Source organism: Rathayibacter sp. AY1C5, assembly GCF_002931705.1.
Classification (GTDB): domain Bacteria; phylum Actinomycetota; class Actinomycetes; order Actinomycetales; family Microbacteriaceae; genus Rathayibacter.
On the sequence record NZ_PSWD01000003.1, the window covers coordinates 55,752 to 168,288 of the forward strand.

Genomic DNA, 112,537 nt, shown 5'->3' on the forward strand with positions numbered 1-112,537 from the left:
GGAGAAGCTCAGCGAGGGCGACCTCGTCATCGACGGCGGCAACTCCCGCTTCACCGAGGACTTCAAGCACGACGCGCTGCTGAAGCCCAAGGGCATCCACTACATCGACGCGGGCGTCTCCGGCGGCGTCTGGGGACTCCAGAACGGCTACGGCCTGATGGTCGGCGGCCCGAAGGAGCTCGTCGAGTACGCCATGCCCGTCTTCGACGCGCTGCGCCCCGAGGGCCCCCGCGAGGAGGGCTTCGTCCACGTCGGCGAGGTCGGCGCCGGCCACTACGCGAAGATGGTCCACAACGGCATCGAGTACGCCCTGATGCAGGCGTTCGCCGAGGGCTACGAGCTGCTCGAGACCCGCAGCGACATCATCAAGGACGTCACCGGCACCTTCAAGGCCTGGCAGCGCGGCACGGTCGTGCGCTCCTGGCTGCTCGAGCTCCTCGTCCGCGCCCTCGAGCAGGACCCGGACTTCAAGAACATCGAGGGCTACGTGCAGGACTCGGGCGAGGGCCGCTGGACCATCGAGGAGGCCATCAACAACGCCGTCCCGGTGCCCACGATCAGCGCCTCGATCTTCGCCCGCTTCGTCTCCCGCCAGGAGGACTCCCCCGCGATGAAGGCCGTCGCAGCGCTCCGCAACCAGTTCGGCGGGCACTCCGTCAAGGCCGTCGACTGAGTCGGCTGGTGAGGACTGCCTCCGGCAGTCCTCACGGCGGTCGGCTTCCGGAGGGGGGCGCGTTCCGCAGGGCCGGTGACGGACGGCGGACTGCGGCCCGCCGCCCCCGTGAGGCAGGGATGCTCTCACGGGGGCGGCGGGCCTCCGGCCGCCTCCACCTTGCTACCGACGTCGGGCGGCGAGCCTGCGGCCGCCTTCACGGGCGGGGACGGGGCTCGGCCGATCATGGTGAGCGAGTAGTGGCCCCGGAGGGGCGTATCGGGATCCGCGTCCCGGACGGTTCCGCCGCCGTGCCGGTCGAGTAGCCCGAAGGGGTGTGTCGAGACCGGGGGCGCAGGCCAGGCCGGCAGGGGGAGAGCGGACTGCAGGCGCCGGAGCGGGTGGATCGGCCGATCGGGACGGGCGAGGAGCCCGCAGGGGTGCAGGGAAGGCCCGCGACGACGGGTGGAGGAGAGGAGCGCGACGTGCAGGTGACGCAGCTGGCGCTCAGCGACTTCCGGAACTACGAGTCGGTCGACGTCGAGCTCGTGCCCGGACCGAACCTCTTCGTCGGCCGCAACGGCCAGGGCAAGACGAACCTCGTCGAATCGCTCGGCTACCTCTCCACCCTGGGCTCGCACCGCGTGTCGAGCGACCAGGCGCTCATCCGCGCCGGCCGGGACAGCGCCGTGGTGCGCGCCCGCCTCCGCAACGGCGAGCGCGACCTGCTGGCCGAGGTGCAGATCAACCGCTCCTCCCCCAACCGCGCGCAGATCAACCGCGGCGGGATCAAGCCGCGCGAGCTCCCCCGCTTCTTCTCCAGCGTCCTCTTCGCCCCGGAGGACCTCCTCCTCATCCGCGGCGACCCGTCGGCCCGCCGCCGCTTCCTCGACCAGCTGGTGATCCTCCGCTCCCCGCGGATGAGCGCCGTCCAGGCCGACTACGAGCGGGTGCTGCGCCAGCGCAACTCGCTGCTCAAGTCGGCGCGCGCGAGCGGCGTCCGCGACCCGTCGAAGCTCGGCACCCTCGACATCTGGGACGAGCGCCTGATCGCGCTCGGGACCGAGATCATGCAGTCGCGCCTCACCCTGGTGGAGGAGCTGAGCGGACCCGTGCGCGCCGCGTACGAGGCGGTCGCCGGTGCCGACCAGCGTCCGGTGCTCCGCTCCCGCCTGAGCATCGAGGGCGCGGTCGACGACGACGGCGAGCCCGTGGAGCAGCCGGGCGCCGCGTCACCGGCGGCGGGCGAGGGACTGGCGGAGGCGTTCGCGTCCGCCCTGGCCGGGGTGCGCCGCCGCGAGCTCGACCGGGGCGTCTCCCTCGTCGGCCCGCACCGCGACGACGTGCAGTTCGAGCTGAACGCGCTGCCGGCCAAGGGCTACGCCAGCCACGGCGAGAGCTGGTCGTTCGCGCTGGCGCTGAAGCTGGGCGCCGCGGAGCTGCTCCGGCGCGACTCCCCCATGGGCGATCCGGTGCTGATGCTCGACGACGTCTTCGCCGAGCTGGACGCGCGCCGGCGCGAGCGGCTCGCCTCGGTGGTCGCCGACTACGAGCAGGTCCTGATCACCGCGGCCGTCTTCGACGACGTCCCGGAGGCGCTGGCCGCGCACACCGTGCGGATCGAGGCCGGCCGGATCGTCGGCACGGGCGCCGCCGCCGCGCCGATCGCCGTGCCGGAGCCGACCGCACCCGACTCCGCCTCGTCCGATCCGGTGTCCTCCGACTCCCCTCCTCCCGGTCCCGAGTCCTCCCGCTCCTCTTCTCCCGATCCGGTCTCGTCCGACTCCCCTTCTCCTCGTGTCGTCTCCTCCGCCGCGGCCTCCTCCTCGGAGCCCGCGTCCCCAGCGCCGGCGTCCACAGATCCCGCGTCCCCGGAGCCGCCCGCGTCTACCGCCACCTCAAGGAGGTGTTCGGCGCCGACGGCCCGCGCCGCATCCGGAAGACCGTCGAGCGCGCCGAGCCCAAGGGCGACGCGATCCCGTTCGGCAAGGGCCGCGACCCGCACGACCTCGGCGACGTCCTCGACTCCCTCACCGTGAAGCTCGGCTGGACGGCGCCGCTGGCGCAGGGCGACCTGATGTCGTCGTGGACGGCGATCGCCGGCGAGGAGACCGCGAAGCACTCGACTCCGGTGGGCGTCGTCGACGGCGTGCTGACGGTCGCGTGCGAGTCCACGGCGTGGTCGACGCAGCTCCGGCTGATGCGGATCGAGATCATGAACCACATCGCCGTGAACTTCCCCGACGCGGGCATCGCGTCGATCCGTTTCCAGGGCCCGGACGTCCCGAACTGGAAAAAGGGTCCCAGGTCGATTCCAGGGCGTGGTCCGCGCGACACCTACGGCTGAGGACGCATTTTCGGTCGACCGCCGATCTTTCGCGCCTCAGATCGCCGTCCAGCGCTTCGGATCGACCTGGCACGCGGTAGAATGGAGGGCCGCCGAACCGCAGTGACGCCGCCGCGCGGGCGATCTCCAGATCACCGTGCGCGTCGCGACGGACCGTCAGAGGAGAACTCCACAGCTATGACTCACGAGCCGAACGACTCCACGTCACCCGCAGCGAACGACCTGGACGCGAACGGCTCAGCAGCCCCCTCCGCTCCGCACGAGAGCATGTCGACCAAGTCGTCCGGTGACTACGGCGCGAACCAGATCCAGGTCCTCGAGGGCCTCGAGGCGGTCCGCAAGCGCCCCGGCATGTACATCGGATCCACGGGTCCGCGCGGTCTGCACCACCTGGTCTACGAGATCGTCGACAACGCCGTCGACGAGGCGCTCGCGGGCTACTGCGACAACATCGAGATCCTGATGCGCGCCGACGGAGGCGTCACCGTCTCCGACAACGGCCGCGGCATCCCGGTCGACATGCACCCGACCGAGGGCATCTCCACGGTCGAGCTGGTCCTCACCGTGCTGCACGCCGGCGGCAAGTTCGGCGGCGGCGGCTACGCGGTCTCCGGCGGCCTGCACGGCGTCGGCTCCTCCGTGGTCAACGCGCTCTCGACGCGCCTCGACGTCGAGGTCAAGCGCCAGGGCGCCGTGTACCGGATGAGCTTCACCGACGGAGTGCCGGACGCCCCGCTCGAGAAGGGCGAGGCCAGCGACGAGACCGGCACGACGATCACCTTCTGGCCCAACGCCGGCATCTTCGAGACGGTCGAGTTCGACTACGAGACCCTGCGCGCGCGCTTCCAGCAGATGGCGTTCCTCAACAAGGGCCTGCGCATCGCGCTGACCGACCAGAACGAGGTCGAGTTCGAGGGGGAGGGCGAGAACGAGACCGAGGGCGACCGGACCGACGTCTTCCACTACGAGAAGGGCCTCGTCGACTACGTCGAGTACATCAACTCGCTGAAGAAGTCGGACCTCGTGCACTCCGAGATCATCGACTTCGAGTCCGAGGACACCGAGCGCCGCATCTCGCTCGAGGTCGCGATGCAGTGGACCACGGCCTACACCGAGAGCGTCCACACCTACGCGAACACCATCAACACCCACGAGGGCGGCACCCACGAGGAGGGCTTCCGCGCCGCGCTGACCACTCTGGTCAACCGCTACGCGCGCGCGAACAACCTGCTCAAGGAGAAGGACGAGAACCTCTCGGGCGACGACATCCGCGAGGGCCTCACCGCCGTCGTGTCGATCAAGCTCGGCGAGCCGCAGTTCGAGGGCCAGACCAAGACGAAGCTCGGCAACACCGAGGCGAAGGCGTTCGTGCAGCGCGTGGCCGGCGAGCAGCTGGCCGACTGGTTCGACCGCAACCCGAGCCAGGCGAAGGACATCATCCGCAAGGCGATCCAGGCGGCCTCCGCCCGTATGGCGGCGCGGAAGGCGCGCGAGACCGCCCGCCGCAAGGGCCTGCTCGAGGGCGGCGGCATGCCGGGCAAGCTCAAGGACTGCCAGTCCAAGGACCCGTCGATCTCCGAGATCTTCATCGTCGAGGGCGACTCGGCGGGAGGATCCGCGGTGCAGGGCCGCAATCCCGAGACGCAGGCGATCCTCCCCCTCCGCGGCAAGATCCTCAACGTCGAGAAGGCCCGGCTCGACCGCGCTCTCGGCAACAACGAGGTCCAGGCGATGATCACGGCGTTCGGCGCCGGCATCGGCGAGGACTTCAACCCCGACAAGGCGCGGTACCACAAGATCATCCTGATGGCCGACGCCGACGTCGACGGCCAGCACATCACGACGCTGCTGCTGACGCTCCTCTTCCGCTACATGCGCCCGCTGATCGACCTCGGCTACGTCTACCTCGCGCAGCCGCCGCTGTACCGCCTCAAGTGGTCGAACTCCCCGCACGAGTACGTCTACAGCGACCGCGAGCGCGACGCCCTGATCGCGCACGGCTCGGCGACCAACAAGCGCATGCCCAAGGAGAACGGCATCCAGCGCTACAAGGGCCTCGGCGAGATGGACTACAAGGAGCTGTGGGAGACCACGATGGACCCCGCCACGCGGACCCTCCTCCAGGTCACGCTCGACGACGCGGCCGCGGCCGACGAGATCTTCTCCACCCTCATGGGCGAGGACGTCGAGTCCCGCCGCTCCTTCATCCAGAAGAATGCGAAGGACGTGCGCTTCCTCGACATCTAGCTGTCGAGAAAGCGGACGTCCTCGAAAGGTGGCGGCCGGGCGGTCCAGTGGACCTCCCTCGCGACCACCTCGAACACGTCACGGCGGCCCTCGATGGGCCGCACCCTCGACCAGAACGCGACAGAGGCCCTCACCGGCCCGCCCACCGACGACACACCTGACACCCAGCGCGACCGCCGCCCCCGCTCCTCCGGGGCACGGACCCACCTGAGAGACCAGAGACCATGGCAGAAGAACCCACCACCCCCACCGGCCCGGACGAGAGCGACGACATCGTCACCGAGACCGGTGTGGTGATCCACGGTCACGACAAGATCGAGCCGGTCGACCTGCAGCTCGAGATGCAGCGCTCCTACCTCGACTACGCGATGAGCGTCATCGTCGGGCGAGCCCTGCCGGAGGTGCGCGACGGCCTGAAGCCCGTGCACCGCCGCGTGATCTACGCCATGTACGACGGCGGCTACCGTCCCGACAAGGCGTTCTCGAAGTGCTCGCGCGTCGTCGGCGACGTGATGGGCCAGTTCCACCCGCACGGCGACTCCGCGATCTACGACGCGCTGGTCCGCCTGGTGCAGCCGTGGAGCCTCCGCTACCCGCTCGCGCTCGGGCAGGGCAACTTCGGCTCCCCCGGCAACGACGGCGCCGCCGCCCCCCGGTACACCGAGACCAAGATGGCGCCGCTCGCGCTCGAGATGGTCCGCGACATCGACAAGAACACCGTCGACTTCCAGGACAACTACGACGGCCGCACGCGCGAGCCGGCGATCCTGCCGGCCCGGTTCCCGAACCTGCTCGTCAACGGCTCCGTCGGCATCGCGGTCGGCATGGCGACCAACATCCCGCCGCACAACCTGCGCGAGGTCGCCGCCGGCGCGAAGTGGGCGCTCGAGAACCCGGACGCGACGCGCGAGGAGCTCCTCGAGGCGCTGCTGCAGCGGATCAAGGGACCCGACTTCCCCACCGGTGCGCAGATCCTCGGCGTCCGCGGCATCCAGGACGCGTACCGCACCGGCCGCGGCTCGATCACGATGCGCGCCGTCGTCTCCATCGAGGAGATCCAGGGCCGCACCTGCCTCGTCGTCACCGAGCTGCCGTACCAGGTGAACCCGGACAACCTGGCGATCAAGATCGCCGAGCTGGTCAAGGACGGGCGCGTCTCGGGCATCGCCGACATCCGCGACGAGACCTCCGGTCGCACCGGCCAGCGCCTCGTCGTCGTCCTCAAGCGCGACGCCGTGGCGAAAGTGGTGCTGAACAACCTCTACAAACACACGCCGCTGCAGGAGAACTTCGGCGCGAACATGCTCGCGATCGTCGACGGCATCCCGCGCACGCTCTCGCTCGACGGCTTCATCCGCGCGTGGGTCGACCACCAGGTCGAGGTCATCGTGCGCCGCACCCAGTACCTCCTCGACGAGGCGGAGGCGCGGATCCACATCCTGCGCGGCTACCTCAAGGCGCTCGACGCGCTCGACGAGGTCATCGCCCTCATCCGCCGCTCCCCCACCGTGGAGGAGGCGCGCGACGGCCTGATGGAGCTGCTCGACATCGACGAGGTGCAGTCCCGCGCCATCCTCGACATGCAGCTGCGCCGCCTCGCGGCCCTCGAGCGCCAGAAGATCATCGACGAGCACGACCGGATCCAGGCCGAGATCGAGGACTACAAGTCGATCCTCGCGAGCCCGGAGCGCCAGCGCACGATCATCTCGGACGAGCTCGACGAGATCGTCGACCGCTTCGGCGACGACCGCCGCACCGAGATCCTCTTCGGGTTCGACGGCGACATGAGCGTCGAGGACCTGATCCCCGAGGAGGAGATGGTCGTCACCGTCACCCGAGGCGGTTACCTCAAGCGCACCCGGAGCGACTCCTACCGGGCCCAGCACCGCGGCGGCCGCGGCGTGCGCGGCGCGCAGCTGAAGGCCGACGACATCGTCGAGCACTTCTTCGTCACCACCACGCACCACTGGCTGCTGTTCTTCACGAACACCGGTCGCGTGTACCGCGCCAAGACCTACGAGCTGCAGGAGGCCGGCCGCGACGCCAAGGGCCAGCACATCGCGAACCTGCTCGCGCTCGAGCCGGGGGAGCAGATCGCGCAGATCCTCGACATCCGCGACTACGAGGCGGCCCGCTACCTGGTGCTCGCCACGCGCGACGGCCTCGTGAAGAAGACGGCCCTCTCGGAGTACGACACGAACCGCTCCGGCGGCATCATCGCGATCAAGCTGCGCGACGGCGACGAGCTCGTCTCGGCGCTCCTGGTCGAGGAGGACAGCGACGTGCTGCTGGTCTCCCGCAAGGGCATGTCGATCCGCTTCACCGCGTCCGACGAGGCGCTGCGTCCGATGGGCCGCTCCACCTCCGGAGTCCGCGGCATGTCGTTCCGCGGGGAGGACCGCCTCCTCGACGCGAACGTCGTCAGCGACGAGGGCTTCGTGTTCGTGGTCACCGAGGGCGGCTACGCCAAGCGCACCGCGGTCGACCAGTACCGCCTCCAGGGACGCGGCGGGCTGGGCATCAAGGTGGCCAAGCTGGAGGAGAAGCGCGGCGACCTCGTGGGTGCCATCATCACCGGAGAGGACGACGAGGTGCTCGTCGTGCTCGCCAGCGGCAAGGTGGTACGCTCTGCGGTGGCCGAGGTACCGGCCAAGGGTCGCGACACCATGGGAGTCGTCTTCGCACGATTCGCTGAGGACGACCGCATCATCGCACTCGCCAAGAACACCGAACGCAATCTCGACGCCCAGGACGAGGATCCCGACGCCGCGGCGCCGGCCGAGTCCGCTCCGGTGTCGGAGGAGGATGGGTCCGTAGATGAGTAGCACCGTCGCCGAGAAGCTCGCCAGGAAGTCCGCGAAGAGCCCGGCGGCGAAGCAGGTCCGCCTGAAGCTCGTCTACGTCGACTTCTGGTCGGCCGTGAAGCTCTCGTTCCTGCTGGGCCTGACGCTCGCGATCATCACGATCGTCGTCGTCTACCTGGTCTACACGGTCCTGGCCCAGACGGGCGTGTTCGACGAGGTCAACGGCCTCGTGCAGGACATCGCCGGCGCCGAGGCGTTCGACCTCAACACGATCATCTCGCTGCCGCAGGTCATGGGCTTCGCGATCGTCGTCGCGGTGCTGAACACCATCGTCACCACCGCGCTCGGCGCGATCGTGGCGCTGCTGTACAACCTCAGCGTCAAGATCACCGGCGGCCTCCTGGTGGGCTTCACCAACCAGTAGGGCGCACGGTCCGGCCGATTGGGATTCCTGCTCGATGTCGGGTAGAGTCTCCTCTGGCCATTCCGGGGGTATAGCTCAGGCGGTTAGAGCGCTTCACTGATAATGAAGAGGTCCCAGGTTCAAGTCCTGGTACCCCCACCCGGTCCGAACGGCCCGTCACCTCGCGGTGGCGGGCCGTTCGACTCTCGGAGACGGATCGCCCCGTCTCCGGCCCGGGGCCTTAGCTCAGTTGGTAGAGCGCCTGCTTTGCAAGCAGGATGTCAGGAGTTCGAATCTCCTAGGCTCCACACTTCCTCCCCGCTCGCGGGTGCTCCCCTCACAGGCCCTTCTGGTCTCCCGGCCCACGGCACTCCGGGTCCTCCGCCGTCGCGGGGTCACCGTGTCGAGGTCTTCGGCGGCCTCTCCTGTCGCCGACCGTGCGGTCGTGCGATCGAGGCCGCCGCTCGGACGGCCGCCCGCTCAGCGGTCCACGCAGGCGAGGCCGAGGAACTGCTGGACCGAGAGGGTCTCGGACGTGCCGTCGCGGATGTCGCCGACGATGATCTCGCCGACGGAGAGCGTGTCGAACTGCTCGGCCGTGAAGACGACCGGGCGGGCGAGCACGGAGCGGTCGGTCGCGTAGGCGCCCAGCGCGAGGTCGACGCCGAGCGGGAACCGCTCGATCACCGTGTCGGCCGGCCAGACCGTGGATCCGGAGAGGTCGGTCGCGCCCAGCTGCGTGACCGGTGACGGGGAGACCCAGCGGGTGACCCTCCGCAGCCCGTCGCCGATGGTCAGGGGGGCGGAGTCGGAGGCGGCGAGGTCGAGGCCGTCGACGGATCCCGAGCACACGACGACGACGCCGAGGACCTCGCCGCGCTCGCCGCCCCGTCCGAGCCCGACCGCGGCCGTGGTCACCGGCTCCTCGGAGGCGCATCCCGAGAGCGCGAGGGCGCCGAGCAGAACGACGGTGCTCGCGAGCGCAGCGCGACGGTGCATGGGTCCTCCCGCGGCCACCCTACGTGGGCAGGGCGAGGGCCAGAGCGGCGAGAGCCTGCGGAAGGGAGGGAGCGCCCTCCGCCCGGAAGACCACCTCTCCGGCCGTATCGCGCACGACGACGGTGGGGGTCGAGCGGACACCGGCGGCCTCGGCCTCGACGGGGTGGAAGGCCACGTCGCGCTCGCGGATCTCGGCGGCGGGGACGAGCTCCGCGGCCCGCTCCAGCACCGAGCGCGCGGCATGGCAGGCGCCGCAGAAGGCGGAAGTGTAGAGCTCGACGATCACGACGAAGGGAACGCCGGGGCGCGGCCGGGGATTCCCGGGCACCGTCAGCGGAGGAGCCAGGCCTCGTTCATGGTCAGGGCCGCGTCGACGAGCTCGACGCGCTCCAGCTCCTCGACGTCGCTCAGGGGGAACCAGGCGGCGGCGTCCGTGGAGCCGTCCACCTCGTGCGTGAGCTCGCCGCCCACGATGCGGGCGCGGTAGACGACGCGGATGGCGTGCAGGGGGCCGGCCTCGGGATCGCTGCGCCGGTGCGCGGGGATCACGTGCGAGTCCACGCCGATGAGGGCCTCGAGCTCGGCACGGTAGCCCGTCTCCTCGAAGATCTCGCGGACCGCGGCGTCGGCGGGCGACTCGCCCTCGTCGATCCCGCCGCCCGGAAGCGTCCAGGCCGACCACGGCCCCTGGCTCCAGTGCGCGAGCAGCATCCGCTCGCCGTCGATGATCACGCCGTACGCGGCGACCCGGATGTCCACCGCAGAAGCCTAACCCGGGCATGCGAAGGAGCCGGACCCCCTGAGGGGCCCGGCTCCGGCGACGAGAACGTCAGGAAGCGGTCGAGGCCGCGTTCTGCGCGGCGCTCTGCGGCTCGTCCTCGGCGACCCACAGCTCGTCGTCGGCGCGGAACGTCTGCCAGACGGCGTAGCCGATGCCGCCGACGGCGACCAGCGCGGCGCCGATCGCGAAGACCGTGCCGACCTTGCTCTTCTTCTTCGGGGGAGTGGTGAGCTCCTCCCAGCGCGCCTTCGAGATCTCGGCGAGCTTCGCGCGGTTCTTCGAGTCCTTGGCGGCCTCGAAGGCGGCGGCAGCCGTGCCGCCCACAGCGGCGAAGGTCGGGACGACCTTGTGCTTGTAGGCGTGGCGGGCCGAGGAGTACGTGCCCTCGACGGCCGAGACGCCGTTGTCGTAGACCGGCTTGACGCGCGAGTCGTACGTGTCCTTGACGAAGGGGACGAGCTCCTTCTTGGCGTACTTCGACGCGTGGCGGCGGCTCTTCTCGAGCACGGAGGCCGCGTGCGCCAGCACCTCCTGCTGCTCGCCCCAGACCGCCTCGGCGTTCTTGCGAAGACGCTTGAGGTCCTTCTTGTGCTTACGTGACAGACCCATGTTGGTCCTCCATCGGCTACGAGCAGCGAACGCCTCAATACTGCCACTCATCGATCGGCGTCCGCATCGCGCACCCAGCGCATTGACACCGGGCGTTGCAGGGGCCTACAGACGCGCTGTGCGAGAATCCGAGCATGCCTTTGCACACCGCAGTCGCGACGTTCCACACCAACAAGGGCGACATCGTCGTCAACCTCTACGGGAACCACGCTCCCAAGACGGTCCGCAACTTCGTCGGTCTCGCGACCGGCGACATCGAGTGGACCCACCCCGCCACGGGTGCGAAGACGAAGGAGCCGCTCTACAACGGCACCGTCTTCCACCGCATCATCCCCGACTTCATGCTCCAGGGCGGCGACCCGCTCGGTCAGGGCATCGGCGGCCCGGGGTACCAGTTCGACGACGAGATCAACTCGGAGCTCGACTTCACCCAGCCCTACATCCTCGCGATGGCGAACGCCGGCAAGCAGGCGGGCCGCGGCACCAACGGCTCGCAGTTCTTCATCACCGTGGCGCCGACGACCTGGCTCCAGGGCAAGCACACCATCTTCGGCGCCGTCGCCGACGAGGAGTCGAAGAAGCTCGTGCAGTCGCTCTCTGCGGTCCCCACCGACGGCCGTGACAAGCCGCTCGAGGACGTCGTGATCGAGAGCGTCGAGATCACCGAGGTCTGATCGCCTCATCCACCACTCATTCGAGGGCCGGGTCCGTCAGGGCCCGGCCCTCGTTCTCCCCGGAGGCACGTCCGTGACCCAGGTCCCGCCGAGCAGCACCTACTCCTGCTACCGACACCCCGACCGGCAGAGCTTCGTGCGCTGCCAGCGGTGCGGCCGCACCATCTGCGGCGAGTGCCAGACGCCCGCTCCGGTCGGCGTGATCTGCCCGGACGACATGGCGCAGCAGCGCGCCACCGCGCCGCGCACCCGCGGTCCCCTCCTCTCCCGCGTGCGGGCCATGACCCGCGCCGACCAGCCGACGGTGACCTACGCGATCATCGCGCTCTGCATCGTGCTGTGGATCGTCGAGATCCTCCCCTTCGTCGGCGGGCCGGCGGTCAACGCTCTTCTGTACGCCCCCGCCTACACGCTCCCCGGCTTCGGCGCCGGCTTCGAGCCGTGGCGGATGCTCACCTCGGTGTTCCTCCACAGCACGTCGCTCTTCATCGTCATCCCGTTCCACCTGGTGCTGAACATGTACACGCTGTGGGTGTTCGGCATGGTGCTCGAGCGGATGCTGGGCCGCGGGCGGTACCTCACCCTCTTCCTCCTGAGCGGTTTCGCCGGGTCGGTGGGCGTCCTGCTCCTCGCGAACCCGCTGACCCCGGTGATCGGCGCCTCCGGTGCGATCTTCGGGCTGATGGGCGCGTACCTGGTGATCCTCCGGCATCTGGGCGGTCAGGCGTCGCAGCTGCTGGTGCTGGTCGGACTGAACCTCGTCATCGGCTTCCTGCCCGGGATGAACGTGGCGTGGCAGGCGCACGTCGGCGGTCTGGTGGCCGGCGCGCTCATCGGGCTGGTCTTCACGAAGACCCGGCAGCGCGCCCAGCGGCGCACGCAGAACCTCCTCGTCGGGCTCATCGGAGTCGGACTGGTCGCGATCACCGCCGGCGCCTACGTCCTCGGCTGATCCCTCCCCCTCCCGCAGCGGCGGGTCCGGCAGTGCCTCGCGCACTCCCGGGCCCGCCGCTTCGTCGTTCCCGCGGTGACCGTCTCCACCGCTGTCCACAGGTGCTCTCAACAGGTGGGGAGGAAGTTATCCACAGAGTTGTTAACACTGGGGAGAACGTCCCGGGTGTCCTCCTCGGGAGGACGATCCGGGGACGGCGGCGCGTCCGAGAACCGGCGGGCTGGTGCCGATCGGGGCCCTCCGCGCCTCGAGCAGGCCAGCGCGGCGGAGACCGCGGAGTTCTCCACAGGAGATTCCACAGCTGGGGATAATTACAGCGGTGTAGTTCTCCGGCGGACGGCCACCAGGGCCGTCGCCTCACGGTCGTCGTCGCGGTGCAGCGAGGTGGCGAACCCGGCCGCCTGGAACGCCGAGGCACTCGCCGCGGCCTGATCCGCGCCGACCTCGATCACGACGACGCCGTGGGGTGCGAGCCACGCTCCCGCCTCCTGAGCGATGCGGCGGTGCAGGGCGAGCCCGTCCGACCCGCCGTCGAGCGTGAGCATCGGCTCGTGCACCCGGGCCTCCGGCGGCATGAGCGCGATCGCGGCGGTGGGGACGTAGGGGGCGTTGACGACGACGACGTCGATCCGCCCGCGCTCGCTCCCGGGGAGCGCGTCGAAGAGGTCGCCCTCGTGGACGTCGCCGCGGCCTGCGAGCGTGCGGCGCGCGCAGGCGACGGCGGCGGGGGAGAGGTCGGCCGCGAGCAGGCGGACGTCCGGCCGCTCCTCGGAGATCGACCGGGCGAGGGCGCCGGATCCGCAGCAGAGGTCGAGCACCACGGCGCCGTCCGGGAGGATCTCCAGGGCGCAGTCGACCAGCCATTCGGTGCGCATGCGGGGCACGAAGACGCCGGGTGCGACGGGGACGCGCAGGCCGCGGAAGGCGACCCAGCCGAGGATCTGCTCGAGGGGCTCGCCCGTCTCGCGGCGCCGGAGCAGCAGCTCGAGGTCGGAGGAGGAGTCGGCGGCCTCCTCGAGCAGGCCCGCCTCCTCCTCGGCGAAGACGCAGCCGGCGGTGCGCAGACGCTCCACCGACGACGAACGCCCCGTCGGCGGACCGGACGGGGCGTCGTTCACGACTGGGGGAGGCTCAGCGCCAGCGCGTCGTCATCAGGAAGCCGATGAACGCGATGCCGAAGCCGATCAGGATGTTGAGGTTGCCGAGATCGGGGATCGGCAGGGTGCCCTGGCTCACGTAGAAGACGATGATCCAGGCGAGTCCGAGCAGCATGAAGCCGAACATCACCGGCTTGAACCAGACCGGATTCGGTGCGTTCTCGCCGGTCCGGGCCTCGTCGCGCTCGGGCTTCGGGCTCTTCGTCGCTCGTGCCATGCCGACCACTGTACCTCGCGGAGGCTCCGGGCCGGGAGCACTGGGGCTGCGCGGGTGCTGTGCGGACTCGCGGAGCGGCCGGTGCAGGCGCTCGAGTGGTCCCATCGGCCCTCCTCAGGCGGCGACTCGGGAGGGCTCTCCACAGGTCCGGATCATGCGCCACAGCCGGTCACGGCTCGCGCCTAGACTCGTCGCATGACCGCCCAGAACCCCGACGGGGCGGCTCTGCGGCCGCGAGCGAAGCGACGGAGGGCCCGCCCGGTCCGACGACTCTCGTTCTTCGGAGTCGTCGGCGAGCTCCTGATGACCGCCGGCGTCCTGGTCCTGCTCTTCCTGGCCTGGCAGCTCTGGTGGAACGACGCGGTGATCGCGGGCCGGCAGACGACGCAGGCGGCGGAGCTCCGCGAGACCTGGGGCGACTCCTCTCCGGCCCCGCAGCCGACCGAGGCCGCCCCGGCGGAGCCGGTCGTCGCGTCGGTCGCCGCCCTCGACACCTCCTTCGGCAACCTCTACATCCCCCGCTACGGCGAGGGGTGGGTGCGCACGATCGCCGAGGGCATCGACGCCGAGAACGTGCTCGACGAGGGGAGCATCGGCCACTACCCCGGGACGCAGATGCCCGGCCAGGCCGGCAACTTCGCGCTCGCCGCGCACCGCAGCGCGTACGGCGGAGGCATGCACTTGATCGACGAGCTCCAGCTCGGCGACCCGATCTACATCGAGACGGCGGACGGCTGGTACACCTACCGCTTCCGCAACCTCGAGTACGTCCAGCCCTCCGACGTCCAGGTGATCGACCCGGTCCCGTGGACTCCGGACGCGGCTCCGACCGACCGCCTGATCACGCTGACGAGCTGCAACCCGCTCTACTCGACGGCCGAGCGGATCATCGCGTACGGCGTCTTCGACTCGTTCCAGCCGCGGTCCGCGGGCGCCCCCGCCGAGATCGCCGCCTCGCTGGCTCAGGAGGGCTGACCGTGTACGCAGCGCTGTGGCGTCTTCTGCCCGGGCCGTGGTGGGTCCGGCTCCTGATCGTCCTCGTCCTCGTCGCGGCGGTCCTGGTCGCGCTCGACGAGTGGGTGTTCCCCTGGGTGCAGTCGCTCGTGCTCGACCGGAACGTGACCGTCGGCTCGTGACCGCCGGCGCGGCCCCGCGGATCCTGGTCGTCGACCACCACGACAGCTTCGTCTTCACGCTCGTCTCGTATCTCCGCGAGCTCGGTGCCGAGGTCGACGTGGTCGAGGGCGACGACCTCGGCACGACGGCGCTCCTGGCTCGCGCGGAGGAGGCGGACGGAGTCCTGGTCTCACCCGGGCCGGGCCGTCCCGGGGACGTCCCCGCGTCGACGGCGCTCGTGCAGCGGGCGGAGGCGACCGGGCGGCCGCTGCTCGGAGTCTGCCTCGGCCACCAGGTGCTCGCCCACGCTCTCGGCGCCCGCGTCACGGAGGCGCCGGAGCTGCTGCACGGCCGGACGTCCGCGGTCCTCCACGACGGAGATCCGCTCTTCGACGGCCTGCCCTCCGGATTCGCCGCGATGCGGTACCACTCGCTCGCGGTCGACGGTGAGAGCCTTCCCGAGGAGCTGCGGGTGACGGCGCGGACACCGGAGGGAGTGGTCATGGCCGTCCGGCACCGGAGTGCTCCGCTCGTGGGCGTGCAGTTCCATCCGGAGTCGGTCCTCACCGAGGGCGGGCGGCGCCTTCTCGAGAACTGGCTGCGCGAGGTGAGGCCGGGCGGCGCCTTCTCGAGAACTGGCTGCGCGAGGTGAGGCCGGGCGGCGCGTCCGTATCGGCCGACGACACGCCCGGACTCTCGCTCCCGGCTCGATGAATTGGAATTCGCCGGGCTTATCGGGCTCGTTATCGAGTCGAGAGCATTGAGAATGATCAGCGACCACCGTCCCCCGAACGGGGATGCCGCCCTGAGTGCGTTCTCACGTAGAAATCCGCCATCTGACGGCTAAATGACGGCGGGCGGAGGAGAACGCCGCGACAGGGTATGAGCGTGACCTTGTCCACCCCCTTGCGCACCCCCCGATCAGGTGGCGGGATTTGACGGGCTCCCGGCGGAGGATGCGGCCCCTTTTCGCTGCATAATCAGAGGGCGTCGACAGGGGGTCGGCGCCACAAGAGAAGTCCGGGGGGACCAGATGGTCGCATCGATCTCCTGGGCTTTCTCGGGAATCCGAGAGCTCGAGAATCTCGGACCGCGCATCGTCGTCAAACCCGGCACCGTTCCGAGCATCACCGGTTCGGGATTCGGCACCGCCGATCTGAGCGTCGTGCTGATGACGGTCTCGCCTCTGCGCGTCCTCCGCGGGACGTGGCCGGCCGACGACACCTCCTTCCTCACTTTCAGCTTCCTCATCGACGGCTTCGTGCGCATGGTCGCCCCGGACCGAACGGTGCTGCTGCGTCCGGGCTCGATCTCGTACCAGCAGGGGACGACGACGTTCACGACCGAGTCGACGACTCCGGCCACGATCCTCCACCTCTCGCTGCGCGCCGACGAGATGCGCCGCTACGGCTTCGACACGTCGGCCCCGGTCTACGCGCTCGACCCCGACGCCCGGTCCACCCGCGCCGCGTACGCCTTCACGACCGCCTTCGCCCTCGCGGCGGAGTCGGGGACGGGGCTGCCCGGCGAGGGCGAGGTCACCGGCTTCGCCCACGTGGTCAAGCAGCTCCTCACCAGCGCGTTCCTCGCGGCGGCGAGCTCGCAGCCCGGCACCACGAGCGTGCGAGCCGCCACGCTCGGGCGCGCGCGCACGGTCATCGACCGGACGCACCGCACGCCGCGCTGCACTCCGGAGGCGGTGGCCGACGCGGTCAACGTGTCCACCCGCTCCCTCCAGCGGCTCTTCGAGGATGCGGGCACCACGGTCGCGAGCGAGATCGAGCGATCCCGGGTCGCCAGCGCCGTGGAGCTCCTGCGCCGCCGCCCGCGGGAGGTCCCGCTCGAGGCGATCGCCGCCGCGTCCGGATTCTCCTCGGCGGACCACCTCCGCCGTGCGCTCAAGCGCCGCGAGGGGCTCACCCCGAGCGACATCCGCGGCAGGATCGCGCGCCCCGCCGATGGATCGGCAGCCGGCGAGGTCGTGCGGCTCCAGCCCCCGCTCGCCGACGCGCGCAGGGCCTAGCCGTTCAGCTCGGGGCCGTCGGCCCCCGTGGAGCATCGAACCCGACGAGCAACGTCCGGACGAGCCCTTCTCGGCGCGCAGAGCAGCGACCCGGCCTCCACCGGGCACCGTCGGCCGACGCCGCAGCCGCAGCGGGCTGCAGGCCGGGTCAGCCCGCGCAGTAGCCGAGCTGGACGGTCGATCCCTGCGGGACGTCGCCCGGAGCCAGGGACTGAGTCGTGATGGGCGGGTTCGCCCGGGTCGCGTCGCAGGTCTCGTCCGGGACCTCGACCCCCACGAGCTGCAGCTTCTCGGAGGCGAGGGTGGCCAGCGCGCTGCTGAGGGACGTCCCGACGAGGTCGGGGAGCGTGACCTGGCCGGAGGAGACCGTGAGGTCGACCGGCGTGCCCGGGGCGACCTGCTGTCCCGCTCCGGGGGAGGCGGAGAGCACGACGTCGCCCGGGACGGTCGGCGAGTTCTCGCGGGTCTGGGAGCCCTCGACGAAGCCGACGGCGGTGAGCGCGTCGATGGCCTCGGCGAGGCTCTGCCCGACGGTGTCCGGCACGGCGACGGGCTGCGGGCCCTGGGACACGACGATGCGGATGACCGTCTCGGGTGCGACGATCGTGCCCGAGCCCGGATCCGTGCGGATCACCTCGCCCTCGGGGACGGTCGAGCTGTACTCCGCGACCTGGCTCGGCACGAGATCGAGCTCGGTCAGGGTCGACTGCGCGCTGTCGTAGGTGGTCTCGGTGAGGGTGGGGACCTCGCGCGACTGCGACGGCAGCGTCGACGCGGGCTGGAGCGTCAGCACCCAGATCACGAGTGCGGCGACGATCACGGCCAGCACGACGATCGAGGACCAGATCCAGAGGACCGGCGGGCGGCGCTGGGTGCGGACGATCGAGTTGTCCTCGGCCAGCTGGCGGAGGGCGAGCTCGGAGTCGTTGACTCCGCCCTGGCTGCGGGCCGCGAAGAGCGAGGTGGTCAGCTCGTCGATCGGGCGGTGGTCGGGGAGGCGTCCGGCGGCGGCGTCGCGCAGGTCGTCGCGGAACTCCGCAGCTCCCTGGAAGCGCTCGTAGCGGTCCTTCGACAGTGCTCGGGCGACGACCGCGTCTAGTGCGGGGGTGACGGCCGGGTTGATGGAGCTCGGCGCCGGCGGCGTCTCGCTGACGTGCTGGTAGGCGACGGCCACCGGGGTGTCGCCGCGGAAGGGCGCACGGCCGGTGAGGAGCTCGAAGAGCACGATGCCGGCGGAGTAGAGGTCGCTGCGGGCGTCGACCTGCTCGCCCTTCGCCTGCTCGGGGGAGAAGTAGGCCGCGGTGCCGAGGATCGCCGTGGTCTGAGCGACCGTGGCGGCGGAGTCGGAGACGGCGCGGGCGATCCCGAAGTCCATCACCTTCACCTGGCCCGACGGGGTCAGCATGATGTTGCCGGGCTTGATGTCGCGGTGGACGACGCCTGCGCGGTGCGAGTACTCGAGGGCGGTGAGGATGCCCTCCGTGATGCGGACGGCCTCGTCCACGTCGAGGGGGCCCTCGGCGATCAGGTCCTTGAGGAGGCGGCCCTCGATGTGCTCCATGACGATGAAGGGCCGGCGCGACTCGGCGCCGTTGTCGTCGAGCGAGACCTCCTCGCCCGCATCGAAGACCCGGACGATCGTGGGGTGCGACATGCGCGATGCGGACTGCGCCTCCTGGCGGAACCGCAGGCGGAAGGCGGAGTCGGAGGAGAGGGAGAGCTTCAGCTCCTTGATGGCGACGGTGCGGCCGAGCCGGGTGTCGGTGCCGAGGTACACCTCGGACATCCCGCCGCGGCCGAGCCGGGGCCCGACCTGGTACCGTCCCGCGATCAGGCGACCCTCATCCGTCACGCGCACGCTCCCGCCCTGTACTTCCGTGTGGTGCGGCCCCGAGGAGCCACGGCAAGTGTACCTATGGGCCCCTGGTGTTCCGGGCGGGGGCGCGACGCGACGGCCGCGAGGCGCCGGGCCGGAGCGGTGCCCCGGCCCGGCGCGCCGCCGCTACTCGGAGGGGGTGGGCGTCGAGGTGGCCTTCGAGGTGGGCGTCGGCGCCGGGGTCGGAGCCGGTTCCTCGACGGTGACGGAGAGGGTGGGCGAGGCCGCCGACTCCGACTCGCCGCAGAGCACGGTGTACGTGACGTCGATCGTGCCGGCCGTGGTGCCGGCCTGGATCGTCGCGGTCGTCGAGTTCGACGGGTTGGTGCTCGTCACGTTCGCGCCCTCACCGGTCGCGGTCACCCGGTAACCGCTCACGGAGGTTCCACTCGGGCACTGGTTGTAGTTGCTCCAGGTGACGTTGAACGTCGCGCCCGCCTCGACGCTGGAGGCGGCGGGGGTGACGGTCGGCACGGCGGTCGGTGCGTCCGGAGTCGCGACGTCGGTGAAGACGGAGACCTCGATGGTCGTGCCCTTCACCACGTTCGCGGTGGGGTTCACGTCCTCGACGAGTCCGACCTGCTCGGCGGTGGGGGCGCTCGGGCCGTCCGCCCGGCGGACGCCCATGCCCAGGGCCTCGAGCTCGGTCTCGACGTCGTCGAAGGAGCGCCCGACGTAGTCGGCCTTGTCGATGACGACCGTGTTGGAGGTCGGCGTCGGCGTGGGGCTCGGAGTCTCGGACGGCGTCGGCGACGGGGCCGTGCTGGTCGGCGCGGTGGGGGAGGCGGCCGGGTCGCTGCTCCCGCCGGTCGTCAGGGCGAAGATCGTGCCCGCGATGACGACGGCGAGGATCACGATGAGGGCGATCAGCGGCCAGGTCCAGGGGCTGCGGCGACGCGGCTCCTCGGCCGGCTCGAGCGGCTCCTCGATCGGCACGAACGGAGCGGCGGCCGCGGCCGCGGGCGCGCCGGAGGGCAGCACCGTGGTCGCCTGCGTCGCGCCCTGGTTGGAGGGGAGGACCGTGGTCGCCTGCGTCGCGGGCAGGTCGCTGAGGACCGCGGGGACGGCCAGCGCCGCTCCGCGCACGTCGCCCGAGCGCAGCGCCTGGGCCGCCCGCGCGAGGTGCGCGGCGGTGGCGGGGCGGTCGGCCGGCTTCTTGGCGATGCAGGAGTAGACGAGGTTGCGCACCGGCTCCGCGACCGTGACCGGCAGCTCCGGCGGGGTGTCGTTGATCTGCGCCATCGCGATGGCGACCTGCGACTCGCCCGTGAAGGGGCGGCGCCCGGCCAGGCACTCGTACGCGACGATGCCCAGCGAGTAGATGTCGGTGGCGGGGGAGGCGGGCTGGCCGCTCGCCTGCTCCGGGGACAGGTACTGGACCGTGCCCATGACCTGCCCGGTCGCCGTCAGCGGGACCTGGTCGGCGATGCGCGCGATGCCGAAGTCGGTGATCTTGACGCGGCCGTCCGGCGTGATGAGCAGGTTGCCCGGCTTCACATCGCGGTGCACGAGGCCCGCGGCGTGCGCGGCGTGCAGGGCGAGCGCGGTCTGCGCGACGATGTCGAGGACCTTGTCGGTCGAGAGGACGCGCTCGCGCTCGAGGACGGTCGAGAGCGCCTCGCCGGGGACGAGCTCCATGACCAGGTAGGCCGAGCCGTCCTCCTCGCCGTAGTCGTAGACGTTGGCGATGCCCTCGTGGTTGACCAGCGCCGCGTGGCGGGCCTCGGCGCGGAAGCGCTCGAGGAATCCGGGGTCGCCGAGGTACTCGTCCTTCAGGATCTTGATCGCGATGGTGCGGCCGATGACGAGATCGGTCGCCTGCCACACCTCTCCCATGCCGCCGATGGCGATCCGGGACTGCAGCTCGTAGCGTCCCCCGAAGGTGAGGCCTGTCGTGGGTCTCATTTGTTCAGCACCGCCTCTAGTACCTGTTGTCCGATGGGTGCGGCGATCAGGTTGCCGTACCCGGTCTGGCCGAGCCCTCCACCGTTCTCCACGAGCACGGTGATGGCGTACTGCGGGTCGTCCGCAGGCGCGAAGCCGGTGAACCAGAGGGTGTACGGGTCGTCCCCGCCGTTCTCGGCGGTACCGGTCTTACCGGCCACAGTGACGCCCCCTATTGTTGCATTCGTCGCCGCGCCGCCCTGGACGCTGGCGACCATCATCGCCTTGACGGCGTCCGCGGTCTGCGTGCTCACCGCCCGGCCGAGCGACTTCTCCTGGAACTGCTGCAGCACGCTGAGGTCCTGCGAGCGGATCGAGTCGACCAGGTTCGGCTGCATCACCTCGCCGCCGTTCGCGATCGCCGCGGAGACCATGGCGATCTGCAGCGGCGTCGCGCGCACCTCGTACTGTCCGAAGGCGGTGAGGGCCGTCTGGGCGTCGTCCGTCTTCGTCGGGTAGGTGCTCGCCTCGACCGACATCGGGATCTCGAGCTCGGTGTCGAAGCCGAACTTCTCGGCCTGCGAGCGGATCGCGTCCGCTCCCAGCTGCACGCCCATCTCGGCCATCGGGACGTTGCAGGAGAGCGAGACGGCGGTGGCCAGCGTGACCGTCTCTCCGGAGCCGCAGAGACCGCCTCCGGAGTTGATCACCTGCGACGAGGAGCCGGGCAGCGTGTACGACTCGACGTTGGGGAAGCTCGAGTCGGCCGTGAAGCGGCCGGACTCGAGGGCGGCCGAGGCCACGACGAGCTTGAAGACGGAGCCGGGCGGGTTGAGCGAGCCGCCGATCGCCCGGTTCACGAGGGGCTCGGAGGAGTCGTCGTTCAGCGCCCGGTAGGCGGCGAGGACGTCGTCGGTGTCGTGGGAGGCCAGCGCGGTGGGATCGAAGGTGGGCTTCGAGACCATCGCGAGGATGCGGCCGGTGGCCGGCTCCGTCACGACGACGGCCCCCGTGTAGTCGCCGAGCGCGTCGAAGGCGGCCTGCTGGGCGACCGGGTCGATCGAGAGCTCGACCGACGCGCCCTTCGGGTCCTGGCCCGTGACGAGGTTGTTGATCTCGTCGAAGAACTGCGAGTTCGAGGTGCCCGAGAGGTAGTCGTTGAGCGTGCGCTCGATGCCGGTGGTGCCCTGGTTCAGAGTGAAGTAGCCGGTCACGGCGGAGTAGAGCGGGCCGTTCGCGTACTGCCGCTGGAACTTGTAGAGGTCGTCCGACGGCGTCGAGGAGGCGATCGGCTGACCGCCGGCGAGGATCGCACCGCGCTCGGTCGAGAAGCTCTCGTAGAGGGTCCGCGTGTTGCGGCCGTCCTCGTCGAGGGAGTCGGCCTGGATCACCTGAATGGTGGTGGTGGAGAGGAAGAGGGCCACGAACATCGTCAGCACGACGAGGCTCACCCGTTTGAGTTCTCGGTTCATCGACGGATCACACCACCAGACGAGGCTGACTGCGGACTGTGTCGGACAGGCGCAGCAGCACCGCCACGATCATCCAGTTCGCCACGAGGGAGGAGCCGCCGGCGGCGAGGAACGGCGTGGTCAGGCCGGTCAGCGGGATGACGCGGGTGACGCCTCCGATGACGATGAAGCACTGCAGGGCGATCACGAACGAGAGGCCGACTCCCAGGAGGCGCCCGAAGTCGTCCTGCCCGGCGAAGCCGATGCGGAACCCGCGCGAGACCAGCAGGAGGTAGAGGCCGAAGATCGCGAAGAGCCCGGCGAGGCCCAGCTCCTCGCCGAGGCTGGCGATGATGTAGTCGGACTGCGGGACCGGCGTGAGATCCGGCATCCCCTGGCCGAGGCCCGTGCCGAGCAGCCCGCCGTGCGCGAGGCCGAAGAGGCCCTGCACGAGCTGGTAGCTGCCGCCCGGATCCGCCCCGTAGCGCTCGGCGCTGAAGGGCTCGAGCCAGTTGGCGAAGCGGTTGCCCACGTAGTCGAGCGTCTGGCTCGCCAGCAGCGCGCCGCCGAGGAACAGGCCGACGCCGATGAGGACCCAGCTGGTGCGGCCGGTCGCGACGTAGAGCATGACCAGGAACAGGCCGAAGTAGAGCAGAGCCGTCCCCAGGTCGCGCTGGAAGACGATGACGCCCATCGTGACCGCCCAGACCACCAGGATCGGGCCGAGGTCGCGCAGGCGCGGGAAGCGCATCCCGAGGACGGTGCGGCCCACCATCGAGAGGGAGTCGCGGTTGCGCACGAGGTAGCCGGCGAAGAAGACCGCGAGGGCGATCTTGGCGATCTCGCCGGGCTGGAAGCTCGCCACGTCGCCGATCCCGATCCACACGCGCGCGCCGCTGACCTCGCGGCCGATGAAGGGCAGGAGCGGCAGCAGGAGCAGCACGATCGCCGCGAACCCGGCGACGTAGGTGTAGCGGAACAGCACGCGGTGGTTGCGGATGACCAGCAGCACCACGATCGCCGCCACGACGGCCAGGGCGCTCCAGAAGATCTGCCGCACCGCCACCGACTCCCAGCCGGTCGCGCCGTCGGCGATGTCGATCCGGTAGATCTCGGCGACGCCCAGGCCGTTCAGCACGGTGGCGATCGGGAGGAGGAAGGGGTCGGCCGCCGGGGCCGCGAAGCGCAGCACGACGTGCACGGCGAGCACGAGCGCCGAGAGGCCGGCGCCCAGCGAGACCAGCGTGGTGTCGATCGAGCCGAGGGCGCCGAGCTGCACGAGCACGATCGCGCCGGCGTCGATGAGGCATGCGCCGATCAGGAGCAGGAGCTCGAGATTGCGCAGCTTCTGGCGGAAGAAGCCCTGCCGCTCGGGGGCGGGGCGGGCGGTGGCCGTGGCGGCGTCCGTCATGGTGCTCCGTTCGCGTCCGTGAGGCGCTCGACGATGTCGACCGCGCCGGCGTAGGAGTCGGCGCTGATCGTCTGCTCCAGCTGCTCGACGTCGTAGGCGCGGAGGGAGTCGAGCGGGATGCCCGTGTCCTCCTTCACCTCCGAGAGCGAGAGCGGGCCGACCGACTGCTGGATGCCCTGGTAGATGATCACGGTGTCCCCGTCGGTGCCGACGTAGAAGCGCGACTGCGTCCAGTCGTAGGCGAAGAGGATCCCGAGGAATCCGATGATGAGCACGAGGGACAGGCCGACGAGCCAGGTGATGCGGCGGCGCAGGTGCCGGCGGCGGTCCTCCTCGATCAGCTCGTCGAGGTAGTCCTCGGACGCGGGCTCGAAGTGGGTGGGGCCCTGCGCGGCGGGAGCCCGGGTGTGCAGGCGGAGGCCGGGGATCCGGACGCGGTTCTGCGAGTCGTCGGTGCTGAAGGGCGTGGGCGCGGCGGCCGATCCGACGACCACCGGCTCCTCCACGGGGGCGAGGATGCGCGCGGTGTCGCCCGCCCCGGGGATGTCGAGGACGACGACGGTGACGTTGTCCGGGGCGCCGTGCGAGAGGCTGTCGCGGATCAGGCGGTCGGCCACCTGCTGGGCGGTCTCGTCGCGGCTGAGCTCCTTGAGGATCTCGTCGTGCGGGACGACGCCGGAGAGGCCGTCGGAGCAGATCAGCCAGCGGTCGTGCGGCTCGGTCTCGAGCGTGAGCGTGTCGATCTCGGGGTTGGTGTGCACGTCGCCGAGGACCCGCATCAGGACGGAGCGGCGCGGATGCGTCATCGCCTCCTCCTCCGTGATGCGGCCGGAGTCGACCAGGCGCTGCACGAAGGTGTGGTCGGTCGTGACCTGCTCGAGCCGGCCGTCGCGGAGGACGTAGATGCGGGAGTCGCCGATGTGCGCGATCGCCACCGACTCGCCGACGCGGGCGATGGCGCTGACGGTGGTGCCCATGCCGGTGAGCTCGGGGTGGTCGACGACGGCGTCGGCCAGCAGGGTGTTGGCCGCCAGCAGGGTGCGCTTGAGCTCGTCCTCGGCCTCGTAGGTGGAGGCGTAGACGCGGTCCGCCTCCGCGATGCGCTTGATCGCGATGGAGGAGGCGACGTCGCCGCCCGCGTGACCGCCCATGCCGTCGGCGACGACGAAGAGCTGCCGGCCCGCGTAGCCGGAGTCCTGGTTGTTCGAGCGGATCCTGCCGACGTGCGAGACGGCGGCGCTCTCGCGCACCGCGCCGTGGCCGGAGCCGCTCTCCGGAGTGGGGGCCACGCGCTACGACCGCCGCAGTTCGAAGGTGGTGGTGCCGACCTTCACGGGCGTGTCCAGCGGCACCTTGGTGGGCGCGCCGACGCGGCGGCCGTCGAGGAAGGTGCCGTTGGTGGAGTCGAGGTCCTGGATCATCCACTCGTCGTTCCAGAGGAGCAGGCGCGCGTGGTGGGTCGAGGTGTAGTCGTCGCGGATGACCAGCGTCGACTCCGCGGAGCGGCCGATCGTCAGCGGGTCGCCGGTCAGCTCGAGCTCGGTGCCCCGCTTGGGGCCCGAGGTGATCACGAGGCGCTGCGCCGTGTGGACCGTGGCGGCGCCTCCCTGCTCGGCGCGCTCGGCGGCGGCCTCTCGGCTCCTCCGGGCCGAGGGGGCCGACGGAGAGGCGGGCTGCGCGGGCGTGGGAGCCGCGGCGGCCGCGGCGACCACGGGCTGGGCCGCCGTCACGAACGGGGCCTCGGGGGACGCGGCCTGCGCGCCGGGCGGCAGCTTGCGCACGCGCTGCCCGAACAGGTCGGAGCGCAGCGCGTAGACGATGCCGAACACGAAGAACCACAGCAGCGCGAGGAACGCGATGCGCAGGAGGAAGAGAGTGAGCTCGCTCATAGCCGGTCGTCCCAGAATCCCTCGGAGCCGCGTCCGGCTGCCCTGCCGGACGACGGGCGGTCGGTGCGTGCGGGCGCGGAGCCCTGCACGACGCGGTAGACGATCGAGGTGCGCCCGATCGTGATGGTCTGCTCGGGGGCCAGGGGCGCCTGCGTGACGGGCCGGCCGTCGAGCTTGGAGCCGTTCGTGGACCCGAGGTCGTGCACCTGGGCGCGGGAGCCGTCCCAGAGGATCTCGACGTGCTTGCGGGACGTGCCCGAGTCGTCGACGGTGATGTCGGCGTCGCTGCCGCGGCCGATGACGGTGCGCGCCTTCGTGATCGGGTGGCGCCGGCCGTCGATGTCGAGGACGGGCGTGTAGGCGACGGTGCCCTTCACGCTGCGGGAGTCGACCTCGACCATGCCGTCGCTGAGCGCCGGATCGACGGCGAGGGAGATGTCGATCGGGCCGGGGAAGCGGAAGCCCTGCTTGGTGGCGTGCTCGGTGGCGACCGTGGTGAGCTCGTCGATCAGGGTGGCGCCGAGGCGCTGCATCCGGTCGAGATCGGTCGCGGACATCCGCAGGACGAGGCTGTTGGGGACGAGGATGCGGTCGCGGCTGACCACGGCGGCGGAGGTGTCGAGCTCCCGGCGGAGGGCGGAGGCGAGCTCGACCGGCTGCAGACCCGACTTGAAGGTCCGCGCGAACGCGCCGTTGACGACGCGCTCGAGTCCCTTCTCGAAGTTGTCCAGTATGCCCACAGTCTTCCGATCTTCCGGTTCTTCGCCTTCTCGGCGGTCGCGCACGGATCGAGATGTCTGCGCGCCCGTCGCCGCTTCCTCTTCTTGGTCTGCGCCGCGCACGGCTACGGGCATGTTACTGGGATGGTCTGGATGCGCGATCCTCCGCGGTGGTTTCGCGGCCGGAGTGCCGTGTGCGCGCTCTCACCGGCACGGCCCGGTGGCGGCTCCCGGGGGAGGCTCCGACCCGGGGCGGCGGGTGCCGGTTCGGCTCCGGGGCCGGGGGATGCTACGATTTCTCGTCGGCGCTTCGGTGCCGCTGGTGAGCGCGAGTGGCGGAATAGGCAGACGCGCACGGTTCAGGTCCGTGTGCCCGAAAGGGCGTGGGGGTTCAACTCCCCCCTCGCGCACCAGAGTTCATGAGAACCGGAGTTCGAGAGAACCGGGTTCGAGAGAACCGGGTTCGAGAGAACCGGGTTCGAGAGAACCAGAGGAGAAGCCCTCGATCGGATGTCCGGTCGGGGGCTTCTCCCGTTCCCGGGTGCGGTGCGCCGCGGGGCGGGCTCCTGTCGTGTCGTTCTCGCGGGCGGCGTCCCGCGGAGGGGCGGTGTTCACCGGGAGGTCGGCGCGAGGTCGTCCGGCGCGGGCACGCTCGCGGGGTGATCGCCCTCCGTGCCGACGTGTCCGCCCTCGATCCGCAGGCGCTGCCCGAGCTGCTCCGACGCCTCCGCCGGCACCGGAGCGTGCAGGTGGGGGAGTGCCAGTGGATCGCGGTGCTGCCCGGATCGGGCCCGGTGCTGCTGACGGCCGGCGACCGGCTCGTGCTCGACCTGCTGATCGAGCGGCGCGCGCTGCTCCCCGTGGTGATCGACGCGCTCGAGGCGGAGCTGCGCAGCGGCGGCTTCCGCGAGCGGATCGCGCTGAGCTGGAGCACGCCGGACACGGTGCCCGTGCTGCTGCGCTGACGGCTCGCGGTCAGCGGCGGGTGAGCTCCACGACCGGGATGATACGGGTGGTGCGCTTCTCGTAGTCGAGGAAGCCGGCGGAGGCGGTGGTGAAGCGGGCCCAGCCGGCGTCGCGCTCCTCCCCGGCGAGGACGCGCGCCCGGACGTCGACGGTGCCGTCGTCGGGGGTCTCGATCGCCAGGTCCGGGTGGGCGATCAGGTTGTGGAACCAGGCGGGGTGCTTGGGCGCACCGGCGGCGGACGCGGCGAGCAGCCAGACGTCCTCGGAGGGGTGCAGCGCCATCAGCGGAGTCACGCGCTCCTCACCGGAGCGGGCGCCGCGGTGGTGCACCAGCACGAGGCTCCTCCCGAAGCCGCCCGTGGTCACGGTCCCGCCGTTCGCGCGGAACTCCTCGATGATCGTGTCGTTCCAGTCGGCCATGCTCGTCCTCCTCGACGCGGTGCCGGCACTCGAGTGCCGGGGTCAGGCGCGGGCGCCCAGGGCGTCCTCGCGGCTGCTGCTCCCACCCGGCGGCTGCGCGCCCCCGGTGACGGCGGCGGGATCCGCCAGCGCCCGCCGCCAGGGTAGCTCCGCGGCGCCGACGAGTTCCAGCCTCGAGCGCAGGGCGGCCCGCTCGATCCGCACGCCGCGCGCGAGGTCGCTCAGAGCCCGGGCGGAGACGCGGGCGGCGAGGCGCTCGCGGTCGACGGTGAGCAGCGAGCCGAGGAAGCCGCCGAGCACGACCGCGGTGGGGTTGAAGAGGTTGATGTAGGTGGACAGGCCCTCCGAGAGCAGGTCGACCTGGCGGGCGACCTCGCCGAGGACGGCGGGGTCGCGGGAGGTGCCCAGGGCGATGTCGAGCTCGTCCTGGTCGAGGACGCGGGCGCCGAGGACGTCGAGGAGGGAGCGCATCCGGACCTCGGCCTCGAGGCAGCCGCGCCGGCCGCAGCCGCAGAGGCGGCCGTTCGTGGCGACGAGGGTGTGGCCCAGCTCGGCCGCGAATCCCGAGGAGCCCTGGAGCGGGACGCCGCCGATGATGACTCCTCCGCCGATGCCGCCCGCGCCGCCGGTGACGTAGACGACGTCGGCCACGCCGTGCGCGGCTCCGAAGAGGGACTCGCCGATGGCGCCGAGGGTCGCGTCGTTGCCGACGGCGACCGGGAGGTCGAGGGCGCGGCTGAGCTGGGTGGCGAGGTCGACGTCGCGCCAGCCCAGGTGCGGGGCGCGGTGGACGAAGCCGGAGTCGGCCTGGACGAGGCCGGGGACGGCGACGCCCGCGCCGACCAGCGTGCGCAGCGACTCCCGCTCGGAGCGGAAGCCCTCGACGATTCCGGCGACGACGCGGACCACCGTGGCGGGGCTCGCGGGCTTGGGGGTGTCGAAGCGGACGCGGCGGAGCAGCTCGCCGTGCAGCCCGACGAGGCCGACGATGATCGCGTCGGTGTCGAGGTGGACGCCCACGGCCGCGAACCGGTCGCCGGGGACGACGGTGGCGCTGGGGCGGCCGATGCGGCCGTCGGGCGCGGTGGTCTCCTCCGCCACCCAGCCGAGCTCGCTCAGCTCGCCGACGAGGTTCGCGACGGCGGAGCGGTTCAGCCCGGTGAGGCGGCCGAGCTCGGCGCGGCTGGTGGGACCGGAGCGGTGCACCAGGGTCGCGAGGCTCGCGAGGTTCGTGCGGCGCAGCAGCGCGTTGCTGGAGGCTCCGACTGCTCCTGCCATGATCGCCTGCCTGTCGCTGGACCCCGACGGGTCTCGGATGCACTCGGGCGCGGCTCCCCCGAGGAGAAGCCGCGCCCGAGAACTGTAGAAGAGAAGGACGAGGAGCGCCGCTGGGCGGCGCCCGGCGTTCGCCTAGCGGCCGCCGGCGCGGCGCTTGTTGAAGATGTCGAACGCCACCGCGAGCAGGAGCACGAAGCCCTTGATCGCCATCTGCCAGGCCGCGTCGACCGAGAGGATGGACAGGCCCATGTTGAGCACGCCCATCACGAGTCCGCCGATGACGGCTCCGACGACGGTGCCCACGCCTCCCTGGACGGCAGCGCCGCCGATGAAGACCGCGGCGATCGCGTCCAGCTCGTAGTTCTGTCCGGCCGAGGCGACCGCACCGCCGGCGCGGGCGGTGCTGACGATGCCCGCGACTCCGGCCAAGGCGCCCATGTTGACGAAGATGAAGAAGTTGACCCACTTCGTCTTGACGCCGGACATCATCGCGGCGAACAGGTTGCCGCCCATCGCGTAGATGTGGCGGCCGAAGACCGTCCGGCCGAGCACGAAGCTGTAGGCGAGGATCAGCACGGCGAGCACGATCAGGATGATCGGGGTTCCGCTGTAGCCGGCGAGCAGCCAGGAGAGGGCCATGATCGCGATGACGGCGATGGCCGACTTCGCGACCAGCGAGCCGATGGGCTCGCGGGGCAGCTCGAGGCGGCGGAGGGTCGCGCGGCTGCGGAGCTGCTGGGCCACGAGGACGACGCAGACGATCAGGCCGAGGACCAGGGTGAGCGCGTCGCGCCCGGCGATGCCGCCGAGGACGCCCGGCAGCCAGCCGGCGCCGATCGCGGTGAACTCGGTGGGGAGGCCGTTGATCGTTCCGCCGGTGAGGAGGACGAGGGTGAAGCCGCGGAAGATCAGCATGCCCGCGAGGGTCACGATGAACGCCGGTATGCCGACGAAGGCGACCCAGAAGCCCTGCCATGCTCCGACGGCGGCGCCGGTGACGAGGGCGACGACGACGGCCGCCCACCAGGGCAGGCCCCAGTTGTTCATCGCGATCGCCGAGATGGCGCCGACCATCGCCACGACCGAGCCGACCGAGAGGTCGATGTGGCCGGCGATGATGACCATCACCATGCCGATCGCGAGGATCAGCACGTAGGCGTTCTGCTGGATCAGGTTGTTGACGTTGCCGGGCAGGAGCAGGCGCCCGCCGGTCAGCACCTGGAAGAGCAGGATGATGATGGCCAGCGCGGCGAGGATGCCGTACTGCCGGAGGTTGATGTTCAGCCGGCGCGAGCGCTTGGGCGGGGTGGAGGGCGTGTTGGCGGGCGTGTCCGCCGGCGCTGTGGTGGTCGTGGCGCTCATCGGGCCTGTTCCTTTCCGGCGGTCATGTAGTGCATGAGGTGCTCCTGGGTGGCGTCGGCGCGATCGATCTCGCCCGTGATCCGTCCCTCGGAGATGGTGTAGATGCGGTCGGCGAGGCCGATCAGCTCGGGCAGCTCGGACGAGATGACGACGACCGCCTTGCCCTGGGCCGCGAGCTCGTTGATGATCCCGTAGATCTCGTACTTGGCTCCCACGTCGATGCCGCGGGTGGGCTCGTCGAGGATCAGCACGTCGGGACCGGAGAAGATCCACTTCGAGAGGACGACCTTCTGCTGGTTGCCGCCGGAGAGCTTCCCCGTGACGGCCGAGACGGTCGGCGCCTTGATGTTCATCTTCGATCGGTACGAGTCGGCGACCTTGTACTCGCGGTGCTTGTCGATCACGCCGAGCCGGGCCAGGCGCGAGAGCGCGGCGGCCGAGACGTTGACGGTGATGTCGCCGATGAGGTTGAGCCCGTAGCGCTTGCGGTCCTCGGTCGCGTAGGCGAGGCCGTTGCGGATGGCCTCGTCGACGGTGCGGGTCTGGATCTCCTCGCCGTCCTTGTAGACGCGGCCGGAGATCCCGGTGCCGTAGCTCCTCCCGAAGATGCTCATCGCGAGCTCGGTGCGTCCGGCGCCCATCAGGCCCGCGAAGCCGACGATCTCGCCGGCGCGGACGGTGAAGGAGGCGTCGTCGACGACCACGCGGTTGATATCGACCGGGTGGTGGACCGTCCAGTTCTCGACGCGCAGCTTCTCCTCGCCGATCTGCGGGTCGCGCGGCGGGAACATGCTGTTGAGGTCGCGGCCGACCATCGCGCGGATGATCCGGCTCTCGGACGCCTCCTCGCCGGCCATCGGGAAGCTCTCGATGGTGCGGCCGTCGCGGATGATCGTGACGGTGTCCGCGATGGCGCGGATCTCCTTCAGCTTGTGGCTGATGATGATGCAGGTGATGCCCTGCTTGCGGAGCTGGTCGATCAGGCCGAGCAGGTGGTCGCTGTCCTCGTCGTTGAGGGCGGCGGTGGGCTCGTCGAGGATGAGGAGCTTCACCTCCTTGGCGAGGGCCTTGGCGATCTCGACGAGCTGCTGCTTGCCGACGCCCAGCTCGAGGATCTTGGTCGCGGGGCTCTCGGCGAGGCCGACGCGGGCGAGCAGCTTGGCCGCCTCCGCGTTGGTCGCGTTCCAGTTGATGACGCCGCGGGTCGACTTCTCGTTGCCGAGGAAGATGTTCTCGGCGATGGAGAGGTAGGGGCTGAGGGCGAGCTCCTGGTGGATGATCACGATGCCGTCGGCCTCGCTGTCGTTGATCGACCGGTACTGCGCCTCCTCGCCCTCGAACTCGATGGTGCCCTCGAAGCTGCCGTACGGGTACACGCCGGAGAGGACTTTCATCAGGGTCGACTTGCCGGCGCCGTTCTCGCCGCAGATGGCGTGGACCTCGCCGGGCTGGACCGAGAGCGAGACGCCGTCGAGGGCGCGGACGCCGCCGCCGAACTCCTTGACGATGTCGCGCATGATGAGGATGGGACTGGCCAACAGGGCCTCACTTCGTTGGGGGGGAGTGGTGTGCGGACGGGGAGGCGGGGGCGGGGAGGATCGCTCCTCCCCGCCCCCGCCCGACGGATCAGAGTCCGACGTCGCCGGCCTTGAGGAAGCCGGAGTCGACGAGGACCGACTGCACGTCGTCCTTCGTGACGACCTGCGGCTCCAGCAGGTAGGACGGGACGACCTTCTCGCCGTTGTCGTAGGTCTCGGTGTCGTTGACCTCGGGCTCCTCGCCCGCGACGATCGACTGCACCATCTGGAAGACGCGGTCGCCGAGGGTGCGGGTGTCCTTCCAGACCGTCATGGACTGCTCGTCGGCGAGGATCGCCTTGACGTTGGCCTTGTCGGCGTCCTGGCCGGTGATGACCGGGTAGTCGGCGCCGGGGGTGTAGCCGGCCGACTTCAGCGAGGCCTCGATGCCGATGGCCAGGCTGTCGTTGGGGGAGAGCACGACGTCGACCTTCTGGCCGCCGGTGTAGAAGGACGAGAGGCGGTTGTCCATCTCGGACTGCGCCTTGTCGGAGGCCCAGCCCTGGATGCCGATCGAGGCCCAGTCGTCGTCCGACGCGGGCGACTTGCCCGAGGGGACGGTGAGCTTGCCGCTCTCGATGTAGGGCTGCAGGACGTCCCACGCGCCGGAGAAGAAGAACTTCGCGTTGTTGTCGTCGGGGCTGCCGGCGAAGGGCTCGAGGGTGAAGGGACCCGCGGCGTTCTTCAGGTCGAGGGTCGACTCGATGTACTGGCCCTGGAGCTGGCCGACCTTGTAGTTGTCGAAGGTCGCGTAGTAGTCGACGTCCGCGGTGCCGTTGATGAGACGGTCGTAGGCGATGACGGTGGCGTTCTGCTTCTTCGCCTCGGCGAGGACGGGCGCGAGCGCCTCGCCGTCGATCGCGGCGATGACCAGGATCTTGGAGCCGCCGGCGATCTGGTTCTGGATCTGCGAGATCTGCTGATCGGTCTTGTTGTCGGCGTACTGGAGGTCGACGGTGCAGCCGTCGCCCTCGAGCTGCGACTGGAGGCCTTCGCCGTCGTTGATCCAGCGCTCGAGGCTGCGCGTGGGCATCGAGATGCCGACGGTGCAGTCGCCTTCCGCGCCGGCGCCGGCAGCGGCGCCTCCGGAGTTGGCGGGGCTCGCGGAACAGGCCGCGAGGCCGAGGGAGATGATGCCGGCGGCGGCCAGCGTGGTGATGCCGCGGGAGAACTTCATGGAGTGCATTCCTCTCTGAAAGCAGTGTCCGAGGGAGAGGACGACAAGAGGCGTGCACGTGTGGCGCACGTCGTCGTGTCGTCGCCCGGGAGGGCGGGAGAGCCCCGAGGGGCTTTGTCCACGGAGAGAACATATTCCTTCGATCGGGGCGAGTAAAGCGCGGGCGGCGAATTTGTCCAGGCGATGCCGAAATGTGATCTTCGGGACGTCGACCCCCGCCGTTGCTGGGGGAGAACGCTCTCACCGCTCGGCTCCCGCCCGGCTCGCGCTCCTCCGCCGGGCGCCCGCCGCCGTCCGCGTGAGGGAAACGCGAGGACTCCGGGCCGGGCCGTAGGGGAACCGTGAGGACCGCTCCGAGGGGCCCCCGCGAGGTGTTGCATCGCTTCCTGTGCCGCTTCCCGGCAGGCGTCCGGTCCCGGGCGTCGTCCGCTCCCCGGATGGAGTCCTCCGTGCTCGACCTCGCCTACCTCCTCGGCGTGCTCGCCCTCTTCTCGCTCATCGCTCTCGCCGCGAAGGGGGTCGAGCGGCTGGGCGGACCGCCCCCCTCGGCGACCCGCGGGACCCGCGAGAAGGAGGCGGGCCGGTGATCGTCTTCGACGCCCTGGCGGCCGTGCTGGCGCTCGCCGCCGTCGTCTACCTCGTCGCGGCCCTGATCCGACCGGAGCGCTTCTGATGGATCCGCTCCTCGCCGTCCTCCAGGTCGCGACCGTCGGCCTGGCCGTCGCCCTCCTCCACCGCCCCCTCGGCGACCACATGTTCCGCGTCTACACCTCGACGCGCGACCTCGCCCTCGAGCGCGGCGTCTACCGCCTCATCGGCGTCGACTCCGCGGGCGAGCAGAGCTGGCGCGCCTACCTCCGGGCCGTGCTGGCCTTCTCTCTCGTCGGCGTGCTCCTGCTCTACGGGATGCAGCGCCTCCAGGCGGTCCTGCCCGGCTCCCTCGGCCTGCCCGCGGTGCCGGAGGGGCTGGCGTTCAACACCGCCGTCTCGTTCGTCACCAACACCAACTGGCAGTCCTACTCCCCGGAGGCGACCCTCGGCTTCGCGGTGCAGCTCGGCGGCCTCGCCGTGCAGAACTTCGTCTCGGCGGCCGTGGGCCTGGCCGTGGCGGTGGCGCTGATCCGCGGATTCGCGCGCCGCTCCTCCGGAACGCTCGGCAACTTCTGGGTCGACCTCGTGCGCGGCACGCTGCGCCTCCTGCTGCCCCTCGCGGTGGTGGCGGCGGTCGTGATGATCGCGGGCGGCGTGATCCAGAACCTGAACGGCCCGCTGACGGTGACCACGCTCACCGGCGGCGAGCAGAGCATCCCGGGCGGCGCGGTGGCCTCGCAGGAGGCGATCAAGCTGCTCGGCACCAACGGCGGCGGCTACTTCAACGCCAACTCCGCGCACCCGTTCGAGAACCCCTCGGCGTGGGTGTCGCTGCTGCAGATCGTGCTGATCCTCGCGATCCCGTTCTCGCTGCCGCGCACCTTCGGCCGGATGGTCGGCGACGTGCGGCAGGGCCGCGCGATCCTCGCGGCGATGGCGACGATCTTCGTCGTGTCGCTCGCGGCCCTCACCGCGCTGGAGGCGGCGGGCGGCGGATCCGCGGCGCAGGCCGCCGGAGCCGCGATGGAGGGCAAGGAGACGCGCTTCGGCATCGCCGGCTCCGCCCTCTACGCGACCGCCTCGACGCTCACCTCGACCGGCGCCGTCAACGCGATGCACGACTCCTTCACCGCGCTCGGCGGCATGCTGCCGATGCTCAACATGATGCTCGGCGAGGTCGCCCCCGGCGGCGTCGGCTCGGGCCTCTACGGGATGCTCGTGCTCGCGGTGCTGGCCGTGTTCGTCGGCGGGCTGCTGGTCGGCCGGACGCCCGAGTACCTGGGCAAGAAGCTCGGCCCGCGCGAGATCAAGCTCGCGAGCCTCTACATCCTCGTGACGCCGACGCTCGTGCTGGCCGGCACGGCCCTGAGCTTCGCGATCCCGGCGGTGCGGGAGGACGTGGAGAGCACGTCGATCCTGAACCCCGGGCTGCACGGGCTCTCGGAGGTGCTCTACGCCTTCACCTCCGCGTCCAACAACAACGGCTCGGCGTTCGCGGGGCTGACGGCGAACACGCCCTGGCTCAACACGGCGCTCGGCGTCGCGATGCTCCTCGGCCGCTTCCTCCCGATCCTGCTGGTGCTCGCCCTGGCCGGCTCGCTCGCGGCGCAGTCGCCGGTGCCCTCCAGCGCCGGCACGCTGCCCACCCACCGGCCGCAGTTCGTCGGCCTCCTCGTGGGCGTCACGGTCGTCGTGACCGCGCTCACCTACTTCCCCGTACTCGCGCTGGGCCCCCTGGCGGAAGGACTGCGACTCCGATGACCACTGCACTGACCGAGGCCCCCGCGGAACCCGCGCGCCCCACCCGCGCCGCCCTCGGGCCGCGCCAGCTCGCCGCCGCCCTCCCCGGAGCGCTGCGCAAGCTCGATCCGCGCCTGATGTGGCGCAACCCCGTGATGTTCATCGTCGAGGTCGGCGCCGTGCTGACCACGGTGCTGGCGATCGCCGAGCCGTTCCTCGGGGGGCCGGAGGAGTCGGGCGGATCGACGGTGCCCGTCACCTTCACGGCCGGCATCGCGATCTGGCTCTGGCTCACCGTGGTGTTCGCGAACCTCGCGGAGTCGGTGGCCGAGGGCCGCGGCAAGGCCCAGGCCGAGAGCCTGCGCGCCACCCGCACCAGCACTCCGGCCCGGCGCGTGGCCGACTACGACCCCGCGGACCCCTCCGCCCTGTCGGCCCGCCTGGTCGAGGTCTCCTCGGCCGAGCTGCAGCTGGGCGACGTGGTCGTGGCGGAGGCGGGCGACCTCGTCCCCGGCGACGGCGACATCGTCTGGGGCATCGCCTCCATCGACGAGTCGGCGATCACGGGCGAGTCGGCACCGGTCGTCCGCGAGAGCGGAGGCGACCGCAGCGCGGTGACGGGCGGCACGCGAGTGCTCTCGGACCGGATCGTGGTGCGCATCACCTCGCGGCCGGGCGAGACCTTCGTCGACCGGATGATCGGCCTGGTCGAGGGCGCGTCGCGGCAGAAGACGCCGAACGAGATCGCGCTCGACATCCTCCTGGCGAGCCTCTCGATCGTGTTCGTCGTGGTCGTGCTGACCCTGAACCCGATCGCCTCGTTCGCGGGAGCCTCCGTGAGCGTCCCGGTGCTGGTCGCCCTGCTCGTCTGCCTCATCCCGACCACCATCGGCGCCCTCCTCTCGGCCATCGGCATCGCCGGCATGGACCGGCTCGTGCAGCGCAACGTGCTCGCGATGTCCGGCCGGGCGGTGGAGGCGGCGGGCGACGTCACGACGCTCCTGCTCGACAAGACGGGGACCATCACCTACGGCAACCGCCGCGCGGTGGCGTTCCTCCCGCTCGACGGAGTGGCGCAGGCCGCCCTCGTCGACGCGGCCGCCTCCTCCTCGCTCAGCGACCCGACACCCGAGGGGAAGTCGATCGTCGACCTCGCGGGCGACTCGGGCCGTCCCGCCGTCGAGCCCGCTCAGGCCGCCGTGGTGCCGTTCACCGCGCAGACCCGGATGAGCGGGCTCGACCTCCCCGACGGCTCCTCCATCCGCAAGGGCGCCGGCTCGGCCGTGCGCGCCTGGGTGGAGGAGGAGGGGCCGCTGCCTTCCGCGGTCGCGGCGCGCCTCACGGTGCTCGTCGACGGCGTCTCGGAGAGCGGCGGCACGCCTCTCGTCGTCGCGGTGAAGGACGCCCACGGCGCCCGCCTGCTCGGCGTCGTGCACCTGAAGGACGTGGTGAAGGACGGGCTCGCCGAGCGCTTCTCGGAGCTGCGCGCGATGGGCATCCGCACCGTGATGATCACGGGCGACAACCCGCTGACCGCGAAGGCGATCGCGGCGGAGGCGGGAGTCGACGACTACCTCGCCGAGGCGACCCCCGAGGACAAGCTCGCCCTGATCCGGCGCGAGCAGGAGGGCGGCGCGCTGGTCGCGATGACCGGCGACGGCACCAACGACGCCCCGGCCCTCGCGCAGGCCGACGTGGGCGTGGCGATGAACACCGGCACCTCGGCGGCGAAGGAGGCGGGCAACATGGTCGACCTCGACTCCGACCCCACCAAGCTCATCGACATCGTGCGGATCGGCAAGCAGCTGCTGATCACCCGCGGCGCGCTCACCACGTTCTCGATCGCGAACGACGTGGCGAAGTACTTCGCGATCATCCCGGCGATGTTCGCGGGGGTCTTCCCTGGGCTCGCGGTGCTGAACGTGATGCAGCTGCACTCGCCGGCCTCGGCGATCCTCTCGGCGATCGTGTTCAACGCGCTGGTGATCGTCGTGCTGATCCCGCTCGCGCTGCGGGGAGTGGCGTACCGCCCGGTCGCCGCCTCGCGCATCCTCAGCCGCAACCTCCTGGTCTACGGGCTGGGCGGAGTGATCGCTCCGTTCCTCGGGATCAAGCTCGTCGACCTGATCGTCGCTGCGATCCCCGGCTTCTGACCCGCCCGTCCCGACCACCGAAGACAGAGAGAAGAGACCATGTTCCGTCCCTACGGTGTCGCGCTGCGCGCGATGATCGTGCTCACCGTGCTGCTGGGAGCGGCGTACCCGCTCGCGGTGCTCGGGATCGGGCAGCTCGCCCTGCCCGCCCAGGCGAACGGCTCGCTGCTGCGCCAGGACGGCGCGGTGATCGGCTCGCCGCTCATCGGGCAGTCGTTCACGGACGCCGACGGAGCGCCCCTGCCGGAGTGGTTCCAGTCGCGTCCCTCCGCCGCGGGCTACGACGCCGCGGCCTCGACCGGCAGCAACCTCGGCCCCGAGAACGCCGACCTGGTCGCGTCCGTCGAGGAGCGCCGGGCCGCGATCGCCGCCTTCGAGGGCGTCGACCCGGCCGCGGTGCCGGCCGATGCGCTGACCGCCTCCGCCTCGGGGCTCGACCCCGCGATCAGCCCCGCCTACGCGCAGCTGCAGGCGCCCCGCGTCGCCGCCGCCCGCGGGCTCGACGTGAGCGCCGTGCGCGCGCTGGTCGACGAGCACACCGCGGGCCGCGAGCTCGGGTACCTCGGCGAGCCGACGGTGGACGTGCTCGAGCTCAACGCCGCTCTCGCGCGGCTGTGACCGCTCCGGTGGCGCCTCCGGCTCGTAGAATCGCGATCGGCTCGTCGGGACCGTCCGATCGAGCGGATCGACGCCGGACCCGCGAGCCCGGGACACCCCGGAGCCGCGAGCACGAGGGGAGGCCGGGAGCATGACGAAGGGCCGCCTGCGCGTGCTCCTCGGAGCCGCGCCCGGAGTGGGCAAGACCTACACGATGCTCGAGGAGGGCCGCCGGCTCGCCGCCGAGGGTCGCGACGTCGTGGTGGCCGTGGTCGAGACGCACGGCCGCTCCGCCACCGCCGCGATGGTCGAGGGGCTGGAGGTCGTGCCGAGGAGGGCCGTCGAGCACCGCGGCGTGCTGCTCGACGAGATGGACCTCGACGCGGTGCTGGCCCGCCGGCCCGACGTCGCGCTGGTCGACGAGCTCGCGCACACCAACGCCCCCGGCTCCCGGCACGAGAAGCGCTGGGAGGACGTACGGACGCTCCTCGACGCCGGCATCACCGTCTTCTCGACCGTGAACATCCAGCACATCGAGTCGCTCAACGACGTGGTGCACGCGATCACCGGAGCGCCGCAGCGCGAGACGATCCCGGACGCGGTCCTCCGCGCCGCCGACCAGATCGAGGTCGTCGACCTGGCGCCCCAGGCGCTGCGCGACCGCCTCGCCGACGGCCGCGTCTACCCGCCCGAGCGCATCGACGCGGCGCTGTCCAACTACTTCCGGCTCGGCAACCTGACCGCCCTGCGCGAGCTCGCGCTGCTCTGGCTCGCCGACGAGGTCGACAGCGCGCTCCGCGACTACCGCGTCGAGCACGGCATCGACAGCACCTGGGAGGCGCGCGAGCGCGTGGTCGTGACCCTCACCGGCGGGCCGGAGGGGGAGACACTGCTGCGGCGCGGCGCGCGGATCGCGGCCCGCGCCTCCGGGGGCGATCTGCTCGCCGTGCACGTGGTGACCCCCGACGGCCTCCGCACTCCCCGGCCGCACGTGCTCGAGGCGCAGCGGGTGCTGGTCGAGAAGCTCGGCGGCAGCTACCACCAGGTGGTCGGCGAGGACGTGCCGCGCACGCTGGTCGAGTTCGCCCGCTCGGTGAACGCGACGCAGCTGGTGATCGGCGTGAGCAGGCGGAGCCGTCTCGCCTCGGCGCTGACGCCCGGCACCGCGTCGACGGTGATCCGCGAGTCCGGCAACATCGACGTGCACATCGTCAGCCACTCCGCCGCCGGGCGCACCGCGGTGCTGCCGAGGCTCGACGGCGCCCTGACGCTGCGGCGCCGCCTCTTGGGACTGGCCCTCGCCCTCGTGGGCGGCCCGCTGGTGACCTGGCTGCTCTCGAGCCTCCGCAGCGACGAGTCGATCACGAGCGACGTGCTCTCGTACCAGCTGCTGGTGGTGGTGGTCGCGCTGGTCGGCGGGCTCTGGCCGGCCCTCTTCGCGGCCGTGCTCTCGGGGCTGACCCTCGACTTCTTCTTCGTCGATCCGCTCTACACGATCACCGTCGACGAGCCTCTGCACGCGCTGGCGCTGGTGCTCTACGTGCTCAACGCGGCGCTCGTCAGCGCCGTGGTCGACCGCGCGGCCAGACGGGCGCGGGCCGCCAAGCGCTCGGGGGCGGAGTCGGAGCTGCTGGCGACGATCGCCGGTGGCGTGATCCGCGGGCAGGGGGCGCTGCAGGCGATCCTCGAGCGCTCGCGCGAGGCGTTCGGGCTGACCGGCGTGCGGCTGCTGCGCGGCGGCGAGCTCGTCGCGGCCGACGGCGAGCCGCAGCCGGAGGGCGATCCCGCGCGCATCGCGGTGGGCGAGGGCGCGGTGCTCGAGCTGCACGGCCGCGAGCTGGAGGGGAGCGAGCGGCGGCTGCTCCAGGTCGTCGCCGCCCAGCTGGACTCGGTGCTCGAGAACGCGGCCCTCAGCGAGACGGCCAGCTCCCTCGCTCCGCTGGCCGAGACCGACCGGGTGCGCAGCGCCCTGCTGTCGGCCGTCAGCCACGACCTGCGCCGGCCCCTCGCCGCGGCCACCGCGGCCGTCAGCGGACTGCGCTCGCCCGAGGTGGTCTGGAGCGAGCGCGACCGGGAGGAGCTGCTCGCCACCGCCGACGAGAGCCTCACCGTGCTCGCCGCGCTGGTCACCGACCTGCTCGACGTGACGCGGCTGGAGGCGGGGGCGCTCGCCGTGGCGCTCGCCCCGCTCGACGCCGCCGACGTGGTGCTCCCCGCGCTCGACGAGCTCGGGCTCGGTCCCGGCGAGGTCGACCTCGACCTCGATCCGGAGGGCCCGGCGCTGCTCGCCGACGCGGTTCTGCTGCAGCGCGTCGTGGTCAACCTGCTCGCGAACGCCGTCCGCTACGCGCCGTCCGGCACCCGGGTGCGCGTGGCCGCCAGCGCCTTCGGCGGGAGCGCGCAGCTGCGGATCGTCGACCACGGCCCCGGGGTGCCCGAGGAGCGGCGCGCCGAGATCTTCGTGCCGTTCCAGCGGCTCGGCGACGACGACAACCTCACGGGCCTGGGCCTCGGCCTCGCGCTCTCGAAGGGGTTCACGGAGGGGATGGGCGGCACGCTCGAGACGGAGGACACTCCGGGGGGCGGGCTGACGATGGTGGTGACGCTGCCGCTGGCGAAGGAGACTGCTGCCGCTGCTCCTGCGGCTCACGTCGCTCCTGCCGTCCCGCACGACGGCGGGTCGGGCGCCGCCCCGCACGAGGACTCCGGAGGAGCCGCATGAAGATCCTGATCGCCGACGACGACCCGCAGATCCTGCGCGCCCTGCGCATCACCCTCACCGCCCGCGGATACGACGTGGTGACGGCCGGCGACGGCACGGAGGCGATCAACCGCGCGGTGGACGAGCATCCGGACCTCTACATGATCGACCTCGGCATGCCCCGGCTCGACGGGGTGGAGGTCATCCACGGACTGCGCGGCTGGACGAGCGCGCCGATCCTGGTGGTGTCGGGGCGGACGGGCGCGGCCGACAAGGTGGGCGCGCTCGACGCCGGCGCGGACGACTACGTCACCAAGCCGTTCTCGATGGACGAGGTGCTCGCGCGCATCCGGGCCCTCTCGCGGCGGGTGCAGCCGGCCGACGGCGAGCCGCTGGTCGTGATCGGCGAGGTGACCGTGGACCTGGTGGCCAAGAGCGCGACGCGGGACGGCGTCTCCGTGCGGCTGACTCCGACGGAGTGGCAGGTGCTCGAGATCCTCATCCGCAACGCGGGCAAGCTGGTCACCCGTCGCTCGCTGCTGGCCGAGATCTGGGGCCCCGCGCACGTCACCGACACCGGCTACCTGCGCCTCTACCTCGCGCAGCTGCGCAAGAAGCTCGAGCCCGACCCCGCGCATCCGCGGCACCTGCTGACCGAGGCGGGCATGGGCTACCGCTTCGTGCCCTGACCGGCCTGTGCTCGGCGGGGGAACCCCGGACCGTCGAGGGGGCCCGCTGGCCGTGGCTCCCTCGACGGGCCGGGATCGCCGGGCAGGTCACCAGTCGTGGACGGTGCCGTCGGCGAGGCGGTTGAAGGGCAGGTACGCGCGCACGTAGGGGTACTTCCCGGCGGCGTCGACGTCGAGCTCGACGCCCAGACCGGGGGCGTCGCCCGGGTGCAGCCGTCCCTCGCTCCAGGTGAACGACTGCTGGAAGACGCTGTCGGTCCGCTCGCCGTGCTTCATGTACTCCTGGATCCCGAAGTTGTGGATCGCCAGGCCCAGGTGCATCGCGGCCGCCATTCCCACCGGGGAGACGTCGGTGGGTCCGTGCATCCCGGACTTGATCTGGTACTGCGCGGCGTGGTCGAGGATCCTCCGGAGGTGGGAGACGCCTCCGGTGTGCGTGACCGCGCTCCGGATGTAGTCGATCAGCTGCTCGCGGATGAGGAGCTGGTAGTCCCAGACGGTGTTGAAGACCTCGCCGATCGCCAGGGGCGTGGTGGTGTGCTGCCGGACGAGGCGGAGGGCCTCCTGGTTCTCGGCGGGCGTGCAGTCCTCGAGCCAGAAGAGGTCGTACGGCTCGAGGGACTTGCCGAGGGCCGCGGCCTGGATCGGCGTCATCCGGTGGTGGCCGTCGTGGAGGAGGGGGAGCCCCGGCCCGAACTCGTTGCGGACGGCCTCGAAGACGCGGGGGACGTGGCGCAGGTAGGCGCGGGTGTCCCAGTCCTCCTCGGTCGGCAGGCCGCCGCGCTGCGCCGGCTCGTGGTCGTAGCGCACGCCGGCGTTGCCCTCGAGGACGGCGTTGGAGGCGATGCCGTAGATCGAGGTCAGACCCGGCACCGCGGTCTGCACGCGGATCGCGCGGTACCCCTGCTCCTGGTGCTCGCGGATGCTGTCGAACAGCTCCGCGTCCGTCCGCCCGGACGCGTGGCCGTAGGCGAGCAGGCCGGTGCGGGACGCGCCTCCGAGCAGCTGGTAGAGCGGCATGCCCGCGGCCTTGCCCTTGATGTCCCAGAGGGCGGTGTCGACCGCCGCGATCGCCGCCATCGTGACCGGCCCGCGGCGCCAGTACGACGACCGGTAGAGGAACTGCCAGGTGTCCTCGATGCGCGAGGCGTCGCGGCCGAGGAGCAGCGGCACGACGTGGTCGGCGAGATAGGAGACCACGGCGAGCTCACGGCCGTTGAGGGTCGCGTCGCCGAGGCCGGTCAGCCCGTCGTCGGTCGTGAGCTTGAGGGTGACGAAGTTGCGGTCGGGACTGGTGACGACGACCTCGGCCTTGTCGATCTTCATGGGATGCCTTTCGTGGTGGGGGATCGGGTCAGGGGTTCCGGCCGGGAGCGCGGTCCATCGAGAACGCGGCGGTCGAGAGGCCGGGCGCCACGGGCGCGGCCTGACCCGTGCTCTCGCGGCGCTCGGCGATCTCGGCGACGATCTGCGCGTGCCGGCGGTCGGTCAGCGGGTAGAACGCCATGATCAGCACCGCGAGCAGGGCCGCGACGGCCGGGATGAGGCCGGCGGCGGCGCGGATGCCCCACTCGGCGTGCTCGCTCTGCTCTGCGGCCCCGGCCACGTAGCCGCCCCAGGCCAGCGCGTACGCGGCGAGGGCGCCTCCGACCGCCTGGCCGGTCTTGCGGGTGAAGGAGAACAGGGCGTAGATCGTGCCCTCGGAGCGGATGCCGGTCTTCCACTCCCCGTACTCGACGGTGTCCGCCTCGATCGCCCAGACGAGCATGTTGACGAGCTGGATGCCGACGTAGGCGAGGACCAGTCCGCCGAAGCCGACCGCCACCGCGTCGCCCGGGGCGAGGAAGACGACCGTTCCGCCGCTGATCAGGACCGCGACTCCGGCCATGTAGGCGTTGCGCTTGCCGAACCGCCGCACGATCGTCGGGACGAGGGCGGCCAGGCCGAAGGTCAGGGCGAGCTGGATGAGCGACATCGCGGCGTAGAGCTGGACCGATCCGAGTACGTCGCGCAGGTAGTAGAGCTGCACGGTCTGGAGCGCGAGCGTCCCGGTGAGGAACAGGAACGAGCTGAGGCAGAGGAAGAGCAGCGGCCGGTTGGAGCGGAGGGTCGTCATGCTCTGACGGAACGTGACGTGCGCGACGTCGCGCTGGACCCGCTCCTTCGCGGTCAGGATCGTGAAGAGGTAGAGCGCGGAGCCGACGACGACGAAGCTCAGCGTGACGATCGAGAAGAGCGACTGCAGATCGGCGCCGGGGACGACCAGCGGGGCCATGAAGGTGCCGAGCCCGGCCCCCACGATCGCGCCGCCGATGGCGCGGGCGCTGGCGAGCTTCGCGCGCTCGGTGCCGACCTGCGTCATCGCTCCGGCGAGCGAGCCGTAGGGGATGTTGACGAGGCTGTAGGCGAGGCCGAGCGCGGCATAGCTCAGGTAGGCGTAGAGCAGGGTTCCGCTCTCGCCGATCTGCGGGACGGAGAAGGTCGCGGCCGAGAGCAGCAGGAGCGGGACCGACCCGAACATCAGGAAGGGCCGGAACTTGCCGAAGCGCCTGCTGTAGGTGCGGTCCACGACCCGGCCGGCGAAGACGTCGGCGAACGCGTCGAAGATCCGCACGACGAGCAGCAGCGTGCCCGCCGCGGCCGCGGAGATCCCGGCGACGTCGGTGTAGTAGACGAGCAGGAACATCGTGGCGGTGGTGAAGGCGAGGTTGTTCGCCGTGTCGCCGGCGCCGTAGCCCACGATGCTCAGCTTGGAGAGCTTCTCAGCGGCGGGCGCTCCGGGCGCGGTGGTGCGGGGGGTCATGCGGGCTCCTTTACCCGGGCGCGGACCCGTCGGGGATCCGCGCCGCATCGAGACGGTGCGAGGGTGGCAATCGGTTGCCGACGGCGCCGGAAGGCGCCGCGCGGAGGGGCGGGGTGGAGGTCTAGGCCGCCTGAGCGGTGACCGCGGCGACGAGGGCCGGGTCGTCGGCGAGGCGCGGGTCGACGAGCCGCAGCAGTGCCTCGACGGGTCGGGCGGAGCCGAGGGCGCGGTCGAGGGCGGGGCGCTGCGCGTCGGGCAGGCGGTCGCCCTGGAGCAGCAGTGCGATCCAGTCGGCGACGGCACGGAGGGAGGCGGCTCCGTCGTGTCCGCCCGCGCGCTCGGCGAGGAGCACGGGCGCGATCCGGATGCGGAGCTTGGCGGTCGCGTCGGCGCCGATCTGCTCGAGGCGGTGCTCGATCCGGGGGTTGCCGAAGCGCTCGAGGAGGGCGGCGCAGTAGGCGTCCGCGTCGAGACCGGCGGGGAGGCCGGCCGCCGCCTCCGCCCAGAACGCCTCGACGGCGCTCCGGCAGGCGGGGTCGGCGATCGCCTCCGCGACGGTGGCGCGGCCCCGCCGGCGGCCGGTGGCGGCGAGGAGCGTGTGCGCGCCGTTGAGGAGTCGCAGCTTGCGCCGCTCGAAGGGCTCGATGTCGTCCACGAAGCGGGCTCCGGCGCGCTCCCAGGCGGGCCGGCCGGCGGGGAAGCCGCCGCAGAGGACCCAGTCGCGGAAAGGCTCGGTCACGACGGACGCGGCGTCGCTGATGCCGGTGAGCTCGGCCGCTGCCTCCCGGTCCGCCGCCGTGGTCGCCGGGGTGATCCGGTCGACGGAGGTCGACACGAACGAGACGGTGCGGTCGATCCAGTCGGCGAGCGACGGGTCGAGCCGCTCGGCGAGCAGGAGCAGTCCACGGCGCACGAGAGGGCCGTTGCCGGAGAGGTTGTCGCAGGGGACGACGGCGAGCGGGCCGGAGCCCGCGTCGCGCCGGGCCGCGAGGCCGAGGAGGAGGCGGCCGAGTGCGGTCGCCGGCGCTCCTCCCGATCGGAGGGCGTCGAGGTCGCTCCGGACGGCGGGGTCGTCCAGGTCGGGGCCGCCGTCCGCGGCGAGACGGTACCCGGCCTCCGTGATCGTCAGCGTGACGATCGCCGTCCCTGGAGCCGCGACGAGCTCGACGAGACGCGCGACGTCCGCGCCGTCGACCGCCTCGACGATGCTGCCCACGACCGTCGCCGAGTCGCCCTCCGGTCCGCGCTCGATCAGCGTGAACAGGCCGTCCTGCGCGGCGAGCTCCTCGGCCGCGCGGGGGCTCCGGCCGGTGAATGCGGCGATGCCCCACTCGTGGTCGTCGTCGACGGCGTGCGTGTACCAGGCCTGATGCGCTCGGTGGAAGGCGCCGAGGCCGAGGTGGACGATGCGGACGGGAGCCGCCGGCAGGCCCGTCGATGCGCGATCGAGACCGCCTCCTCCGCCGTGCCCGCTCACAGCTTGAAGACCTTCCGCGGCTGGGAGTCGACGAGGTCCAGGATGACGGCGCTCGCCGTCTCGGAGTCGATCCGCCCCTCGGCGACCAGGCGCGCGAGGAACGCGGCGTCCAGCCTCCGAGCCATGTCGTGACGGGCCGGGATGGAGAGGAACGCGCGGGTGTCGTCGATGAAGCCGGAGCTCCGCGAGAAGCCGGCGGTCTCCGTCACGGCGGCGCGGAAGCGCAGCACCGCGTCGGGCGCGTCGAGGAACCACCACGGCGCTCCGAGGAACACCGACGGGTAGTAGCCGGCGAGGGGAGCGAGCTCGCGCGAGTGGGTGCTCTCGTCGATCCCGAAGAGGACGAGGTGGAAGCCCGGTGCGTTGCCGAGCTCCTGCAGCAGCGGGCGGAGGGGCTCGGCGAACCGGGTCGCGACGGGGATGTCGTGGCCGGTGTCGGGACCGAAGCGCTCGAAGGTCGGCCGATCGTGGTTGCGCAGCACCCCGGCGTGGACGGTCATCACCAGGCCGTCGTCGACGCTCATGCGGGCGGACTGCAGCAGCAGGTGCGCGGCGAGGACGCGGCTGCCCTCGGCGTCGATCGTGCCGGCGCGGGCGCGGGCGAAGAGGGACTGCGCCTCGGCGGGATCGAGGTCGACGGTCAGCGGCTCCAGCACTCCGTGGTCGGCGGAGACGGCGCCGTGGTCGAGGAAGTACCGGCGACGGGCGCGGAGGGCCTCGAGGAATCCGGGGAAGCTGGACTCCTTCGTTCCGGTGGCGGCGGCCAGGGCGGCGACGCGCTCGGGCCAGCCGGGGGTGGAGGGATCGAGGTAGGCGTCGGGGCGGAAGGTCGGCAGCACGCGGCCCGGGAACGCCGGATCCTCCGCCAGAGCCCGGTGGACGGCCAGGTCGTCCAGCGGATCGTCGGTCGTCGCCAGCACCTCGATCCCGAACCGCTCGAAGAGCGCCCGCGGGCGGAAGGCGGCGGACGCCAGCCGGGCCGCGATCGCCGCGAAGAGGGCGTCGGCGGTGGAGGCGTCGGGCTGCTCGGTGATGCCGAACTGCTCGGCGAGGATCGACTGGAGCCAGTAGCCCGAGGCGGTTCCCGCGAAGATCCGCCAGTGCGCGCAGAACGTGCGCCACACCTCCTCCGGGCCGGCGAGGCGCTCGCCTCCCGGGATGCCGAGATCGCCCAGGTCGATCCCGGCGGAGTGGAGCAGCCGGGTGACGTAGTGGTCGTGCCGGAGGAAGAGCTCGGACGCGTCGGCGAAGGGGCGGTCCTCGAGCAGGAGGCGCGGATCCACGTGCCCGTGCGGGGAGAGGATCGGCAGGTCGGCGACGCTCGCGTGGAGATCGCGGGCGATCGCCCGGGTCGTCGGGTCGATCGGCAGGAGTCGGTCGGGATCGTTCAGCAGCTTCGTCGGCACGGGGCCATCCAAGTATGGGTGCGGAGGAGTGTCAACCGATTGCCAAGACTGTCGCACCGGTTGGCGCGCCGGGGCGCGGACCGGGGTCAGGAGTCGCGGCGGGGTCCCGTCGAGGCGCGCGGGACGAACTCCGTCGGCAGGTCGTCGGCCCGCTCCGGAGCCTCCTCGTCGCCGAGCACCCGGCGGACCGCCCGCTCGCCCATCCGGCCCAGCGGTGCGCTGATGGTCGACAGCGGCGGCGAGGTGAAGTCGCTGCCGAAGATGTCGTCGAAGCCGATGATGCTGAGCTGCTCCGGGATCGCGACGCCCGACTCCTGAGCCGCGCGCATCAGTCCGATGGCGACCAGGTCGTTGTAGGCGATCACCGCGCCGACGCCGGAGGCGGTCACCCTAGCGAGCGCGCTCCTCCCGCCCTCGAGGGTCGAGACGCCCGGCCCGATCTCGACGACCGTCATGCCCCGCTGCGGAGCGCGGTCGAGGAGGAGCTCCCATCGCGCGGCGCTCATCCACGAGTCGGGCGGACCGGCGATGAAGGCGAGGGAGCGGTGGCCGAGGGCCGCGAGGTGGTCGAGCGCGGCGTCGATCCCGGGGGCGAGATCGGGCACGATCCCCGCGACGCCGGGGACCACGCGGTTGAGGACGACGACCGGGATGCGCCCGGCCAGCGCGATGATCTCCTCGTCGCTGAGGCGGGTGCTGACGAGGACGAGCCCGTCGGTGGAGGCGGCGATGCGGTCGGCCGCCTCGGCCTCGCGCTCCCCGGACTCCTGCGACTCGGCGAGGATCATCGTGAAGCCGCGGAGCGACGCCGCCCGCTCCGCTCCGCGCACGGCGGGGAAGAAGGCCGGGTTGGTGATGTCGGCCACCAGCAGCCCGAGGGTCGAGGTGCGGCCCGTCGGCAGCGCGCGCGCCATCGGGTTGAGCCGATAGCCCAGCTCCTTCGCGGCGGCGCGGATCCGCTGCTCGGTCGCGGCGTTCAGCCGTCCGGGCGTGCTCAGCCCGCGGGAGACGGTGGAGGGGGCGACGCCGGCGAGTCGGGCGACGTCGTAGATCGTCGTCGCGGAGCGGCCGCGGCGTCTCGCGGCGGAGGGGCCGGTGGGCGCGTCTTCGCTGGGCACGATCGCGGTCTTCTCTCGAGGGGCACGGCGGCGGACGGGGCGCCGTCCGCCGCCCATGCTGCCACAGGGCCGAGAAGCCCGCCCGGCCCGTCGCTCGCGTCCGGGTCGGGCCGGATCGGGGAGCCCGCGCTCCGGGAGGCCGCCGTCGCCGGTCGGCCGCCCACCGCTCCGGCCCCGTCCAGCGCGGCTCCGCCCCGTCAGCTCCGCTCCGGGAAGGCCCCCTCCTCGCGGATGCGCTCGTTGAGCGCCGCCAGGAACACGCCCTCGTCGAGGTCGAGCGGTACCTCGCGTCCCGTCCAGCTCGAGTAGTGGATGGCGTTGGCGAGCCGGACCCCGAGGATCCCCTCCGCCCCGGGTGCGAGCAGCGGCGTGCCGTGCAGGATGCTGTCCGCGAAGTCCTGCAGGACGGCCGTGTGCTGCTCGCCCCAGACCGACGCCGACTCGATCCGCTCCGTCGTGGAGAGGCCCGCGGTGTCGTAGCGACCGCTGAGCAGGAGGCCCACGTCCTCGGCGCTGAGGGCGGCGCTGACCTCGCGCTCGGGGGCGTTCAGCCGGGTGATCGTCGCGACCCGGGAGTCGTCGACGACGATCCGGCCGCGGTCGCCGACGATCTCGAGGCGGTCGGTGCCGATCGGGTCGTGCGTCGTGGTGACCAGCACGCCGGTCGTGCCCCCGCCGAAGTCGGCGAGCACCGTCGCCTCGTCCTCCACCGCGATGTCGCGGCACCGCCCGTAGCCGGCCTTCGCGACCACCGACTCCGGCACTCCGCACAGCCACTGCCACAGGTCGAGCTGGTGGGGCGCCTGGTTGACCAGGACGCCTCCGCCCTCGCCTCCCCAGGTCGCGCGCCACGCGCTCTGGTCGAAGTAGGCCTGCGGCCGCCACCAGGTCGTGATGATCCAGTTCGAGCGCAGGATCCGGCCGATCCCGCCCTCGTCGACGACCTCCTTGAGCCGGCGGTAGAGCGGGTTCGCCCGCTGGTTGAACATGATCGCGAAGCGCTGACCGGGACGGGCGGCGGCGGCCTCGTTCAGCTCCGCGACCTGCGCGGCGTAGACGCCCGCCGGCTTGTCGACCAGCACGTGCAGCCCGTGCTCGAGAGCGTCGATGCCGATCCCGGGGTGGAGGTAGTGCGGAGTGCAGACGACGACGGCGTCGACCTCTCCGCTCGCGAGGAGGGAGCGGTGGTCGGCGTGGAAGGACGCTCCGGGTGCGAGCGCGGCGGCCGCCGCCTCCCGGGCGGGGTCGACGTCGGCGACGGCGGTGACGACGAGGTCGCGCACTCTGCCGTCGGCGAGGAAGCGGGCGTAGGAGGAGCCCTGGGCGCCGAATCCGATGATGCCGAGGCGGACGGTGGTCATGGGAGGAGTCCTTCGTTCGGGGTGGAGTGGGGGATCCGCGCGGGCGCGCTCGGGGCGTAGGCGGCCTGGACGATCGCGAGCGACCTCGCCGCCTCGCGGGGCGAGATCCAGAAGGGCTCGTCCTCGCCGAGGCGGGCGTAGAAGTCGTGGACGAGCAACTCGTGCGAGGCGCCCCAGTACGAGCGCCCGCCGGATCGGCGCTCCGTGTCCGGGACGACCTCGACGGATCCGTCGTCGCGCCGCACGGTGAGGGCACCGCGCAACGAGACGGTGGCGCGCTCGGTGCGCAGGCGGAGCTCGACCGGCTCGTCCCACGCGTTCGCCACGGTCGCGTAGAGGACGCTGCGCGCGCCGGAGGCGTGGGTGAGCACCAGGTCGGCGGTGTCCTCGACCTCGATCGGCAGCAGGCGCGTGGAGGCGGAGCCGCTCACCGCGACCACCTCGCCGAGGAGCCACTGCAGGAGGTCGACGGTGTGGATCGCCTGGTTCATCAGCATCCCGCCGCCGCCCTCGGCCCGCATCCCGCGCCAGGGGCGGTCGAGGTAGTAGCCGGGAGCGCGGTGCCAGAGCACGGTCGCGGCCGCACCCGTCACGGCACCCAGGGAGCCGGACGCCAGCAGCTCGCGGAGGCGCTGCACGGGCGGGTTGTAGCGGTTCTGGAAGCAGACGCCGATGCCCGCCCCGCCCCGCTCGGCCGCGGCGATCACCTGCTCGCCCTCGGCGACGGAGGAGGCGAGCGGCTTCTCGAGGAGCACCGCGACGCCGCGGTCCAGGGCCGCGACCGCCAGCGCGGCGTGCGTGCTGTGCGGAGTGCAGACGTGCACGACGTCGGGGCGGACGGAGTCGAGCATCCGGACCGCCTCGGGGAAGCCCGGCACCGCGTGCCTCTCGGCGGCCGCGGCGAGCCGGCCCGGGTCGGTGTCGCAGACCGCCACCAGCTCCGCGCCGGGCGCTGTGCCGATCGCCGCGAGGTGGACGGAGGAGATGTCGCCGCAGCCGATCACCGCCGCGCGGACGGTCATCGCAGGTCGATCCCGAGCGAGGAGGCGAGCCCCCGGAAGGCCCGAGCGGCCACTCCGAACGACTCGGGGCCGGAGAATCCGCCGAGGGCGTCCGTGATCGCGAGGTGCGGCTCCAGCGAGGCGACGCCCGTCCAGCCGTCGTCGCGCAGGGCGGTGAGCGTCTCGCGCAGCTGGCCGTCGCCCTCGCCGGCGGGCACCACGGTGCCGGTCGCGGCCACCGCGTCCTTCACCTGCAGGTAGTCGACGTAGGGCCGCAGCGCCGTCCAGCCGTCGTCGAAGGGCCGCACCCCGCACTGCACGAAGTTCGCGTTGTCCCAGGCGAGGCGCAGGGCGGGCGAGCCGACGGACTCGACCAGGTCGAGGATCCGCTCGGGGACGTCGCCGTAGATGTCCTTCTCGTTCTCGTGCAGCAGCACCACGCCCTCGCGCTCGGCGCGGTCGGCGAGCATGCGCATGCGCAGCAGGACGTCGTCGCGGATGCTCTCGACCGGCACTCCCTCGCCCCGGTAGAACGAGAAGACGCGGATGCTCGGTGTGCCGAGGGCGTGCGCGGCGCGGATGACGCGGTCGAGGCGCGCGACCTCGAGCTCGGGGTCGAGGGCGACGTCGACCTTGCCGATGGGCGAGGCGACGGCCGAGACGGACTGGCCGCCGCGCTCGAGCACGGCGGCCAGGCGGGCGAGGCGCTCGTCGTCGAGGTCGACGACGTTCCGGCCCCAGGCGCTGCGCACCTCGATGCTGTGCGCGCCGAGCGCTCGGAGGACGGCGACCTGGACGACCGGGTCGGGGTCGATCTCGTCGCCGAAGCCGGAGAGGGTCCAGGGCGCGGGGTTCTCGGATGCGGTCGTCGCGGGTGCGGTCGTCGCGGGTGCGGTGGTCACGGTGCGTGCCTCGTTCTCGTCGTCGGGAACCGGCGGGCAGGAGCGCCGCCGTGCCACGACCATACGCGTATTGGCAACCGATTGACAAGACCGGAGGCGCGCCTCTACCGTCGGGGGCGTTCCGGGCCGCGGAGACGCCGGCCCCCACCGCGACCGGGAGGACTGCCGTGACCAGGATCGGCGTGCAGGCGATGATGCTGAAGGACGCGTTCGCCTCGGCGGGCGCCTTCGCGACGCTCCGGGAGGTCCGAGCGATCGGCTACCGGTCGGTGGAGATCTCGCAGATCCCGCTGACGGCGGCCACCGTGGCCGAGCTGCAGCGGGCGCGGGACGAGCTCGGCGTCGAGATCGCGGCGATCTCGGCGGGCCTGGCACCGGGGGACTCCCCGGGCGCCGCGCTCGAGGGCGGGCTCGCCGGGATCGTCGCCGACGCCCGCGCGCTCGGCACGCGCACGGTCCGGATCGGCATGCTGCCCGCCTCCGCGGCGGCCTCGCCGGCCGCTCTGCTCGACTTCGCCGACCGCTGCCAGGCCGCCGCGGCGAGGCTCCGCGACGACGGGCTGCGGCTGCTGCTCCACAACCACCACCACGAGTTCGCGCGGCACGGCGGCCGCCTCCTGCTCGACGTCGTCGCCGACCGGGCTCCGCTGCTGGGGCTCGAGCTCGACGTGCACTGGGTGCAGCGGGGCGGGCTCGATCCCGTGACGACGCTGCGCCGGTACGGGGAGCGCGTCGCCCTGGTGCACCTGAAGGACTACCGGGTCGGGCCGCCCGCCGACATGTCCGGCGGGTGGTCCGTGCACGCCTTCACCTCGAACGTGCAGTTCGCCGAGGTGGGGCAGGGCAACCTCGACTTCCCGGGGATCATCGGGACGAGCCTCGCGCTCGGCGTCGACCACCTCCTCGTCGAGCAGGACGAGCGCTACGGGCGGAGCGCGCTCGACTGCCTGCGGACCTCGCACGCGAACCTCGTCGCGATGGGCTTCTCGGACCTGTTCTGAGGAGCGGCCGAGGCTCCTCCCCAGGGATCGGAGCGGCCCGTTCTCCACCGCTCAGGGGTCCGGGTCCCCGCCGCGTCGGGCGCGACGGCATGCTCGACCCGTCGACGGAGGAGGTGGTGGCGGTGGTCGTTCCGGACACTGTGCTCGGCGTGACGGCGCTCGTCGCGCTGGTGCTGTCCGGGGTGCTCCACGCCTCCGTGCGGGTCTGGGCGGCGGGGTCCCGCTGGACGACCGCACGGTCTCCGCGCGCCTGTTCAGGGCGGTCCTGGTGATCATCGCGCTCGACACGGCGTACCTCGTCGTGGCCGGCGAGGAGCTCTTCGCATCCGGGCGCAGCCCCGGAGAAGAAGCAGCCGGATCCGCCGGGGTCCGCCTCCGCTCCGCGGAGCGGAGGACAATGGAGGGACCCCCAGCGAAGGAGACCACCGTGGATCAGCCGCGCATGAACGTCGAGTCGTTCAACCTCGACCACCGCACCGTCGCCGCGCCGTACGTGCGCCTCGCCGACGCGAAGACGCTGCCCGGAGGCGACCACCTCGTCAAGTACGACGTGCGCTTCACCCAGCCCAACCGCGGGCACCTCGAGATGCCCACCGTGCACTCGCTCGAGCACCTGTTCGCCGAGAAGTCCCGCAACCACTCCGACCGCGTGATCGACTTCTCGCCGATGGGCTGCCAGACCGGCTTCTACCTGCTCCTCTCGGGCGAGCCCGAGCTCGCCGAGGTGCTCGGCCTGGTCGAGGCGACGCTCCAGGACATCACCGAGGCCGACGAGGTCCCCGCGGCCAACGAGACCCAGTGCGGCTGGGGCGCCAACCACTCCCTCGAGGGGGCGCAGGAGGCGGCGCGCACGTTCCTCGCGCACCGCTCGGAGTGGGAGACGGTCACCGCGTGAGCACGGCGATCGTCCTGGTCGCGATGGACGAGGAGGCCGCGCCGTTCCTCGCCGCCGCGTCCAGCGCCTCCGAGCCGCGCGCCGTCGGCAACGCGCTGCAGTGGGAGCTCGAGCTCGACTCCCGCGCGGTGCTGCTCGTCCGCACCGGCATCGGCCTCGTCAACGCGGCCGGCGGTCTCACCGCAGCGATCCTGCAGGAGGGCGGCTCCCGGCCGCTCGTGGTGAGCGCGGGGACCGCCGGCGGCCTGGGCGCCGACGTCCGCGTGGGCGAGGTCGTGATCGGCGCCGAGTACGTGCAGACCGACGCCGATGCGCGGGCGTTCGGCTACGCGCTCGGGCAGGTCCCGGGGATGCCCGCCCGCTACTCCGGGGACGACGCGGCGCTCGCCGCGGAGCTCGAGCTGCTGGAGGGGCCGCCGGTGCGCCGCGGCCTGATCGTCTCGAGCGACGTCTTCGTCTCGAGCGCCCACGTGGACCGCGTGCGGAACGACTTCCCCGGCGCGCTCGCCACCGACATGGAATCCGTCGCCCTCGCGCAGACGGCGCACGTGCACGGGCTGCCGTTCGTCTCGGTCCGCGGGATCTCGGACCTCTGCGCCCCCGGCGAGTTCGAGGCGCACGTCGACGACGCGGCCGATCGCTCCGTCGCCGTGGTGCGGGCGCTGCTGCGCGGGCTCGGCGACCGGGACTGATGGACGGGCGGCCCTCCGCGACAGCGCGGAAGGGCCGCCCGGCGGTCAGTCGTTGCCGACGTGCTGGTCGCCGGCCTCCTGGGCCTTGTCGACCTGGCCGGCGAACTTCCCGCCGGTCGCGGAGTCGGCGGCGTCGCCCGCCTTGTCGAGTCCCTTGTCGGTCAGCTCCTCGCCCTTGTCGCTGTTCACGGCGTTCTTCGCCTTGTCCGCGAGTCCTCCGAGATCCACCATGGGGTCGTTCCTTCCGTCGATGAGCGCCCGTCGAGCAACGGGCCGCCGCCAGTCTCCGCCGCTCGGCGAGGATCTGCGCGGGGTTGCGTCTCACGGCCGCGCCGAGGACGATGCGCCTCCGGCCCGGCCCGTCAGCCCGCTGCGCCGAGCCCCGTCACCGCACCGGCGATCGCCGTCGTCTCCTCGCCGTCCGGCCAGCGCAGCCGCACGCCCGGCTCCGTGACGACGCTCCCCACCGCGGCCGTCGCGGTCCAGGGTGTGCCCATCCTCGACTCCCCCCGCCGGTCGGCGGTGATCATCGCGAAGCCGGGGAAGCAGCCGAGCCAGTCGGCGGTGCCGGCCGCCTCGGGGACGGGGACCGCCGCGAGGTCGATCACCGCTCCTCCTCCGCTGGCCTCGGCGAGCATGCCGACCGTCCCCACCAGCCCGGCCATGCTCACGTCCTTCGCCGCCCTCGGCCGCGCGAGTCCGACGGAGGCGGCCATCGCCCGGAGCTCCTCCGCGCGCCGGGACGACGTCGAGTCCCACTGGGCGCCCGCGAAGCCGGGCCGCCAGCCGCCGCCGAGGTCGGCCGTCAGCGAGAGCTCGTCGCCCGGAGCGGCCGCGCCCGGCACCGGCGCCGCGGTACGGCCGAGACCGGTGACGCTCAGGGCCGCCGGCACTCCGAGCTGGGTGTGCCCGCCGAGCACGGGGACGCCCCAGGCGGCGGAGGCGGCCCGCAGACCGCTCACGATGCGCGCGGCGGCGGCCGCGTCGCGAGCGCCGATCGCGTCCATCAGCCCGATGCCGGTCGCGCCCATCGCGGTGAGGTCGTTGACGTTGACCAGCACCGAGCACCACCCCGCCCACTCCGGGTGGCGCTCCACCATGGACGGGACGATCGCGTCGCAGACGGCGATCAGGTCGCTGCCCGGGACCGGTGCTCCGTCGTCGCCGACGAAGCCGGCCCCACCGAGGCCCCCCTCGGCCGCCAGCGGAGCCAGAAGGGCGCCGAGGGCCGCCTTGGCCGCGGTGGCCGCCCGGTCGAGCCGGTCGACCGGCCAGCGCATCCGGGCGTGCTCGACTCGGGCGACGGTGCTCGTGCCGATCCTCCGCCAGCCGAGCCGCCGGAACAGCACCTCGTTGCGCAGCTGCACCGAGGCCTCGAAGCGGAGCACCCCGCGCGCCTCCGCCTCCGCGCAGGCCGCGCGCACGAGGGCGGCACCGATCCCGGAGCCGCCCCGCGCCTCGCGCGCCACCACCAGGCGGCTGCCGGTCCACCAGCCCAGATCGCGTCCGCCGCCGACAGGCGCGATCCGGACCCCGCCGAGCACCGCGCCGTCCGGAGCCACCGCGACGAGCACCACCGAGCGCGGATCGTCGTCGGCGTCGTCGTGGTCGTCGCCCGCGAACAGCCCCTGCTCGGCGACGAAGACCTCGCGCCGCAGGGCCCGGTGCGCGGCGAGCTCGCGCTCCTCCGCCCGCACCACCGTGAACGCAGGCGCGACCCGAACACCCTCGAGGATCGAGAGCTCCACCATCAGGCGCCGGCCGTCTTCAGGACGCCGCAGGCCCCGCACGCCGCGCAGCCCGCACTCTGCCCGCTGCTCAGCATCCCGGCCTCGATCAGGAGCGCGGCGACCTCGGCGCTGACCCGCTCCAGCAGTGACCCGGCCGGCGGGAGCACGTGGTCGACCTCGGTCGCCAGGGTCCCGCGCAGCGGACGGAAGGGCACCACGAAGGGGTAGACCCCCATCCCGATCAGCTCGCGGGCGCTCGTGACCAGCTCGTCCGGGTCCTCGCCGAGGCCCACCAGGAGGTAGGTCGAGACCTGGTTGCGGCCGAAGATCCGCACTGCCTCGCGCCACGCCCAGCGGTACTCGTCCAGGCTGACCCGCGCCTTGCCCGGGGTCCAGCGCTGCCGCACCGCGTCGTCCATCGACTCCACGTGGATGCCGATCGAGACGGCGCCCGCGTCCTTCAGCGCCTGCAGCGCCGAGACGTCGGAGGGCGGCTCGCACTGCACCTGGATCGGCAGCCCGGGGACCGCCGCGAGCACCGCGCGGACGCAGCGCGCGAGGTGGGCCGCTCCGCGGTCGCGGCCCTTGGAGGTGCCGGTGGTCATCACCATCTGGCGCACGCCGTCGAGGCGGACCGCCGCCTCCGCGACCTCGGCGAGCTGGGCCGGGGTCTTGACCGCGATGGTCGCACCGGCTTCGAGCGAGGCCTCGATCGCGCAGAAGCGGCAGCGCTCCGCCTCGTCATAGCGCATGCAGGTCTGGACGACGGTGGTCGCGAGGATGTCACGGCCGTGCAGCCGGGCGATCTTCTCGTAGGAGACGCCGTCGGCGGTGTCGAGATCGTAGAAGCGCGGGCGGCGGACGGGAGTCACGTCCAGGCCGATGTCGGCGCCCTCGAGCAGGAGGCGGTTCCCGCTCACCACGTAGGGGCTGTCGGGGTTCACCGGGATCGCGGCGCCCAGGCCGCCGAGCATCACGTGCCCGTCGTCGCTCGGGCCGGCGCCGGCCTCGCGGTGCACCGGTGCCTCGACGCGGATGCCCTGCAGGGCGATGTCGACGCGAGTGCGGAGGGCGGAGGGGCCGGTGCGGCGGATCCCGGTCGAGTGCGCCCCGCCCGGGGAGTGCGCCCCGCCGACCGGGTGCGGGCCGGCGGCCGGGTGCGCCGCACCGGTTGCCGGCGGCGAGGACGCGGGGGAGGGACTGCGGAGATCGGTCACGAGGACTCCTTCGTGGCACCGCGGAGCGGGCCGGACGGGCCGCGCACAGCGGCGGCCGGGATGTCGGTGCGGTCGTCTCACCCCCCAGTCAAGGCGCCTCGTGTTTCGCCCTCGTGACGGGAGGAACGCGGTCTCGTTACGGATCCGCCGTCACGGGAGCTTCTTCCGGTGGAAACCACTCCGAAACATCCCGGCCGTTGACTGGACGCGTTCCACTCCGCACCACTGCTCCACCCCGGCGGACGTCGTCCCGCGTCGTCTCAGCGCATCCCGCCGGAGCCATGCACTCGCACGCCGCTTCGGCGGACCGACACCAGGAGGAACCATGTCCGTCTCCCAGGAGATCGAAGACCAGGTCAGCGCCAACATCGAGATGTCGCGCTCCGAGATCGCCCACCCGGCGCTCCCGAAGGGCAGCAACCTCTACGGCTCCACCAAGGTCTTCCCCGACTACCAGGCCGAGCCCGGGGAGTCGTACCTGACCCTCGTGCACGGCATCGCCCACGAGTCCTCGGTCAGCTTCGTCGCAGTGCTCCAGGCCACCCGCGCGGCGCGGAAGGGCTACGAGTCCGCGCTCTACTTCTACGGGCCCGGCACCATCAACGCGATGGCCACCCGCGGCTTCCCGACGATCGGCGACTCCGGATTCCCCGGCGAGCAGAACCTCAACAACGCCATCGAGACCTTCATCCAGGAGGGGAACCGCGTCTTCGTCTGCCGGTTCGGCATGGCGCTCCACGGCCTCCGCGAGGAGGACCTGATCGAGGGCTGCATCCCCTGCCACCCGCTCGACGTGCAGGACGCGCTCATCCACTACGCCCGCAAGGGCGCGATCATCAACTCCACCTACAACCTGTAGGCGATCGCGATGACCCTCGTCGGATCGGTCGCGGCGAACTTCACCCGCGACCTGGATCAGAACTACGCGCTCATCGCCTCCCTGGCCGAGGAGGCCCGCGAGAGGGGAGTGCGCTTCCTGGTGCTCCCCGAGGCCGCGATCGGCGGCTACCTCTCCTCGCTCGGCAACCACGGCGACACGGTCGCCACCACCCGCCGCTCCCTCCCGCCGGCGGTGCGCCTGGACGGGCCGGAGCTGCGGCGGGTGCAGGAGATCGTCGGCGACCTGGTGGTGGCGATCGGCTTCTGCGAGCTCGACGACGACGGCGAGACCCGCTACAACGCGGCCGCGCTCCTGGACGGCGGGCAGGTCTACGGCAGCTACCGGAAGGTGCACCAGCCGCTGGGCGAGCACCTCTCGTACTCGCCGGGCCCGGGCTACGGCACCTTCGAGACGCCGGTCGGCCGGGTGGGCCTGCAGATCTGCTACGACAAGGCGTTCCCCGAGGCGGCGCGGTCGATGGCGCTGGACGGCGCCGAGATCATCGCCTCGCTCTCGGCGTGGCCGGCCGCTCGGACGGCGACGGCCGAGAACCTGCAGGAGGACCGCTGGACGTACCGGTTCAATCAGTTCGACATCGCCCGCGCCCTCGACAATCAGGTGTTCTGGCTCGCCTCGAACCAGTCGGGGACCTTCGGCTCGCTCCGCTACGTCGGGAACGCGAAGGTCGTCGATCCCGGCGGCAACGTGCTCGCGACGACGCTGCTCGGAGCAGGCATGGCCGTCGCCGACATCGACGTGCGCGGCGCCTTCGAGGCGATGCGCGGCGGGATGTTCCACCTGCGCGACCGGCGGCCCGACGCCTACGACATCGACCGGGTCTGGAACGGAGGACTCGTCCATGCCTGAGATGACCTTCCACGTCCGCTGGCCGGACGGCTCGGAGGAGCGCTGCTACTCGCCGAGCCTGGTCGTGCACGAGTTCCTCGGGACCGGGACCGCCTACTCGCTCGAGGACTTCGTCGCCCGTTCGAGTGAGGCGCTGCGCATCGCGTCGGACAGGGTGCGGGAGCGGTTCGGGTTCGCCTGCACCTCCGCGATGCAGCAGGAGTCCGACATCCTCCGCACGGCGCAGCGCTTCGAGGGCGGCACGGTCAGGGTGCTCGCGATGGAGCCGCCCGCTCCGGCCGGGCAGCGGGTGCGGCCGTGAGCGCCGCTATCGAGCCCGGGCGCCACGTCGAGGTCGCGGTGGTCGGAGGCGGGCAGGCCGGGCTCTCGATCAGCCGGCACCTGGTCGACGACGGCATCGAGCACGTCGTGCTCGAGCGCGCGACCATCGGCCACGACTGGATCGACCGCCGCTGGGACGCCTTCACCCTCGTCACGCCGAACTGGCAGTGCCGCCTCCCCGGGTACCCCTACGACGGGCCGGACCCGGACGGATTCATGACGCGCGACGAGGTGCACGCGTGGGTGCGCCGCTACGCGCAGAGCTTCGACGCCCCCGTGGTCGAGGGCGCGGAGGTGAGCCGGCTCCGCGAGCGCGCCGGGGGAGGGTTCGAGCTGATCACGAGCGCGGGCGCGATCACGGCCGACCAGGTCGTCGTGGCGACCGGCGGCTACCACCGCCCGGTCCTCCCCGCCGTCGCCGCGCGGCTGCCGTTGGACGTGCTGCAGCTCCACTCCGCCGACTACCGCTCGCCGGAGGCGCTCCCGCCCGGCGGCGTGCTCGTCGTCGGCTCCGGGCAGTCGGGCGCGCAGATCGCCGAGGACCTCTTCCTCGCCGGGCGCGAGGTCCACCTCGCCCTCGGCAGCGCGCCGCGGGTGGCGCGCTTCTACCGGGGCCGCGACTGCGTCGCCTGGCTCCAGGACATGGGCGTGTACGACGTGCCCGTCCACGCGCAGGTCGGCGGGCTCACCAAGCGGGAGTCGACCAACCACTACGTGACGGGGCGCGGGGGCGGGCGGGACATCGACCTGCGCGCCTTCGCCCGCGACGGGATGCACCTCTACGGCCGACTGGCCGGGGTGGAGGGGTCCCGGCTGCGCTTCGCCCCCACGGCGGAGGCGTCGCTCGACTACGCGGACTCGGTCGCGGAGTCGATCAAGGACGACATCGACCGCTACATCGCGGCGCACGGCATCGACGCTCCCGAGGAGGACCGCTGCCGTCCGGTCTGGCGGCCGGAGTCCGAGGCGACCGGGCTCGACCTCGCGCGCATCGGCAGCGTCGTCTGGGCGGTCGGGTTCCGCTCCGACTATCGCTGGGTCGAGATCGGCGTGTTCGACGGCGCCGGCCATCCCACCCACCAGCGCGGAGTGACGAGCGTGCCGGGCCTGTCGTTCCTCGGGCTGCCGTGGCTGCACACCTGGGGGTCCGGCCGCTTCGAGGCGATCGCCCGCGATGCGGGGCACCTGGCGGAGGAGGTCCGGCGAGTGCGCGAGGCGGGGCGCTTCGCTCGGGAGCGCGAGCCGGATCTCGCCGGATAGCCTCCTCGCATGACGGAGACGGTGATGGGTGCGGTCGCAGCGCACTTCGGTCGCGACATCGACCGCACCCTCGCCAAGCTCGCCGGCATCATCGCTCACGCCCGCGAGCGCTCGGTCGACCTGCTCGTGCTCCCGGACGCGACCCTCGGCGGCTACCTGCTCGACCTCCAGCACCCCGGGCCGGACCTGCCGCCGAGCCTCGAGCTCGATGGGCCGGAGGTCGCCCGCGTGGCCGAGCTGGCGGGCGATCTCACCGTGTGCTTCGGGATCGCGGAGCGCGCGCTCGAGGGCGGTCGCGAGGTCCGCTACGACACCGCGGTCTGCGTGCACGGCGGGCGCGTGATCGGCACGCACCGCAAGGTCCACCTGCCGCTGGGCGAGTCCGAGGCGTACCTGCCGGGTCGCGGCTTCGCCGCCTTCGACTCGCCGATCGGGAGGATGGGGATGCTGATCGACTTCGACAAGACCTTCCCTGAGTCCTCGCGCTCGCTGGCCCTCGACGGCGCGGAGGTGCTGGCCTGCCTCAGCGCGTGGCCCGCGAGCGTGACCGACCGCTCCGATCGGATCCGCAACGACCGCCAGGCCCACCTGTTCGATCTCTACGACTGCGCCCGCGCCGCCGAGAACCAGGTCTACCTCGTCTCCTCGAACCAGACCGGCGTGCTCGGCGGCCTGCGGTTCCTCGGGCAGGCGAAGGTCGTGGATCCGGCGGGAGAGATCATCGCGAAGACCTGGGCGAAGGGCGGGCTCGCGCTCGCCTCCGCTGACGTCGCCGGCTCCGTCGCCCGCGCCCGCCGCACGATGCACCACCTCCGCGACCGCGCGGAGCACGCTTACCGGAGCTGAGATGCGGATCTGCCTGCTGACCTACTCCACCCGGCCGCGCGGCGGGGTGGTGCACACCCTCGCCCTCGCCGAGGCGCTCGCGCGCGCCGGACACGACGTCACGGTGCGCATGCTCGCCCGGGGCGGCGACGACTCCTTCTTCCGCCCCGTCGATCCGTGCGTGACCGTGCGGGTGGTGCCCTTTCCGCACCGCGAGGGCGAGCCGGTCGGCGCTCGCATCGTCCGGTCCATCGCCGCGATGGCCGAGGCCCTGCGGGGCGAGGACGCCCCGGTCGTCCACGCGCAGGACTGCATCTCGGCCAACGCGGCGCTCGCCGCCGGACTCGCGCCGATCCGCACGATCCACCACCTGGACGACTTCACCACCCCGGAGCTGCGCGCCTGCCACGACCGCGCCGTCCGGCTCCCCCTGACCCGGCTGTGCGTGTCCGCTGCGGTCGCCGAGGAGGTGCGCGCCGGCTGGGGGCTGCTGCCCGACGTGATCCCGAACGGTGTCGACGCGGCGCGGTTCGCGGCCGCCGTCGACGATCCGCTGACCGGGGGGTGGCGGGCCGAGCTCGGCCCGTACCTCCTCGCCCTCGGCGGCATCGAGCCGCGGAAGGGCAGCATCGAGCTGCTCGAGGCGTGGGCTCTGCTGCGCGAGCGCGGCCACGACGTCGCGCTGGTGTTCGGCGGCGGCGAGACCCTGTTCGACTACCGCGAGTACCGGGCCGCCTTCGACCGGAGGGCGGCCGAGCTCGGGATCGCTCCGGTGATCCTCGGCACCGTTCCGGAGGAGAGGCTCGCTCCGCTCGTCGCCGGCGCCTCCGCGCTGGGCTTCGTCTCGGTGAAGGAGGGGTTCGGGCTGGCGGCGATGGAGGCGCTCGCCGCGGGGGTGCCGGTCGTGGCGCGGGAGCTGCCGGTGATCCACGAGGTGTTCGGGGACGCGGTCCGCTACGGGCGGGACCCCGCCTCCTTCGCCGACGCGCTGGAGGAGGCCCTGACGCTGCCCTCGCCGGACGGCCGGGCCCTGGCCGCCTCGCACTCCTGGGACGACGTCGCGGCCGCGCATCTGCGGTTCTACGAGCGGGTGCTCGACGGCTCGGTTCAGAGCTCAGGAGGAACTCCTCCGGACGGGCCGGGATCCGCGCGAGCAGGCGTGCCCGGATGACTCCGTCCTGCCGCCTGGACACGATCGGGCGCCGCCGGTGACCCGCCGGTCGATCTCGCGCATCGTCACCGGTCTCGCCGACGCCGATCCCGACCGGATCGTCGCCGTGGCCGACGAGGGCGCGCTGACGGCGGGGGAGCTCGACCGCGAGAGCACCCGCCTCGCCCGCGCCTACCGCGATCTCGGCGTCCGGACCGACGACCTCGTCACCGTCTCGCTCTCGAACTCGCTGGACGCGCTCGTCGTCTGCGCGGCGGTCTGGAAGGCGGGCGCCGTGCCGCAGCCGGTCTCGACCGGGCTGTCGGCGGCGGAGCGCGCCGAGGTGGAGCGGATCGCGCGGCCGGCGCTCGTCATCGGCGCGCCCTCCTCCTCCGCTGTCCCGTGGCGCGCGGGCGACTGGCGGCCCGGGCCGGAGGTGCCGGCCGGCTCGCTCGAGGACCGGTGGGCCTCGTCCTGGAAGGCGCCCACCTCCTCCGGCAGCACGGGGCGGCCGAAGGTGGTGCTGGCCGCGGGCCCGGCGCTGCTGGATCCGGACGCGCCGGTCGCGCCGTTCCTGCCGCGCGAGGGCGTGCAGCTGGTGAGCGGCCCGCTGATGCACTCGGCGACCTTCACCTACGCCTTCCGCGGGCTGATGACCGGGCAGCGCCTGGTGCTGCTGCCGCGGTTCGACGCCGCCCGGATCCTCGCGGCGATCGAGGAGCACCGCGTCACCTGGACCCTGCTCGTCCCGACCACGATCCGCCGCCTGCTGGCTGCGCCCGAGCGGTCGGGGGCGGACGTGTCCTCGCTCGCGACGGTGCTGCACCTCGGAGCGCCCTGCGCGCCCGCCGACAAGCGGGCGCTGATCGGCTGGCTCGGCCCGGAGCGGGTGGTCGAGGTCTATGCGGGCAGCGAGTCGAACGGACTGACGATGATCACGGGCCGGGAGTGGCTGGAGCACCCGGGCAGTGTCGGACGGCCGATCAGCGGGACGACCCTGCGCATCCTGCGGGAGGACGGCACGGAGGCTCCGACCGGCGAGCTCGGCCGCATCTGGCTGCACCGCGGCGAGGCCCCCGCCTACCGCTACCTCGGCGCGGGCTCGCGGCGGACGGAGGAGGGCTGGGACACCCTCGGCGACGTCGGCCGCGTCGACGGGGACGGGTGGCTCTGGGTGGTCGACCGCGCCGACGATCTGATCCTCCGGGGCGGAGTGAGCGTCTGGCCGGCCGAGGTCGAGCGGGTGCTGGAGGCCCTGCCCGGAGTCCGCGGGGCGGTCGCCTTCGGCGTGCCGGACACGGAGCTGGGGCAGGCGGTGGAGGCGGTCGTCGACGTGGGCGACGCGGGCGTGGACCCGGCCGGTCTGCTCGCTCGGGCGAACGCCGAGCTGGGCGCTGAGCGGCGCCTCCGGGCCCTCCGGATCGTGCACGAGCCCGTTCGGAGCGACGCGGGCAAGGTCCGTCGCTCCGCGCTCGCCCCCGTGGCGCAGACGCTCGGGACCCACCGTTCCGCCGGCACCCCGGATGGGCCAGAGTAGGCCCTGCGCCCCCGCGCACCGACCCCAGGGAGACCCGATGAAGTACATGCTGATCATGCGCGCGACCGATGCGGCGAAGGAGGCCTACGCCTCGATCCCGTTCGACGAGATCATCACCCGGATGGGGCAGTACAACGAGGCGATGATCGAGGCGGGCGTGCTGCTCTCGGGCGACGGCCTGGCCGACGACGTCGCCTCCTCCGGCTTCGTGGTCGACTTCTCCTCCGAGCCGCCGACCGTCGTCGACGGCGCCTACGGCCCGACCGAGTCGCTCTTCAACGGCTTCTGGATCATCGGGGTCGACTCCAAGGAGCAGGCCCGCGAGTGGGCGCTGCGCTGCCCGCTGGTGCCCGGCAACCGCCTCGAAGTGCGCCGGATCACCGACGAGAGCGACTTCGCGGAGTTCGCCGACAACGAGTACGTGCAGAAGGAGGCCGGCTGGCGCGAGGACGAGGCGGCCCGCGCCTCCGGGGACTGACGCGGCGGCGGGCGTCACGCCTCCGTGACGACGCCCGCCTCGACGTGCCAGTGCCGCGTCAGCTGCACCGTCTCGAGCATCCGCCGGTCGTGGGTGACCAGCAGCAGGGTGCCCTCGTACGCCTCGAGCGCCTCCTCCAGCTGCTCGATGGCGACGAGGTCGAGGTGGTTGGTCGGCTCGTCGAGCACCAGGAGGTTCGTGCCGCGGGCCTGGAGGAGCGCCAGGGCGGCCCGCGTCCGCTCGCCCGGCGAGAGCTCGCCGACGCGGCGGCCGACGTGGTCGGCCTTCAGCCCGAACTTCGCCAGCAGCGTGCGGACCTCGGCGGTCGGCCACTCGGGCACCAGCGCCTCGAACGCGTCCGCGAGCGGCACCTCGGCGGCGAGCATCCCGCGGGCCTGATCGATCTCGCCGATCGCCACGCTCGCTCCGAGGGAGGCGCCGCCCTCCTCCGGCTCGGCGCGGCCGAGGAGGAGCGACAGCAGCGTCGACTTGCCGGCGCCGTTGGGCCCGGTGATGCCGATCCGGTCGCCCGCGTCGACCTGGAGCGACACCGGCCCGAGCGTGAAGGCGCCGCGGCGGGCGACCGCGCCGTTCAGCGTCGAGACGACCGAGCTCGAGCGCGGGGCGCTGCCGATCGTGAAGGCGAGCTGCCACTCCTTGCGCGGCTCCTCGACCTCCTCGAGCCGCGCGATCCGGCTCTCCATCTGGCGCACCTTCTGCGCCTGCTTCTCGCTCGACTCCGCCGAGGCCTTGCGGCGGATCTTGTCGTTGTCGGGGGCCTTCTTCATCGCGTTGCGCACGCCCTGGCTCGACCACTCCCGCTGGGTGCGGGCGCGGGAGACCAGGTCGGCCTTCTGCTCGGCGAAGTCCTCGTACTTCTCTCGGCGCTGGCGCCGCGCGGTCTCGCGCTCCTCCAGGAACGCGTCGTAGCCGCCTCCGTAGACCCGGTTGGTGCCCTGCGCGAGATCGAGCTCGAGCACGCGGGTGACGCTGCGGGCGAGGAACTCGCGATCGTGGCTCACGAGGACCGCGCCGCCGCGGAGTCCGCGGACGAAGGCCTCCAGGCGCTCCAGGCCGTCGAGGTCGAGGTCGTTGGTCGGCTCGTCGAGCAGCACCACGTCGAAGCGCGAGAGCAGCAGCGCCGCGAGGCCCACCCGCGCCGCCTGCCCGCCGGAGAGGGAGGTCATCGTCGAGGAGGCGGCCGCGGCTCCGAGCGACAGGCCCAGGTCGGCCAGGACGACCGGGGTGCGCTCGTCGAGGTCGGCCGCGCCGCTCGCGAGCCAGCGGTCGAGCGCGAGGGCGTAGCGGTCGGCGATCGAGCCGTCGGGATCGGGATCGGCCAGGGCGGAGGCGGCGGTGTCGAGCTCGGCGGAGGCCTCGGCGCAGCCGGTGCGGCGCGCGATGTAGCCGGCGACGGTCTCGCCCTCGCGGCGCTCGTGCTCCTGCGGCAGCCAGCCGACGAAGGCGTCGCCCGGCGAGAGAACGACGGAGCCCTCGAGTGGAGCCGTCTCGCCCGCGAGGATGCGCAGGAGAGTCGACTTGCCGGCTCCGTTCGCCCCCACGACGCCCACCACGTCCCCGGGGGCGACCGTCAGGTCGAGTCCGTCGAACAGGGTGCGGTGCGCATAGCCTCCGGAGAGGCCCTTGGCGACGAGGGTGGCGGTCACCGGTCCAGCGTAGGCGCGGGCGACTCGCTAGACGGCCTGGTGATCAGCCGGTCTAGGATGTGCGGATGAGCGACACGAGCCTGCGGAGCGGCGCCGGGTACTGGTACCCGGACGAGTCGTCCACCCGCCGCGCTGTCGAGGTGCTGAGCGCGATGCGCACGTACCGCGTCTCCGAGGTCTCGATGCGCCGCCGCACGCGTGAGCGGATGGCGATGGGCGAGACGGACCTGATCGCCATCCAGTACCTGCTCCGCCAGCAGCGCAAGGGCGAGCTGGTGACCGGCAAGGACCTGGCCTCGCACCTCTCCATCTCGTCCGCGTCGACCACGGTCCTCATCGACCGCCTGGTCCGCAGCGGCCACCTCGTGCGCAAGCCCAACCCGACCGACCGGCGCGGGATCGTCGTGGAGGCGACCGTCGACAGCGACGACGAGGTGCGCGCCACGCTCCAGGAGATGCACCGCCGGATGCTCGAGATCGCCGAGGACCTGGACGCCCCCGAGGCCGAGGTCGTCGTCAACTTCCTCCGCCGGATGAGCGCGGCCGTCGACGAGATCGACGCGGAGCACGGCGACGGGCACGATACGGACGAAGCCGACCCGGCGGAACCCTCCGAGGCGAAATAGCTAGACGGACTAGTAATAAGCCGAGGGGCCTATAGTCTGGCGGCATGGGTCAATTCCTCTACGGCACTCCTCCTGCCGTCATCGAGATCGAGGACCGGACCCTGGCCCACCTCCAGATCGTGATCTACGCGAAGTTCCGCCGCGACGAGCGCTTCAGCCTCACCCTCGATTCGATGCCCGAGGGCGCGCGCGGCCGCCACTCCTTCTGGATGAACCCGAACATCGCCCTGCAGTTCCACTTCGCTGGGAGCCGGCAGCCGACGATCAACCCGACCTGGGTCGAGCTCCTGATGGACGCGGCGAACAGCGGCGGCGGGCTGCGCCTGCTCCCCGAGCCCCCGTCCTGACCCGGTCCCGGTGAGGCCGACCCGGCCCGGACGACCGCGGAGCTCCCTGCGCGAGGGGGGATCCGCAGCGCCGGCCTCCTGCGACAGCGCACGTGCCCCCGGCCGCCCCGTCTCCTAGGGTGGAGCGGGCGCCGCGGGGCGCGCGGAGGGCGGGGGACATGCGCAGGACGGTCATCGGAGCGACGGTACTGGCCGGGGTGCTCGCGCTCGCGGGGTGCTCGGCGCCCGCTCCGGCTCCGACGGTCACGGTCACCGTGTTCGCCACGGCGACGCCGACTCCGGTGCCGGACCCGACCGTCACGGCGGCGCTCCCGCAGGCGACGGCCACGGTCTTCGCGCCGGTCCCCGAGGCGACGGTCACGTTCACGCCGAACGCGACGCCGGACATCCCCGAGACCGCCTTCGCGGTCGACAACGGCACGGTTCCCGGGGCGAACGGCGAGCCGACCCGCGACGGGGAGGGGGACATCGTGAGCTACACCGTGGTGCAGGGCGACACGTTCTTCGACATCGCGCAGCGCTTCGGGATCCCGGTGCAGCAGCTGCTCCGGATGAACCCGACGATCGCCGGAGCCGGCGAGGCGGTCTACATCAATGCAGTCATCAACCTCGACGCGAGCACGCTGGGGTGAGCGGAGCGGCGAGCCGCGGAGGCGGCCGCCCGGAGCGACCCGGCTACTGCGACTTCGGCAGGACGTGGAACGCGACGGCGAGCGATCCCGAGATCATCAGGATGCCGCCGACGAAGAGGAATCCGGCGATGTCGGGCAGCAGGAACGAGTTGCCGAGAACGAGGATCCCGCCGAGGAACAGCACGAACGAGAGGACGACGCCCAGACCAGTCATGCCCTCATCGTACGCAGGTCACGGGAGCAGGAGGTCCGCGAGCTCCTCGGCGCCGGACACCAGCGCGATCGTCCCGACCGCCTCGAGCGGCGATCCGTAGCCCCACTCGACCATGATCGTCGGCACGCCGTGGGCGGCGGCGCCCTGCACGTCGTGCTCGCGGTCGCCCACCATCACCGGCGCCGAGAGGTCGACGCCGAGCTCGAGGAGCCGGCGCAGCGCCTCCTCCACGACGTCGGCCTTGGCGCTGCGGACCTCGTCCTCGGAGGCGCCGCAGATCACCGTGAAGTACTGCGCCAGTCCGTAGTGCTCGAGGATGCGCGTGGCCGCCGACTCCGGCTTAGAGGTCGCGAGCGAGAGCGGCACGCCGGCCTCGGCGATGCGCGCCAGCACCTCGGGCAGCCCCGGGTAGACCGAGGAGTCGAACAGCCCGCCCGCGTTGTAGCGGCGGCGGTAGACCACGAGCGCGGCCTGCGCCTCCTCGACGGTCATCCCGCCGAGCTCGCGGAACGCCTCGAGCAGCGGAGGGCCGACGTAGGCCAGCAGCTCGGCCGGAGCGGGCACGGGGCGGCCCAGCTCGACGAAGGTCTCGACGAGGGTGCCGGTGATGCCGGGGGCGGAGTCGGTGATCGTGCCGTCGAGGTCGAACAGGATGCAGGACCAGGTGCCGGCTCGCGCGTCGAGGCCGGTGGCGGCGAGGGTCGTGTCGGACATGGCGGGCTCCTGACCTCGGAGGACGGGGTGACGCCGGCGCTGCCCCGCCGGGGGCCACACTCTACGGCCGTTCGGCGTCCAGAGCCCGTTCGACGAACGAACGAGTGACGACCTGGGCGATCGAGCCGGGGTCGAGCTGCACGGCGACGAAGTCGGCGGTGCGGATCAGCGCGAAGGCCTCGCGTCCGGGGAGGACCAGCATCTGCACCCGCGGATGCTGCTGCCGGGGGACCGCGGTGCGCACCTCGTCCGTGGAGGTGAACAGCGGCAGGACCTGCTCCCCGGTGGTCGTCGCGACGGTGCGGACGTGCGGCACGCCTCCGGGCTGGGAGCCCGTGACGTCGACCACGAGGGAGCCGTCGAGGCAGGCCTCGAGCAGCCGGTCGACGGCCTCGGCGGTGGGAGCGGCGACGAGCGCCTCCAGTGCTTCCCGAGCCTCCGCATTGCGGTACGGACCGGGTCGCGCCGGGCGTGCAGGGGGTCCGCCTCGTCGTGCCATGACTCCACGCTAACGAAGACCGGGGCGTGATCGGAATCGCCGGGACCGGTTCCCGGGAATGCGCGCGATCGGTGTCCGGAATCGTTACGGCCGTCTGCGGACACCGTGTCCTCTATTCGACGGCTGGTGGCGAACAGCTCGATTCCGCCCTGATTGCCTCCGCTTATCCTGAACATTCCCCTCGACATGGCGCGAGAAAGGGACGAATGGCGCCATTCATGGCGCACTCGATTGTGAAAGGGGGTAATGTCTCTCCCGGTCCGGGTCGAGACAGTCCGGTCCCGCGAACTCCAGGAGGAAAAGTGGCCCAGAAGATCACGCTTGTCGACGATATCGACGGAACCCTTATCGATTCCGGTGACGGCGGTACCGTCCGCTTCAGCATCGAGGGCGCCAACTACGAGATCGATCTCGGCCCCGACAACATCGCCGAGCTCCACTCGGCGCTCGAGAAGTTCGTCTCGAGCGCCCGCCGCGTCGGCTCGCGCCCCGCGGCCGCCACGAGCGTCGCGACCGCCTCCAAGAGCGACCCCAAGCAGCTCAAGGCCATCCGCGAGTGGGCGAACGCCAACGGCCACCCCGTCTCCGACCGCGGACGCATCCCCTCCGAGGTCCAGGCCGCCTATCAGGCCGCCCACAAGTAGCGGCCGCCGGGCTCTCGGCCCGGTGAGACGCCGCATTCCCGGGCCTCGCGCCCGGTGAGCGGAAGGCCCCCGTGATCCGATCGCGGGGGCCTTCGCCGTGCCTGTCAGAACAGGCGGGTGTGGGAGTCGTCGGTGCCGCGCATGGCCTCGTAGTCGAGCACCACGCAGCGGATTCCGCGGTCCTCGGCGAGAGTCCGCGCCTGCGGCTTGATCTCCTGAGCGGCGAAGACTCCCGTCACCGGGAAGAGGTGCGGATCGCGATTCATCAGCTCGAGATAGCGGGTGAGCTGCTCCACTCCGTCGATCTCGCCGCGGCGCTTGATCTCGACGGCGACGGCGGCTCCCGAGGAATCGCGGGCGAGGATGTCGACCGGGCCGATCGCGGTCATGTACTCGCGCCGGACGAGAGTGTGCCCCTCTCCGAGGAGGCCGATCTGCTCGGCGAGAAGGCGCTGGAGATGCGACTCCACTCCGTCCTTCACGAGTCCCGGATCGACGCCGAGCTCGTGCGCCGAATCGTGCAGCACCTCGTGGATCGAGACGACGAGAGCGTCGCCGGTCTTGCGGTGCGCGACGGTCCACTGCTGCGTCACTCCCGCGGTGCGCGCCTCCTCGTCGGGCTCGCCCGTGATCAGCGTGCAGGGCGGGCTCATCCAGTTCAGCGGCTTGTAGGAGCCGCCGTCGGAGTGGATGAGGACGCTCCCGTCGGCCTTGACGAGCAGGAGGCGGGTGGCGAGCGGGAGGTGGGCGCTGAGACGGCCGGTGTAGTCGACGGAGCAGCGCGCGATGACGAGACGCACCCGTCGAGGATAGACGGCACGGCCCCGGCGGGCTCCCGGCTCAGTGCGCGGCGACGGGAGGCCGGCGGCCGAGCGGAGGAGCGGGCGGCGGCACCGAGAGCGAGGCGCGCAGCGCGACCGCGAACTCGGCCGGCGCCTCCGCCCACGGGTAGTGGCCGCTCGACTCGATGACGGCCAGGCTCGCCTGCGGCAGGAGCGCGGTGAGCGCCTCCAGGGCTGCGATGCCCGTCACCGGATCGTCCTCGCCGCCGAGGACGACTGCGGGGCAGTCGAGGCGCTGCAGAGCGTCGCGGATCGCCGCGGTGTCGTCGGAGCCGGCGGGAGTCGTGTGACCGGCAGCCCGGTCGTCGATCCCGAGCCAGGCGGTGCCGGGGGCGATCAGGAGCAGGTGGGCGACGCGCTCGGGCGCGTCTACGGCGGCGAGCAGGACGGCGCGGCAGCCGGAGTCGTGCGCGGCGAGATCGAGCTCGTCGACGCCGAGGTGGCGGCGGAGGTCCTCCACGTCGGCGGCCGTCGTGGCCGGGGGAGCGGGAGGCAGCTCCGCGGAGCCGCCCACTCCGCGCGGGTGCAGCACGAGGACGCGGCGCGTGCAGGCGATCGAGGCGAACGAGCCGAGGTAGGAGGGGTGGCGCTCCGGCTCACCGGGGACGACCACCAGGGGCCGCCCCTGACCGGCTCCGTGCTCGTCGACGTGGAGCAGGGCGCCGTCGCGCGCTCGGTACCGCATCCGCTCCCCCTCCACCGCCGTCCTGGGAAGCCTAGGGGGAGGCGCGCCAGGGCGCCCGGGCCCCACGGGGGCTTGCGGAGGCGCGTGGAGCGGGGCGGTCAGCTCCGCCGGCTGCGGGCGGCGGGGGAGGCGAGCCCGGCCACGACCACCAGGGCCAGCACCAGGAAGAGGGCGTTCAGCAGTCCGTAGTGCTCGCCGAGGAAGCCGATCGCCGGCGGTCCGACCAGGAACGCGACGTAGCCGAGCATCGCCACCGCGCTGACGCGGGCGGCCGAGTGCGGCCCCTCCGCCGCGGCCGACATGCCCACCGGGAAGCCGAGCGAGCAGCCCAGACCCCAGGCGACCGCGCCGACGACGACGAGCGCGTCGACCGGGGCGAGGATGAACAGCAGGATGCCGACGATCGCGAGCCCGGCGGAGGCGCGCAGCACCGGGACGCGGCCGAAGCGGTCGAGCACGGGTCCGCCGATCACGCGTCCGACCGTCATGGCGGCGACGAACACGCCGAACACGACGGCGGCGGTCGTCTTGTCGGTGCCGTGGCCGTCGACCATCGCCAGGGTCAGCCAGTCGTTCGCGGAGCCCTCGGCGAAGGCCATGCCCAGCATGATCAGGCCGATGAGGACGAGGCGGCCGTCGCGCCAGACGCCGAGGGAGGCGGCGACGCGCTCGCGGACCGGCGGCTTCACCGTGGTCGCCGCGCCGGAGGTGTCGAGCTCCTCGCGGACCGGGACGAAGCGGATCGCGATCACCGCGGTCACGGCGATCACCACGGCGATCGCGCCGAGGTGGACGGCGACGGGCACGGCCAGGGCGGAGGCGCCCGCGCCGATCAGCGCGCCGGCCACGGTGCCGAGGCTGAAGAAGGCGTGGAACAGCGGCAGGAGCGTCTTGCCGAAGGCCTTCTCGTTGGCCGCTCCCTCGACGTTCATCATCACGTCGACCGCTCCGTTGCCGAAGCCGAGCATCGCCATGCCGGCGAAGGCCGCGGGGAGGACGCCGATGACGTCGGCCGAGACGCCCAGCACCGCGAGGCCCGCCGCCGAGACGGTGAGGCCGAGCGCCATGCCGCGCCGGGCGCCGATCGCGCCCATGACCGGCGTCGAGAACGCGAGTCCGACGATCGCGCCGATCGACATCGAGAGGATCAGCAGGCCCACTCCGGCGGTCGAGAGCTGGAGCTCGTCGCGGATGGCGGGGGTGCGCGAGACCCAGGTGGCGATCGAGATCCCGCTGAGGACGAAGATCGTGAAGACGGCGTTGCGCCAGGCGACCAGCTGCGGGCGCGTGAGCGCGGACGTCGAGGTCATGGCGGTTCTCCTGGTGCGGGCGGGATCCGGGCATCGGATCGAGAGGCACGGTCGAATCGATTCGAAGCGAGCCGGTCTAAGCTATCCGGAACCCCGGGGACGGTCAACCGACGACGAGCGCGCCGCCCCCACGAGGAGGAACGTGGAACCCCGCAAGAGCCCCCGGCCGACGCTCGCCCGCGTCGCGAGCCGGGCCGGAGTGTCCCCCTCCACCGCCTCGCTGGTCTTCAGCGGCTCCGGCCCCGTCTCGGAGGCCACGAAGGAGCGGGTGCTGCGCGCGGCGTCCGAGCTCGACTACGCCGGCCCCGACCCGCGGGCGCGCTCGCTCCGCCGCGGCCGCTCGGGGATCGTGGGGGTCGTCGTGGACGAGCGGATGCTGCACGCGTTCCGCGACCCGATCAAGATCGCCATGCTCGACGGGATCGCCGACGTGCTCGGCGGGGTCGACGCCGGGATCCTGCTGCTCACCGAGACCGGCGACGGCGCGGGCCTGCTGGCGACGGCCCCGGTCGACGCGATGATCCTGGTCGGCTGCAGCCCGTCGGTCGACGACTCCGTCGCCGTGCTGCGCCGCCGGGGGGTGCCGGTCGTCGTGGTCGAGGGCCTCTCGGAGCTGGGCGGCGCCGTGATCTCGCTCGACAACCGCGAGGCCAGCCGCACCCTCGCGGAGCACCTGCGCGAGCTCGGCCACGAGCGGGTCGCGGTGGTCGCGCTCCCGTTCGCGAAGGACCGCCGCCGCGGCGCGATCCCGCCCGGCTGGCGCTCGAGCCCCAGCATCACTCCGGTCGACCGCCTCCTCGGCGTGCAGGACGTCTTCCCGGAGGCGTCGGTCGTCGCCGCCGCGGCGAGCTCCGTCGACGAGGGCGTCGCCGCGGGCCGCACGCTGCTCGAGGGGACGGAGCCGCCGACCGCGGTCGTCGCGCAGAGCGATCTGCTGGCCGCGGGCGTGATCCTCGCGGCGGAGGAGCGCGGGCTGCGCGTGCCCGAGGACCTCTCGGTGGTCGGCTTCGACGGCGTGCAGGTGCCCGGTCTCGCGGCCGAGTACGACCTCACGACGATGGCCCAGCCCGCGGTCGAGAAGGGCCGTGCGGCGGGACGGGCCGCGGTCGCGCTCCTGGCCGACGAGGAGGCGGAGGCGGTCTGCTTCCACGCCGTCTTCCACCGCGGGAACACCAGCGCTCCGCCGCGCTGACCGGAGTTGTCCACAGGCTTCTCCACAGGGGAGGAGTGCGGTCAGCGGAGCCAGACGTCGCTGCGGACCCGGAGCCCGAGGGTGACCGCGCGGGCGCCGAGGAAGCCGACGGCGAAGGCGAGCCAGAGCGCGAGGAGGCGCCATTCGGCGGGCGCGGCGGGGGCGAGCAGGGCGAGCGGGACGAAGACGGCGAGGTTCGCGAGGCCGCTGAGCGCCAGGTAGCGGCCGTCGCCGGCGCCGATCAGCACGCCGTCGAGCACGAAGACGTAGCCGCCCAGCGGAGCGGTGAGGCCCACGACCGCGATCGCCGCGGGGAGCAGCCGCAGCACCTCCTGGTCGCTCGAGAAGACGTACGGCAGGACACCGCTCAGACCGGTGACCAGCGCTCCGAGCACTACTCCCGCACCGATTCCCCAGGTCACACAGCGTTTCGTGACGGCTCGGGCCTGCTCGGCGTCGCCCGCGCCGAGGAGGCGGCCCAGCAGCGCCTGCGCGGCGATCGCCACCGCGTCGAGGGCGAAGGCGACCGTCGAGAACAGCGTCATCGCCACCTGGAAGGCGCCCAGCTCCTCCGCCCCGAGCGAGGTGGCGGTCGCGACCGCGAGCAGGATCGCCGCGCGGAGGCTCGCTGTGCGCAGCAGCATCCAGCCGCCGGATCCCGCGGAGGAGGCCAGGCCCGCGAGGTGCGGCCGCAGCGGCGCGCCGACCCTCCGGGCGAGCCGCAGCGCGACTCCCGCGTAGGCCGCGAGCATGGCCCACTGCGCGATCACCGTCCCCAGTGCGGAGCCGGTTATCCCCAGGCCGGCCGGGTAGATCAGCACGGCGTTGAGAGCGGCGTTGAGGGCGAATCCGCCGGCGGCGATCACCAGCGGAGTGCGGGTGTCCTGGAAGCCGCGGAGGAGCCCGGTGAGCGCGAAGACGCCGAGCATGGCGGGGATCCCGGCCATGCTCACCGCCAGGTACCGCACGCCCGCCTCGGCCACCGCCGGTTCCGCGCCGAAGAGCGCCACGACGGCCGGAGCGGTCAGCGCGCCCACCACGGCGATGCCGGCGCCGAGGAGCAGGGCCAGCCAGCCGCCGTCGATCCCGGCCGCCACGGCCCTTCGCTCGTCGCCCTCGCCGAGGGCCCGGCCGACCCGCGGAGTCGTGCTGTATGCGAGGAAGACCATCAGGCCGACGATCGTCTGCAGCACCGTGCCGCCCAGCGCGAGCCCGGCGAGCGGGACGGCGCCGAGATGGCCGACCAGGGCGGAGTCGGTGAGCAGGAACAGCGGCTCGGCGACCAGCGAGCCCAGCGCCGGGACGGCGAGCCGGAGGATGCTGCGGTCGAGGGCGGAGGTCACCGCTCGACGCTAGCGGCTGCCGGAGCTCCGGGACCGGCGTACCGTGGGCGGGATGCAGCGCTTCGGGATCGGGCTGGCGGCCGTGGGCCGGCCGGCGTACATCACGGCAGGGCGCGACGACGACCTCGGCCCTGCGGCCGAGCGGAGCGTCGACGCGTTGAGGGAGCGCACGCACCTGCTGCTCGACGCGGCGTGGGACGCCGGCGTCCGCTTCCTCGACGCCGCGCGCTCCTACGGGCGGGCGGAGGAGTTCCTCGGCGGCTGGCTCGCCCGGCATCCGGAGCGGCGGGCGGCGCTCACGATCGAGTCGAAGTGGGGCTACGAGTACGTCGGCGGGTGGGCGATGGATGCGCCGGTGCACGAGCGCAAGGAGCACTCGGTCGCGATGCTCGACCGCCAGTGGCCGCTCACGCTCGACGCGCTCGGCTCGGCGCCCGACTCCTACCTCGTCCACTCGATCACTCCCGAGAGCCCGGCCCTCACCGACCGCCCGCTGCTGGACCGACTGCGCGGCCTCGCCGGCTCCGGAGTGCGCGTCGGCCTCTCCACCAGCGGACCCGAGCAGGCGCGCGTGATCGAGCTCGCCCGCGCGATCCCGGAGTCGCCGTTCAGCGCGGTCCAGAGCACCTGGAACCCGCTCGAGCAGTCCGCGGGCCGGGCGCTCGCCGCCGCGCACGACGACGGCTGGCTGGTGGTGGTCAAGGAGGCCCTCGCCAACGGGAGGCTCGTGGCGCACCCGATCGAGCACGTCGGCGCCGCGCCGGACGCCGTCGCCCTGGGGGCCGCCCTCGCGCAGCCCTGGGCCGACGTCGTGCTGAGCGGCGCGGCGACTCCGGAGCAGCTGCGGGCCAACCTGCGCGCGCAGCCCCGGGAGCTCCCGGACCTCCCGGCGCTCGCCGTGGATCCGGTCCGCTACTGGGCCGAGCGCTCCGCTCTCGACTGGACCTGAGAGCACTCGAACGAAGTGAGGCGTGCGCTCCGGCGCCGCACGGGATAGCGTTCCTCTCAGTGCCCCGTCTGCCCTCTCTGCGAGGGCTGGCGCGCGGATCGGCCCTCGTGATATCGCCCGAGGGGATCCGCCCCGACCCGCCACCCCTCTTCGAGTGCGGGCGCATCGAGCTTCCGATTCTCAGGCGATCCGCAGGTTACGGGCGGGGCGACGGCAGTGCCAGAGGAAGCGGGGAGCGCGGGCTTAACGGGGGGTGACGCATCGGCGGGCTATGCCGGGGAGGCCGGACGGCCGTGGTCCGAGGGGTCGATCCGGATGGCGCACTCGAGGAGCCCGGCGCTCCTCCACAGGGCGCGGATCAGCGCGGGCATCCCCGGGAACGATCGTCACGATCCCGAGCCCTCAGGACTCGGCGCCCCGCCGCACGCGCAGCCGCGTCTCCTCGAGGTCGAGCAGCGACTGGGCGTCGCGGAGGATGCGCTGCGGGTAGGCGCGGCGCGAGCGCGCGTCCAGCAGCGCCTCCCGCTCGGCCGCGACCACGGCGAGGCGCAGCGCTCGGTAGAGGCGGTGCGGAGTGTCCGCGACCGACCTCTCCGTGCCGCGCGAGCGCTCCCAGGCGGCCTCGGAGCGGAGGAACGACGTCTGCCGCACCCGCTCCAGGACGTCCGGAGCGACGCCGTCGGCGCCCTCGACGGCGTCGCCCGGGCGCTCCAGCACCGAGAGGCCCTTCTCGGTGATCTCGTCGAGCAGGCCCGCGAGCGCGCGCTGGTCCTCGGGCACGTCGATCCCGCGGATGCCCAGCGCCCGGATCAGCAGCGGCAGCGTGCTGCCCTGGATCAGCAGGGTCGCGACGGCCACGGTGAAGGCGATCAGCACGAGCTGCGGGCGGTACGGGATGTCCTCGGGCAGCGACTGCGCGGCCGCGAGGGTCACCACTCCGCGCATCCCGGACCAGCCGAGCACCAGACCGCCGCGCCAGCCGATGCCGTTGCGGCTGAAGTGCCGGTAGTCGCTGCGCCGCAGCAGGTAGCGCCGCTTCGCCCGGCCGCGCTCCTCCTTCGGCAGCTCCTGCGCCTCGGGCGACTCGAGCAGCTCCTTCTGCTCGCGGGCCCGGCGCTCGGCCCGGCGGGTCTGCCAGCGCTCGCCGAGGAGGACCGGGCCGACCCAGAGGAAGCGCACGACGATCAGCCCGACCACCGCGATCAGGCCGATCCCGACAGCTCCGGGCACGGAGAGGCGCGCGCTGTCGGCGTCGTGGATCAGCGAGCGGATCTCGAGCCCGATCAGCAGGAACACGCCGTTCTCGAGCAGGAACTGCACGGTCCGCCAGTTGATCCGGTCGTTCACCCGCGACTGGGCGGTGAAAGCGCGGGAGGAGGCGTGCCCGGTGTGCAGGCCGGCGACGACCACGGCGAGCACGCCCGAGGCGCCCAGGCCCTCGGCGGGGATGAACGCGACGAAGGGGACGATGAAGGAGAGGACGGTGTTGAGCACCGGGTCCTCGAGCCGCGAGCGGACGAAGACGGTGACGACGCTGGCCACGAACCCGACCACGACGGCCACGACGACCGCGTAGAGGAAGTCGCCGATCGCGGCCCACGGCGTCGCGAGCGTCCCCGCGGCGGCGGCGAGAGCCGAGCGGAGGAGGACCAGCGCGGTCGCGTCGTTGATCAGTCCCTCGCCCTCGAGCAGGGTGAGCAGACGCGGCGGGAGGCCGAGGCGCCGGCCGACCGAGGTCGCGGCGACCGCATCGGGCGGGCTGATGATCGCGCCCACGGCGATCGCCAGGCCCAGCCCGAGCTCGGGGAGGAGGAGGAAGAGGAGCGCGCCGACGCCGGCCGCCGAGATCAGCACCAGCACGACCGACAGGCCGGTGATGGTGGTGAGGTTCCGGCGGAAGTCGATGAACGGGACGCTGAGCGCCGCCGCGTAGAGCAGCGGCGGCAGCACGCCGTCGAGCACCCACTCGTGCGGGACGACCACCTCCGGCACCCCGGGGATGTACGAGAGGCCGACGCCGGCGAGCACGAGGACGATCGGGGCGGCGACGCCGAGGCGCCGCGAGAAGACGGCGACCGCGACGAGGACCGAGATGCCGACGATCGCGGCGATGCCCAGCTCCATCAGCGGAGGCTCTCGAGGGCGCAGAAGGGCATGGTCTCGTCTCCAGGGGGTGGCGGGCGATCGCCCGGGACGAGTCTGCGCCTCTCGGCGGATGCGGGGCAGGGGGTTGCGAGCACCCGGCGTCCCGCGCCGGGGTCAGCCGTCGTCGCGAGCGGCGCGCCGGTCGAGCAGGCGGGCGAGCGCGAGGAGGAGCGCCATGGCGCCGAGCGCGGCGACGGCCAGGGCGAGCGCGGCGCCGGGCTCGAGGGTGATCCCGCGCTCGACGACCTGCGCGCGCAGCACCGGGTCGGCCGAGACGACGAGCAATCCGATCGAGGCGGCGGCGAGGACGAGTCCGTAGAGGACGGCGCCGACGCGGATCCGCGGGCGAGCGGTGGCGGGGGTGGGCGTGGTGGTCATCGTGCGGCTCCGGTCTGGGGGGTGGGGCTCGGGGTGGGTGTCGGGGTGGCGTCGGCGTCCGGCGCGATGGTGCCGGAGTCGGCGCCCGGTGTGGAGTCCTGGACGCGGATCGACCCGCCCTCCTGGGCGATGCGGACCACGAACGGCTCGGCCTCGGGATCGCCGAAGGTCTGCGTCCACAGCTGACGGCCGTCGGCGGTGCGGACCTCGCGGGGCGCGTCGATCGCGCCTCCGTCGGCGTCCAGCACGAGGAGCTCGGTGTCCTCCGTGGTCGCCTCCAGGCGGACCGCCGTTCCCGCCGTCGTGGCGACGGACACGTGCCCGTAGCCGATCCACAGGTCCAGCGGCTCGCCGGAGGTCTCGTAGCCGGGTGCGACCGTGACGCGCAGGTCGCTCGCCGCGAGCGTCGCGTAGCGGCCGGGAGCGGCGCTCGAGAAGCCGTAGGTGCCGAGCACGGGGAGCAGCTCGCGGTCGGTCGGCAGCACGGCGGCGCAGGCGGCCGTGACCAGCGCGACCGTCGCGAGGGCGATCAGCGCGATCGCGCGCCTCCGGAACAGGCCGGCGAGCACGATCACCACGGCGAGCACGAGCGCGACCGAGGCGGCTCCGACGACGAGGGCCGTCGGTCCGGAGGCGGTGAGCGAGACCAGTGCGCCGGTCAGCGCGGCGGCGCCCAGGGCGAGCAGCGTGAGGCTCGCCCGCAGCCGGGGGTTCGCGGCGCGTCGGAGACGCTGGCGCTCCAGGCGCGCGGCGGTGACGGCGGCGGCGGCGAGTCGCGCCTCCTCCGCCCGGGCGCGGGCCGTCTCACGGGCAGACGCGCTCTGCTGGGCGCGGAACGCCTCCCGCTCGGCCCGCCAGGCCTCCTGACGCTCGCGCCACTCGGCGACGGCCTCGGGGGACGAGGGGCGCTCGTCCTGCAGCCCGGGGTCGGGTGCGGGGTAGGCGGGAGCGGAGGGCGCGGGGTAGGGGAGCGTCGCGGAGGGGTGTGCGGACGGGGAGCCCGGGGCCGGGTGAGCGGCCGCGTCGTCCGATCGCCGGCTCCGCCGCACGATCCAGACCACGAAGGCCACGATCAGCCCGAGCACCACGAGCGACCACAGCGTCCGCCCGGTCGCGGGCGCCCAGGGCATCGCCCCGGTGTAGGCGCCGCCGAGCGACCAGAAGCCCTGCGCCACCGGCAGCATCGAGGCGAGCACGAGGACGCCGATCCCGGCGTGCACCCGGTCGAGCGAGCCGCGGAGCAGCCGCTCCACCGGCAGGGCGCCGTCCTGGTCGGGCAGCAGCAGCCAGGCCGCGGCGTAGAGGAGGAGCGCGGGCCCGCCCAGCACCGCGACGACGAGCACGATCCCGCGCACGATCAGCGGGTCGATGCCGAGCCGGTCGGCGATCCCCGCGCAGACGCCGCCGATCCAGCCGGGGCGGCGAGGCAGGTCGAGGCCGCGCAGCCAGAGCACGAAGCGGTTCTCGGGCGCAGGGGGCGGATCGGCGGGGCCGGAGGCTCCCGGGTCGGGGCTCTCGGGGCCGGTGCTGGCCGGGCCGGCCGCTCCGGGATCCGTCCCGATCGGCGTCGTCGCTGTGCTCGCCGCATCCGTGCCGTCCGGCTCCGCGGAGCCCGGCGGGGTCGTGCTCTGTCCTGTCATGCTGCGAGTCTCCCGTGCGCCCCACGGCCCGGACCATCGGGGGAACCCCTGATCCGACCCCGAGAGCACCCCCGATCGTGCGGCCGACCTGTTTGGATGCAGGGGTGAGCACAGTCCCCGGCACCGCCGTCCGCCCCCCGCTGCAGCGGCCGCGGACGATGCTGCTCGGCGGAGTGTGCACCGCGGTCGCCGACCACCTCGGCTGGAGCGTGCGGAGGACCCGCCTCCTGGCCGTCCTCACGACCGCGCTCGGCGGGGGCGGCGCGCTCCTCTACCTCTGGCTCTGGGCGCTGGTGCCCCTCGCGCCGCTCGACTCGCGCGACGCGGATCCGGCCGTCCGCCGCTCCGCTCCCGTGGCCGGCCTGCTGACCCTCGCCGCCGCCGTCGCGGCGCTCGCCGTGCTGATCACCGTCGACAGCGGCGACGACGCCGACATCACCCGCGCGCTCGTCGCCGTCGGCCTGCTCGCGGGAGGAGCCGTCGGCTGGAGCCTCGGGCTCGACCGCGGCGACGCCGTCCGCCCCGCCCGGTACGGCTCCGCGGTGCGCCTCGCCTCCTGCGCGCTGCTGGTGCTCGCCGGAGCGGCCGTGCTCACCGGCCGCCCGAGCGCCCTCAACGCGGTGCTCGCCGTGGGTGTGCTGCTGATCGCCGCCGGCGTGCTGGCCGCGCCCCGGGTGGTGACCCTCTGGTCCGAGCTGATGGGCGAGCGGGCCGCCCGCGTGCGCGAGGAGCAGCGGGCAGAGATCGCCGCGCACCTGCACGACTCCGTGCTGCAGACCCTCGCGCTCATCCAGAACCGCGCCGGAGCCTCGAGCGAGGTCGCCCGCATCGCCCGCGCCCAGGAGCGGGAGCTGCGCGACTGGCTGTTCGAGCGCGACGTCCCGGTCGCCAACGACCTGGCCGCCGAGGTCCGGGCGATCGCCGCCGCCGTCGAGCTCGACTACCCCGTGCACCTCGAGGTGGTGGCCGTCGGAGCGTCCGTCCCCGGCGCCGCCGCGCTCCTCGCCGCGACCCGCGAGGCCGTGCTCAACGCGGCCCGGCACGCGGGCGGCGACGTCTCGGTGTACCTCGAGTCCTCCGTGCAGGGCGTCGACGTGTTCGTGCGCGACCGCGGCCCCGGCGTCGTCCTCGACGAGGTGCCCGGCGACCGCCTCGGCATCCGCGAGTCGATCATCGGCCGGATGGCGCGCGCGGGCGGCAGCGCGACCGTGCGCCCCGGAGTCGGCGGCACAGGCACCGAGGTGCATCTGCGGCTCCCCGCGGAGGTCGAGCGGTGACCCGCGTGCTGCTGGTCGACGACCACTCCATCTTCCGCTCCGGCCTGCGGGCCGACCTCGCCCCCGAGCTCGAGGTCGTCGGGGAGGCGGCCGACGTCGACTCCGCCGTCGGCCTGGTCGCCTCGCTCGCGCCCGAGGTGGTGCTGCTCGACGTGCACCTGCCGGGCGGTGCGGGCGGAGGCGGGGCCGAGGTGCTGCGGCGCAGCGCCGGGTCGTCGTCGCGCTTCCTGGCGCTGAGCGTCTCGGACGCCGCGGAGGACGTGGTCGGCGTGATCCGCGCCGGCGCCCGCGGCTACATCACCAAGGCCAGCTCCGGAGCCGAGGTGAGCCGGGCCGTGCTCGCGGTGGCGGGCGGGGACGCCGTGTTCTCGCCGCGCCTGGCCGGCTTCGTGCTCGACGCCTTCGGGGCGCTGGCGGGCGAGCAGGCGGAGTCGGTGGACGAGCTCGACCGGCTCTCGGCTCGCGAGCGCGAGGTGATGCGCCTGATCGCCCGCGGCTACGCCTACAAGGAGGCGGCGGCCGAGCTCTTCATCTCGGTCAAGACGGTCGAGTCCCACGTCTCCGCCGTCCTCCGCAAGCTGCAGCTCTCCTCCCGCTACGAGCTCACCGCCTGGGCCTCCGCCCGCCGCCTGCTCTGAGGCGCGCGCGAGCAGTCAACCCCGTCCCTCCTCCCGCTCCTGCCGTCCGACACTGTCGGGACACGACAGGAAAGGACGACCCGATGGTGACCACCACCCCCGCTCTCCCGACCCTGGCCGAGCTCCTCCGCGACTCCCGGCCCGTGTCGCAGCTCTACGTCGACCTCGCGATCGACTCCGGGGATCCGCCGGACATCTCGCTCGAGCGCGCCACGTCCCTCGGAGACGAGCTCGCCCGCCAGGGTGCGCCGCAGGCCGACATCCGGGCTCTCGCCGCTCTGCTCGAGGGGGCCGGGCGCCCCCAGGGCGCCTGCTGCCTCTTCGCGGTCGCCGTGGACGGGAGGGTCGTGCTGAACGAAGTGCTGCCGGGTCGGCCGGTCGCGCCCGAGGGCGTCTCCTACAGCCCGCTCCCCGACATCGTGCCGCTGCTGCAGCACCGGCCCGACCTGCGCGTCCTCGTCGTCGAGACCTCGCGGGACGGCGGCGAGATCCGCCTGCACCGCCTGGGCGCGCAGCGACCCGAGGCCGAGCAGGCCGTGCAGGGCCGCACCGACACCCTCCACAAGGCGCAGGCCGGCGGCTGGCGGCACGACCGGTTCCACCACCACGCGGAGGAGATCTGGCGGCGCACGCAGGCCGAGCTCGCCGCCGCGGTGGACGAGCTCGTGCGCGTGCACCGGCCGTGCCTGCTGGTCGTCGCGGGGGACATCCACGCCCGGCAGCTGCTCGCGCAGCAGCTCTCGCCGAGCAGCGCCGCGATCCTGGCCGTCGAGCCCGTGAACACGCGGGCCGCCGGCAGCGAGGAGGGGGCGCTGGAGCGGTTCGTCGACGAGCAGCTCGACCGCATCCTGCTGCGCGAGAAGGAGGACGTGCTCGACGCCCTGCGCACCGGGGAGCCGCGCCGCACCGTCGAGTACTCGCTCGGCGCGATCGTCACGGCGTTGGCCTCGGCACAGGTCGAGACGCTGGTGCTCGACCCCGGCCGGCTGCGCGAGCGCGCTCTGCTGGCGCTCGCCGCGGAGCCGTGGGTCGCGTCGGCCCCGGAGGAGGCGCTGGGCGCCGAGGTGATCGACTCCGTCGACGCCGCCCTCGCGCTGGCCCGCGCCGCCGTGCTCACGGACGCGCGCGTGCTCGTCACCGACTCCCGCACCGCTCCGGAGGGGGTCGACGTGGTGACGCTGCCGCACGACGCCGACGCCGCGGCGATCCTCCGCTGGCGCACCGGCCCGCCGGTCCCGGGGGCCTGAGCGGCGGGTCCCCGAGCGCGACAGGGCCCGGGCCCCGATCCTGTGATCGGTCCCGGGCCCTGTCCGGCCTCACGCCTGCTGGTCGTCCTCGCCCTCGGCGGCCGCGCGGCGGCGCGCTCCGAGTCCGAGCGCGGTGGCGCCCGCGGCCAGGAGCGCGGTGGCGCCCGCGATCAGGCCGACGCTCTCGACTCCGGTCGAGGCCAGCCCGCCGCCCGAGCCGCCGACGGGCAGCGGGGTCGGCGTGCCGGTCGGCGCGGTCGTGGGCACCGGGGACGGAGCAACGGTGGGCGCCGCAGTCGGCCCGGCGGTCGGTGCCGTGGTGGGAGTCGCCGTGGGCGCGGTGGTCGGCGGGGTCGTCGGTGCCGTGGTCGGCCCGGCGGTCGGCGTCGGAGTCGGCGCCACGACCTGCGACGCCGGCAGGATCTGCACGATGGTCGGACGCGGTGCCGCCACCGCTCCCGCCGCCGTCGATCCGTAGTCCGGGAAGAACGAGGTCGGCGCCTCGAAGGTGCCCTCCTCGCCCGGGTGCTGCACCGCCACGAACACGTGCTGGTCGAGGTCGTGGACGATCGGTCCGCAGGTCTCGGCGTCGCGGGGCACCGAGAGGAACTGCTCCACCCTGCCGCGCGTCGCGCCCTCGAGCGCGACCTTGAAGAGCCCGTCGTTGTAGCCGATGCCGCTCGGGGCGCCGTCGGTCGAGATCCAGAGGTTCCCGACCGAGTCGAAGGCCAGGTTGTCCGGGCACGAGATCGGCGAGACCTGGTCCGCCGGGAAGCCGGAGAAGTAGACGACGTCGCCCTGCGCCTGGTCGCCGCAGAGCATCAGCAGGTTCCAGGTGAAGGTGCGGCCGGTCTGGTCGCCGCCGTCCTCGATGATCTCGACGATGTGGCCGTCGCGGTTCTCGGTGCGCGGGTTGACCTCGGTCGCGCCCTCCTTGGCGCCCTCGGTGCCGCGGGCGGAGTTGTTGGTGCAGGCCACGTAGATCCGGCCGCTGACCAGGCTGGGCTGCACGTCCTCGCAGCGGTCCATCTTGGTCGCGCCCGCGGCGTCCGCCGCCTGGCGGGTGTGCACGAGCACCTCGGCGACGCTCATCCCGGCGATCGTCGAGGCGCCGTTCAGCACCAGGGGCAGCCACTCGCCGATGCCGTCGAAGCCGCCGTCCGAGGGGGCCGCCCCGGTGCCGGTGATCTCGGCCACGGGGGAGTCGCCGGTGAAGCGGGCGACGTAGAGGTCGCCCTCCTCCAGCAGGGTCTTGTTGTGGGCGCGGTCGCCCTCGATGTAGCGCTTCGTCGAGACGAACTTGTAGAGGTAGTCGAAGCGCTCGTCGTCCCCCTGGTACGCGACCACGCGGCCGTCCGGGGCGATGATGACGTTCGCGCCCTCGTGCTTGAGCCGGCCGAGCGCCGTGTGCTTCTTCGGCGTGGAGTCGGGGTCGAAGGGGTCGAACTCCACGATCCAGCCGAAGCGGTTCGGCTCGTTCTCGTAGCCCGGGGTGCGGGCGTCGAAGCGGGGGTCGTCGAGCTCCCAGAGGCGCGAGGTCTCGGAGTCGGCGAGGCCGTAGCGCTTCTCGGCGTCGCTCGTGCCGACGGCGCGGAAGTAGCCGTTGAAGTTCTCCTCGCCCGAGAGGATCGTGCCCCACGGCGTCGTGCCCCCGGAGCAGTTGCCGAGCGTGCCGAGCACGGTGCGGCCCTCGGGGTCGGCGACCGTCTTCAGCAGGTCGGTGCCGGCGGCGGCGCCGGTCACCTCGTAGGGGGTGTCGAGCAGGTAGCGGCGGTTGCGCTCGCCCCCGCGGACGTAGGCCCACGGGCGGTCGACCGCGGTGCGGACCAGCTCGACGACGCTGAGGCCGTGGGCGGCGCGGCCGACGGCGCGCACGCGCTCCGGCTCCGCCTCGAGCTGCGCGGCCGGGAACATGATGCTCTCGTTCGTGTACTCGTGGTTCACGACGAGCAGGGCGCGGAGGCGCTTCGAGCCCGGGATCTCGACGATGTCGGTGTAGTCGTTGTTGTAGCCGAACTGCGCGGCCTGGGCGGCCTCCGTCTGGTCGGCGATGTCGAAGGCGGGGCTGTCGGCGAAGAGCGGGTCGCCCCAGCGGATGATCGGCTGCCAGGCGAAGCCCTCGGGGACGGTGAACCGGTCGACCGTGTACGGCACCGGAGCGATCGGAGTGAAGGCGAGCGGCGAGCCGTCGGCCGAGGTCGCCACGGCCGCCTCGGCGGCGGGCGCTCCTCCGGCGGAGGCGACGGCGACGGTGACCGCGCCGGCCAGGCCGAGGCCGAGGGCGCTGCGGCGGGAGAGCTGCGACGAGACGATGTCGCGGAAGTAGCTGTTGTGCGACGTGTTGCAGGTCGCGGTGGAGCAGGCGTTGGCGCACTTCAGCGCGCAGGTGACGGGGCTGCGCTTGCCGCGCACGTGGCCGGCCATCGGGAGGAGGAGCGGGCGGCGGGCGGTGTCCGACATGGAGGTCCTTCGATCACGAGCAGGAGACGCGATCGAGGCAAGCAGGGGGAGGGGGCGCCGATGCCGCCGGGTGGAGGCTCCTCCCTGAACGGGACGTGAACGTTCTCACAAGAAGGTGAGGCTCACCTTCCCTCCCGGCGGCCCTCCGAGCGCGCCTCCAGGACCGCCCCGACGTTCCCCGCGATCCACTCGACGACCGGCAGCAGCCGATCCGCCAGCTCCGCTCCCAGCGGCGTCAGCCGGTACTCGACGTGCGGCGGGACGACCGGCCGCGCCTCGCGGTGCACGAAGCCGTCCTCCTCCAGGATCCGCAGCGTCTGAGCGAGCATCTTCTCGCTGATCCCGCCGATCCGGCGCCGCAGAGCGCCCCAGCGCAGCGTGCCCGGAGCGAGCGCCGCGAGCACCAGGACGCCCCACTTGCTGGTGACGTGGCCGAAGACCTCGCGGCTCGGGCAGTCGGCGGAGTAGACGTCCCCGGCGAGCAGGGGGGAGTCGGCGATCGTCATGGGTGCTCCTCGGGACAGGGGTGATGACAGTACTAACGAAATAGTGGGTACTGCATTCCGGGAAGCAGGAGGAGGATGCGCCGGTTGCACCCTCCTGGCGGCGGACCTCGCCCGCCCCACCCGTCAGGAAGGACCCCTCATGACCCTCGTCGTCACCGGAGCCACCGGCCACCTCGGCCGTCTCGCCGTCGAGCACCTGCTCGCCCGCGGCACCGCCGCCTCCGACATCGTCGCCACCGGCCGCGACGCCGCGAAGCTCGAGGCGCTCGCCGCCGACCTCGGCGTCCGCACCGCCGTCGCGGACTTCGACGACCCCGCCTCGCTCGACGCCGCCTTCTCCGGCGCCGAGGCCGTCCTCCTCGTCTCGGGCTCCGAGGTCGGCAGGCGCGTCGCGCAGCACACCGCCGCGATCGGCGCCGCCGTCCGCGCCGGCGCGCGCCTGGTCTACACGAGCACCCCGAAGGCGACCACGAGCGCGCTCATCCTCGCCCCCGAGCACAAGGCCACGGAGGAGGCGATCGCCGCCAGCGGCGTCCCCGCCGTCGTCCTCCGCAACGGCTGGTACAACGAGAACTACGAGCAGACCGTCGCCGAGCTCGCCTCCACCGGCAGCACCCTCTCGAGCGCCGGCGAGGGCCGCGTCGCCAGCGCCGCGCGCACCGACTACGCCGAGGCCGCAGCGGTCGCCCTGACCGACCCGTCCCTGGTCGGCACCGTGCACGAGCTCTCCGGCGACACCGCCTGGAGCTTCGACGAGCTGGCCGCGATCGTCGCCGAGGTCGCCGGACGCGACGCCGCGATCAGTCACGTCTCCTCCGACGAGCACGCCCGCGTCCTCACCGGCGCCGGCGTCCCCGAGGGCGGAGTCGGCTTCGTCGTCGGCCTCGACGCGAACATCGCCGACGGCCTCCTCGGCGGGACCGACGGCTCGCTCGCCCGCCTGATCGGGCGGCCGACCACGCCGATCCGCGCGTACGTCGAGGAGCAGCTCGGGCGCTGACGCTCCGGCGTCCCCGTCGGCCACCGTCCGGCTCGCAGGAGCAGTCCGCCCCCGCAAGCCGGACGGTGGCGCGCCCGGCCCTCCCGCGGCTCCGCGCCCGCCCTCCGCGGCTCCGCGCTCGACCCGCCGCACCTCGCGCCACCGTGTCGGCGCCCCGACGTAGGCTGTCCGCCATGACCTCGACGACGCCTCGCTCCGGTATCGACCGCTCCGAACTCGACCCCGCGACGCGCCCGCAGGACGACCTCTACCGGCACGTCAACGGGCTCTGGATCGACCGCACCGAGATCCCCGCCGACAAGGCGCGCTACGGCTCCTTCCACCTCCTCCAGGAGGAGGCGGAGAAGGCCGTGCGCGACATCATCGTCGAGGCGCAGACCGCGCAGCACGGCACCGAGGAGCGCCTGTTCGGCGACCTCTACGCCTCCTTCATGGACGAGGAGCGGGCCGAGGAGCTCGGCGCCGCCCCGATCGCCGACGACCTCGCCGCCGTGCAGCGGGTCGACTCGATCCCCGGCCTGCTCCGCGCGGTCGGCGCCTTCGAGCGCACCGGCGTCCCCGGGCTCTTCGGCCTCTTCGTCGACAACGACCCGGGAAGCCCTGAGCGCTACCTCGTCTTCGTCAACCAGGGCGGCCTCGGCCTGCCGGACGAGAGCTACTACCGCGAGGAGGAGTTCGCCTCCGTCCGCGAGGCCTACACGCCGTTCGTCGCGCGGATGCTGGCCCTGGCCGGCATCGACGCCGCCGAGGCCCGCGCCGAGCGCATCGTCGCCCTCGAGACCGACCTGGCCGCCGCGCACTGGGACAAGGTCCGCAGCCGCGACAGCCAGGCGACCTACAACCTCCGCTCCTGGTCCGAGGTCGAGGAGCTCGCCGCGGGCGTCGATCTCGGCGTCTGGCTCACCGCGATGGGCGCTCCGGAGGGGGCGCTCGCCGAGGTGGTCGTCCGCCAGCCGAGCTTCCTCCAGGGCCTCGCGGGCCTGCTCACCGAGGACCGCCTCCCGGCCTGGCGCGACTGGCTGTCCTGGCAGGTGATCCGCGGAGCCGCGGCCTACCTGTCCAGCGGCTTCGTCGACGCCAACTTCGACTTCTACGGCCGCACCCTCACCGGCACCCCGCAGAAGCGGGAGCGCTGGAAGCGCGCCGTCTCGCTCGTCGAGGGGTCGCTCGGCGAGGCGGTCGGCCGCACCTACGTCGCCCGCCACTTCCCCGAGACGGCGAAGGCCGCGATGGACGTGCTGGTCGCGAACCTCATCGAGGCGTACCGCCGCTCCATCGTCGACCTGGAGTGGATGAGCCCCGCCACCCGCGAGCGCGCGCTCGAGAAGCTCGCGAAGTTCACGCCCAAGATCGGCTACCCGGTGCGCTGGCGCGACTACTCCGCCCTCTCGATCGACCCGGCCGACCTGCTCGGCAACGCCCGCCGCGTGGCCGAGTTCGAGTTCGCCCGCGAGCTCGGCAAGATCGGCCGCCCGCTCGACCGCGACGAGTGGTTCATGACCCCGCAGACGATCAACGCGTACTACAACCCGGGCTTCAACGAGATCGTCTTCCCGGCCGCGATCTTGCAGTTCCCCTTCTTCGACGAGGCCCGCGACCCCGCCGCGAACTACGGAGCGATCGGCGCCGTCATCGGCCACGAGATCGGCCACGGCTTCGACGACCAGGGCTCGCGCTTCGACGGCGACGGCCGCCTCACCGACTGGTGGACCGAGGAGGACCGGGCCGCGTTCGAGGAGCGGACGAAGGCGCTCATCGCGCAGTACGACGCGCTCGCTCCCGCGACCACGCCCGGGCACCACGTGAACGGCGCCCTGACCATCGGCGAGAACATCGGCGACCTCGGCGGTCTCGGCATCGCCTGGAAGGCGTACCTGCTCTCGCTGGACGGCGAGGAGCCGCCCGTCGTGGACGGCCTGACCGGCGCCGAGCGCTTCTTCCTCTCCTGGGCGCAGGCCTGGCAGCAGAAGTCCCGCGACGAGGAGACGATCCGCCTCCTCGCCATCGATCCGCACGCTCCGGCCGAGTTCCGCTGCAACCAGATCGTCCGGAACATCGACGAGTTCTACGCTACTTTTGACGTCTCCGAAGGCGACGCCCTCTGGCTCTCCCCGAGCGAGCGCGTCACCATCTGGTAGTCGCCGCCGACCACCTCCGCAGCACGGACGAGGAGCCCCGGGCATCGAGAGCCGACCGATGCCGCGGGGTCGTCCGTCGATCGCGCGTCCTGCCGGCGCGTGAGGACCCAGGTCCCCCCTCCGCACGACCGCACTCCCGACCCGTAGAGGGGCCGTACCCGTGGTGATCCCCACCAGCGAGACCCGCCGTGAGAGCCGACGCAACCGCCGGGGGCGCCACAAGGGCGGCGGTGACCGCGAGAACTTCCAGCGCGGCTTCGACGCCCTCGGCCGTCTCGCGATCGACGGGGTCGTCGTCTCGGCGCGCGCCGTCGACCTGGCGACCGGCCGCACCCTGTTCGCGGTCGACGACTCCGTCTCGATGCCCACCGCCTCCCTCGGCACTGTCGTGCTGCTGATCGAGGTCGCCGCCCGGCTGGCGAACGAGCCGCAGGAGAACCTGCGCCTGGTCGACCGGACTGCAGCGGACGCGGTCTCGGGCTCCGGGCTCTGGCAGCACCTCCAGGTGCCGTCGATGCCGATCGCCGACCTCGCCGCCCTCGTCGGGGCCTCGAGCGACAACCTCGCGACCAACGTCCTGCTGCGCCGCGTCGGCCTCGACGCCGTGCGCGAGCGGGCGGAGGCGCTCGGCCTCTCCCGCACCGCCCTGCTCGACGTCGTGCGCGACGAGCGCGGCCCGGACGACGCGCCGCAGCTCTCGATCGGCTCCGCCCGCGAGCTGACCTGGCTGCTCGCCACCCTCGCGAACGGCGAGATCGTCGACGCCGCCGTGAGCTCGCGGGTGATCGGCTGGCTCTCGCTCGGCACCGACCTCTCGATGGTCGCCGCCTCGTTCGGGCTCGACCCGCTCGCGCACCGCCACCCCGACCACGGCGTCCTGCTCGTCAACGCGACCGGCACCGACGTCGGCGTCCGCGCCGAGGCGGGCGTCCTCCGCGGCCCGCGCGCCGGAGTCGCCTACGCGGTCGCCACCCAGTTCGACGACACGACCCTGCACTACCGCCTCGCGGTGCTGGAGGGCATGCGCACCCTCGGAGCCGACCTGCTCGAGTACGTGCACTGACGGCTGCCGGGGCGGAGGCTCCTCCGGAGCAGGCCGACCCCGCGGCGCCCCTCGGGTGCCCCGTCAAGTCCGTGACCGCCTCCGGGGGCGCGACCTAGGCTGCCCGCAGCGGCGCCGCCTCCGGGGCGCACCGCGGAGAGGGAACCATGAGCAGCTTCGGCTTCGACGCCCCCGAGGACGTCACCGACACCACCCGCCCCGACGGCGACTCCCTGCCGGTCCCGCCGGAGGACCCGGCCGAGATCGACGACCCCGAGTCGATCGACGAGGCGCTCGACCAGGGCGCCGACGCCCGCCTCGGCGACGACCAGGACCCGCCGGAGCACCCCTTCATCCCGTCGCCCAGCTGATCGGCCGGCCGGGCGCCCCAGCGGCGCCCGGCCTTGTCCGACCTGGCTGCTCCTCCGAGCCGACTACTCCTTCGACCCCGGCTTCAGGCGGTTCGCGAGGCGCTTGATCGGGTGGGCGGGCTCGCGCTCCGCCGGATCCTCGACCTCGAGGCCGTAGAACGTGCCGATGTCGCCGACGAACGCCTTGCGGCGGGCCTTGTCGTACGCGCGGATCTCGCGGCGGAAGGCGATCACCGTCGCGACGCACATCAGGATCATCACGACGCTGAACGGCAGGGCCGAGAGGATCGCCGCGGTCTGCAGGGCGTCGAGGCCGCCGGCGACCAGGAGCGACAGGGCGAGCAGCGCGGTCGCGACGGCGAAGAACACGCGGATGCGGTTGCGCGGCTCCGGCTCGCCGCCGGTCGCGATCATCGACATCACCAGCGCTCCGGAGTCAGCGGAGGTCACGAAGAAGACGCCGATCAGGAGGATCGCGCCGATCGTCAGCACCGAGCCCGCGGGCAGTCCCTGCAGCATCGAGAAGAGCGCCAGGTTGGTGTCGACCGAGCCGTCGGCGCCGACGAGGCCGCCGTCGCCGTAGAGCTCGCGGTAGATGGCCGTGCCGCCGAGGACGCTGAACCAGAGGAAGGTCATGATCGTCGGCACGAGCAGCACGCCGCCGACGAACTCGCGGACCGTCCGGCCCTTCGAGACGCGGGCGATGAAGATGCCGACGAACGGCGCCCACGACATCCACCAGCCCCAGTAGAACGTGGTCCACGAGGCCTGCCACTGCTCGCCCTCGCGCCCGGCGTAGGCGCTGACCGTGAAGGTCAGGCCGATGAAGTTCTGCAGGTAGTTGCCGAGCGACTGCACGAACTCGCGGAGGAGGAACTGGGTCGGGCCGGCGACGAGCACGAAGACGAGGAGCGCGGCGGCGAGCAGCAGGTTGCCGGTCGAGAGCCACTTCATGCCCTTGCCCACGCCCGAGATCAGCGAGAAGACGGTCAGGCCCGTGACGACGGCGATGACCACGATCTGCACGGTGAGCGACGACTCCACGATGCCGCTCGCCTCCAGGCCCGCCGAGATCTGGGTGACGCCCAGGCCGAGCGAGGTCGCGACTCCGAACATGGTGCCGACCAGGGCGACCACGTCGATCGCGTTGCCCCAGCCGCCGCGGACCCGGCGGCCCAGCAGCGGCTCCAGCGCCCAGCGGATCGACACCGGCCGCTTGCGGCGGTGGATCGCGTACGCGAGGGCGAGGCCGACCACCACGTAGATGGACCAGGCGTGGACGCCCCAGTGCAGGTAGGTCTGCGAGATCGCGCTCTGCGCGAGCTGCGTCTCGGTGCCGGTGACGCCCGGGCGCGGAGTGGCGAAGTGGGTGAGCGGCTCCGCGACGCCGTAGAAGACGAGGCCGATGCCCATGCCGGCGGCGAAGAGGAGCGAGATCCAGGCGAGCATCGAGAACTCGGGCTCGTCGTCGTCGGCGCCGAGCTTGATGTCGCCGAAGCGGCTCACGCCCATCCAGATGGCGAAGGCCACGAAGACCGCGGCGATCAGCACGTAGTACCAGCTGAACGTGTTGACGACGGTGGTCTGCAGCGTCGAGAACACGGAGGTCGCGGCGTCGGGCGCGAGGATCGCGAAGGCCGCGATCGACAGCGTGAGGACGGCGGCGGGCCAGAAGACCCACCGCGCGAGGCGGTGCGGAGGGGCGGTCGTGCCCGCGGTGGCGGGGGCGGTGTCCGGGGAGGACGGGTGCTCGGACATGGGGTCCTCTCGTCGGCGGCAACCGTCCACGGTACACGGGGGCCCGTCGGCGGCCCCGGCCGGGGGAGCCGGGCTGGCATGACCCGGCCCCGGTGCGGGAGGCTGGACCCGTGCAGTTCAGAGTGTTCACCGAACCCCAGCAGGGCGCGAGCTACGAGGACCTCCTCGCCGTCGCGCAGGCCGCCGAGAGCCTCGGCTACGACGGCTTCTTCCGCTCCGACCACTACCTCCGGATGGGGGACGGCGACCCCGGCGTGGGCCCGTCCGACGCGTGGACGACACTCGCCGGCCTCGCCCGCGAGACCGAGCGGATCGCGCTCGGCACCCTCGTCTCCTCCGTCACCTACCGGCCGCCGGGGATCCTCGCGATCCAGGTCGCCCAGGTCGACGCGATGTCCGGGGGCCGTGCCGAGCTCGGCCTCGGCACCGGCTGGTTCGAGGAGGAGCACGCCGCGTACGGCATCCCCTTCCCTCCGCGCCGCTTCGACCTCCTCGAGGAGCAGCTCGAGATCGTGACCGGCCTGTGGTCGACGCCGGTCGGCGAGCGCTACTCCTTCGCCGGCGAGCACTACACGCTGACCGACTCCCCGGCCCTGCCCAAGCCCGCCCGCCTGCCGCTGCCGGTCATCGTCGGCGGCGGCGGCCCCAAGCGGACCCCGGCGCTCGCGGCGCGGTTCGCGAGCGAGTTCAATCTGCCCTTCCCCGAGTTCGACGCGATCCCGGGGGCCTTCGAGCGCGTCGACGAGGCGTGCCGGGCGATCGGGCGCGAGCCCTCGTCGCTCGTGCACTCGGTCGCGCTGATCGCGGTCGGCGGAGGCGACGAGGCGGAGTTCACGCGCCGTGCCGCGGCGATCGGCCGCGAGCCCGCCGAGCTGCGCGAGCACGGAGTGGCCGGCGGCGTCGACGAGGCGGTCGACCGCCTCGAGTCCCTCCGCGAGGCCGGCTGCGAGCGCGTCTACCTGCAGTTCATGGACCTGCAGGACCTCGACCACCTCGACTTCTTCGCCCGGGAGGTCCTGCCGCGCCTGTCGGCGTAGGGCGGGCGCCGCTGCTGCCGACTCTACGTCGACCGTCCAGGAGTCGTCGCACTCGCGCTCGACTGCGACGACTCCTGGCTTCTCGCGGTCTCGTCCTCGCGGCTTCGCGCCGAGTGCGACGACTCCTGGGCACTCGCGGGCTGCGGGCAGCACGCTCCGGCCCGCGCGCCCGGGCGTCCGTCCGCGCTGCGGCCTACGCTGGAGGGATGGCGGACACGATCGAGCGCGCGGACGAGCGCCTGGCGACCCGCTCGGCGGCCGAGGTCCCGTGGATCGTGCTGGTCTGGGACGATCCGGTCAACCTGATGTCGTACGTCTCGTACGTCTTCCGCAGCTACTTCGGCTTCGGCCGGGCCGAGGCGGAGCGGCTGATGCTGCAGGTGCACACCGAGGGGCGCGCGGTCGTCGCGACCGGCAACCGCGAGGAGATGGAGCGGCACGTGGAGGCGATGCACGGCTACGGCCTGTGGGCGACGCTGCAGAAGGCCGACGCGTGAGCGCCCCGCTGCTCCCGGCCGCCGCGGAGACCGGAGAGCACCCCGCTCGCGGCATCCGAGGACTCGGCTGATGCGCGCGTTCCGCCGCGACTCCTCCGGAGCGGCCGTCGCCCGCTTCGACCGCGAGGAGGCCGGGATCCTCCGCCACCTGGCCGGCGAGATGCTCGAGCTGCTCGACCGCGGGGCGTCCTCGGAGGAGGCCCGCTCCGATCCGGCGCTCGCGCGCCTCCTGCCCGACGCCTACCGCGACGACGCCGAGGCGGCCGACGAGTTCCGCCGCTTCACCGCTCCGGACCTCGCCGCCCGCAAGATGGACGACGCCCGCGCCGTCACGGCGGCCCTCGACGCCGGCGACGGCACGAGTCACGGCCGGATCTTCGAGGGGCTGGGCGAGGTCGCGGTCCGTCTCGAGGAGCCGCAGGCGATCGCCTGGCTCCGCGCACTGACCGACATGCGGCTCGCTCTGGCCGTGCGGCTGGGGATCGACGACACCGACGACGTCGTCCCGGAGGAGGGGAGCGCGGCCGCGATCCGCAGCGTCTACGACTGGCTGGGCGGCGTGCAGGACGGACTCGTCCGCGCCGTCGACGTGTGATCCGCTCGTCCTTCCAGCGATTCCACAGCTGTGGACAACCCTGTGGAAAGGTGTGGAGAACCGGCTCCGGGAGCACCTCCGAACGGCGGAGCGCCGGGCGCGGGGGTGTGGAAACGCGTAGCGTCCACCCTGTGAACACTCCGAGCACCGCCGACGCCCAGCGCACCGCCGACGACATCCAGGACTCGCGGGCGGTGCGGACCCTCGCCCGCGGCGGCTTCGCGGCGAACGGCCTCGTCCACCTCCTGATCGGAGTGATCGCGCTCGGCGTGGCCCGCGGCGGCGGAGGCGAGGCCGACCAGAGCGGTGCTCTCGGCGCCCTCGCGGCGCAGCCCGGCGGTCTGGTGATCCTCTGGATCTGCACGGTCGGCCTCTTCGGCCTGGCGCTCTGGGGGCTGCTCGAGGCGTTCCTCGTCCGCCCGCGCGAGAGCGCCCTGAAGACCTGGGGCAGCCGGCTGAAGGAGGCGGGCAAGGCCGTCGTCTACGGCGCCCTCGGCGTGACGGCGCTGAAGTTCGCGACGGGCGGCGGGTCGAGCTCGTCCGAGTCGTCCGAGAGCGCGAGCGCGCAGGTGCTCTCGGCGCCGGGCGGAGTCGTGCTGCTCGTGATCGCGGGACTGGCCGTCCTCGCGGTCGGCGGCGTCTTCGTGTACCGCGGAGCGAGCAGGAAGTTCCTCGAGAACGTCGCGGAGCCGGGCGGTACGGCGGGCACCGTCGTCACCGTGCTCGGCGTCGCCGGCTACGTCGCCAAGGGCGTGGTCCTCGGCGCTCTCGGCGTGCTGCTGATCGTCGCCGCCGTCACCCATGATCCGGAGCAGGCGGGCGGGCTCGACGAGGCGCTGAAGTCGCTCGTGGAGCTGCCGGCAGGTGTGCTCCTCCTCGGCTTCGTCGCCGTCGGGCTCATCGCCTACGGGCTCTTCTGCTTCGCCCGCGCGCGCTGGCCGCGCCTCTGATGTCGGATAGCGGATCCGCTCCTTACATGTCACCCCCCTTCCGCGCAACTGGTCCCGCCGTCCCGGAGTCGGTGACACGCTGAGGCCTGTGAGTGCTGGAGGCGAGGACGCGACCGGTGGACGGGTGCGTCCGCCGCTGACGCAGGACGCCGCCCGTCTGCTGACCCGCTCCGCCACGGGGGACGCCTCCGCTCTGGGAGAGCTCGTCGACCGCTTCGGCGGCCTCGTCTCGGCGTGCGTCGGCACGGTCCAGGCCGACCCGGCCGGCCGCGACCGGCTCTGCACCGACGTCTTCACCGCCGTCTGGCGCCGCTCCCGCGAGGGCGCCCGCTCGCCGGAGCCCGTGCTCTGGGTGCTCGAGGTCCTCTGCGAGACCCTCGGCACCGCGCACGAGCTCGCCCGGCGTCCGCTCGGCAGCGGCCTGCTCGCCCTCGACTGCCCGGACCGCGAGCTCCTGCTGCTGGCTGCGGCCGGCGGCTTCTCGCAGGCCGAGATCTCGGCGCTGACCGGGATCGACGAGTTCCGGCTGCGCTCGATCCTCCGGAACGCGCTCGAGACGCTCCAGGGCCGCGACAGCGATCTTCTGACGGCCTGACCGCCGGAGCCGTCGCGGGAGTAAAGTTGAGTCCGTCGAACTCAACTTTCGAGCCACGGAGGAGACCACCATCATGCAGGCCGGTCGGATGCCCCAGCAGGACGAGAAGTCCGCACTCGAGCAGTACGGCGTCAACCTGACCGCCATCGCGGCGAGCGGCAAGCTCGACCCGGTGATCGGGAGGGACGCCGAGATCCGGCGCGTCAGCCAGGTGCTCACGCGCCGCACCAAGAACAACCCCGTCCTCATCGGCGAGCCCGGCGTCGGCAAGACCGCCGTCGTCGAGGGGCTCGCCCAGCGGATCGTCGCGGGCGACGTCGCCGAGAGCCTCAAGGGCAAGCAGCTCGTCAGCCTCGACCTCTCGGCCCTGATCGCCGGAGCGAAGTACCGCGGCGAGTTCGAGGAGCGGCTGAAGGCCGTGCTCCAGGAGATCGAGGAGTCCGACGGCCGGATCATCACCTTCATCGACGAGCTGCACACGCTGATGGGCGCGGGCGGCGGCGAGGGGTCGGTGGCGGCCGCGAACATGCTCAAGCCCATGCTGGCGCGCGGCGAGCTGCGGATGATCGGCGCGACGACGCTCGACGAGTTCCGCCAGTACATCGAGAAGGACGCCGCTCTCGAGCGCCGCTTCCAGCAGGTCTTCGTCGGCGAGCCGACCGTCGAGGACACCGTGGCGATCCTCCGCGGGCTGAAGGAGCGCTACGAGGCGCACCACAAGGTGGCGATCGCCGATTCCGCCCTGGTCGCCGCCGCGTCGCTCTCGAACCGCTACATCACCTCCCGCCAGCTGCCGGACAAGGCGATCGACCTGATCGACGAGGCCGCGTCGCGGCTGCGCATGGAGATCGACTCCGCTCCCGTCGAGATCGACGAGCTGCGCCGCTCCGTCGACCGGCTGAGGCTCGAGGAGCTGGCGCTGAAGAAGGAGAAGGACGAGGCCTCGAAGGCGCGGCTGGAGAAGCTGCGCGAGGACCTGGCCCGCCGCGGCGCCCAGCTCGAGGAGCTGCAGGAGCGCTGGGAGCGCGAGCGCGCCTCCCTCAACCGCGTCGGCGAGCTCAAGAACCGGCTCGACGCCCTGCGGATCGCCGCCGAGCGGGCGCAGCGCGAGGGCAAGCTCGAGCGCGCGTCGAAGCTGCTCTACGGCGACATCCCGGTGATCGAGCGCGAGCTCGCGGCCGCCGAGGCGGAGGAGGAGCCGGCCGAGGGCCGCATGGTCAACGAGCAGGTGACGGCCGACGACATCGCCGCGGTGATCGCCGCCTGGACGGGGATCCCCGTCGGGCGCCTCCTGCAGGGCGAGACCGAGAAGCTGCTGCACCTCGAGACCGAGCTGCACCGCCGACTGATCGGCCAGGACGAGGCGGTGTCGGCCGTCGCGGACGCGGTGCGCCGCACCCGCGCGGGCATCTCCGACCCCGACCGGCCGACCGGCTCCTTCCTCTTCCTCGGGCCGACCGGCGTCGGCAAGACCGAGCTGGCGAAGGCGCTCGCCGACCACCTCTTCGACGACGAGAAGGCGATGGTCCGCATCGACATGTCGGAGTACGGCGAGAAGTTCGCCGTCTCGCGGCTGGTCGGCGCCCCTCCCGGCTACATCGGCTACGAGCAGGGCGGCCAGCTCACGGAGGCGGTCCGCCGCCGCCCGTACTCGGTGGTGCTCCTCGACGAGATCGAGAAGGCGCACCCCGAGGTGTTCGACGTCCTGCTCCAGGTGCTCGACGACGGCCGGCTCACCGACGGCCAGGGGCGGACGGTCGACTTCCGCAACACGATCCTCATCCTCACCTCCAACCTGGGGTCGCAGTTCCTCGTGGACCCGGCGCTGTCGCGGCCGCAGAAGGAGGAGGCGGTCCAGCAGATGGTGCGCCAGGCCTTCAAGCCCGAGTTCGTGAACCGGCTCGACGACATCGTGATCTTCGACGCGCTCGACCGCACCGAGCTCGGCGAGATCGTGTCGCTGTACGTCGACCGGCTGTCGAGGAGGCTCTCGGAGCGACGGCTCGACCTGGCGGTGACGCCCGCGGCCCGCGGGTGGCTGGCCGAGCGCGGCTACGACCCGCAATACGGCGCGCGGCCGCTGCGCCGGCTGATGCAGCGGGCGATCGACGACCAGCTGGCGACGGCGCTGCTCGGCGGCACGGTGCGCGACGGGGACGTGGTGCTGGTGGACGTGGCGCCGGACGGCGAGAGCCTGTCGGTGACGGCCGGGATGCCCGCGTCGGACTGACCGGGGTGCTCGACCCCTGTCGCGAGTCCGCAGAGGTCGCGGTGGTCGCGGTCGACGCCGACGTCTAGGGGGACGGGAAGGAGCGCGCCGGCGGTGACGGGAGGTCCCTCCACAGGGCGCTCGCGGGCGGTACTCGTCCACAGTGGCGGGATCCGCGGGCGGCGCGTCCGGCGGGCTCCGTAGCGTCGGCGGCATGTCCTTCGAAACGCCCGGCCCCCGCATGGCCGACCTCCCTCCCGAGGAGCGGCCGAGGGAGCGCCTCCGCGCCTACGGACCGGAAGCGCTCACTGACGCCGAGACCCTCGCCGTGCTCATCGGGGCCGGCGTCCGCGGCGCCAACGCGACCGTCGTCGCGCAGCGCCTCCTCGCGCGCTTCGGCGGCATCGACGCCGTCGCCCGGGCCGGGGTGGGCGATCTGATGCGGCACCGCGGAGTCGGCGAGGTCGCCGCCTGCCGCCTGGTCGCCTCCTTCGAGCTGCGGCGGAGGATGAACCGCGCCTCGCGCGCCGCCCGCGTGACCGACGCCGCCGGCCTGGCCGGGCTCGTCGCTCCGCTGCTGGCCGCCCGGCCGGTCGAGACCGTGCTGGCGGTGGCGCTCGCCGAGTCCGGAGCCGTCCGCGACGTCCTGACGCTGGCCGACGGAGCCCCGGCGCACGCCGAGATCCCCGTCGCCGCCGTGCTCGCCGAGGTGCTGGCGCGCGGCGCGGCGGGCATCGGCCTGGCGCACAGCCACGCGGGCGAGGCCGTGGTGCTCCCCTCCGACCGTGCGGCGACGCGGGCGGTCGCCGACGGGGCAGAGGCGTGCGGCCTGCGGTTCCTCGCGCACGTCGTGATCGGGCGCGACGGCTGGGCGGAGGCGCAGCCGTGACGCGGCGCAGGGCTGCTGCGGGGCTGCTCCGTTCCGGCACGACGCCTCCCGCCCCGCGCCGGACCGCCCCCGGCCGTGCCCCGGCTCTCCACCCGTGCCGCGTCGGCGCGCGTTCGTGCAAGCCCCCGCCTCTCCGGCACCCGCGGCCGGTCGCGGGCGTACCGTGGACGCCGACCCCACCCCCCTCCCGACCAGGAGCACCCATGCGAGCAACACTCATCCACGGCGAGCGCGACATCCGACTCGAGGAGGTCCCCGACCCGCAGCTCTCGACGGGGCGCGACGCGATCGTCCGCGTCACCGCGGCCTGCGTCTGCGGCTCCGACCTCTGGCCCTACCGCGGCGTCACTCCCACCAAGGAGGCGCACCGCATCGGCCACGAGTTCGTCGGCGTCGTCGAGGAGATCGGCGACGACGTGCACGACGTCGCGGTCGGCGACTTCGTGATCGCCCCGTTCTACGTCTGCGACGGCACCTGCGCGAACTGCGCCAACGGCGTCTCCACCTCGTGCCTCACCGGCGGCTGGTGGGGCGCCGAGGTCCGCGAGGAGGGCTTCGCGGACGGCGCCCAGGGCGAGAAGGTGCGCGTGCCCCTCGCCGACGGCACGCTCTTCCGCGTGGGCATCGATCCGGACCCGGCGCTCATCCCCAGCCTGCTCACCCTCGCCGACGTGATGGGGACCGGCCACCACGCCGCGGTCTCGGCCGGCGTCACCGCTGGCTCGACCGTCGCGGTCGTCGGCGACGGCGCGGTCGGCCTCTGCGCCGTCCTGGCGGCCAAGCGCCTCGGCGCGACCACGATCATCGCGATGTCGCGGCACGAGTCGCGGCAGAACCTCGCCCGCCGCTTCGGGGCGACCCACATCGTCGAGACCCGCGGCGACGAGGGCGTCGCGCGCGTCCGCGAGCTGACCGGCGGGATCGGCGCCGACTGCGTGCTCGAGTGCGTCGGCACCAAGGAGTCGATGCAGCAGGCCCTCGACTCCGCCCGCCCCGGCGGCATGGTCGGCTACGTCGGCGTCCCCAACGGAGGCCCCGAGCTGCCCGTCCGCCAGATGTTCGGCTCGAACGTGGGCGTCAACGGCGGAGTCGCGCCGGTCCGCGGCTACATGGCCGAGCTGCTGCCCGACGTGCTCAGCGGCGCGATCGAGCCCGGTCTGGTCTTCGACCTCGAGCTGCCCCTCGAGGAGATCGCCGAGGCGTACGCCGCCATGGACGAGCGCCGCGCGATCAAGACCCTCGTGCGTCCGTAGTCCCGCCGAGGGGCGCCGGCACGGTCGCGAGGAGTAGCCTCCCGCGCATGACCGCGTCAGCCCGCACCGCCGCGACGGCGCCCCTCTTCCACCCCGACCTCGCGCTCGGCCGCTTCCTCCCGCCGATCGTCCTCGGCCCGCGACTGCTGCGCCTCGCCACGCGACGCGCCGCCGAGGGAGGCGAGGCTCCGCCCGACATCGTGGTCGACGACGTCGAGATCCCCGTCGCCGGAGCCGCTCCCGTCCGGGCCCGCAGCTACCGGCCGCGCATCCTCCGCGGTACCGCTCCCGCGCTCCTCTGGGTGCACGGCGGCGGCATGGTGCTCGGCAGCCACCTCCAGGACGAGGCGTCCTGCATCGACTTCGCCCGCACCCTGGGCATCACGGTCGTCTCCGTCGACTACCGCCTCGCGCCCGCGCATCCGGCCCCGGCTGCCGTCGAGGACGTGCTGGCCGCGTTCGACTGGCTCGTCGAGCACGCGCAGGAGCGCGGCGTCGACCCGGCGCGCATCGCCGTCGGAGGCGCGAGCGCGGGCGGCGGCATCGCCGCGGGTGCGACCCTCCTCGCCCACGACCGCGGAGGAGCGCAGCCCGCGTTCCAGCTGCTCGTCTACCCGATGCTCGACGACCGCACCGTCACCCGGCCCGGTCCTCCTCCGCGCGGAGTCCGCGTCTGGACCCCGGGCAGCAACCGCTTCGGCTGGACCGCCTACCTCGCCGGCGAGCCCGGCGGCCCCGGCGTCACGGCCTACGCCGCCCCCGCCCGCCGCGACGACCTCACGGGCCTGCCGCCGGCCTGGATCGGCGTCGGCGGCCTCGACCTCTTCCACGACGAGGACGTCCGCTACGCCGAGCGCCTGCGCGCGGCCGGAGTGCCGTGCGGGCTCGAGATCGTTGAGGGCGCCTTCCACGGCTTCGACGCCCTGTTCCGCCGGACCGGTGTGGCGAAGCGCTTCTGGGCGGCGCAGGCCGCGGCGCTCGGCGAGGCCCTCCTCGCCTGACATCCGCGTCGACGCGCCGGGCCGATTCCGTCTCCGGCGCTCGGCACTGCGAGGCTGAGGGGCGACGGCCGCCGCCCGCGCGTCATTTGTGCCGTGCCTGCCGCGCATCCCTCTCCGCCCGCCGCCCCGCCCCGCCCCGTCTCCCGGAGGACCCATGGACATCGACCGCCTCGCCACCCGCTACGAGATCGCCCTGCCCGCCTGGATCGGTGACGCCCTCCGCGACGTCCCCGAGGTCCTCCCGAGCCTCGAGGACCGGATGGCCCTCGTGCACGCGCTCGCCGACCGCAACTTCCGCGAGGGGAACGGCGGCCCGTTCGCGGCGATCGTCGTCGAGCGCGACTCCGGTCGTCTCGTCTCGGTCGGAGTGAACGTCGTCCTCGGCAGCGGGGTCTCGTCCGGCCACGCCGAGGTGACGGCGCTCGGTCTCGCGCAGACCGCGCTCGGCACCTGGGACCTCGGCGGCGAGGGCCTCCCCGCTCACGACCTGGTCGTCAACTGGCGCCCGTGCGTGCAGTGCTACGGAGCGACGATGTGGTCGGGGGTGCGCCGCCTGGTCGTCGCGGGCTCCGGCCCCGAGCTCGAGGAGATCAGCACCTTCGACGAGGGGCCGATGCGCGAGGACTGGGCCGCCCAGTTCGAGGCCCGCGGGATCGAGGTCGTCGACGGCGTGCTCCGCGACGAGGCCCTCGACGTGTTCCGCGCCTACCGCGCCTCCGTCGACTCCGGCGAGGTGCTCGTCTACAACGCCCGCGCCGACTCCTGATACCGCGGCGGGTCCGGTCCTCGCATCGGTTCCGCGCTGGACGCACGGGAGCCCCGCCTCAGCGGGGCCCCGTGCGGTCCTGAGCTGCCGGCCGCTGGAAGCGGTCAGTGGCGGCTCAGCGCCACCAGTCGTCGAACATCGACAGCGGCACCTGGCGCTTGTGCTCGGTCGCGGCGTACCGCGCCTCGATCGCCTCGGCGACGGCCCGGTCGACCTCGCCGCCCTCGAGGTACGTGTCGAGGTCGGCGTAGGTGAGCCCGAGGTTCGTCTCGTCGGTCTGGCCGGGGTTGTCGTCGAGCAGGTCCGCGGTCGGCGCCTTCTCGTAGAGCCGGGCCGGTGCGTCCAGGTGCTCGAGGAGCGAGCGCCCCTGCCGCTTGGTGAGGCCGGTGAGCGGGAGGACGTCGGCGCCGCCGTCGCCGTACTTCGTGAAGAAGCCGGTGACCGCCTCGGCCGCGTGGTCGGTCCCGACGACGAGCATCCCGGCCTGGCCGGCGATCGCGTACTGCGCGATCATCCGCATCCGCGCCTTCACGTTGCCCTTCACGAAGTCGCTGATCGGCTCGTCGACCGCGTCGCCGAATGCTGCGGCCACGCCGTCGACGCCCTGGTGGATGTCGAAGACGACCTGGCGGTCCGGGCGGATGAACGTGAGGGCGAGCTGGGCGTCCTCCTCGTCGGCCTGCACCTTGTACGGCAGGCGGACCGCGATGAAGGAGGCGTCGCCGCCGCTCGCGCGGACCTGCTCGACCGCGAGCTGGCAGAGGCGCCCGGCGAGGCTCGAGTCCTGGCCGCCGCTGATGCCGAGGACGAGGCCCTTCGCGCCGGTGCTGCGGAGGTAGTCGGCGAGGAATCCGCTGCGCCGTTCGACCTCGACGGCCGGATCGACGGCGGGGGAGACGTGGAGCTCGGAGATGATCTGCTGTTGGACGTCGCGCACGGCTTCACGCTACTCCGGATGCTCCCCGGCGGCCCCTCCTCGCCGCGGACGCGCAGGCTCCCGACGCCTCCCCGAAACAGGGTCCGCCCGCCGCGTCCGACTGGCGCGGCGCCTACCCGCGCTCGGCGACGATGCGGGCGATGCGCGCCGGGACGGTGTCGTCCTGGAGGCTCGTCACGTCTCCGAGCGGGCGGCCGTCGCGGATGTCGCCGAGCAGCCGCCGCATGATCTTGCCGGAGCGGGTCTTGGGCAGATCCGGCACCACCACCACGTCGCGCGGCTTGGCGATCGGACCGATCGCGACCGCCACGTGGTCGCGCAGGAGCGCCGAGAGCGTCGTGCCGAGCGCGGCCCAGTAGGCCGGGTCCTCCTCGGCGCGGTCGACGGCCTCGTCGGAGGGGATGACGAACGCCGCGATGGCCTGGCCGGTCGTCGCGTCGGCGACTCCGACGACTCCGGCCTCGCCGACGGCCGGATGGGCGACGAGTGCCGACTCGATCTCGATCGTGGACAGGCGGTGCCCGGAGACGTTGATGACGTCGTCGACGCGGCCGAGCACCCAGACGTCGCCGTCGGCGTCGTACTTCGCGCCGTCCCCCGAGAAGAACCACCCCTGGGACGCGTAGCGGGCCCAGTAGGAGTCGCGGTACCGCTCCGGGTCGCCCCACACGGTGCGGGCGAGCGCCGGCCCTGTCCGGTCGACCACGAGGTACCCGCCGGAGCCGTTCGGCACCCGCTCGCCGTGCTCGTCCACCACGAGGACGCCGAGCCCGGGCAGTGCTCCGAGCGACGAGCCCGGCTTGAGGGTCGAGACGCCCGGCAGCGGGCACATCACCGCGGCGCCGGTCTCGGACTGCCACCAGGTGTCGACGATCGGGCAGCGCCCGCCGCCGATCGCCTCGTGGAACCAGACCCAGGCCTCGGGGTTGATGGACTCGCCGACGGTGCCGAGCAGGCGCAGGCTCGACAGGTCGTACCGGTCGGGCACGCCCTCGGGGAACCAGGTCATCAGCGTCCGGATCAGCGTCGGCGCCGTGTAGTAGACGGTCACCCCGTACCGCTCGATGATCTCGAAGTGCCGGGTCGTGTGCGGGGTGCTCGGGGTGCCCTCGTAGATCACCTGGGTGAGCCCGTTCGAGAGCGGTCCGTAGATCTCGTAGGTGTGCGCGGTGACCCAGGCGAGGTCGGCGGTGCACCAGTGCACGTCGTCCGGCTTCGCGTCGAACACGGCCCAGTGCGTCCAGGAGGCCTGCGTGAGGTAGCCGCCGCTGGTGTGCACCAGCCCCTTGGGCTTCCCGGTCGTGCCGGAGGTGTAGATGATGAACAGCGGCGTCTCGGAGTCGAAGGCCTCGGCCTCGTGGACGTCGCTCTGCGCGTCGACCAGCTCGTGCCACCAGACGTCGCGGCCCGGGGTCCACGGGACGTCGGTCTCATCGGTGCGGCGGACGACGAGGACGTGCTCGATCGACGCGACGCCCTCGACCGCCCGGTCGGCGCTCGCCTTGACCGGCACCGCCGCTCCGCGCCGGAACTGCCCGTCCGTGGTGACCAGGAGCTTCGCGCCGGTGTCCTCCACGCGGAACCGCACCGCCTCGGCGGAGAAGCCGCCGAAGACGAGCGAGTGGATCGCTCCGATCCGCGCGATCGCGAGCGTGATGACGATGGTCTCGGGGATCACCGGGAGATAGACGACGACGCGGTCGCCCTTACCGATCCCGAGCGCGGTCAGCGCGTTCGCGGCGCGGGAGACCTCGCGCTGGAGCTCGGCGTAGGTGATCGACCGCCGGTCGCCGCGCTCGCCCTCGAAGTGGAGGGCGGTCTTCCCGCCGCGTCCCGCGTCCACGTGGCGGTCGACGCAGTTGACGGCCACGTTCAGCCGTCCGCCCTCGAACCAGGTCGTGCGCGGCACCGAGAGCGAGCCGTCGGGCAGCGGAGCGGCAGGCTCCCAGCTGTGGGCGGTGTGCCACGGCTCCGCCCACTCGAGGCGGCGGGCGGCCTCCTCCCAGAACGCGACCGGATCGGCGGCGGCGCGCGAGTACTCCTCCGCGCCCGCGTTCGCCTGCGCGGCGAAGGCCGCGGGCGGGGGGAACCGGCGGTGCTCGTCGAGCAGGTTGGCGATCGTCCCGCTCACGCTCGGAGCTCCCTCCCCGGCGCTCACGCCCACTTCCTCACGGCGTAGCGCTGGAACACGCCGACGACGGCATCGGTGAGCTTGCCCAGCACGGCCAGCAGGACGATCGCCAGGAACACCCGGTCGATCCGGCCGTTGTTCTGGCTGTCGATGAGGCGGAAGCCGAGGCCCATCGAGGAGGCGATGAGCTCGGAGGCGACCAGGAACAGCCACGACTGGGCGAGCGCGAGGCGCAGCCCGGAGATCACGGAGGGGATCACCGCGGGCAGCTGCACCGTCGTGAAGAGCCGGACGCCCGAGAGGCCGAAGGCGCGGCCCGCCTCGACGAGGTGCCGGTCGACGTGGCCGAGCGCCGTGGCCACCGTGGTGAAGACGGGGAAGAACGCGCCGATCGTGATCAGCGTGATCTTCGACTCCTCGCCGATGCCCATCCAGAGCAGCAGCAGCGGGACCCAGGCCAGCGACGGGACCGCCCGGATCGCGCCGAGGGTCGGCCCGAGGACGACCTCCCAGACGCGGGAGAGCCCGAAGAGCGCGCCGACCACGAGCCCGAGCGCCGAGCCGAGCGCGAACCCGATGAGCACGCGCTGCGTCGAGATGGCGACGTCCTGGCCGAGGTCGCCGCGCTGGGCGAGGTCGACGCCGGCCGCCCAGACCATCGCGGGCGAGGGGAAGACCGCCACCGAGACCATCCCGGTCGTCGTCGCGATCTGCCAGGCGGCGAGCAGCAGCACGGGCAGGACCGCGCCTCCCGCGACCACGAACCACCGTCGCGTGGTGAGCGGGTGGGAGCGGTCCTCGCGGAGGCGGCGCTGGGAGGCCGCGACCGACGGGCCCGCCGTCACGAGTCCGGGCTCACCCGGCATCGGCGCGGACAGCGCGCTCCGCCGCAGCACATCGGCGTCGGTCGCGGTGTCGTCGTCGCGGATCGTCATCGTCGGTCTCCTCGGATCACGGGGTCGGGGGCGGAGGGCCGGACCCTCAGGCGCCGATGGCGCTCGGGTCGGCCGCCGAGGCGTAGGTGTCGTCGAGCAGCGAGTCGAGCGCGTCGTCGACCTGCTGCTGCGAGGCGACGTCGCCGTTCTCGACGAAGATCGGGCCGATCACGGCGAGCACGTCGGTCTGCGCGGAGCCGGGGACGTTGTCGACGTCGAGGTTGCTGCGCTCGGTGATGACCGTCGTCGCCACCGCCACGTCGAGGCCGGCGACGGAGGCGAGGATGCTCGCCGTCTCGTCCTGGTTCTCGAGCGCCCAGGCGCGGGCGTGCTCGTACGCGTTCACGACGGTCTGCGCGAGGTCCGGCTTCTCGGCGAGGAAGCTCTCGGTCGCGTTGAGCAGACCGTAGGAGTTGAAGTCGACGTTGCGGTAGAGCAGGGTCGCCCCGGCCGCCTCGGCGCCGGCCATGATCGGGTCCAGGCCCGCCCAGGCGTCGACGGAGCCGTTCTGCAGCGCCGCCCAGCCGTCGGCGTGCTGCAGGTTCTGCACCGTCACGTCGCCGATGCCCAGCCCGGCGGCCTCGAGCGCCTGCACCAGGAAGAAGTACGGGTCGGTGCCCTTGGTGGCCGCGATCTGCTTGCCCTTGAGCTGCTCGACCGACGTGATCGCCGAGCCGGCGGGGACGACGAGGGCCGACCACTCCGGCTGCGAGAAGATGTCGATCGTCTTGATCGGCGAGCCGTTCGAGCGGGCGAGCAGCGCGGCGGAGCCGGCGGTGGAGCCGACGTCGATCGCTCCGGCGCGCAGGGCCTCGTTGGCCTTGTTGGAGCCGGCCGACTGCACCCAGGCGACGGTGACCTGCTGCTCGGCGAGGGCGGCCTCGAGCCAGCCCTTCTCCTTGATGACCAGGCTCAGCGGGTTGTACGTCGCGAAGTCGAGCGTGAGCGTGCCGCCCTGAGTTCCTCCGGAGGCGGCGTCGGCGGTCGCGGCCGCCGCTCCTCCTCCGCCCTCGCCCTGCACGCAGCCCGCGAGGAGCGGGACGGCGGCGGCGGTGAGCAGACCGGCGAGAGCGGTGCGGCGGGTGAGCGGGGAGCTGGTGAACGACATGGGGGCCTCGGCTTCGGGGATGCGGTGACAGCGAGTGTGGACGCTGCAGGGGAGGGGCGGTGCGGGGAGGTGCTCGTGCGGTGGAGAGCGGGAGGAGGAGGCGGCTGGGGAGGGAGGTCGTGCCGCCCGGACCGTGCCGCCCGGACCGTGCCGCCCGGGTGGAGGGATGCGGGTCGATCCGCCCGGGGTCAGTGCCGCTCGATGCCCAGCCCCGCGAGGAGCTCGGCCCGGTGCTCGGCGAGCTCCGCCGAGCCGCGGTCGCGCGGCCGCGCTCCAGGGACGGTGACGATCCGCTGGATGCGCGAGACGCCTCCGGGCTCGTCGCGCCCGAGGAGCACGATGCGGTCGGCCAGCTGGAGGGCCTCGTCGACGTCGTGGGTGACGAGCAGGATCGTCGCCGGAGCCGCCGCGTGCACGTCGAGCAGCAGGTCCTGCATCCGCAGGCGGGTCAGCGCGTCGAGCGCCCCGAAGGGCTCGTCCAGGAGGAGCACGCCGGGGTTCCGGGCGAGGGCGCGGGCGAGGGAGGCGCGCTGGGCCATGCCTCCGGACACCTCGCGGGGCCGCGAGCGGGCGTGCGCGGTGAGGCCGACCAGCGAGAGCAGCTCGTCGACGGCGGCGCGGGCGGCCGGGCGCGGGGTGCCGCGCGGCAGGCCGAGCGCGACGTTGTCGGCGATGCTCCGCCAGGGCAGCAGCCGCGGCTCCTGGAACGCCACCGCGCAGCGCGGGTCGATGCCGGAGACGGGGGCGCCGTCGATGAGGACGGACCCCTCAGAGGCGGTGTCCAGGCCCGCCGCGATGCGCAGCAGCGTCGACTTGCCGCAGCCGCTCGGGCCGAGGATCGCGATGACCTCGCCCGCGGCGGCCTCGAGCGTCACGTCCGTCAGCACGGGGGACCCGGGCGCGAAGGTGCGGCCGACCCCCTCGAAGCGCACGGGGAACGCCGACTGGCCGAGCTCGGCGTCGAAGGCCAGGCTCGTGCGGGCGGCGGGGGTGGCGGGCATGTCTCTCCGGGCAGCGGGACGGGCGGGCGGATCGTCCGATCGTACGGAGAGGCTCCCGGCGGCACAGCGGGGACCGACACGGGGAGTAACACAGGGGGTGGGACGCGGAAGGCCTCCCCGGTCCGCAGACGGGGGAGGCCTTCCGCCGGAGGGCTACGCCTGGACGAGCACGAGCTCCTCGAGGGGCAGGCGGGTGCGCGGCGCGGTCTCGCGCTCGCGGAGGGTCTCGTTCGCCAGCGCGTCGGCGTCGGCCGCGACTCCCACCGCGGCGATCGTCACCGGGTCGAAGCGCTCGTCGACGCCGAACGCGGCGCGGACGGCGTCCTTGTCGAAGCCGGCCATCTGGTGCACGTGCAGGCCCTCGTGGTGCGCCTGGACGCTGAGGTGGGCGATCGACTGGCCGAGGTCGTAGACGGCCCAGGGGCGCGGCTTCCCCTCGGAGTCGACGGTCTCGGCCAGCGCGACGACCAGGACGGCGGCGGAGCCGGCCCAGGCGCCGTTGAAGCCGGCGAGCGTCGAGACGATGCGGTCGAACCCGTCGGTTCCGCGGCGGGCGACGATGAAGCGCCACGGCTGCGAGTTGCTGGCGGACGGGGACCAGCGCGCGGCCTCGAGGAGGGACGCGAGGGTCTCGTCGGAGACGGTCGCGGACGCGTCGTAGGAGCGGGGGCTCCAGCGCTGCGCGAGGACGTCGAGGATCGGGGCGCTGGTGCTGGCGGTGCGGGAGGCGGTGGCGGACATCGCGGGGCTTCTTCCGTGCGGGGGACTGGGGGAGGGGCTCCGTCGCCCGTGGAGCCCAACCGTCCCCGCACCGCGGGCATTCCCGCGCGCGCACGGCAGGCGCCCGCACGCGCGTTCGCCCACGGAGGAGCGGGCCGCCTCCGAGCCCCGGAACGGTACGGTGGGAGACGGCGTGGTCACCCCGCGCACCACCATCCACGACTCTGGAGGATCATCCATGGCCCAGCACTTCGACGTCGTCGTCCTGGGGGCAGGCCCCGGCGGATACGTGGCCGCGATCCGCGCCGCCCAGCTCGGCAAGTCCGTCGCCGTCGTCGAGAAGCAGTACTGGGGCGGTGTCTGCCTCAACGTCGGCTGCATCCCGTCCAAAGCGCTGCTGCGCAACGCGGAGCTCGCCCACCTCTTCCACACCCAGGCGAAGCAGTTCGGCATCTCGGGCGACGTCTCGTTCGACTTCGGCGCGGCGTTCGACCGCAGCCGCTCGGTCGCGGACGGCCGCACCAAGGGCGTCCACTTCCTGATGAAGAAGAACAAGATCGCCGAGTTCGACGGCGTCGGCTCCTTCACCGGCCCGCAGGGCCTCGACGTGCAGCTGAGCAAGGGCGGCACGGAGTCGCTGACCTTCGACGACGCGATCATCGCGACCGGCGCGAGCGTCCGCCTCCTGCCCGGCGTCGAGCTCTCCGAGAACGTCGTCACCTACGAGACCCAGATCATGACCCGCGAGCTCCCCGACACGATGGCCATCGTGGGCGCGGGCGCGATCGGCATGGAGTTCGCCTACGTCCTCAAGAACTACGGCGTCGACGTGACGATCATCGAGTTCATGGACCGCGCCCTCCCCAACGAGGACCCGGACGTCTCCAAGGAGATCCAGAAGCAGTACAAGAAGCTCGGCGTCGAGATCCTGACCTCGACCAAGGTCGAGTCGGTCGTCGACAAGGACGGCTACGTCACGGTCACCTACACCGCGAAGGACGGCACGCAGTCGACCCTCGAGGTCGACAAGGTGCTCATGTCGATCGGCTGGGTCCCCCGCACCGAGGGCTTCGGCCTCGAGAAGACGGGCGTCGAGCTCACCGAGCGCGGCGCGATCGCGATCGACGACCACATGCGCACCAATGTGCCGCACATCTACGCCATCGGCGACGTCACCGCGAAGCTGCAGCTCGCGCACGTCGCGGAGGCGCAGGGCGTCGTCGCCGCCGAGACCCTCGCCGGTGCCGAGACCCAGACCCTGGGCGACTACCGGATGATGCCGCGCGCGACGTTCTGCCAGCCGCAGATCGCCTCCTTCGGCCTCACCGAGAAGCAGGCGACGGACGAGGGACACGAGATCACCGTCTCGACCTTCCCCTTCATGGCGAACGGCAAGGCCCACGGCCTCGGCGAGCCCACCGGCTTCGTGAAGCTCATCGCGAGCAAGAAGTACGGCGAGCTCCTCGGCGCCCACATGATCGGCCCGGACGTCTCGGAGCTGCTCCCCGAGCTCACGCTCGCCCAGAAATGGGACCTCACGGCGACCGAGCTGGCCCGCAACGTGCACACCCACCCGACGCTGTCGGAGGCGCTGCAGGAGGGCTTCCACGGCCTCAAGGGGCACATGATCAACATGTAGGGCTCGTCCCTCCACGGCCTCCGGCCCGCAGGATCCCGCTCGGCTCGTCCGCGGCGGATCCGGCGGGCCGGAGCCGTTTCCGGGGGCGTCCACAGGGCTCCGGCGCCGCTCCCGCTACCGTGGCCCGATGGATCCGCGCCTGCTCGACCGCCTCGCCGCCGACGCCTGGCCCGCGCTCGTGCGGCGCCCCCTCGGCGCGTGGGAGCTGCGCGCCTCCGCAGGAGTCACCAAGCGCGCGAACTCGGTGCTCGCGTCCGGCGACGTCGTCGACCAGGAGGCGGCGCTCGACGCGGCGGAGGCGTTCGCCCGCGAGCACGGGTTCGCGCCCCTCGTGCAGATCGGGCCGCCGAGCCCCGCCGGTCTGACCGGGCTGCTCGCCGAGCGGGGCGCCGCGCCGATCGACCGGACGCTCGTGCTGACGGGTTCGGTGCAGGAGGCGCTCGCCGCCCTGTCCACGACGTCGGGGTCCGCGCCGTCGAGGCCAGTGCCGCCGAGGCCCGCGCCGCAGCCTCGCGTCCGCCTCGCCCCGGCTCCCGACGAGGACTGGCTCGCCCTCTGGTGGTCGGTGGACGGTCGCGGTGGCGCGGAGGAGCGTGCGGTCGCCGAGCGCATCCTCGCGGGTTGCCCCTCCTCCTACGCTCTCGCCGTCGACGGGGACGGCCCGGCCGCGACCGGCCGCCTCGCGCTCGTCACGGCGCCGGACGGCGAGCTCTGGGGCGGCCTCTTCGCCCTGGCGACCCGGCCGGACGCCCGGCGCCGCGGGTTCGCCTCCGCCGTGATCCGCGCCCTCCTCGAGGACGCGTCCGGCCGGGGCGTCGCGCGCTTCTGGCTCCAGGTGCTCGCCGAGAGCGCTGGCGCCCGCCGCCTCTACGCGTCCCTCGGCTGTTGTGAGTCGTCCTGGTACGAGTACTGGCGCTGACCCGCTCTCGGAGGAGGAGCGGGGTGCCCGGTTCAGGCGTTCGCGAGCACGGCGCGGGCGACGGCCTCGGCCTTCGCCGCGTCGCCGGTGACGGTCACGCGCCACCACACGTCGTCGGCCAGCGCGTCGATCTCGCAGACGCCCGCCGCGCAGCCGGTCAGGGCCTTCTCGCCGAAGCCGTCGAGCGGCTCGAGCGGGATCGCCAGGCCCGAGGTCAGCGAGAGGTTCCGCCAGCCGTCGTCGCCGTTCGGGAGCGCGTCGACCGTCACGCCCGAGTAGGCGGCGCTGGAGGCGTCGCTCCAGCTGCAGGAGGCGTATCCGGCCCGGGCGGCGGCAGCGGCCGACGCGGTGGTCGGCGTCCCGGTCCCCGTCCCCGCGGTCGCCTGCGCGAGACCGGCGGCACCGGACAGCTGCTCGGCCGTCAGGACCTCGGTGCAGACGGGCGCCGTCGCGGTGACCGGCTCGTCGAGGGTGCCGAGCGCGGCGGAGGCGGTGCCGGTCGCCAGCGCGGCGAGGTCGACGGCCGCGGGGGCGCCGCGCAGCTGCAGCGTCACCCAGGTGGCGCCGGCGAGCAGGTCCAGGTCGCAGCTGCCGTCGGTGCAGGAGCCGTAGGCCTCGACGGCGGTCTCGAGGCGCGGGCCCGGACGGCCGGCGAAGGCCTCGGCGGCGTCGTCGACCGCGGCCGCGGTGATCGAGGCGTCCTCGTCG

105 protein-coding genes, 3 tRNA genes and 1 pseudogene (2 of these 109 only partly in view) are annotated in these 112,537 nt (G+C 72.9%); 59 read left to right on the plus strand and 50 right to left on the minus strand.

The window, feature by feature from the left end; genetic code table 11:
- The 8 genes and pseudogenes from gnd to C5C57_RS03920 all read left to right on the plus strand — a co-directional run.
- Positions 1-673, plus strand: partial view of a phosphogluconate dehydrogenase (NAD(+)-dependent, decarboxylating) gene (gene gnd, locus C5C57_RS03885; RefSeq protein WP_104222677.1) — the 3' portion only. The gene continues 215 nt to the left of window position 1, outside the view; 673 of the gene's 888 nt are visible here — the last part of the coding sequence; its start codon lies beyond the left edge, outside the window; its stop codon occupies positions 671-673.
- A gap of 464 nt (positions 674-1,137) precedes the next feature.
- A pseudogene (recF, locus tag C5C57_RS03890) lies at positions 1,138-2,298 on the plus strand (DNA replication/repair protein RecF); the annotation flags it as partial.
- Between the two features lie 389 nt (positions 2,299-2,687).
- The gene (locus C5C57_RS03895; RefSeq protein ID WP_258059326.1) at positions 2,688-2,999 is read left to right on the plus strand and encodes a DUF721 domain-containing protein; all 312 of its coding nucleotides are present in this window, start codon (positions 2,688-2,690) and stop codon (positions 2,997-2,999) included.
- A 267-nt stretch (positions 3,000-3,266) separates the two neighbouring features.
- Positions 3,267-5,246, plus strand: a complete 1,980-nt coding sequence (gyrB, locus tag C5C57_RS03900) for a DNA topoisomerase (ATP-hydrolyzing) subunit B (protein WP_208543372.1) — start codon at positions 3,267-3,269, stop codon at positions 5,244-5,246.
- A 224-nt stretch (positions 5,247-5,470) separates the two neighbouring features.
- The gene (gene gyrA, locus C5C57_RS03905) at positions 5,471-8,071 is read left to right on the plus strand and encodes a DNA gyrase subunit A (protein WP_104222674.1); all 2,601 of its coding nucleotides are present in this window, start codon (positions 5,471-5,473) and stop codon (positions 8,069-8,071) included.
- The gene (locus C5C57_RS03910; RefSeq protein ID WP_104222673.1) at positions 8,064-8,474 is read left to right on the plus strand and encodes a DUF3566 domain-containing protein; all 411 of its coding nucleotides are present in this window, start codon (positions 8,064-8,066) and stop codon (positions 8,472-8,474) included. The genes gyrA and C5C57_RS03910 overlap by 8 nt, the downstream gene beginning before the upstream one ends.
- A 64-nt stretch (positions 8,475-8,538) precedes the next feature.
- A tRNA-Ile gene (locus tag C5C57_RS03915) sits at positions 8,539-8,612 on the plus strand.
- A 76-nt stretch (positions 8,613-8,688) separates the two neighbouring features.
- Positions 8,689-8,761, plus strand: a tRNA-Ala gene (locus C5C57_RS03920).
- Between the two features lie 172 nt (positions 8,762-8,933).
- On the opposite strand, the gene C5C57_RS03925 is transcribed toward C5C57_RS03920, so the two are convergent.
- From C5C57_RS03925 to C5C57_RS03940, 4 genes are all read right to left on the minus strand, one after another.
- Positions 8,934-9,452: a hypothetical protein gene (locus C5C57_RS03925; RefSeq protein ID WP_104222672.1), complete on the minus strand. Its 519-nt coding sequence runs from the start codon at positions 9,450-9,452 to the stop codon at positions 8,934-8,936.
- Positions 9,453-9,471: 19 nt separating this feature from the next.
- Entirely contained in the window at positions 9,472-9,780 is a 309-nt protein-coding gene (locus tag C5C57_RS03930; protein ID WP_258063508.1) for a thioredoxin family protein, read from the minus strand.
- Positions 9,781-9,782: 2 nt separating this feature from the next.
- Entirely contained in the window at positions 9,783-10,211 is a 429-nt protein-coding gene (locus C5C57_RS03935) for an NUDIX hydrolase (protein ID WP_104222671.1), read from the minus strand.
- A gap of 70 nt (positions 10,212-10,281) precedes the next feature.
- Positions 10,282-10,842: a hypothetical protein gene (locus C5C57_RS03940; RefSeq protein WP_104247539.1), complete on the minus strand. Its 561-nt coding sequence runs from the start codon at positions 10,840-10,842 to the stop codon at positions 10,282-10,284.
- Positions 10,843-10,976: 134 nt separating this feature from the next.
- Between C5C57_RS03940 and C5C57_RS03945 the strand changes: the two genes are divergently transcribed.
- Together C5C57_RS03945 and C5C57_RS03950 are read left to right on the plus strand one after the other, a co-directional pair.
- On the plus strand, positions 10,977-11,516 hold the full coding sequence (locus tag C5C57_RS03945) for a peptidylprolyl isomerase (protein WP_104222669.1): 540 nt from the start codon (positions 10,977-10,979) through the stop codon (positions 11,514-11,516).
- Positions 11,517-11,589: 73 nt separating this feature from the next.
- Positions 11,590-12,468: a rhomboid family intramembrane serine protease gene (locus C5C57_RS03950; RefSeq protein ID WP_104222668.1), complete on the plus strand. Its 879-nt coding sequence runs from the start codon at positions 11,590-11,592 to the stop codon at positions 12,466-12,468.
- 311 nt (positions 12,469-12,779) lie between these two features.
- Here the strand turns inward: C5C57_RS03950 and C5C57_RS03955 are convergent, their stop codons facing one another.
- Positions 12,780-13,586 (minus strand): putative protein N(5)-glutamine methyltransferase, encoded by an 807-nt coding sequence (locus C5C57_RS03955; RefSeq protein ID WP_219812629.1) that lies wholly within the window; start codon positions 13,584-13,586, stop codon positions 12,780-12,782.
- A 13-nt stretch (positions 13,587-13,599) separates the two neighbouring features.
- Positions 13,600-13,842: a cell division protein CrgA gene (locus C5C57_RS03960; protein ID WP_104222667.1), complete on the minus strand. Its 243-nt coding sequence runs from the start codon at positions 13,840-13,842 to the stop codon at positions 13,600-13,602.
- Positions 13,843-14,037: 195 nt separating this feature from the next.
- Here C5C57_RS03960 and C5C57_RS03965 point away from each other — a divergent pair, with 195 nt between their 5' ends.
- The 4 genes from C5C57_RS03965 (at position 14,038) to C5C57_RS03975 (ending at position 16,981) form a co-directional block, all read left to right on the plus strand.
- Positions 14,038-14,817: a class E sortase gene (locus C5C57_RS03965; RefSeq protein WP_104232997.1), complete on the plus strand. Its 780-nt coding sequence runs from the start codon at positions 14,038-14,040 to the stop codon at positions 14,815-14,817.
- Between the two features lie 2 nt (positions 14,818-14,819).
- Positions 14,820-14,978, plus strand: coding sequence for a hypothetical protein (locus C5C57_RS17985; protein ID WP_167299010.1), 159 nt, complete (start codon positions 14,820-14,822; stop codon positions 14,976-14,978).
- The gene (locus C5C57_RS03970; protein WP_104247541.1) at positions 14,975-15,610 is read left to right on the plus strand and encodes an aminodeoxychorismate/anthranilate synthase component II; all 636 of its coding nucleotides are present in this window, start codon (positions 14,975-14,977) and stop codon (positions 15,608-15,610) included. The genes C5C57_RS17985 and C5C57_RS03970 overlap by 4 nt, the downstream gene beginning before the upstream one ends.
- Before the next feature lie 381 nt (positions 15,611-15,991).
- On the plus strand, positions 15,992-16,981 hold the full coding sequence (locus C5C57_RS03975; RefSeq protein ID WP_104222664.1) for a helix-turn-helix domain-containing protein: 990 nt from the start codon (positions 15,992-15,994) through the stop codon (positions 16,979-16,981).
- A gap of 148 nt (positions 16,982-17,129) precedes the next feature.
- Here C5C57_RS03975 and pknB read toward each other — a convergent pair whose 3' ends face one another.
- The 7 genes from pknB to C5C57_RS04010 all read right to left on the minus strand — a co-directional run bounded on the left by pknB (position 17,130) and on the right by C5C57_RS04010 (position 26,232).
- On the minus strand, positions 17,130-18,833 hold the full coding sequence (pknB, locus tag C5C57_RS03980) for a Stk1 family PASTA domain-containing Ser/Thr kinase (RefSeq protein WP_104222663.1): 1,704 nt from the start codon (positions 18,831-18,833) through the stop codon (positions 17,130-17,132).
- A gap of 150 nt (positions 18,834-18,983) precedes the next feature.
- Positions 18,984-20,762: a protein kinase gene (locus C5C57_RS03985; RefSeq protein ID WP_104247542.1), complete on the minus strand. Its 1,779-nt coding sequence runs from the start codon at positions 20,760-20,762 to the stop codon at positions 18,984-18,986.
- Positions 20,759-22,213: a penicillin-binding protein 2 gene (locus C5C57_RS03990; RefSeq protein WP_104232999.1), complete on the minus strand. Its 1,455-nt coding sequence runs from the start codon at positions 22,211-22,213 to the stop codon at positions 20,759-20,761. The genes C5C57_RS03985 and C5C57_RS03990 overlap by 4 nt, the downstream gene beginning before the upstream one ends.
- 7 nt (positions 22,214-22,220) lie before the next feature.
- Positions 22,221-23,603 carry an FtsW/RodA/SpoVE family cell cycle protein gene (locus C5C57_RS03995; RefSeq protein WP_104225777.1) on the minus strand — a complete coding sequence of 461 codons (1,383 nt, stop codon included), beginning with the start codon at positions 23,601-23,603 and terminating at the stop codon, positions 22,221-22,223.
- Complete coding sequence (locus C5C57_RS04000; protein WP_244229533.1) at positions 23,600-24,892, minus strand: Stp1/IreP family PP2C-type Ser/Thr phosphatase; 1,293 nt, start codon at positions 24,890-24,892, stop codon at positions 23,600-23,602. Before C5C57_RS04000 ends, C5C57_RS03995 begins: the two co-directional genes overlap by 4 nt.
- Positions 24,893-24,895: 3 nt before the next feature.
- Complete coding sequence (locus tag C5C57_RS04005; RefSeq protein ID WP_104222659.1) at positions 24,896-25,492, minus strand: FHA domain-containing protein; 597 nt, start codon at positions 25,490-25,492, stop codon at positions 24,896-24,898.
- Positions 25,489-26,232 carry a DUF3662 and FHA domain-containing protein gene (locus tag C5C57_RS04010; protein ID WP_104225775.1) on the minus strand — a complete coding sequence of 248 codons (744 nt, stop codon included), beginning with the start codon at positions 26,230-26,232 and terminating at the stop codon, positions 25,489-25,491. The genes C5C57_RS04005 and C5C57_RS04010 overlap by 4 nt, the downstream gene beginning before the upstream one ends.
- 305 nt (positions 26,233-26,537) lie before the next feature.
- Between C5C57_RS04010 and C5C57_RS04015 the strand changes: the two genes are divergently transcribed.
- Together C5C57_RS04015 and C5C57_RS04020 are read left to right on the plus strand one after the other, a co-directional pair.
- Positions 26,538-26,624 (plus strand) — tRNA-Leu (locus C5C57_RS04015).
- 246 nt (positions 26,625-26,870) lie between these two features.
- Positions 26,871-27,176 (plus strand): hypothetical protein, encoded by a 306-nt coding sequence (locus C5C57_RS04020; protein ID WP_104247543.1) that lies wholly within the window; start codon positions 26,871-26,873, stop codon positions 27,174-27,176.
- Positions 27,177-27,186: 10 nt separating this feature from the next.
- On the opposite strand, the gene C5C57_RS04025 is transcribed toward C5C57_RS04020, so the two are convergent.
- From C5C57_RS04025 to chvE, 5 genes are all read right to left on the minus strand, one after another.
- On the minus strand, positions 27,187-27,597 hold the full coding sequence (locus tag C5C57_RS04025) for a nitroreductase/quinone reductase family protein (protein ID WP_104247544.1): 411 nt from the start codon (positions 27,595-27,597) through the stop codon (positions 27,187-27,189).
- A 42-nt stretch (positions 27,598-27,639) separates the two neighbouring features.
- Entirely contained in the window at positions 27,640-28,875 is a 1,236-nt protein-coding gene (locus tag C5C57_RS04030; RefSeq protein ID WP_104247545.1) for an ROK family protein, read from the minus strand.
- Between the two features lie 132 nt (positions 28,876-29,007).
- On the minus strand, positions 29,008-30,237 hold the full coding sequence (gene mmsB / locus C5C57_RS04035; RefSeq protein ID WP_104222654.1) for a multiple monosaccharide ABC transporter permease: 1,230 nt from the start codon (positions 30,235-30,237) through the stop codon (positions 29,008-29,010).
- A complete protein-coding gene (gene mmsA, locus C5C57_RS04040) occupies positions 30,234-31,754 on the minus strand; it encodes a multiple monosaccharide ABC transporter ATP-binding protein (protein ID WP_104222653.1) in 1,521 nt (506 codons plus the stop codon). The genes mmsB and mmsA overlap by 4 nt, the downstream gene beginning before the upstream one ends.
- Positions 31,755-31,863: 109 nt before the next feature.
- Complete coding sequence (gene chvE, locus C5C57_RS04045) at positions 31,864-32,991, minus strand: multiple monosaccharide ABC transporter substrate-binding protein (protein ID WP_374952918.1); 1,128 nt, start codon at positions 32,989-32,991, stop codon at positions 31,864-31,866.
- A 437-nt stretch (positions 32,992-33,428) separates the two neighbouring features.
- Here chvE and C5C57_RS17990 point away from each other — a divergent pair, with 437 nt between their 5' ends.
- The 7 genes from C5C57_RS17990 to C5C57_RS04075 all read left to right on the plus strand — a co-directional run bounded on the left by C5C57_RS17990 (position 33,429) and on the right by C5C57_RS04075 (position 41,462).
- A complete protein-coding gene (locus C5C57_RS17990) occupies positions 33,429-33,578 on the plus strand; it encodes a hypothetical protein (protein ID WP_167299012.1) in 150 nt (49 codons plus the stop codon).
- Complete coding sequence (gene kdpF, locus C5C57_RS04050; RefSeq protein WP_068209492.1) at positions 33,575-33,664, plus strand: K(+)-transporting ATPase subunit F; 90 nt, start codon at positions 33,575-33,577, stop codon at positions 33,662-33,664. The genes C5C57_RS17990 and kdpF overlap by 4 nt, the downstream gene beginning before the upstream one ends.
- Positions 33,664-35,343 carry a potassium-transporting ATPase subunit KdpA gene (gene kdpA, locus C5C57_RS04055; RefSeq protein WP_104222651.1) on the plus strand — a complete coding sequence of 560 codons (1,680 nt, stop codon included), beginning with the start codon at positions 33,664-33,666 and terminating at the stop codon, positions 35,341-35,343. The genes kdpF and kdpA overlap by 1 nt, the downstream gene beginning before the upstream one ends.
- Entirely contained in the window at positions 35,340-37,475 is a 2,136-nt protein-coding gene (kdpB, locus tag C5C57_RS04060) for a potassium-transporting ATPase subunit KdpB (RefSeq protein ID WP_104247546.1), read from the plus strand. The genes kdpA and kdpB overlap by 4 nt, the downstream gene beginning before the upstream one ends.
- 39 nt (positions 37,476-37,514) lie before the next feature.
- Positions 37,515-38,093, plus strand: a complete 579-nt coding sequence (gene kdpC, locus C5C57_RS04065; RefSeq protein ID WP_104247547.1) for a K(+)-transporting ATPase subunit C — start codon at positions 37,515-37,517, stop codon at positions 38,091-38,093.
- A gap of 130 nt (positions 38,094-38,223) precedes the next feature.
- On the plus strand, positions 38,224-40,794 hold the full coding sequence (locus C5C57_RS04070; RefSeq protein ID WP_104247548.1) for an ATP-binding protein: 2,571 nt from the start codon (positions 38,224-38,226) through the stop codon (positions 40,792-40,794).
- Positions 40,791-41,462 (plus strand): response regulator, encoded by a 672-nt coding sequence (locus tag C5C57_RS04075; protein ID WP_104222647.1) that lies wholly within the window; start codon positions 40,791-40,793, stop codon positions 41,460-41,462. The genes C5C57_RS04070 and C5C57_RS04075 overlap by 4 nt, the downstream gene beginning before the upstream one ends.
- 87 nt (positions 41,463-41,549) lie before the next feature.
- On the opposite strand, the gene manD is transcribed toward C5C57_RS04075, so the two are convergent.
- The 8 genes from manD to C5C57_RS04115 form a co-directional block, all read right to left on the minus strand.
- Complete coding sequence (gene manD, locus C5C57_RS04080) at positions 41,550-42,788, minus strand: D-mannonate dehydratase ManD (protein ID WP_104222646.1); 1,239 nt, start codon at positions 42,786-42,788, stop codon at positions 41,550-41,552.
- A gap of 28 nt (positions 42,789-42,816) precedes the next feature.
- Positions 42,817-44,265: a glucuronide transporter gene (gene uidB / locus C5C57_RS04085; RefSeq protein ID WP_104225767.1), complete on the minus strand. Its 1,449-nt coding sequence runs from the start codon at positions 44,263-44,265 to the stop codon at positions 42,817-42,819.
- A 121-nt stretch (positions 44,266-44,386) separates the two neighbouring features.
- Positions 44,387-45,742, minus strand: a complete 1,356-nt coding sequence (locus tag C5C57_RS04090) for a mannitol dehydrogenase family protein (RefSeq protein WP_258071981.1) — start codon at positions 45,740-45,742, stop codon at positions 44,387-44,389.
- Positions 45,739-47,148 (minus strand): glucuronate isomerase, encoded by a 1,410-nt coding sequence (gene uxaC / locus C5C57_RS04095; RefSeq protein WP_104247549.1) that lies wholly within the window; start codon positions 47,146-47,148, stop codon positions 45,739-45,741. The genes C5C57_RS04090 and uxaC overlap by 4 nt, the downstream gene beginning before the upstream one ends.
- An 86-nt stretch (positions 47,149-47,234) precedes the next feature.
- Positions 47,235-48,266 (minus strand): LacI family DNA-binding transcriptional regulator, encoded by a 1,032-nt coding sequence (locus tag C5C57_RS04100; RefSeq protein ID WP_181027190.1) that lies wholly within the window; start codon positions 48,264-48,266, stop codon positions 47,235-47,237.
- A 197-nt stretch (positions 48,267-48,463) separates the two neighbouring features.
- Positions 48,464-49,627, minus strand: a complete 1,164-nt coding sequence (locus C5C57_RS04105; RefSeq protein WP_104247551.1) for a Gfo/Idh/MocA family protein — start codon at positions 49,625-49,627, stop codon at positions 48,464-48,466.
- Positions 49,624-50,649 carry a Gfo/Idh/MocA family protein gene (locus C5C57_RS04110; protein WP_104297328.1) on the minus strand — a complete coding sequence of 342 codons (1,026 nt, stop codon included), beginning with the start codon at positions 50,647-50,649 and terminating at the stop codon, positions 49,624-49,626. Before C5C57_RS04110 ends, C5C57_RS04105 begins: the two co-directional genes overlap by 4 nt.
- Positions 50,646-51,530 carry a sugar phosphate isomerase/epimerase gene (locus C5C57_RS04115; protein ID WP_258071982.1) on the minus strand — a complete coding sequence of 295 codons (885 nt, stop codon included), beginning with the start codon at positions 51,528-51,530 and terminating at the stop codon, positions 50,646-50,648. The genes C5C57_RS04110 and C5C57_RS04115 overlap by 4 nt, the downstream gene beginning before the upstream one ends.
- Before the next feature lie 167 nt (positions 51,531-51,697).
- Here C5C57_RS04115 and C5C57_RS04120 point away from each other — a divergent pair, with 167 nt between their 5' ends.
- From C5C57_RS04120 to mtnN, 3 genes are all read left to right on the plus strand, one after another.
- Complete coding sequence (locus tag C5C57_RS04120) at positions 51,698-52,531, plus strand: sugar phosphate isomerase/epimerase (RefSeq protein ID WP_258071983.1); 834 nt, start codon at positions 51,698-51,700, stop codon at positions 52,529-52,531.
- A 397-nt stretch (positions 52,532-52,928) separates the two neighbouring features.
- Entirely contained in the window at positions 52,929-53,426 is a 498-nt protein-coding gene (locus C5C57_RS04130) for an S-ribosylhomocysteine lyase (RefSeq protein ID WP_308470894.1), read from the plus strand.
- Complete coding sequence (mtnN, locus tag C5C57_RS04135; RefSeq protein ID WP_258063331.1) at positions 53,423-54,118, plus strand: 5'-methylthioadenosine/S-adenosylhomocysteine nucleosidase; 696 nt, start codon at positions 53,423-53,425, stop codon at positions 54,116-54,118. Before C5C57_RS04130 ends, mtnN begins: the two co-directional genes overlap by 4 nt.
- Positions 54,119-54,163: 45 nt before the next feature.
- Here mtnN and C5C57_RS04140 read toward each other — a convergent pair whose 3' ends face one another.
- From C5C57_RS04140 to C5C57_RS04150, 3 genes are all read right to left on the minus strand, one after another.
- Positions 54,164-54,349 carry an antitoxin gene (locus C5C57_RS04140; RefSeq protein WP_104222638.1) on the minus strand — a complete coding sequence of 62 codons (186 nt, stop codon included), beginning with the start codon at positions 54,347-54,349 and terminating at the stop codon, positions 54,164-54,166.
- Between the two features lie 131 nt (positions 54,350-54,480).
- Positions 54,481-55,869 carry an MSMEG_0567/sll0787 family protein gene (locus tag C5C57_RS04145; protein ID WP_104250269.1) on the minus strand — a complete coding sequence of 463 codons (1,389 nt, stop codon included), beginning with the start codon at positions 55,867-55,869 and terminating at the stop codon, positions 54,481-54,483.
- Positions 55,869-57,065, minus strand: a complete 1,197-nt coding sequence (locus tag C5C57_RS04150) for an MSMEG_0568 family radical SAM protein (RefSeq protein WP_258059779.1) — start codon at positions 57,063-57,065, stop codon at positions 55,869-55,871. The genes C5C57_RS04145 and C5C57_RS04150 overlap by 1 nt, the downstream gene beginning before the upstream one ends.
- Positions 57,066-57,390: 325 nt before the next feature.
- Here C5C57_RS04150 and C5C57_RS04155 point away from each other — a divergent pair, with 325 nt between their 5' ends.
- From C5C57_RS04155 to C5C57_RS04190, 8 genes are read left to right on the plus strand one after another with little or no spacing between them, the layout of a single operon-like run.
- Positions 57,391-57,924, plus strand: a complete 534-nt coding sequence (locus tag C5C57_RS04155) for an MSMEG_0572/Sll0783 family nitrogen starvation response protein (RefSeq protein WP_104247557.1) — start codon at positions 57,391-57,393, stop codon at positions 57,922-57,924.
- 9 nt (positions 57,925-57,933) lie between these two features.
- Positions 57,934-58,812 (plus strand): carbon-nitrogen hydrolase family protein, encoded by an 879-nt coding sequence (locus C5C57_RS04160; protein ID WP_104222635.1) that lies wholly within the window; start codon positions 57,934-57,936, stop codon positions 58,810-58,812.
- On the plus strand, positions 58,805-59,113 hold the full coding sequence (locus C5C57_RS04165; RefSeq protein WP_104222634.1) for an MSMEG_0570 family nitrogen starvation response protein: 309 nt from the start codon (positions 58,805-58,807) through the stop codon (positions 59,111-59,113). Before C5C57_RS04160 ends, C5C57_RS04165 begins: the two co-directional genes overlap by 8 nt.
- The gene (locus C5C57_RS04170; RefSeq protein WP_219812630.1) at positions 59,110-60,393 is read left to right on the plus strand and encodes an MSMEG_0569 family flavin-dependent oxidoreductase; all 1,284 of its coding nucleotides are present in this window, start codon (positions 59,110-59,112) and stop codon (positions 60,391-60,393) included. Before C5C57_RS04165 ends, C5C57_RS04170 begins: the two co-directional genes overlap by 4 nt.
- A 9-nt stretch (positions 60,394-60,402) precedes the next feature.
- Positions 60,403-61,239 carry a carbon-nitrogen hydrolase family protein gene (locus C5C57_RS04175; protein WP_104222633.1) on the plus strand — a complete coding sequence of 279 codons (837 nt, stop codon included), beginning with the start codon at positions 60,403-60,405 and terminating at the stop codon, positions 61,237-61,239.
- A 1-nt stretch (position 61,240) separates the two neighbouring features.
- Positions 61,241-62,389, plus strand: coding sequence for an MSMEG_0565 family glycosyltransferase (locus C5C57_RS04180; protein ID WP_104297329.1), 1,149 nt, complete (start codon positions 61,241-61,243; stop codon positions 62,387-62,389).
- Between the two features lie 37 nt (positions 62,390-62,426).
- The gene (locus tag C5C57_RS04185) at positions 62,427-63,905 is read left to right on the plus strand and encodes an AMP-binding protein (RefSeq protein ID WP_104247559.1); all 1,479 of its coding nucleotides are present in this window, start codon (positions 62,427-62,429) and stop codon (positions 63,903-63,905) included.
- Between the two features lie 37 nt (positions 63,906-63,942).
- A complete protein-coding gene (locus tag C5C57_RS04190; RefSeq protein WP_104222630.1) occupies positions 63,943-64,383 on the plus strand; it encodes a YciI family protein in 441 nt (146 codons plus the stop codon).
- A 14-nt stretch (positions 64,384-64,397) separates the two neighbouring features.
- Here the strand turns inward: C5C57_RS04190 and C5C57_RS04195 are convergent, their stop codons facing one another.
- Complete coding sequence (locus tag C5C57_RS04195) at positions 64,398-66,050, minus strand: ABC-F family ATP-binding cassette domain-containing protein (protein ID WP_104247560.1); 1,653 nt, start codon at positions 66,048-66,050, stop codon at positions 64,398-64,400.
- 65 nt (positions 66,051-66,115) lie between these two features.
- Between C5C57_RS04195 and C5C57_RS04200 the strand changes: the two genes are divergently transcribed.
- From C5C57_RS04200 to C5C57_RS04210, 3 genes are all read left to right on the plus strand, one after another.
- The gene (locus C5C57_RS04200; protein ID WP_104247561.1) at positions 66,116-66,676 is read left to right on the plus strand and encodes a MarR family winged helix-turn-helix transcriptional regulator; all 561 of its coding nucleotides are present in this window, start codon (positions 66,116-66,118) and stop codon (positions 66,674-66,676) included.
- A 44-nt stretch (positions 66,677-66,720) separates the two neighbouring features.
- Positions 66,721-67,023, plus strand: coding sequence for an ATP-dependent DNA ligase (locus tag C5C57_RS04205; RefSeq protein WP_104225758.1), 303 nt, complete (start codon positions 66,721-66,723; stop codon positions 67,021-67,023).
- 158 nt (positions 67,024-67,181) lie between these two features.
- Complete coding sequence (locus tag C5C57_RS04210; protein ID WP_104247562.1) at positions 67,182-67,655, plus strand: LysM domain-containing protein; 474 nt, start codon at positions 67,182-67,184, stop codon at positions 67,653-67,655.
- 43 nt (positions 67,656-67,698) lie between these two features.
- Here the strand turns inward: C5C57_RS04210 and C5C57_RS17995 are convergent, their stop codons facing one another.
- The 3 genes from C5C57_RS17995 to C5C57_RS04220 form a co-directional block, all read right to left on the minus strand.
- Positions 67,699-67,869, minus strand: coding sequence for a hypothetical protein (locus C5C57_RS17995; RefSeq protein ID WP_159911733.1), 171 nt, complete (start codon positions 67,867-67,869; stop codon positions 67,699-67,701).
- A gap of 18 nt (positions 67,870-67,887) precedes the next feature.
- Entirely contained in the window at positions 67,888-68,583 is a 696-nt protein-coding gene (locus tag C5C57_RS04215; protein WP_104247563.1) for an HAD hydrolase-like protein, read from the minus strand.
- A gap of 61 nt (positions 68,584-68,644) precedes the next feature.
- Positions 68,645-69,082 (minus strand): SseB family protein, encoded by a 438-nt coding sequence (locus C5C57_RS04220; protein ID WP_104222625.1) that lies wholly within the window; start codon positions 69,080-69,082, stop codon positions 68,645-68,647.
- Between the two features lie 302 nt (positions 69,083-69,384).
- On the opposite strand from C5C57_RS04220, the gene C5C57_RS04225 reads away from it, so the two are divergent.
- Positions 69,385-69,726, plus strand: a complete 342-nt coding sequence (locus tag C5C57_RS04225; protein ID WP_104222624.1) for an Lsr2 family protein — start codon at positions 69,385-69,387, stop codon at positions 69,724-69,726.
- A gap of 104 nt (positions 69,727-69,830) precedes the next feature.
- Here C5C57_RS04225 and nucS read toward each other — a convergent pair whose 3' ends face one another.
- From nucS to C5C57_RS04240, 3 genes are all read right to left on the minus strand, one after another.
- Complete coding sequence (nucS, locus tag C5C57_RS04230) at positions 69,831-70,526, minus strand: endonuclease NucS (protein WP_104247564.1); 696 nt, start codon at positions 70,524-70,526, stop codon at positions 69,831-69,833.
- Between the two features lie 40 nt (positions 70,527-70,566).
- On the minus strand, positions 70,567-71,253 hold the full coding sequence (locus C5C57_RS04235) for an alpha/beta fold hydrolase (protein WP_104297330.1): 687 nt from the start codon (positions 71,251-71,253) through the stop codon (positions 70,567-70,569).
- 98 nt (positions 71,254-71,351) lie between these two features.
- Positions 71,352-72,563, minus strand: a complete 1,212-nt coding sequence (locus C5C57_RS04240; RefSeq protein ID WP_104225755.1) for an MFS transporter — start codon at positions 72,561-72,563, stop codon at positions 71,352-71,354.
- A gap of 142 nt (positions 72,564-72,705) precedes the next feature.
- Here C5C57_RS04240 and C5C57_RS04245 point away from each other — a divergent pair, with 142 nt between their 5' ends.
- On the plus strand, positions 72,706-73,755 hold the full coding sequence (locus C5C57_RS04245; protein WP_258072412.1) for a LacI family DNA-binding transcriptional regulator: 1,050 nt from the start codon (positions 72,706-72,708) through the stop codon (positions 73,753-73,755).
- Positions 73,756-73,796: 41 nt separating this feature from the next.
- Here the strand turns inward: C5C57_RS04245 and C5C57_RS04250 are convergent, their stop codons facing one another.
- Positions 73,797-75,098 carry an MATE family efflux transporter gene (locus C5C57_RS04250; RefSeq protein ID WP_104247566.1) on the minus strand — a complete coding sequence of 434 codons (1,302 nt, stop codon included), beginning with the start codon at positions 75,096-75,098 and terminating at the stop codon, positions 73,797-73,799.
- Between the two features lie 52 nt (positions 75,099-75,150).
- On the opposite strand from C5C57_RS04250, the gene C5C57_RS04255 reads away from it, so the two are divergent.
- A complete protein-coding gene (locus C5C57_RS04255; RefSeq protein WP_104247567.1) occupies positions 75,151-76,047 on the plus strand; it encodes an aldo/keto reductase in 897 nt (298 codons plus the stop codon).
- Positions 76,048-76,449: 402 nt separating this feature from the next.
- Here C5C57_RS04255 and C5C57_RS04260 read toward each other — a convergent pair whose 3' ends face one another.
- The 3 genes from C5C57_RS04260 to C5C57_RS04270 form a co-directional block, all read right to left on the minus strand.
- Positions 76,450-78,171 (minus strand): sodium:proton antiporter, encoded by a 1,722-nt coding sequence (locus C5C57_RS04260; protein ID WP_104297331.1) that lies wholly within the window; start codon positions 78,169-78,171, stop codon positions 76,450-76,452.
- A 135-nt stretch (positions 78,172-78,306) separates the two neighbouring features.
- Positions 78,307-78,570 carry a hypothetical protein gene (locus C5C57_RS04265; protein WP_104225751.1) on the minus strand — a complete coding sequence of 88 codons (264 nt, stop codon included), beginning with the start codon at positions 78,568-78,570 and terminating at the stop codon, positions 78,307-78,309.
- Positions 78,567-80,210 carry a PspC domain-containing protein gene (locus C5C57_RS04270; RefSeq protein WP_104297332.1) on the minus strand — a complete coding sequence of 548 codons (1,644 nt, stop codon included), beginning with the start codon at positions 80,208-80,210 and terminating at the stop codon, positions 78,567-78,569. The genes C5C57_RS04265 and C5C57_RS04270 overlap by 4 nt, the downstream gene beginning before the upstream one ends.
- A gap of 104 nt (positions 80,211-80,314) precedes the next feature.
- Between C5C57_RS04270 and C5C57_RS04275 the strand changes: the two genes are divergently transcribed.
- The 3 genes from C5C57_RS04275 to C5C57_RS04285 all read left to right on the plus strand — a co-directional run bounded on the left by C5C57_RS04275 (position 80,315) and on the right by C5C57_RS04285 (position 83,372).
- Positions 80,315-81,487, plus strand: coding sequence for a sensor histidine kinase (locus C5C57_RS04275; protein ID WP_104222840.1), 1,173 nt, complete (start codon positions 80,315-80,317; stop codon positions 81,485-81,487).
- On the plus strand, positions 81,484-82,125 hold the full coding sequence (locus C5C57_RS04280) for a response regulator transcription factor (protein ID WP_104225749.1): 642 nt from the start codon (positions 81,484-81,486) through the stop codon (positions 82,123-82,125). The genes C5C57_RS04275 and C5C57_RS04280 overlap by 4 nt, the downstream gene beginning before the upstream one ends.
- A gap of 83 nt (positions 82,126-82,208) precedes the next feature.
- The gene (locus C5C57_RS04285; protein WP_104297333.1) at positions 82,209-83,372 is read left to right on the plus strand and encodes a Vms1/Ankzf1 family peptidyl-tRNA hydrolase; all 1,164 of its coding nucleotides are present in this window, start codon (positions 82,209-82,211) and stop codon (positions 83,370-83,372) included.
- Positions 83,373-83,441: 69 nt separating this feature from the next.
- On the opposite strand, the gene C5C57_RS04290 is transcribed toward C5C57_RS04285, so the two are convergent.
- Together C5C57_RS04290 and C5C57_RS04295 are read right to left on the minus strand one after the other, a co-directional pair.
- Positions 83,442-85,832, minus strand: coding sequence for a PhoX family phosphatase (locus C5C57_RS04290; protein WP_104260966.1), 2,391 nt, complete (start codon positions 85,830-85,832; stop codon positions 83,442-83,444).
- Between the two features lie 122 nt (positions 85,833-85,954).
- Positions 85,955-86,338, minus strand: coding sequence for a helix-turn-helix domain-containing protein (locus C5C57_RS04295; RefSeq protein ID WP_160033071.1), 384 nt, complete (start codon positions 86,336-86,338; stop codon positions 85,955-85,957).
- Positions 86,339-86,477: 139 nt separating this feature from the next.
- Here C5C57_RS04295 and C5C57_RS04300 point away from each other — a divergent pair, with 139 nt between their 5' ends.
- The 4 genes from C5C57_RS04300 (at position 86,478) to C5C57_RS04315 (ending at position 90,889) form a co-directional block, all read left to right on the plus strand.
- A complete protein-coding gene (locus C5C57_RS04300) occupies positions 86,478-87,338 on the plus strand; it encodes an NmrA family NAD(P)-binding protein (RefSeq protein ID WP_104297334.1) in 861 nt (286 codons plus the stop codon).
- Between the two features lie 173 nt (positions 87,339-87,511).
- Positions 87,512-89,476, plus strand: coding sequence for a M13 family metallopeptidase (locus C5C57_RS04305; RefSeq protein WP_104260965.1), 1,965 nt, complete (start codon positions 87,512-87,514; stop codon positions 89,474-89,476).
- 160 nt (positions 89,477-89,636) lie between these two features.
- Complete coding sequence (locus C5C57_RS04310) at positions 89,637-90,539, plus strand: serine hydrolase (protein WP_104222833.1); 903 nt, start codon at positions 89,637-89,639, stop codon at positions 90,537-90,539.
- Between the two features lie 146 nt (positions 90,540-90,685).
- Complete coding sequence (locus C5C57_RS04315) at positions 90,686-90,889, plus strand: hypothetical protein (RefSeq protein ID WP_104222832.1); 204 nt, start codon at positions 90,686-90,688, stop codon at positions 90,887-90,889.
- Positions 90,890-90,952: 63 nt separating this feature from the next.
- Here C5C57_RS04315 and C5C57_RS04320 read toward each other — a convergent pair whose 3' ends face one another.
- Positions 90,953-92,647 carry a BCCT family transporter gene (locus tag C5C57_RS04320; protein WP_104258185.1) on the minus strand — a complete coding sequence of 565 codons (1,695 nt, stop codon included), beginning with the start codon at positions 92,645-92,647 and terminating at the stop codon, positions 90,953-90,955.
- A gap of 110 nt (positions 92,648-92,757) precedes the next feature.
- Here C5C57_RS04320 and C5C57_RS04325 point away from each other — a divergent pair, with 110 nt between their 5' ends.
- The 10 genes from C5C57_RS04325 to C5C57_RS04370 all read left to right on the plus strand — a co-directional run bounded on the left by C5C57_RS04325 (position 92,758) and on the right by C5C57_RS04370 (position 102,439).
- Positions 92,758-93,684: an LLM class F420-dependent oxidoreductase gene (locus C5C57_RS04325; RefSeq protein WP_104234367.1), complete on the plus strand. Its 927-nt coding sequence runs from the start codon at positions 92,758-92,760 to the stop codon at positions 93,682-93,684.
- A 206-nt stretch (positions 93,685-93,890) separates the two neighbouring features.
- The gene (gene clpS, locus C5C57_RS04330) at positions 93,891-94,181 is read left to right on the plus strand and encodes an ATP-dependent Clp protease adapter ClpS (RefSeq protein WP_104222829.1); all 291 of its coding nucleotides are present in this window, start codon (positions 93,891-93,893) and stop codon (positions 94,179-94,181) included.
- Positions 94,182-94,251: 70 nt separating this feature from the next.
- Positions 94,252-94,776 carry a DUF2017 domain-containing protein gene (locus C5C57_RS04335; protein ID WP_104225742.1) on the plus strand — a complete coding sequence of 175 codons (525 nt, stop codon included), beginning with the start codon at positions 94,252-94,254 and terminating at the stop codon, positions 94,774-94,776.
- 131 nt (positions 94,777-94,907) lie between these two features.
- On the plus strand, positions 94,908-95,726 hold the full coding sequence (locus C5C57_RS04340; RefSeq protein ID WP_104225741.1) for a DUF1206 domain-containing protein: 819 nt from the start codon (positions 94,908-94,910) through the stop codon (positions 95,724-95,726).
- 88 nt (positions 95,727-95,814) lie between these two features.
- Positions 95,815-96,321, plus strand: a complete 507-nt coding sequence (locus C5C57_RS04345; protein WP_146082352.1) for an RNA polymerase sigma factor — start codon at positions 95,815-95,817, stop codon at positions 96,319-96,321.
- Positions 96,322-96,409: 88 nt separating this feature from the next.
- On the plus strand, positions 96,410-98,551 hold the full coding sequence (locus C5C57_RS04350; protein ID WP_374953299.1) for an ATP-dependent Clp protease ATP-binding subunit: 2,142 nt from the start codon (positions 96,410-96,412) through the stop codon (positions 98,549-98,551).
- Between the two features lie 193 nt (positions 98,552-98,744).
- Positions 98,745-99,419 (plus strand): RadC family protein, encoded by a 675-nt coding sequence (locus C5C57_RS04355; RefSeq protein ID WP_104327642.1) that lies wholly within the window; start codon positions 98,745-98,747, stop codon positions 99,417-99,419.
- A gap of 203 nt (positions 99,420-99,622) precedes the next feature.
- Positions 99,623-100,672 (plus strand): zinc-dependent alcohol dehydrogenase family protein, encoded by a 1,050-nt coding sequence (locus C5C57_RS04360; protein ID WP_104222823.1) that lies wholly within the window; start codon positions 99,623-99,625, stop codon positions 100,670-100,672.
- 47 nt (positions 100,673-100,719) lie between these two features.
- Positions 100,720-101,673: an alpha/beta hydrolase gene (locus C5C57_RS04365; RefSeq protein WP_104222822.1), complete on the plus strand. Its 954-nt coding sequence runs from the start codon at positions 100,720-100,722 to the stop codon at positions 101,671-101,673.
- A gap of 154 nt (positions 101,674-101,827) precedes the next feature.
- The gene (locus tag C5C57_RS04370; RefSeq protein ID WP_181027247.1) at positions 101,828-102,439 is read left to right on the plus strand and encodes a nucleoside deaminase; all 612 of its coding nucleotides are present in this window, start codon (positions 101,828-101,830) and stop codon (positions 102,437-102,439) included.
- A gap of 115 nt (positions 102,440-102,554) precedes the next feature.
- Here C5C57_RS04370 and nadE read toward each other — a convergent pair whose 3' ends face one another.
- From nadE to C5C57_RS04400, 6 genes are all read right to left on the minus strand, one after another.
- Positions 102,555-103,376, minus strand: coding sequence for an ammonia-dependent NAD(+) synthetase (gene nadE, locus C5C57_RS04375; protein WP_104222821.1), 822 nt, complete (start codon positions 103,374-103,376; stop codon positions 102,555-102,557).
- 112 nt (positions 103,377-103,488) lie between these two features.
- Complete coding sequence (acs, locus tag C5C57_RS04380) at positions 103,489-105,507, minus strand: acetate--CoA ligase (protein WP_104297361.1); 2,019 nt, start codon at positions 105,505-105,507, stop codon at positions 103,489-103,491.
- A gap of 23 nt (positions 105,508-105,530) precedes the next feature.
- Complete coding sequence (locus C5C57_RS04385; RefSeq protein ID WP_258068242.1) at positions 105,531-106,442, minus strand: ABC transporter permease; 912 nt, start codon at positions 106,440-106,442, stop codon at positions 105,531-105,533.
- 46 nt (positions 106,443-106,488) lie between these two features.
- A complete protein-coding gene (locus C5C57_RS04390; RefSeq protein WP_104269041.1) occupies positions 106,489-107,550 on the minus strand; it encodes an aliphatic sulfonate ABC transporter substrate-binding protein in 1,062 nt (353 codons plus the stop codon).
- 188 nt (positions 107,551-107,738) lie between these two features.
- Entirely contained in the window at positions 107,739-108,551 is an 813-nt protein-coding gene (locus tag C5C57_RS04395; RefSeq protein WP_104222820.1) for an ABC transporter ATP-binding protein, read from the minus strand.
- 153 nt (positions 108,552-108,704) lie between these two features.
- Positions 108,705-109,292, minus strand: coding sequence for a nitroreductase family protein (locus C5C57_RS04400; RefSeq protein WP_104297337.1), 588 nt, complete (start codon positions 109,290-109,292; stop codon positions 108,705-108,707).
- Positions 109,293-109,509: 217 nt separating this feature from the next.
- Between C5C57_RS04400 and lpdA the strand changes: the two genes are divergently transcribed.
- Entirely contained in the window at positions 109,510-110,910 is a 1,401-nt protein-coding gene (gene lpdA / locus C5C57_RS04405) for a dihydrolipoyl dehydrogenase (protein ID WP_104222818.1), read from the plus strand.
- 127 nt (positions 110,911-111,037) lie between these two features.
- A complete protein-coding gene (locus C5C57_RS04410) occupies positions 111,038-111,829 on the plus strand; it encodes an N-acetyltransferase (protein WP_104297338.1) in 792 nt (263 codons plus the stop codon).
- Positions 111,830-111,861: 32 nt separating this feature from the next.
- On the opposite strand, the gene C5C57_RS18000 is transcribed toward C5C57_RS04410, so the two are convergent.
- On the minus strand, positions 111,862-112,537 hold the 3' portion of the coding sequence (locus C5C57_RS18000) for a hypothetical protein (protein WP_104297339.1). The gene runs 344 nt beyond the window's last position; 676 of the gene's 1,020 nt are visible here — the last part of the coding sequence; its start codon lies off the right edge, out of view; the stop codon is at positions 111,862-111,864.

Bases quoted from the DNA above. Each gene is read 5' to 3' on its own strand.
- gyrB (WP_208543372.1), top strand. From the start codon at position 3,267: ATGTCGACCAAGTCGTCCGGTGACTACGGCGCGAACCAGATCCAGGTC.
- gyrA (WP_104222674.1), top strand. From the start codon at position 5,471: ATGGCAGAAGAACCCACCACCCCCACCGGCCCGGACGAGAGCGACGAC.
- C5C57_RS03910 (WP_104222673.1), top strand. From the start codon at position 8,064: ATGAGTAGCACCGTCGCCGAGAAGCTCGCCAGGAAGTCCGCGAAGAGC.
- C5C57_RS03925 (WP_104222672.1), bottom strand. From the start codon at position 9,452: ATGCACCGTCGCGCTGCGCTCGCGAGCACCGTCGTTCTGCTCGGCGCC.
- C5C57_RS03940 (WP_104247539.1), bottom strand. From the start codon at position 10,842: ATGGGTCTGTCACGTAAGCACAAGAAGGACCTCAAGCGTCTTCGCAAG.
- C5C57_RS03945 (WP_104222669.1), top strand. From the start codon at position 10,977: ATGCCTTTGCACACCGCAGTCGCGACGTTCCACACCAACAAGGGCGAC.
- C5C57_RS03960 (WP_104222667.1), bottom strand. From the start codon at position 13,842: ATGGCACGAGCGACGAAGAGCCCGAAGCCCGAGCGCGACGAGGCCCGG.
- C5C57_RS03965 (WP_104232997.1), top strand. From the start codon at position 14,038: ATGACCGCCCAGAACCCCGACGGGGCGGCTCTGCGGCCGCGAGCGAAG.
- C5C57_RS03975 (WP_104222664.1), top strand. From the start codon at position 15,992: ATGGTCGCATCGATCTCCTGGGCTTTCTCGGGAATCCGAGAGCTCGAG.
- C5C57_RS03985 (WP_104247542.1), bottom strand. From the start codon at position 20,762: ATGAGACCCACGACAGGCCTCACCTTCGGGGGACGCTACGAGCTGCAG.
- C5C57_RS03990 (WP_104232999.1), bottom strand. From the start codon at position 22,213: ATGAACCGAGAACTCAAACGGGTGAGCCTCGTCGTGCTGACGATGTTC.
- C5C57_RS03995 (WP_104225777.1), bottom strand. From the start codon at position 23,603: ATGACGGACGCCGCCACGGCCACCGCCCGCCCCGCCCCCGAGCGGCAG.
- C5C57_RS04005 (WP_104222659.1), bottom strand. From the start codon at position 25,492: ATGAGCGAGCTCACTCTCTTCCTCCTGCGCATCGCGTTCCTCGCGCTG.
- C5C57_RS04025 (WP_104247544.1), bottom strand. From the start codon at position 27,597: ATGGCCGACTGGAACGACACGATCATCGAGGAGTTCCGCGCGAACGGC.
- C5C57_RS04030 (WP_104247545.1), bottom strand. From the start codon at position 28,875: ATGGCAGGAGCAGTCGGAGCCTCCAGCAACGCGCTGCTGCGCCGCACG.
- mmsB (WP_104222654.1), bottom strand. From the start codon at position 30,237: ATGAGCGCCACGACCACCACAGCGCCGGCGGACACGCCCGCCAACACG.
- mmsA (WP_104222653.1), bottom strand. From the start codon at position 31,754: ATGCGCGACATCGTCAAGGAGTTCGGCGGCGGCGTCCGCGCCCTCGAC.
- chvE (WP_374952918.1), bottom strand. From the start codon at position 32,991: ATGAAGTTCTCCCGCGGCATCACCACGCTGGCCGCCGCCGGCATCATC.
- C5C57_RS17990 (WP_167299012.1), top strand. From the start codon at position 33,429: ATGGAGTCCTCCGTGCTCGACCTCGCCTACCTCCTCGGCGTGCTCGCC.
- kdpA (WP_104222651.1), top strand. From the start codon at position 33,664: ATGGATCCGCTCCTCGCCGTCCTCCAGGTCGCGACCGTCGGCCTGGCC.
- kdpB (WP_104247546.1), top strand. From the start codon at position 35,340: ATGACCACTGCACTGACCGAGGCCCCCGCGGAACCCGCGCGCCCCACC.
- kdpC (WP_104247547.1), top strand. From the start codon at position 37,515: ATGTTCCGTCCCTACGGTGTCGCGCTGCGCGCGATGATCGTGCTCACC.
- C5C57_RS04070 (WP_104247548.1), top strand. From the start codon at position 38,224: ATGACGAAGGGCCGCCTGCGCGTGCTCCTCGGAGCCGCGCCCGGAGTG.
- C5C57_RS04075 (WP_104222647.1), top strand. From the start codon at position 40,791: ATGAAGATCCTGATCGCCGACGACGACCCGCAGATCCTGCGCGCCCTG.
- manD (WP_104222646.1), bottom strand. From the start codon at position 42,788: ATGAAGATCGACAAGGCCGAGGTCGTCGTCACCAGTCCCGACCGCAAC.
- uidB (WP_104225767.1), bottom strand. From the start codon at position 44,265: ATGACCCCCCGCACCACCGCGCCCGGAGCGCCCGCCGCTGAGAAGCTC.
- C5C57_RS04105 (WP_104247551.1), bottom strand. From the start codon at position 49,627: ATGACCACCGTCCGCCTCGGCATCATCGGATTCGGCGCCCAGGGCTCC.
- C5C57_RS04110 (WP_104297328.1), bottom strand. From the start codon at position 50,649: ATGACCGTCCGCGCGGCGGTGATCGGCTGCGGCGACATCTCCTCCGTC.
- C5C57_RS04130 (WP_308470894.1), top strand. From the start codon at position 52,929: ATGGAGGGACCCCCAGCGAAGGAGACCACCGTGGATCAGCCGCGCATG.
- C5C57_RS04140 (WP_104222638.1), bottom strand. From the start codon at position 54,349: ATGGTGGATCTCGGAGGACTCGCGGACAAGGCGAAGAACGCCGTGAAC.
- C5C57_RS04145 (WP_104250269.1), bottom strand. From the start codon at position 55,869: ATGGTGGAGCTCTCGATCCTCGAGGGTGTTCGGGTCGCGCCTGCGTTC.
- C5C57_RS04155 (WP_104247557.1), top strand. From the start codon at position 57,391: ATGTCCGTCTCCCAGGAGATCGAAGACCAGGTCAGCGCCAACATCGAG.
- C5C57_RS04160 (WP_104222635.1), top strand. From the start codon at position 57,934: ATGACCCTCGTCGGATCGGTCGCGGCGAACTTCACCCGCGACCTGGAT.
- C5C57_RS04165 (WP_104222634.1), top strand. From the start codon at position 58,805: ATGCCTGAGATGACCTTCCACGTCCGCTGGCCGGACGGCTCGGAGGAG.
- C5C57_RS04175 (WP_104222633.1), top strand. From the start codon at position 60,403: ATGACGGAGACGGTGATGGGTGCGGTCGCAGCGCACTTCGGTCGCGAC.
- C5C57_RS04180 (WP_104297329.1), top strand. From the start codon at position 61,241: ATGCGGATCTGCCTGCTGACCTACTCCACCCGGCCGCGCGGCGGGGTG.
- C5C57_RS04190 (WP_104222630.1), top strand. From the start codon at position 63,943: ATGAAGTACATGCTGATCATGCGCGCGACCGATGCGGCGAAGGAGGCC.
- C5C57_RS04200 (WP_104247561.1), top strand. From the start codon at position 66,116: ATGAGCGACACGAGCCTGCGGAGCGGCGCCGGGTACTGGTACCCGGAC.
- C5C57_RS04205 (WP_104225758.1), top strand. From the start codon at position 66,721: ATGGGTCAATTCCTCTACGGCACTCCTCCTGCCGTCATCGAGATCGAG.
- C5C57_RS04210 (WP_104247562.1), top strand. From the start codon at position 67,182: ATGCGCAGGACGGTCATCGGAGCGACGGTACTGGCCGGGGTGCTCGCG.
- C5C57_RS17995 (WP_159911733.1), bottom strand. From the start codon at position 67,869: ATGACTGGTCTGGGCGTCGTCCTCTCGTTCGTGCTGTTCCTCGGCGGG.
- C5C57_RS04215 (WP_104247563.1), bottom strand. From the start codon at position 68,583: ATGTCCGACACGACCCTCGCCGCCACCGGCCTCGACGCGCGAGCCGGC.
- C5C57_RS04220 (WP_104222625.1), bottom strand. From the start codon at position 69,082: ATGGCACGACGAGGCGGACCCCCTGCACGCCCGGCGCGACCCGGTCCG.
- C5C57_RS04235 (WP_104297330.1), bottom strand. From the start codon at position 71,253: ATGCGGTACCGAGCGCGCGACGGCGCCCTGCTCCACGTCGACGAGCAC.
- C5C57_RS04240 (WP_104225755.1), bottom strand. From the start codon at position 72,563: ATGACCTCGACGTCCGCGCTCACGCGCCCGCAGCTGGTCGCCTGGCGC.
- C5C57_RS04255 (WP_104247567.1), top strand. From the start codon at position 75,151: ATGCAGCGCTTCGGGATCGGGCTGGCGGCCGTGGGCCGGCCGGCGTAC.
- C5C57_RS04260 (WP_104297331.1), bottom strand. From the start codon at position 78,171: ATGGAGCTGGGCATCGCCGCGATCGTCGGCATCTCGGTCCTCGTCGCG.
- C5C57_RS04265 (WP_104225751.1), bottom strand. From the start codon at position 78,570: ATGACCACCACGCCCACCCCCGCCACCGCTCGCCCGCGGATCCGCGTC.
- C5C57_RS04270 (WP_104297332.1), bottom strand. From the start codon at position 80,210: ATGACAGGACAGAGCACGACCCCGCCGGGCTCCGCGGAGCCGGACGGC.
- C5C57_RS04285 (WP_104297333.1), top strand. From the start codon at position 82,209: ATGGTGACCACCACCCCCGCTCTCCCGACCCTGGCCGAGCTCCTCCGC.
- C5C57_RS04290 (WP_104260966.1), bottom strand. From the start codon at position 85,832: ATGTCGGACACCGCCCGCCGCCCGCTCCTCCTCCCGATGGCCGGCCAC.
- C5C57_RS04295 (WP_160033071.1), bottom strand. From the start codon at position 86,338: ATGACGATCGCCGACTCCCCCCTGCTCGCCGGGGACGTCTACTCCGCC.
- C5C57_RS04300 (WP_104297334.1), top strand. From the start codon at position 86,478: ATGACCCTCGTCGTCACCGGAGCCACCGGCCACCTCGGCCGTCTCGCC.
- C5C57_RS04305 (WP_104260965.1), top strand. From the start codon at position 87,512: ATGACCTCGACGACGCCTCGCTCCGGTATCGACCGCTCCGAACTCGAC.
- C5C57_RS04315 (WP_104222832.1), top strand. From the start codon at position 90,686: ATGAGCAGCTTCGGCTTCGACGCCCCCGAGGACGTCACCGACACCACC.
- C5C57_RS04320 (WP_104258185.1), bottom strand. From the start codon at position 92,647: ATGTCCGAGCACCCGTCCTCCCCGGACACCGCCCCCGCCACCGCGGGC.
- clpS (WP_104222829.1), top strand. From the start codon at position 93,891: ATGGCGGACACGATCGAGCGCGCGGACGAGCGCCTGGCGACCCGCTCG.
- C5C57_RS04335 (WP_104225742.1), top strand. From the start codon at position 94,252: ATGCGCGCGTTCCGCCGCGACTCCTCCGGAGCGGCCGTCGCCCGCTTC.
- C5C57_RS04350 (WP_374953299.1), top strand. From the start codon at position 96,410: ATGCCCCAGCAGGACGAGAAGTCCGCACTCGAGCAGTACGGCGTCAAC.
- C5C57_RS04355 (WP_104327642.1), top strand. From the start codon at position 98,745: ATGTCCTTCGAAACGCCCGGCCCCCGCATGGCCGACCTCCCTCCCGAG.
- C5C57_RS04360 (WP_104222823.1), top strand. From the start codon at position 99,623: ATGCGAGCAACACTCATCCACGGCGAGCGCGACATCCGACTCGAGGAG.
- C5C57_RS04365 (WP_104222822.1), top strand. From the start codon at position 100,720: ATGACCGCGTCAGCCCGCACCGCCGCGACGGCGCCCCTCTTCCACCCC.
- C5C57_RS04370 (WP_181027247.1), top strand. From the start codon at position 101,828: ATGGACATCGACCGCCTCGCCACCCGCTACGAGATCGCCCTGCCCGCC.
- C5C57_RS04385 (WP_258068242.1), bottom strand. From the start codon at position 106,442: ATGACGATCCGCGACGACGACACCGCGACCGACGCCGATGTGCTGCGG.
- C5C57_RS04390 (WP_104269041.1), bottom strand. From the start codon at position 107,550: ATGTCGTTCACCAGCTCCCCGCTCACCCGCCGCACCGCTCTCGCCGGT.
- C5C57_RS04395 (WP_104222820.1), bottom strand. From the start codon at position 108,551: ATGCCCGCCACCCCCGCCGCCCGCACGAGCCTGGCCTTCGACGCCGAG.
- C5C57_RS04400 (WP_104297337.1), bottom strand. From the start codon at position 109,292: ATGTCCGCCACCGCCTCCCGCACCGCCAGCACCAGCGCCCCGATCCTC.
- lpdA (WP_104222818.1), top strand. From the start codon at position 109,510: ATGGCCCAGCACTTCGACGTCGTCGTCCTGGGGGCAGGCCCCGGCGGA.
- C5C57_RS04410 (WP_104297338.1), top strand. From the start codon at position 111,038: ATGGATCCGCGCCTGCTCGACCGCCTCGCCGCCGACGCCTGGCCCGCG.